Below are 111,722 nucleotides of genomic sequence, written 5' to 3'. Positions count from 1 at the left end.
AAGCACGGCGGCGGCGATGTCGGCGTTGATGTGGAACGCCGCCGTGCTCGCCGGCCAGTAGCCCGAGCTCTCCCGGCCGTCGATCGTGCGCCATGCGAAAGCGGCTCCGGCGAGATGGAGCTGCGCTGCACGATCTCGGGCGTGCGGCAGGGTCGAGTGTCGCCAAAGGAGCGCCTGCCGTGCGGCATCCGGAGCCGTCGACGTCAGCACCGGGAGGACGAAGGCCTCGAAGTCCCAGAACGTGTGTCCTTCGTAACCGGCGCCGGTGAGGCCCTTGCCGGGAACAGAGCGCAGTTCGGCGCGTGCCGCCGACTGGAACACCTGGAACAGGGCGTAGCGGACGGCCTGTTGCAACCGAGGCTCGCCCTCCACGATGACGTCGGCACAGCGCCAGTAGTCGTCGAGTACCTCCCTCTGCTCCGCGAGGAGCCGATCCCAGCCGTCCGCCATGGCAGCAGTCACGGCCGTCTCAGCTCGTGCCCGCACTGTCGCCGACGCCCTGCTCTCCTCGAAATCGTGTCCCACATACTTCACGATCACGAGGCGCTCGCCCGGATCGAGTCGGGCACGGATCGTCGTCCTCGCCCCATCGTCCTCGGCTTCGGTCACGAGACGATATCCAGGGGCGTCGACCTCGTGATCCATGGTCGTGGCGACGGCGAGACCGCTGCGCCTGGTGCGGTGCAGCAGGGTCGCCCGGGAGCCGACCGCGTCGGTCTCCACCGTCACGAGCGGGCGGGTGAGCAGATCCTGCACCCGAGGGTCATCGTGCTCGACGGGCACGGGCTCGTTCGCCAGCAGCTCCGAGATCACTGTGATGTCCACCGCATGCTCCACGGCCTCGACGCTGTAGCGGACCGCGGCGATGGCACGGCGGCTGAGCGACACGACCCTGGTGGACTCCACTCGGACCCGGCGCCCGGTGGGGCTGGTCCACTCGAAGCTCCGATGCAGGGTGCCATCGCGCAGATCGAGCCGGCGATCATGTGAGGACAGCTCGCCCGTCTCGATGTCGAACGGCTCGTCGTCGACGAGCATCCGGATGATCTGGCCGTTCTGCACGTTGATGACGCTCTGCCCGACCTCCGGGTACCCGTATGCGTCTTCGGCGTAGGGCATCGGATGCTCTTCGAAGACGCCGTTGAGGTAGCTTCCCGCCACCCCACGAGGGTCGCCCTCATCGAGGTTTCCTCGCCAGCCCAGATGACCGTTCGACAGTCCGAACACCGACTCCTCGTGGGCGAGGCTCTCCGGCCGAACATCGGAGATGCTGACCGTCCACGGGTCGACGTCGAACCGCGCCTTCGTCACAGGATGCTCCGGAGCCGGGGGAGCAGTTCGGCTCCGCAGCGTTCGAGGAAGTCCGCCTGGTCCAGCCCGACATGATGCAAGTAGATGTGGTCGTACCCCTGAGCGACCGCCGCGATGCGGTCCGCGAGCTCGCGCGGGTCGTCGGAGATCAGCACTCCCTTTTCGAGCGCATCGTCGGATGGCACGATGGCCGCCTCGAAACCCTCCGGAGTCTCGACATCCCACATCGTCACGTCCTGCGCCATGGTCTGCGACCACTGCTCGCGCGCGACGGCAAGCGCGTCGTGACGGCTGGGCTGGAGACTCAGGTGGATCTGCAGGCGAGCCTGACCGCGACCGCCGGCGCCTCGATACCGTCGGAGGGCCTCTGCGGTCTCCTGCTCCTGGCACCCGACGGTGATCAGACCGTCCGACCAGCCCGCGACCCATGCCGCCGTGTCGGCGCTGACGGCTGCGCCGATCAACGGCACGGGATGCTCGGGCAGCGTCCATATGCGCGCGTCATGGATGCGGACGAGGCCCTCGCTGTCGACACGCTGCCCGTCCAGGAGGGCACGGATCCCGTCGACGCTCTCACGCAGGCGGCGCTGACGCACCGGCTTCTCCGGCCACGGGTCACCCGTCACGTGCTCGTTGAGATTCTCTCCGCTGCCGAGCGCCACCCAGAACCGCTGAGGGAACATCTCCGCGAGAGTGGCGATGGCCTGTGCGATCACCACCGGGTGGTACCTCTGGCCGGGCGCGTTGACGAGCCCGAACGGAATACTGGTGAGCGCCATGGCGGCACCGAGCCAGCTCCATGCGAACCCCGAGTGCCCCTGGGCAGTCGTCCACGGCGCGAGATGGTCGGAGCACATCACCTCGTCGAAGCCGACCCCCTCCGCGAGCCGGACTGCCGAGAGCAGCTCGCTCGGTGGATGCTGCTCGTGCGATGCGTGATATCCGATGGAGACCATCCGGCATCCTTCCCGCGGCGTACCGGCGCCGCCGTCGTGTGAGTCGGTCCAGAGACGAAGCTAGTCGTCGACCGACTTCGAGCAACCGGGGTTGCGCCCAGCACGAGTGGCGGGTATCCGGGAGGCGAATCGCGGGGCATCGGGTGGATGCGACGGTCGTGATGCGACGGGCGGATGCGAGCGGCACCTGCCGGAATCCGGTGCCGGATCAGTTCCGAATGCCTGGATCGGCTCCGGAATCCATGTGGAGGGGCTGACGGGAATCGAACCCGCGCTGTCTGCTTGGGAAGCAGAAGTTCTACCATTGAACTACAGCCCCGTGGCCTTGCGGCGCTCGGCAAGCATAACAAATGCTTCGCTGCCGTCGCGCCGGTGCGGTGTCCGGGGTGGTGCGCCGCGACAGCGGGAGCGGAGGCGTGATGGGTACGATCATCGGCGAGATCCTGCCGTTCATGATCGGCATCGCGATCAGCCCCGTGCCGATCATCGTCGTCATCCTCACCCTGCTGAGTCCTCGTGCGCGCCGCAGCGGACCCGGTTTCCTCATCGGATGGATGGTCGGGATCCTGGTGGTCCTGCTCGTCCTCATGCTGCTGTCCTCGGTCCTGCCCTCCTCCCAGGAGAGTGACGGTCCGCACCTGTGGCAGGGGGCGATCAGATTGGTGCTCGGTGGTCTGCTGCTGTGGCTGGCGGTGAAGCAGTGGCGCAAGCGGCCTCGGGGTGAGGAGGCGCCGGAGGTGCCGGGGTGGATGGCCAAGGTCGACTCCTGCGGCTTCGGTGGCGGCATCCGACTCGGCCTTGTCCTCTCGATCGCCAACCCGAAGAACGTGATCCTCACGGTGAGTGTCGCCGTCGATCTCGGGACGGGAGATCTGACGCCGGGGCGCATCGCGATCGTCATCGTCATCTTCGCTCTGCTCGCCTCGTCCACCGTGCTCATCCCGGTACTGGCGCATCTGATCGCCGCCGACCGACTGAAGGGTCCGCTGTCTGCGCTGCACACCTGGCTCCTCCGCGAGAATCACGTCATCATGACCGTGCTGCTGGTCGTTCTCGGCTTCGCCGTCATCGGGCGAGGGATCGGCGCCGTCTGGCCGTAGGCTGATCCCGTGCTTCTCAGCGATCGCGACATCAGAGCAGAACTCGCCGCCGGCCGGATCGGCCTGAGCCCGCATGACCCGGACATGATCCAGCCGTCGAGCATCGACGTGCGCCTCGATCGGTACTTCCGTCTGTTCGACAACCACAAGTACCCGTTCATCGACCCGGCGGAGGATCAGCCGGAGCTCACGCGTCTCATCGAGGTGAAACCCGACGAACCGTTCATCCTGCACCCGGGAGAGTTCGCCCTTGGCGCGACGTTCGAGCAGGTCAGCCTCGCCGACGACATCGCCGCGCGCCTCGAGGGCAAGTCGTCCCTCGGCCGGCTCGGCCTCATCACGCACTCCACGGCCGGCTTCATCGACCCCGGTTTCACCGGACACGTGACGCTCGAGCTCGCGAACGTCGCCACGCTGCCGATCAAACTGTGGCCAGGGATGAAGATCGGGCAGCTCTGCTTCTTCCGCCTCACCTCCGCGGCGGAGAACCCCTACGGTTCCGGTCCCTACGGCAACCGTTACCAGGGCCAGCGTGGCCCGACGGCATCCCGTTCCTTCCAGAACTTCCACCGCACGGATGTCGGCGTCATCGACGCCGGATCGGTCGGCGGCTGACGCGGGCCGTGACTCGCGGCGCACGCGCACGTAGTATCGAGGCGTGACCGGCGACGACACCGAGAACGATCCAGGCCATCCGGCGGATGATGCAGCCCCGGCCCCGACGACGGATGCCGGTGCGGCAGCCGTCGGATTGACGGCGGAGGAGCAGGCGGTACCGGACTTCGACGTCCCGGAGCCGCCGTCCTTCGGCGGCGCATCCGCCGATCTCCCAGTGCCCGACGAGGTCGCGGCGGAGCCCATGATCCCGCCGCCGCCCGTCTTCGACGACGCGGTCGGAACCGGAGCGCCCGACACCCCGCGCCCCGTGAGCCGGGCGGCCCAGCGGGCGCAGAACGAGCAGCCGACCGCGCCGGCGGTGTCGTACATCGACGTCCCCTCGCAGGAGATGCCGGGGTCCGCCGACGGCAACAGCTATCGCGGCTGGACGGTGGCCATCTACGCCGGGCTCACCGTACTGTTCCTTGGCGCGGTCGGTCTCATGGTGTTCCTCGGACTCGGCGGCTGAGAACGACGAAGTGGCCGTCCCGCGGGTGCGAAACGGCCACTTCTCGTATCGGAGCGACGGCGCTGCGCCAGCAGGCCGAGCTCAGTTCTCGGCTCGCCCCCGGCTGAAGCCCGCGTCGAAGCCGCGCTCGTAGGCGCCCTGCGCGAAACGTGCGCGGCCGTGGTGGGCGTGCACGTGGCCGCGCGGCCCGAAGGCCTGCTCGGGGTGGGCGCAGTGCGCCTGGTCGGAGCCGTGCGCGTGCGGGTGATGACCGAACGAGCGGGGACCGAATCCGTGGCGACGGGCGCCGTGCGGCCGGCCGTGCCCCCGTCCGCGTCCACGCGGAAGAGGAGTGCCCTCCTCCCAGCCGAAGGCGCGGGTGAGCTGCTCGAGGGTCGACATCGTCGTCGCGAGATCTTCGGCAGGGACCGCGTCGGTCACCTTGGCGCGGATCCCGTCGACGACGGCGGCGAGGCGTTCCTTGCCGTCGCGGCCCTCATCGGTGAGGGTCCACGTGCCATCGGTATCCGTCACCCAACCGATGTCGAGAAGGCGGCGCAGCTTGTGGGGGGAGAGGGGGCGGGGCCCGTCTGCGGCCACCGTTTCGTCGATGCGGTTCAGCAGCCGCCAGTCCCGACGCGTGAGACCGAACGATTCGAAGGCGGCTGCGAACTCCGCAGCCATCAGCCGGTCGACGGCCTTGAGCCAGAAGCCGAAGGGGCGCGTGGAGTCATGTGTGTCGTGTGTGGTGTTCATGGGGAAGTCCTTTACTTGTCACTGTGCATGTATATGTAGTGTGACATGCGATGTAGAAGCATGTCAAATCGCATGTAAAATCGTCGGTGTGAGCAACGAGACTCCTGACCCTGCCGAAGCCATCGCGCGCGCCCTGTCCCGTCTGCGCGCTCGGCGGATGCCGGGCGGTGCGCACGCGCATGGCCCGCACGGACACGGGCACGGCGGTCCGCACGGTGAGCACGGGCAGCCGCACGGTCACCGCGGCGGCTTCGGCGCCCCGCCGTGGATGGGCGGCCCGGGCCCTGGTTCGCGGCTCGGTGGCCCCGCATGGATCCGGATGCTCGACGCCCTCGCGACGGCATCCGAGCCCCTCAGCGTCAGCGCGGTGGGGGAGGCGATCGGCGTCGATCAGCCGCGTGCATCCCGGTTGGTCCAGCAGGGCGTGCAGCGCGGGCTCGTCGTCCGGGAGGCGGATCCGTCCGACGCCCGCCGCACTCGCATCGCCCTGACCGACGAGGGGCGGCGCATCGCGCAGGGCATGCGCGGCGAGCGGCGCCAGGCACTGTCGAAGGCGCTGGAGTCCTTCACGGACGAAGAGGCCCGCGAACTGGCCCGCCTGCTGAGCAAGCTCGCCGACAACTGGGGGTGAGCGCGGCGGGTCCTACTCGATGTCCGCCTGCTTCGCCTTGACCGGCAGCATCAGCAGCAGGCCGGCGAGGAGGATGAGCACGATCCCGAGAATGCCGAGCCGCGTGTCGCCGGTGATGCCGACGAACAGCGCGAACAGGCCTGGTGCGAGGAACGAGACCGCCCGGCCGGTCGTGGCGTAGAGGCCGAAGATCTCTCCCTCCCGACCCGGAGGGGTGATCCTCGCGAGCATGGAGCGGCTCGCCGACTGCACGGGCCCGACGAACATGCACAGGATGAGGCCGGCGATCCAGAAGCCGAGCTGACCGTCCCCGATGAAGAGCACGGCGGTGCCGGCCACGACGAGCCCGATCAGCGAGAACATGATCACGCGCTTCGGGCCGAAGGCGTCGTCGAGACGTCCGGCGAGCATGGTGCTGATGCCGGCGACGACGTTCGCGCCGACGGCGAAGTAGAGCACCTCGGTGCTCGAGAATCCGAACACCTGGGCGGCGATGATCGCACCGAACGTGAAGACGCCGGCGAGGCCGTCGCGGAACACCGCACTCGCCAGCAGGAACATCAGCACCTGCCGGTTGCCGCGCCACAGCTTCGCGATCGTCCCGCCCAGGATCGCGTACGAGCGGAAGAAGCCCACCCTGTTCTGGCGCTCGCGCGCCGGGATCTCCGGGACCCGCAGCAGCACGGGGATCGCGAACACTCCGAACCACACGGCCGAGGCGAGGACGGCGAGTCGGATGTGCAGACCCCCGTCGGTCGTGACGCCGAGCGGACCGGGATTCGACGCCAGGCCGATGAAGCCGACGAGCAGGATGAGGAGGAGCACGATCCCGCCGACGTAGCCCATTCCCCAGCCGAACCCGGACACCCGCCCCATCGTCTCCTTGGTGGAGACCTGTACGAGCATGGCGTTGTAGTTCACACTCGCGAACTCGAAGAAGACGTTGCCGACCGCGAGCAGTGTGGCCCCGAGGATGAGGTACTGCGGCGCCCCGACCACGAACACCATCGCTGCCATCGCCAGGACGACGAGACCGGTGTTGATGCCCAACCACAGCTTGCGGCGCCCCGAACCGTCCGACCGCTGCCCCAGCACCGGAGCGAGCACGGCGATGAGGACCCCCGCGATCGTCAGCGCCCAGCCGATGAGGCTCGCGTTCGATGCGAGGGCTGCGACGAGTTCTGGATCCCTCTTGTCACCGTTCGCGGCGGCGACGATGTCCGGATCAACGAACAGCTGACTGGCGAGGAAGGTGCTGAACACGAAGGTGGTGACGACGGCGTTGAACGCGGCCGAGCCCCAGTCCCACAGAGCCCACGCGAGGACGCCGCGCTTTCGCGCATCCGGTTCGGCGCCACCGCGCCCTGCGGGCCCGGAGTCGGGTCCGGGTGATGAAGGTGCAGAGGCGCTCATCCTCGAAGTCTGGCGTCATCCCTCTGGTTCCTGGCGCCACGACACGCCCGGCCGAGCGCGGACGAATGGTCGGATGTGGCGGACGGGCGATCGGGCGCGGCATCCTTGCGACTGCGAACGTGGAAACATGACAACGACTGCGCCGATCCCCGTCACGGACACGTCTCCCGCCGAGCGCATCAGGTATGGCGCTCTCATCGTCATGATGATGCTGAGTTTCCTGCTCGTCACGGCGGAGTTCCTCCCGAACGGCATGCTCACCGAGATGGCCGACGGGCTCGGGATCACGCCGGGGCAGGCCGGGCAGACGGTGACGGTGACGGCGCTCGTCGGGTTCATCGTGGCGCCCACCGTCGGCATCGTGTTCCCGCGGCTCGACCGCCGCACCCTGCTGGTGTGGATGGCGATCGCCGCCGCGGCGTCCAACCTCATCGTCGCGATCGCGCCGAATCTCGTCATCATCCTCCTCGCGCGCTTCCTGCTCGGTGCGGCGTTGAGCACCTTCTGGTCGATGTCGATCACGGTCGCCGTGCGGATCGCAGGGCCGGAGCGACTCGGGCGCGCGGTGATGTTCACCTCGGCGGGTGGTTCGCTGGCAACCGTCGCCGGAGTGCCCCTCGGGGTCATCCTCAGCGAGGCGATGGACTGGCGTGCGGTGTTCGCCGTGGCCGGGATCGCCACGGGCCTGCTGTCGGTCGCATTGCGCCTGCTCCTTCCGCGGGTGCCCGCGGCGCAGGTGTCGAGCTTCCGCCTCCTCGCGGACACGATCCGCAGGCCAGGGGTCGGGCTCGGCCTCGTGGGGCACGTGCTGGTCGTCGTCGGTCACTTCCTCGCGTACACGTACATCCGCCTCGCCCTGGAACGCCTGCCCGAGGTCGATGCGCCGACGATCATCGTCCTGTTGGCGATCTTCGGTGTCGGCGGTCTCGCGGGCAACCTCATCATCGGGCTGATCATCGATCGTTCGTTCCGATTCTTCGCGGTGCTCGCGCCTGCCGTGATCGCCGTCACCGTCGCCGCGACGATCCTGCTGTCCGGTTCGGTGTGGGCTGTCGGCGCCGCCGTGTTCGTGTGGGGCTTCTTCTTCGCCTCGTGGCTGATCGTCGTGAACACCTGGGTCGGCCACCGGACGCCCGATCGGCTGGAGGCGGGCGGAAGCCTCGTCGTCGTCGGGTTCCAGGGAGCCATCATGCTCGCGGCCGGCCTCGGCGGGCTCCTGGTGGACGGTGTGGGTGTCGAGGTCGCCTACGGCATCGGCGTCGCAGCCCTGGTCGCCGGGGCGGTGCTGTTCGGGCTCTCGAACCGCACGCTCGCACACTCGACCGTGCGCTGAGGGTGCCGGACCGCGTTCCTCGAGCCCGCGCTCACGCCGTGAAGGCGGTTCGGCGCGGAGAACATCTATCCCGACGAAGTCCGGCAGCTCATCCTGGAGCGGCCAGAGATTGAGTCGTCCGCGGCGAGTGGCAAGGTGCGAAGACGGATCTGCGCGGGAAGCTCACCCTGCGGTGACCGGTGCTTCCTCCCCGGCGAGCCGGTTGAGGAGCTGCAGTCCCTGCTCCGCCCATCGGATCTCCGCCTCGGCGCGCTGCGCGAGGCCTTCGTAGGCGAAGACCTTGAACGCCACGGCGCGTTCGCGCTCCTGCTCCGGGATCGCGGCGAGGCGTCGCTGGACCATCGGGTGCTCGCCGGAGCGGATGCGGGCGATCTCATCGCGCCAACGTCGCAGCAGTTCTCGGTGATGGCGGGCATGGGCGGTGAGGAAGTCCCGCGCCGCGTCGTCAGAGGCCGATTCGAGATAGGCGGCGCGCAGGTGGGCGGGGTCCCGCACACGCGAGTACTCCATGGGGGCGTTCGCCCACGCGAAGAAGTCTTCGCCGCCCCGGTCGGTGACGTGATACACGCGACGCCGTCCTCGCTGCCCGCGCGTCTGTTCCTCGCCGGTGATGAGACCGTCGGACTCCATGCGCTTCAACTCGGGATAGATCTGCGAGTCCGGTGCGTGCCAGACGTGCCCGACGGACTCGGCGAAGAGCTTCTGCAACTCGTATCCCGAGAGCGGGCCGACCCGCAGCAGGGCGAGCAGCGCGTACCTCAGTGACATCCGACCTCCGTCATCTCGAGGACGTTACCAGCCCGGTGCGGATGCTTGCGCTCGACGATGGCGCCCCATACGATGAATTTACCTATCGACATAGGTAAATCAACGGCACGAGGGAGTGGCGATGGCTGAGACCACGACGGCGAAGATCTTCGACTACCCGCGCAACGCCTGGTACGTCGCGGCATGGGACCACGAGGTGACCCGTAAGCCGCTCGCGCGCACGGTGGCCGGTCGCCCCCTGGCCCTCTACCGGACGGAGAGCGGTGATCCGGTCGCGCTCGCCGATGCCTGCTGGCACCGGCTTGCGCCGCTGTCGATGGGGAAGATCATCGGTGACGACCTGCAGTGCCCGTATCACGGCCTGCGGTACAACCCCGCCGGTCGATGCACCGCCATGCCCGCCCAGGAGACGATCAACCCGAGCGCGACGGTGGCGTCCTTTCCCGTCGTCGATCGCTACCGGTACGTGTGGGTGTGGGTGGGCGAACCGGCGCTCGCAGACCCGTCGACGATCCCCGACATGCACCAGATGACCGATCCGGAGTGGACCGGCGACGGCGAGCTCATCCACGCGGAGTGCAACTACCAGCTCGTCCTCGACAACCTGATGGACCTCACGCACGAGGAGTTCGTGCACACGTCGAGCATCGGTCAAGCGGAGCTCAGCGAATCGGAGTTCGTCACGACCCACACCGACGGCACCGTCACGGTCGAACGGTGGATGCTGGACATCGAGCCGCCGCCCTTCTGGCTCAAGAACATGCGCGACAAGTTCCCCGGCTTCTCCGGTCGTGTCGACCGCTGGCAGATCATCCACTTCGAGTCCCCGTCGACGATCTGCCTCGATGTCGGCGTCGCCGCAGCGGGCACGGGCGCGCGCGAGGGGGATCGGTCGCACGGCGTCAACGGGTACGTGATGAACACGATCACTCCGGAGACGGACCGGACCTGCCATTACTTCTGGTCGTTCCAGCGCAACTACCGTCTGGAGAGCCAGCTCATCACCACCCAGCTGCGCAACGGGGTGCACGGCGTCTTCAGCGAGGACGAGCGCATGCTCAAGGCACAGCAGGAGGCCATCGACGCCAATCCGGACTACGAGTTCTACAGCCTCAACATCGACGCCGGCGGCATGTGGGTCCGCCGGCTCCTGGAGCGGATGCTGGCGACAGAAGGTCGTTCGGCCGTCGCACCGCCCCCGGCGGAGCGGCAACTCGCCGCCGCGAGCGGCCGCTGAGATGGCGACGTCGCACACCCTCGCGTGGCAGTTCGCCACTGTCGTCGAGTGCGCGCCGGTCACCGACCGGATCCGGCGGATCGTACTGGCGCCGGACGACCCGCAGCGCATCGACCCCGGTGCCCATGTGGAGGTCCGGATGCGCATCGGCGCGGAACCGACCACTCGCTCCTATTCGATCGCCGAGGTCGCCGACGACGGATCCTTCGCCCTCTGCATCCATCGCAGCGATGTGTCGCGCGGTGGCGCGGCTGTCATGCATGCGCTGCGCCCCGGCGACCGGGTCGAGGCTACCCACCCGCTGCAGGACTTCCCCTTCAGCTACGGCGGGCGCAGCTACGCGTTCCTGGCCGGTGGGGTCGGCATCACCGCGCTGCGCGGGATGATGACCGCCGCGCGCACGACGGGGAAGGACTACCGCATCGCGTACTGCGGCCGGAGCCGGACGCAGATGGCCTATCTCGACGCGCTGACCGCCGAGCACGGCGATCGGTTGCAGGCGCATGTGCGGGACGAGGGGACATCGATCGACGTGAGGGCTTTCGTCGCCGCCCTCGAAGACGATGTCGAGCTCTACATGTGCGGCCCCATCCGGCTGATGGACGCCGTGCGGCGGGCATGGGACGATGCTGGCAGGCCGCCAGCCAACCTGAGGTTCGAGACATTCGGGAACAGCGGCTGGTTCCAGCCCGAGCCCTTCCTGGTGCGGATTCCCGCGAGCGGGATCGAGTGCGTCGTCTCACCCACCCAGACGCTGTTGGAAGCACTCGAGGGCGCCGGCGCGGACGCCATGTTCGACTGCCGCAAGGGCGAGTGCGGCATCTGCGAAGCGCGGGTGGTGGGGCTCGACGGGGACATCGACCACCGCGACGTCTTCTACAGCGAGCGCCAGCGGGATGCGAAGTCGAAGCTCTGCCCCTGCGTGTCCAGGGTCCGTGCGTCGGGCGGCGCCGAGATGGCGACGGTCGAGCTCGAACTGTCCTGAGGGCCGCACTAACCGGTCGTTGGGCTACGGCATCGGGGGAGGTTGCGTCGGCTGCCGCGCTTCGGCGTGCCAATTCGCCGCGGCGAGTGTCACGCGTGTGGCGGTGGCGGCGCACCTCTAGACGAGAACGGCTTCCCGGCGGGTGCGCCACCGAGACGGTGGCGCACCGGTCGCCCGGCGGAACGCCCGGCTGAACCCCTCATCCGAGCCGTAGCCCAGGCTGCGTGAGGTGTCGGAGACGGAGCGGCCAGCATCCAGCATCCGCTTGGCCGCCTCCATCCGCACCTCCGTCACGTACCCGGCGGGGGAGCGCCCGATGACGGCGTGGAATCGTTCGGCGAACACCGAGCGGGACAGTGCTGCGACGGAGGCCATCTCCTCCACGGTCCACGCATGGCCGGGGTCGTCACGGACGGCGGCGACGACGCGATCGAGGAAAGGGTCGCCGGTGCGTGAGGGCCAGCCCTCCGGCGCGCAGCCCGCCACCGTCCACGCGCGCACCATGGCCTGCAGCAGCATCGTCGCCATCATCCGGCAGATGACGGGGTCGCCGTATCTGCTCGCCGCGGTCGTCGGCTGGATGCCCATGTGATGGGCGAGGGCGGCGACGCCCGGCTCGAGGTCATCGAACCGGCGGACCCACGCCGCGGCGGGCAGCAGGTCGTTCAGGTGCGCGGCATCGTCATTCAGGGCGAGATTGGTCACGAGTACGCCGGCGCCCGCCCGCACCTGCAGGCTGATCGCGCGGTGACCCGAGGTGAGCACGGCGTCCCCGGCGCTCACGATATCCGGGAGTCCGGCGTCGCGGGGAAGGCGGGCCTCGCCCGACAGCATGTAGATCAAGGCGATGCCACCGGGTTCGAGCACGATCGCCTGATCGTCCGAGGCCAGGATTCGATGCTGTGAGCGGATGCTGACGGAGAGCTCCTCGAGGAGACGCTCCAGCGCGTCCGCACGGTCTCGGCGCTCCGGCGCCGGCGTCACGACAAGACTCATGTCCGTGCGAACAGGTCGCGAGGACCGGCTATTCCGGGAATCGCTCCGCGGCGTTCGCGTACGGTGGAGGAGTGACCCGAACAAGGAGCGGGATGTTCCGCACCCCCTACAGCCTCTATCGAGTGCTCGCGATCGCCGAGGCCATCACCTGGACCATACTGATCGCCGCTCTCATCGCCCGCGCCGTCGGCGCGCCCGCCCTACTGGTGACCGTCGGCGGCTCCATCCACGGGTTCGTGTTCCTCTCCTACGGAGCGACGGCGATCCTCGTCGCCTTCAACCAGCGCTGGTCCATCGGCGTCGGCATCCTCGCCGTCGCCAGTGCGATCGTCCCGTACGCGACCATCCCGATGGAGATCTGGCTGAAGCGCACGGGGCGTCTGACCGGCGAGTGGCGACTGGAGGCGAGCGAGCACCCGCAGGACCGCACCTGGTACGACCGGCTCATGCGGTGGTTCCTGAACCATGCTGCGCTGCTGGTCGTCCTGATCGTCGTCGCCGTCGTCGCCCTCTACGTGATCCTGCTCCTGATCGGTCCTCCCGGCGGGAAGTGAGCGGGCGGATGTCGACTCGAGCACTGCGTGAGCGATTCGAATGGCGCGGCCGGTCCGTCGCCTGGGACCGTTTCGGGTCCGGTCCTCCTCTGGTGCTTCTGCACGGAACGCCGTGGTCTTCAGCGCTGTGGCGCCCGCTCGCCGATGCGCTCGCGGCTCGCTTCACCGTCCACCTGTGGGACATGCCGGGCTACGGGCAGTCGTCCATGGACCCCGCGCACGCGGTGGATCTCGGACAGCAGGGCGAGCTGTTCGCCGCGCTGCTCTCGGCATGGGGCCTCGATCGTCCGCACGTCGTCGCACACGACTTCGGTGGTGCCGTCGCCCTGCGCGCCCGGACGCTGCACGGAGCGCGATACCGATCGCTGTGCCTTGTCGACGTGGTCGCTCTCAGCCCATGGGGATCGCCGTTCTTCGAGCTCGTCCGCCAGCACGCCGATGTGTTCGCTCAGATGCCGCCGCACGTCCATCGCGGGGCGATCGAGGCGTACATCCGCGGTGCCAGTCACCGTGGGCTGCGTGACGACGAGTTGGCGACGCTCGTCGAACCGTGGAGCAATGAGGCCGGTCAGGCGGCGTTTTATCGGCAGATCGCGCAGGCCGACGAGCGCTTCACGGACGAGATCGAATCTCTGTATCCGGTGATCGATGAGCCCACCCATGTCATCTGGGGCGCAGAGGACACGTGGATCCCGGTGGATCGCGCGCATCGTCTGCGCGCCACGTTGCCCGCAGCGTCGCTGTCGGTGATCGAGGAGGCGGGACATCTCATCCAGCTCGATGCGCCGGTTGCGCTCGCCGTCGAGGTCGCCGGTTGGCTCGACCGTCAATCCTGATCGGTCCTCCCGGCGGGAAGTGAGCGATCCCCGGTCGTCGCTCAGTACGCGATGATCGGGTTCTTGTCGACGACCTCGGCGAACACGGCCTCGACGTCGCCTCCCGTACAGTCGAGGAGGAGATAGACCCCGATGCCGGTCGCAGTGAACGCCCGCGCCGCCATGATCCAGTTGCGGTCGTCCTGTCCGCTCGCGAGCCGGCGGTGGTCGACGTCGGCGTTGCCGCCCACCTGATAACTGAACGTGCCGTCCGACGCGTGTGCCGTCACCGTGGCGGGGTCGGTCTGCAGAAGCGTGGCGAGGATGGCATCCGAGGACGCGCTGTCGTCACCAGGGACCGTGTCGACGTCCCCGGTGAAGCCCTGCCAGAACTGGGCGGTGCAGGTGCCGTCGACGGTGCCGTGCGTCCAACTGCCGTTGCCGTCGTCGGGGGAGGTGATCTCCCAGCCGTCGTCCGCCATGAGGCTGTCGCCCCATTCGATGTACGCAGAGGCGGGAAGGGCGGTGCCGGCGTCGAATGTCAGGGCTGAAGGAACGCCGGACTCCGCGCCCTCCGGCTCCGCCGTCTCCTGCGGCGCGCTCGATGAGGGGCGTGGTGCCTCGTCGGCCGGGATCGCGGAGTACACGCATCCGCTCAGGGTCAGCGCGAGAGCGCCGACGCAGGCGACGGTCACGGTGCGGGCGAGGGGCGACGTCGCGGCGGAGCGGTTCATCCGGTCAGCCTAGACCGGCCGTGCCGGGGGAGCGTCCGAACCAAACTTGAGTCGAGGCACATCAAGTTCATTTGACAGCATTGGATGCGCCGCAGTACAGTTGAGCCATCGCGGCTCAGGTTTTCGAGTCGCCCCCGACTTCAACCACGTACTTCCAATCAGAAGGAGAATCGCATGGCACGTGCTGTAGGAATCGACCTCGGAACCACGAACTCCGTCGTCAGCGTCCTCGAGGGTGGCGAGCCCAAGGTCATCGCCAACGCTGAAGGCTTCCGCACCACCCCGTCGGTGGTCGCGTACACCAAGGACGGCGAGGTGCTCGTCGGTGAGACCGCCAAGCGCCAGGCCGTCACGAACGTCGACCGCACCGTCGCATCCGTCAAGCGCCACATGGGCACGGACTGGGGCTTCGACGTCGACGGAAAGAAGTGGACGCCGCAGGAGATCTCGGCCCGCATCCTCCAGAAGCTCAAGCGCGACGCGGAGTCCTACCTCGGTGACACCGTGACCGACGCCGTCATCACCGTCCCCGCGTACTTCAACGACGCCGAGCGTCAGGCCACCAAGGAGGCCGGTGAGATCGCGGGGCTGAACGTCCTCCGCATCATCAACGAGCCGACCGCCGCCGCGCTCGCCTACGGCCTCGACAAGGGCAAGGAGGACGAGCTCATCCTCGTCTTCGACCTCGGTGGTGGAACGTTCGACGTCTCGCTGCTCGAAGTGGGCAAGGACGACGACTTCTCCACGATCCAGGTGCGCTCCACCGCAGGTGACAACCGCCTCGGTGGTGACGACTGGGACCAGCGCCTCGTCGACCACCTCATCAAGCAGTTCAAGGAGACCAGCGGCGTCGACGTCTCCGGCGACAAGATCGCCCTGCAGCGTCTGAAGGAGGCTGCGGAGCAGGCGAAGAAGGAGCTGTCCTCCTCGACGAGCACGAGCATCAACCTGCCGTACCTGTCGCTGACCGAGTCCGGCCCCGTCTCGCTCTCCGAGACGATCACCCGCGCAAAGTTCGAAGACCTCACCAAGGACCTGCTCGACCGCACCAAGAAGCCGTTCGAGGACGTCATCCGCGAGGCCGGCGTCAAGGTCGCCGACATCGACCACGTCGTGCTCGTCGGTGGATCGACCCGTATGCCCGCCGTCGCCGAGCTCGTCAAGCGCGAGACCGGCAAGGAGGCCAACAAGGGTGTGAACCCCGATGAGGTCGTCGCCGTCGGTGCCGCCCTCCAGGCCGGTGTCCTCAAGGGTGAGCGCAAGGACGTCCTGCTCATCGACGTCACCCCGCTCAGCCTCGGCATCGAGACCAAGGGCGGACGGATGACCAAGCTCATCGAGCGCAACACGGCCATCCCGACCAAGCGCAGCGAGACCTTCACCACGGCGGACGACAACCAGCCCTCCGTCGCGATCCAGGTCTTCCAGGGCGAGCGCGAGTTCACCCGCGACAACAAGCCGCTCGGCACCTTCGAGCTCACCGGAATCGCCCCGGCCCCCCGCGGCCTTCCGCAGATCGAGGTCACGTTCGACATCGACGCGAACGGCATCGTGCACGTGTCCGCCAAGGACAAGGGCACCGGCAAGGAGCAGTCGATGACGATCACCGGCGGTTCCTCTCTGTCGAAGGAGGACATCGAGCGCATGGTCCGCGAGGCCGAGGAGAACGCCGCCGAGGACAAGCGCCGCGCCGAGGCACTCGAGCAGCGCAACCAGGCCGAGACCCTGTCGTACTCGATCGAGAAGCTGATCAAGGAGAACGAGGACAAGCTCCCCGCCGAGGTCAAGGACGAGGTCCAGGCCGACGTCGACGCTCTGAAGACGGCTCTGGCCGGCGATGACGACGACGCCGTCAAGACGGCTCTCGACAAGCTGAACGAGTCGCAGACCAAGCTCGGCGAGGCGATCTACGCGCAGTCGCAGGCCGACGCCGCATCCGCACCCGAGGGTGACGCTCCCGCCGGCGACGCCTCCGAGGAGGAGGATGTCGTCGACGCCGAGGTCATCGACGACGAGGACGAGAAGAAGTAACCATGACGGACAAGAACTTCGACGAGAACGCCGGGGTTCCTGAGGGCGAGGGGTCGGATGCCACGGCATCCGGCCCCGCGCCGCAGGATGCCCCCGACACCGGGCAGAACCCCGACTCCACCGAGGCCGCCGCAGCCGAAGGGTCGGACGACGACCTGACGGTCGACGACATCCTCGGTGCAGAGCAGACCGGAGAGGCCGCGGCGGAGGACGCCGTCCTCGCCGACCTCGAGTCGACGCTGCTCAACGACCTCAAGCGCCTGCAGGCGGAGTACGCCAACTACCGCCGCCGCACCGAGGACCAGCGACAGCTCGAGATCGCCCGCGCCAAGGGCGAGGCGGCGAAGGGCCTCCTGCCGGTGCTCGACGACCTCGACCGGGCCGCTCAGCACGGTGACCTCACCGAGGGCACGCCGTTCTTCGCCATCGGCGAGAAGATCCGCTCGGTGGTCGAGCGGCTCGGAGTGGTCGCGTACGGCCAGCCCGGCGAGGAGTTCGACCCTCAGCATCACGAGGCGATCTTCCAGCAGCCGACCCCTGGCTCCGAGAAGTCGACGATCCTCGAGGTGGTCGAGGTCGGCTACCGTCTGGACGATGTCGAACTGCGCCCAGCGAAGGTCGTCGTCGCCGTTCCTGCAGAGTAGGCCGGTGATACATGGCCAGTCAGGATTGGTTCGACAAGGACTTCTACAAGACCATCGGGGTCTCCAAGGACGTCAGCGACGCTGACCTGAAGAAGGCGTATCGCAAGCTCGCTCGCAAGTATCACCCGGACTCCAACCAGGGTGATGCCAAGGCGGAGGCGAAGTTCAAGGAGATCAGCGAGGCGTACTCGGTGCTGTCCGACCCGGAGCAGCGCAAGGAGTACGACGAGATCCGCGCGATGGGTTCCGGCGCCCGCTTCACGGCGGGCGGGTCCGGCGCCGGTGGCTTCGAGGACGTCTTCAGCCGATTCGGTCAGGGCGGCCGAGGCCAGAGTGCCGACTTCGAGGACATCTTCGCGATGTTCAACCAGGGCCAGGGCGGAGGTTTCGGCTCCGGCCGATTCGGTCAGCCGAGCGGCGGGTTCCGCGGCTTCGGCGGCCCCCAGAAGGGTGCCGACGTCACGGCGCGCACCACGCTGGACTTCGCCACCGCCGTGCAGGGTGAGACGATCACGCTGCAGGGCGAGGACGGCAAGCCGTTCAAGGTGAAGATCCCCGCCGGCGTGTCGAACGGGCAGAAGATCCGGCTGCGTGGTCGTGGTCGGCCGTCGCCGGACGGCGGTGAGAACGGCGACATCGTCGTGTCGATCACCGTCCGTCCCCACCCGGTGTTCACCAGGGACGGGCTGAACCTGCGCATCACGGTGCCCGTCACCTTCACCGAGGCGACGCTCGGGGCGACGATCGAGGTGCCGACGCTCGGCGGAGACGTGGTCAAGCTGCGCGTCGCCCCCGGCACGCCCTCCGGGCGCGTCCTGCGGGTGAAGGGCCGAGGGGTCAAGAGCTCGAAGGGCACCGGAGACCTGTTGGTGGAGCTGCAGGTGGCGGTGCCCGCGCATCTCGACGACGCCGCACGCGAGGCGCTGCAGAAGTTCCATGAACTGGAGCCGAAGGAGAACCCGCGCGCCGACCTCATGGCGAAGGCACGGGTCTGATCATGTTGATGAGCGGAGGGGATCACGATGGTCGATGAGGAGGACGCCCCTGTCTTCGCGATCGCCGTGGCCGCCGAGCTCGCTGGTATGCACCCGCAGACGCTGCGGCAGTACGACCGCATCGGGCTCGTCGTCCCCGGCCGCACTCGCGGCGGATCGCGTCGCTATTCGGCGCGCAACATCGAGCAGCTCCGAGAGGTCGCCAGGCTCTCGGCCGACGGCATGAGTCTGCCGGCGATCGCGCGTCTGCTCGATCTGGAGGACGAGGTGCGGATGCTGCGGCGCCGGGTCCTCGACCTCGAGGGTGCGCTGCGCGCCGAGCGGCAGAACCGCCCGGGTGTCCGGGTCTTCGCCGCCGGCGCGACCGGGGTCATCCCTGTCACCGGCGGCCGCCGCGTGCGCCGCTCGACAGAGGTGGTCCTGTGGCGCCCCGGCATCCGCAGCGAGGACGCATAGTCCGCATCGCAGCGACGACATGGAGAACCGTCCTTCCCATTCCGGGGAGGGCGGTTCTTCCGTGTGTCGGCAGTCTCAGTGGAACGGGCAGCGGGATGCCGGCGCGGCCTCGGCCGATCGGACGCGGCCGCCGGATGCCGGTTTGGTCGGCAGGCGACGGCGGTTGACCTCGAGTCCCGAGTCGAGGATCGTGACCCGGGGATCACTCAGTGCCGCCACGGCCGCCGCGAGTCCGGCGATCGCGAGTTTCTCGCCCGGGCAGCGGTGTCCGGTTGCGACATCCGCACCGCCGTGCGGGATGAAGGCGCGGATCGCCTCGTAGTCGTCCACGCCCACGAATCGTTCGGGGTCGAACTCGGACGCGCGCTCCCACGAGCGCTCATCGGTGTTCGTGCCGAGGATGTCCAGCACGACGCGTCCTCCGGCCGACACCTCCTGTCCGTCCAGAGCGACATCGGCGATGGCCTTTCCCGGCAGCATCGGCACGAAGGGCGCGGTGCGGCGGACCTCCTGGGCGAAGGCCGTGGCAAGAGGTCCTTCGACGAGCGAGCCGCGCTCGGTGGTCTCGGCGGCGATGCGGCTGCGCCACTCCGGTCGGTCGTGCAGTTCCTTCGCCGCGAAGGCGACGAAACGGGCGACGGCGATCATCGGTCGCATGCTGTTCTGCAGCTCGATGCCGGCGGTCCGGGCCGGGAGCAGCACGCCGTTGCGATCGCGGTGCCAGGCCCACTCGTGCAGGGCGGTGCCCTCTACGGCCTCGAGGGTGCCGGCACGCACGGCCTCGACGAGTTGCTCCGTGTGCCGGTCGGACCACTTCCTGTTGAGGAGGGCGAGCAGGTACTCGGGTGAATAAGGAACACCGAATCCGTCGACGATCTGCGCGAGCCTCGCGGCCCAACGAGTGCGCGCCGCCCGCGTCCCGGGGGTCCCGGCCCACTGCATGATCGACCTGCCGAACCCGCCGACGGCGGCGTCATATGCGGTCCGTTCCCCGCCGGCGATCCAGTCGTCGAGCTCCGACTGCCACTCGTTCTCCAGCAGGGGCAGCAGGCGCTCGACCTGCCTGTCCTCGTAGGCGACGTCGACGAAGGTCGCCTTGCGGTGCCGATGCGCGCCTCCGTCGAGGCTGTGCACCGAGCCGTGGCCGAACAGCGACTCCTGGATGAACGCGGGCATCGCGCCATGGCGAGCGACGAGGGTGTCGTCGTAGAAGACGTCGACGCCCTCCGAACCACGCACGAAGACCGTGTCGTCGCCGAGGAGTCGCATGGGTGCGGAACGCGCACCGTCCCGCACGCGCTTCCAGATGTGTGCGCCGAAGCCGTATCCGCGCGTCAGGAGCAGGGGAGAGTCGTCAGGAAGGATGCGCATACGTCGATGGTTTCAGGACGGTCCCGGCTGCTCCAGGGGGTGCGGAGAGGGCGGCGATTGTGCTAGCGCGTGCAACTTCTGCCGCCAGGGCCGACCACGCACACAAGTGCCGCGCGCGCAAGCCCCGCTGAGAAGCAGCGCATCGAGTTCTAGCATCCCGATTGCCGGGCTCGGGTGCGCGGTCAGGAGGCTCTGATGGTGACGAAGTCGCGTGTGCGCAGGACAAGAGAGCGCTACAACAAGCGCGAGGCGGTCGCGGGATATCTCTTCATCCTGCCGTGGATCGCCGGCTTCCTGATCTTCACTGCCGGGGCGATGATTTACAGCCTGCGGTCGCGACAGGACAGTCCGGCTTGTGGATCCTTGGGATGGGCGGGCAGCTGAACGACGCCGATGGCGCCCCGACGCTCGACGACCCGAGCAACGTCGCGGGTATCGAGATGCTCAAGCGGATCACCGACGCGCAGGGCGGGTTCGCAGCGGTCAAAAGCTTCACCGACTCGTTCGACACCTTTGGGGACAACAACCAATATGTCGCCGGTCAGGTGGGAGCGCAGGTCAACGCGCAGTGGTATCCGAACGTTCTCGGGCCGTATGCCGATCAGATCGACATCGAAGCCGTGCCGTTCCGTGACGCCGACGGGGAGCCGTTCTCCGTGGCATCCGGCACGGCGTTCGTGATCCCAGTGGGCGCCGCGAACCCCGCGGCGGCCTGTGCGTGGATGATCAACCTCACGTCGGATGACGCGTGGATGGCGGCCGGGGACGCCAGGGCGCAGACGCTCGAGACCGACGGTGGGCTCAACACCGGGCTGTTCACAGGATCTCCAGCGGCGGACCAGGAGATCCGCGAGCAGTTCGTGACCGAGACGGGTGACGCCGGATTCGATCAGGTCATCTCGACGTTCTACGATGTCGTCGACTACGGCCAGTCGTTCGGGTCGTCGCCGGCGGGTCAGGAGATCCAGAACGAGCTGAACAATGCCGTCACGGCGGCACTGCTCGGAGACAAGACGCCGGAAGAGGCGCTCGCCGACGCGCAGGAGGCGGCCATGCGGGCTTACGAGAACGCCACCGCGGGCTGAGATGACCGAAGGGGGGCGCGGCTCCTGCCGTGCTCCCCTTCGCCTGCCGGAGATGGTGCGCTAGTCTGTTTCAACGACTGTTAACTGTAGACAGCATCCAGGGGCGGAGAGCGGCGTGGCCAACAGACTTCAACCGGTGAAGGTGGTGCGCGAAGCGCTCGGCACTCAGGTGGCGAACCACATCCGCGACGCGATCGTCCGTGGCGAGATGCGCGAGGGTGACCGACTCGTCGAGACGGAGCTCGCGGAGTCGCTCAACGTCAGTCGTGGCCCGGTGCGCGACGGCTTCCGCGTGCTCGAGGCGGAGGGGCTCATCGCCAAGCAGGGGCAGGGGTATCTGGTCCAGAGTCTCGATGAGCGCGACATCAACGAGCTCTACTCGTTGCGCAGTGCGCTGGAGTCGCTGGCGATGTCGATGACGATGGCTCTCGAGGAGATGCCTGATCTCGTCGCCCTTCGCGCGGTCGTCGACGCGATGAAGAAGGCGGCGGATGCCGGTGATTCGGACGAGTTCGCGCGCGTCGATGTCATCTTCCACAGCATGTTGTGCGACCTCTCCGGACACCGGAGACTCGCCGCCGTGTGGCGTCAGTACGAGCCCATCACCATGGCTCTGCTTCGGGTGACCGTCCTCGTGGACGACGACCTGCATGAGACCACCGCGCGCCACGCACTGCTGCTCGATCTCATCGAGGGCGGCGACAGCGCTGCCGTGCTCACCGAGCTGGCCGATCATCTCGACGGGTCTCGCGCTCGCATGCTCGAGGCGTGGCGGGCCACCGTCGCAGAGAAGTCCTCGGACTGATGGGCGGGTTCCGGCAGTCCCTCCAGCGCAGGGATCGGATGAGCGGCGCGTGGGTGTTCCTGGATGATCCGATCACGACGCAGGTGATGGCGAGGGCGGGCTTCGACTTCATCACCATCGACCTCCAGCACAGCTATTCCACGATGGCGTCGGCCGCACCGCTCGTCGATGCGGTCCGGCACCAGGGTGCGTCGCCTGTCGTGCGCGTGCCGTGGAACACGCCGGATCTCATCATGCGGTCCCTCGATCTCGGTGCTGAGGCCGTGATCGTTCCGATGGTCAACGACGCCGCTGAGGCCGCGGCGGCGGCGAGTGCCTGTCACTACGCCCCCGGCGGCATCAGGAGTTGGGGGCCGCTCTGGCAGGGGCTTCGCGACGACGTTCCCGACCACGAGCATGGGGACAGCGCTGCGGCGTGCATCGTGATGATCGAGACGGCGGAGGCGTACCGCGACATCGATGCGATCGCCGCCGTGCCGGATGTGGACGCGGTCTACATCGGGCAGAACGACCTCTCGCTCAGCGCAGGGCTCGGGCGTCACACGTTCGCCGAGTCGACGGAGGTGCACACCATGATCGAGCATGTCGTCGAGCGCAGTCACGCGGCAGGAACGGCTGTCGGGCTGGACTGTGCCGGTGGCGACGCAGCGCGCTACTGGTTCGACCGGGGCGTCGACTTCGTCATCGCCGCCAATGACGTCGCTCTCCTCGGTGCCGCCGCGGGCGCGGCGGCACGCGACCTCCGGACCCGCTGATCCACCGACCCCTGGCGCTTCGATTCGTGCGCCCATCGTTCACTGTTGACTGTCAACAGTGAACGATGCTACGCTCGCCCCGTCGGTTAGGTACCCCCTGCACTCAAAGAGGAGCAAAGATGTCCATCAAGCGCACGAATCGCGCCCTGGCAGCCGCCGCCGTGTTCACGGCCGCCGCGCTGGTCATGTCCGGATGCACGAAGGTCGATGAGGGCGGTGACGCCGAGTCGTCCTTCCCCGAGAAGGACATCCGCCTGATCATCCAGGCGAACCCTGGTGGCGGTTCCGACCTGTCATCGCGCGCGCTCGCGACCGAACTCGAGGGAATCCTCGACGTCAGCGTGATCCCCGAGAACATGCCCGGTGCAGCCGGGGCGCTGGCGATGGAGTACGTCGCCGAGCAGGAGCCCGACGGCTACGTCATCGGCTTCGGTCCCGTCGAGATCGCGATGCTCAACACCACCCAGGACGCCGACGTTCTCCCGGAGAACTACGACCTCCTCGGTCAGATCATGCTCGCCCCCGGCGTCATCACCGTCTCCGCGTCGAGCGACATCGAGACGCTCGACGACCTCGTCGCGCAGTCGAAGAGCGCGCCCATCACGATCGCCAACTCCGGCGCCGGATCCATCTGGGAGGCGGCCAGCGTCGCCTTCGGCGCCGAGACCGGCGGAGAGGTCACGCCCGTTCCGTACGACGGTGGAGCCCCTGCGGTCGCCGCTGCTGCATCCGGTGAGACCGTCGCCGCCGTGTCCGGCCTCGGCGAGGCGTTGTCGCAGGGCAGCGCGGTCCGTATCCTCGCCGTGATGAACGACGAGCGCCACCCGGACGCACCGGATGTCCCGACTGCAGAAGAGGCCATCGGAACCGAGCTGATCTTCGGCGGATGGGGCGGCATCTACGCTCCCGCCGGCCTGCCGGACGACGTGCGCGACACGCTCGAATCGGCGATCAAGGAAGCGGTCGAGTCCGACAGCTACCAGCAGTTCCAGGCGGATGCCGGGAACCTCGTCGTGTACCGCGACTCGAAGGAGTTCACGAAGTTCGTCGAGGATCAGTTCGCACTGTTCCAGGATCTGCTCGGCTGATCCCTCGCGCGGGCCGGGGAGACCCGGCCCGCGCATCCTCGTCTCCGAAGGAATCACATGTCCTCTCCCGAAGTCGTACAAGGCGACGAGTATCAGGGCGCGACCTCTTCCCGCCCGCTCGAGATCGCCTTCGGCGCCGTGGCTCTGGCCATCACCGCCGGTTACCTGGCACTGTCCACCCAGATCGACCTTCGGCGAGAGGCCGCTCCCGGTCAGATCGATGCACGCTTCTGGCCGTTGGTCCTCGGCGTCACGGGAGTCGTCGTCGCGATCGCCATCCTCGCGATCGCCATCACTCGTCCTGCCCCGGGGCGCGACGACCTCGAGCGGATACAGCCCGGCGGTGTCGTGCGCGTGATCGCCACGATCGCGATCGCCGGGGTCTTCATCGCCGTCTGGTCGCTCGGGTCGGTCATCGTCTTCGGCTACCGCATCGAGGTGTTCCCGATCGCGGCCGCTCTGCTCATGGCCGCTCTCATGCTCGTCTATGGGCACCGTCGTTGGCTGAGCCTGGTCATCTACACCGTCGCCGTGACGGCGTTCATCTACGTCGTGTTCGGCATGCTTCTGAGGATTCCGCTATGACCCCGCTGATGGAGGGGCTCAACTCGCTCCTCGACGTCTCGATCCTGCTCTACATGGGTGTGGGTCTCGTGCTCGGCTTCATGGTCGGGGCGTTCCCCGGGATCACCGCGACCATGGCCGTCGCCCTCGCCGCGGGCTTCACGATGACCCTGGAGCCCGTGCAGGGCCTCGCCGTCCTGCTCACGATCTACGTCGCGGCGAACTTCGGCGACCGCGTGCCGTCGATCCTCATCAACACGCCAGGAACACCGGCATCCATCGCCACCACTCTCGACGGGTATCCGATGGCGAAGCAGGGCAGGGCAGGGCTCGCCCTGACGATGTCCGCGATCGTGTCGGCCGTCGGCATCCTCGCCTCTCTCGTGCTCTTCGCGGTCGCCGCCGTGCCGATCGCGAGCTTCGCGAGGGACTACTTCAAGTCTCCCGAGCTGTTCGCCCTCGTCATCTTCGGCATCGCCATCATGATCGGCATCTCGTCGAAGTCGATGCTCAAGGGCATCATCGCCGGAGTGTTCGGCCTCATGCTCGGCACGGTGGGCACGTATGCCGCCACCGCTGACAAGCGCTTCACTTTCGGGGTACTCGAGCTCGTCGAGGGCGTGAACTTCATCGCCGTCATCATCGGGCTGTTCGGCATCGCCGAACTGTTCGACCAGTTGCTCACGCACCGCGCATCGAAGGTGCGCCCCATCTCGAGCCTCGGTCGCTGGTGGCCCAGCCGCGCGGAGCTCAAGCAGAGCGGTCGGGCGACCGCCGTCGGTGGCGCCGTCGGCCTCGGCGTCGGGCTCATCCCCGCCGCGGGTGGTGACATCGCCGGCCTCATCGGGTGGGAGCGGGCACGCAAGGCGTCCAAGCAGCCCGAGGAGTTCGGCAAGGGGTCGATCGAGGGTGTCGCGGCATCCGACACCGCCTCCAGCGCGACGCTCGGCGGATCGCTGACGACGACCATGGCCCTCGGCATTCCTGGCGACTCCGTGATGGCCGTGATGATCGGGTCGATGATCATCTGGGGCATCACGCCGGGGCCGACGCTGTTCACGGACCGCCCCGACCTCGTCGTGTCCATCGTCGGGATCATGCTCGTGGCCACCCTGCTCTCGCTCGGGCTCAGCCTCGTGCGCATGAAGGGGATGGTCAAGCTCCTCGACGTTCCGCAGCCGTATCTGTGGAGCGGCATCCTCATCTTCTGCGTCATCGGCACCTACGCGACCTCGAACAGCCTGTCGACCGTCGTGACCATGCTCGTGTTCGGCGTCATCGGTGTGCTGCTCAAGCGCATGCAGGTGCCGGCGGGCCCGGTCGTGCTCGGCCTGCTGCTCGGTCCGCTCGCCGAGGAGAACCTCGCCCGCACACTCGCGATCCTGCCGACCCGTCCGTTCTTCGAGGTCGTCAGCCCCATCGCGATCGTGCTGCTCGCGCTCGCCGTACTGTCCATCGTGATGCCGGCGATCCGCGCCGCCCGCAAGCCGCGGGCCGAACGGGCGTCGTTCGCGGATTCCGTGCTCGACACCGAAAGCCTCACCCAGATCTCGAAGGCGCACGAGGAGCTCGCGGCGAACCCCGACCTGCTCACCTCGACCGTGCGCAGCATCGACAAGAAGAAGTCCAAGGAGAAGAAGAAGTGACCCGGTACGACATCCTCACCGCGATCCCCACCGCATTCCATTCCGACGGGAGCCTCGACGTCGACGGATCGCGCGCGATCTTCCGCTTCGTGGGGCAGTCCGGCAACGAAGGAGCCTTCGTGCTCGGGACGACCGGCGAGTTCCCGGCGGTCGACGCGGCGGAGTTCTCCTCACTCGTCGAGGCGGCGGTGGAGGAGCTCGCCGATCGGATGCGCGTGATCGTGCACGTCGGTCGCCCCAGCGCGTTCGAGGCCGTCCGGCTCACCCACATCGCGCGGGACCTCGGGGTGACAGAGTTCGCGGCGCTCACTCCGTACTACCTCCGGTCCAGCGATGACGCGATCTTCGACTACTTCCAGGCGGTGTCGGATGCCGTCGGCGACGGGCGTCTGTACGTCTACATCTACCCCGCGCGCAGTGGTAACCCCGTCACGCCCGAACTCCTCGTGCGGCTCGCTCAGCTGCCCAACATCGTCGGCGCGAAGATCAGCGAGCTGTCGCTCGAGGACATCGCGGCCTACCGTGCAGTCGTCCCGGATGACTTCGACCTGTACACCGGTGCCGACCGTGACCTCATCGCCGCCGTCGACGCCGGCGCGCAGGGAGTGGTCTCCGGCGTCTCGTCAGTCACGCCCAAGCCCTTCCGTGCGCTGGCGTATGCCGGACGTTCCGGCGATGCCGCTGCGATCGCCGCCGCGCAGGCCGACGTCGACGAGGTCGTCTCACTGATCGGAGGCGACATGGCGCGGATGAAGGAGGGGTATCGCGTCCTGGGAGTCACCGACACGCACTGCCGCATGGCGATCGCCGAGCCGACCGATGCCCAGCGCGCCGATGTGCGCCGGGTGGTCGAGAAGCACCGCTGAGTCGGACCGGGCTCAGTCGATGGGCTCGACGGTGAAGCGGTACGACGCCCCCTGGCGGAACGGCTCGACGATCTCGAAGTTCTCGAATGCCGGACCGCCCGGGATCGGTGAGGCGCTGGCCCAGTAGGACCAGCGGGCGTTGACGAGCGCTTCGAGGTCAGGATGCGGGTCGTCGACTCGCCAGGCCTGCTCGGCCCGGCGGCCGAGGAAGCGCCAATGGGCCGCAGTGTCCTCGGCGTACTCCACCGACGTCGGGTCGGTCTCGTCCCCCGTGGCGCGGACGATCGCCGCGTGCCCGTCACGTTCGAGTTCGGCGAGCGGAAATCGGCCGTGCTGCGTGAACCCCGTGCCGGAGTGATCGGGCCACAGCTGAGAGGTCGTCACGACCCGGTCGGCGAGGTGCAGCCGTCTCAGCCGTGCCCAGTTGCCCATCGTGGCCGTGAGGATGAGGCTCCGTAGCGGCGCGGATCCTCCTGCGGTGAATCCGGAGAGTTCGACCTCGTGGCTGCGGTCGGCGCGGAAGCGGAGTCGAACGCGGACATTCGCGCCGTTCTCGAAGCGCTCCACGCCGATCCAGACCGTCAGGCATTCGACGCCGTCGACGTGCTCGACGACTCCGCGAGCCGGAACGAGTGGATCGCGAGGTGAGGAGTCATGCGGGGCGTCCACCGACCAGAACCGTTTTCCGTTCGCGCCTTCGTCGAGAGCGCTCGGTTCGAGCTCGGAGTAGCCCCGGCGTGGGCTGTCGGCGGTCATCGGCTCGATTGCGATGAAGTTGACCAGGCGGTCACGAGGGTGGTCGAGATAGGGGGTGAACACTCTCAAGAGGCCACGGGGACCCGGGAGAGGATGGATCCCGATCTGGAGACCGTCGGCGTGGCCCCAACGTGGCTCGGCCGGTGCGGCGTCGGGCGGGCGCACCCAGCGGCCTTCCACGATTGCGGGGGTGGCTTCCGGTGTCGGAGCTCGATCGGTGCGCACGGAGGACCTTTCGACGCGGCGGTGGGGTATGACGGACACGGTAACGGATTGAAATCGGTTTCGCCATCCCCCGAGCACTGGAGTCGTGGCGCGGCGGCGGGGCGAGGCGTCGGCGGACCGCAGGTGTCCAGTTCGCACGAGGTACGCGATGACGAAGCCTTGACGCACTGCCCGTGCACGCCTAAGGTGACCTGAAATCGGTTTCAGTTCGTCGGACGAAGCAGTCCGTCGGCCCGCGCCGCTGTCTCTCGCTCCGTCCGTCACGCCGTGCACTGCGATCGCGGCCCTCTGGTGGGCGCAGCCTGTCGAAAGGAACGACGTGACACCATCCGCCTCTCCTCGATCCGCTCGAAGACGAGCGCCTTTCAGGCTCGCCGGCGCCCTGAGTCTGCTGCTCGCAGCCTCCGGCGCGAGCGCCGCCGGTGCCGCTGCGGCCGAGCCGTTGCCGCCATCGCCCGCAGTCATGATCGCCCAGATGACCGGGGCCAGTGCGACCACCGACACCGCCGATCGCTGGGCGGTGACCGGAACAGACCTCGGGGTCATGTGGGACAACGGCTCCGGCGAGGTGCTCACGGCGCTCGGCGATACGTTCGGCGAGTGGGGCGGACCGGGCGGCGGCGGGGGCGACTGGCGCTCGAACGCACTTCTCCGATCCGTGGACAGCGACCTCTCCGACGGGATGTCCTTCGACTCGGCCGTGGAGGATCGCCCGGGCCATGCCGGTGAGCTCATCCCCTCGAAGAAGATCTCCGGCGACGAGATGACGACCATCCCGACGGCGGGCATCGCGGTCGGCGATCGTCAGTACATGGCCTTCATGTCGGTGAAAGAGTGGGGGCCGGCAGGGCAGTGGTGGACGAATTTCAGTCGAATCGCCTATTCGGACGACAACGGCGAGACGTGGAGCTCCACGGACGGACCCACCTGGACGAACACGGCGACGGCGTCACAGTGGGACGATCCGGACGGTCCGCAACATCCCTTCCAGATGGTCGCCTTCGAGAAGCGCGACGGCTACGTCTACATGTTCGGAACGCCCAATGGGCGACTCGGCGCTGTGCACGTGGCGCGTGTCGAGGAGGGCGCCATGCTCGACAAGTCCGCATGGCGCTACTGGGACGGATCCGACTGGAGTGCAGGCGACGGCACAGCCGCTGAAGCCATCGTGCCCCCGATGAACTCGGAGCTGTCCGTACAGTTCAACGAGCACACCGGCAAGTGGCTCATGGTCACCTTGGACGGCAAGGCGGACGGGACGATGCTGTTGCGCACCGCCGACAGCCCGGAAGGGCCGTGGACCGAGGGAGAGGGGATCGCGAACTCGTTCGACTACCCGGGCCTTTACGGTGGATACATCCACCCGTGGTCCTCGGGTTCGGACCTCTACATCGCCCTCTCGCAATGGGACCCCTACAACGTCTTCCTCATCCGCGTTCAGCTCGACGAAGAGGGCGGCCTCGTCAATCCGAACCTTCTGCGGGACCCGAGCTTCGAGCGCAATGCGACCATGACGGCTCCGTGGGGGTGCAACGGGAACTGCGGGATCGACACCAACCACGCCTGGTCGTACGCAGGCAGCCGCCAGGCCTGGATGCGCGGGACGACAGGGGCCCTGGACGTGCATCAGCCGGTCGACGTGTCGCCGAACACCGACTACGTCTTCTCAGGCTTCGTCGTCACCGGCGGCGTGGACGCACAGGGTTTCTTCGGCGTGCGTGAGGTGGGCCCCGGTGCGGCGACGCTGGCCGTGAAGGAGTTCACCGCCGTCGTTCCGTACGAGCGCTTCGAAATCGAATTCAACTCGGGGGTGTCAACACGTCTAGAGGTGTTCGTGGGAACTGTCCTGAACGGCGATCGCTGGGTCCAGATCGATGACCTCGCGCTGGTCCGATCGGATCCGACGGGAACGACGGATCCGACCGATCCCACGGAGCCGACCGACCCGATGGATCCGATCGAGCCCGTCGACCCGGCGGATCCGGACCCGACGGATCCAGGTTCGCCGACCGACCCCGATGGCCCTGGATCTCCGGATTCGGCGCCCGATGTAGGTGGTGACTCCGGCGCGGATGCTCTCGCGACGACGGGCAGTGACGCCGGGGCCTTGATCGCCCCGATCGCCATCGGCTTCGCACTGATCGTCGCAGGATCGCTGGCGCTGCTGCTCCGCCGGAAGCGTGTGAGCTGACCTCGGACGCGCGTCGAGAGGCGGGTGCGGAGAGTTCCGCCCCGCCTCTCTTGTGGTTGAAATCGATTTCGTCTAACGTGGCCTCTACCCGGTCGACGACGACCCGTCGGCCCGGCCCATGGCACCAGCCGAACAGCATCGATTCGATGTCGAATCGCGTTCCTGAGGAGGAACTCATGGCAATCAACACATCTCGCAGAAGGCGGATCGCGCTGTCCGCGCTTGGCGCGGTCACCGCGGCCGGACTTCTTGCCGGTTGCGGCTCCAGCACACCGGGCGAAGCCGCCGGCGACGGCGCAGGAGAGGACGGCGTCACCACCATCCAGTTCTGGCATCGCACCTTCACCCCGGTCGAGAACGAGTGGTACGCGAACATCGTCAAGCAGTTCAACGAGTCGCAGGACGAGATCAAGGTCGTCGACACCGAGGTGCCGGCGGACGCATGGGACCAGAAGATGAAGGCCGCCCAGGCCGCGGGCAAGGCCCCTGACGTCTACACGCACTCGGGCAGCATCCAGGACGCCGTAAACGCCGGCCAGCTGCACGACCTCGACTCGATCGTCCCCGAGGACGCCCTCGCCGAGATCATCGATGCAGCCAAGCCCGTCTCCGAACTCGACGGCACCTTCTATGCGTATCCGCTCCTCCTCGAGCCCCAGACGGTGCTGTTCTGGAACAAGGACATCCTCGAGGCCGCGGGTGTCGACGCGGAGAACGGTCCGGAGACCTGGGAAGAGCTGATGGCGGCCTGCGAGAAGATCGCTCCGACGCTCGAGGGCGGCCAGTACTGCATCTCGCCGGCTCAGGACGCTCCCACGTTCGCGTGGTCCTCCGTCGGCCAGCAGTACAACTTCACCGGACACACCGCGCTCAATGACGACTGGACCGCCCCGAACATCGACGACGACGGCTATCGCGCGATGATGGAGCAGTACAAGGCGCTGTGGGACAACGGCTACATGCCCAAGCAGCCCCTCGCCGCGTATGTCGAGGCCAAGGACTTCGGTGAGGAGAAGGTCGCCTTCAAGGTGTCCGGCTCGTGGATGATGTCCGAGGTCGGGTCGGACTACCCCGACCTGCTCGGCTCGACGGGCATCGGCGCGTTCCCGAACGCACCGGGAGCGGACGGCCGGACGGCCACGACCCTGGGCAACTTCAAGTGGGTCGTGGACGCGAAGTCGAAGAACGCGGAGGCGGCCGGGGAGTTCCTCAGCTGGGCCATCGCCGGCGACCCGGAGAACCTCGTCCCCTTCTTCGTGGACACGCAGTTCACGAAGGTGCCCGTCCGTCAGTCGGTCCAGGATGCCGTCGCCGACGACAGCGCCGCCGCGGACGCCCCGTGGTCGGATGTCATCGTCAACGACATCGCACCCACTGCCATCCCCGAGCCGACCTACCCCTGGGATGTCTCGCTCGCAGTGGGGACTGCCTTCGAGTCCGTCATGAAGGGATCCGCCTCGACCGATGACGCGATCAAGACCGCCGAGCAGGCGATCCAGACCGTGATCGACCGAGACGGCCTTGCGGACAAGGCGCCCAGCAACTGATGTCGACCACTTCGGGGGCCGGCCGACGCCGGCCCCCGAAGTACGCGTCCGAACCGACGACGAGGTGGGTAAATGGTCACGCAGACGGTGACGCCGAGCAGAGCACAGAACCGAGAGGATGCGCCGCAGCAGAGGAACCCGGATCGATACAAGTACCGCGACAACAAGGTCGCCTACCTGTTCCTTCTCCCGGTCCTGATCCTGCTGGGGATCTTCGTGATCTGGCCGGCGATCTACGCAGGTTATCTCTCATTCCAGGACTGGAGCTTCTACAAGGAGCCGGAATTCGTCGGGTGGAAGAACTTCACTGACGTCATGTCCGATCGCCTGTTCTGGGCGGCGGTGGGGCGAGGGTTCGTCTTCGTCGCGATGACGGTGCCCCCGATGCTCGTCCTCGCGTTCCTGTTCGCCAGCCTCGTCGTGAGCGTCGGCAGGAAGTTCGCAGGCGTTCTCAAGGTCAGCATCTACATCCCCACGATCATCTCGTCCGTCATCACCTCGATCATCTTCGTCCTGATCTACGACTACTCCGGCGGACTGCTGAACTGGTTCCTCGCGTTGTTCGGCATCGACCCGATCGCATGGATCGGCGACCCGGCATGGGCGTTGCTCGCCATCGCCGTGCCGGCGATCTGGCTCGGCATGGGTCTCACCTCGCTGATCATGGTCGCCGCCATGGTGGACATCCCGCAGGAGTTCTACGAGGCCGCCGCGATGGAGGGGGCCAACTGGTGGCAGAAGACCATCTACATCACCCTGCCGCAGATGAAGAACATCCTCCTCTACCTGCTGATCACCGGATTCGTCGCAGCGATCCAGCAGTTCGAGCTCCCGCTCGTCATGACCAACGGCGGTCCGCTCGATTCGACCATGCTGCCGAACCTGTTCATCTTCAATCACTTCCGCAACGACATCAACGTCGGCTACTCGATCGCGGCGGCGCTGCTCATGTTCGTCGTCCTCGGTACCGTGTCGGCTGTCGTGTTCCGGTTCGTCAACTCGGAGAGGCTGGTGGACTGACATGACCTCCATGCAGGAGACCACTCGTATCGTCCTCGCGGGCAAGGAGCCCAAGCAACCCCGGCTGCCGCGCACCCCCGGCTCGTGGATCGTCCTCATCGGCAAAGTGCTCGCGGGGGCCCTGTTCCTCGTCGCCGCGCTCTTCCCGTTGGCCTGGATGGTCATCGCCGGCTTCAAGGCGAAGACCGAGGTCATCCAGACGCCTTTCCAGTTCTTCCCCGAGGTGTGGAAATGGGAGAACTACGCCCAGATCCTCGCTGATCCGACCTTCACCCTCACGATGGGGTGGACGTTTCTCGGCGCGGTCCTGTTCACCCTGCTGAGTCTGACCATCAACTCGCTCGCGGCCTACGCGTTCGCTCGCCTCGACTTCCGGTTCAAGCGGACGATCTGGACGATCGTCATCACCACGATGTTCATCCCCGGCATGACGATCCTGTTGACGAGTTTCATCGTCGTCACCCGCCTGTCGATGCTCGACACGCTCGCCGTGCTCGTGGTTCCGGGCGCGGCGGCGGCGGCGACCGTCTTCTTCATCCGCCAGTTCTACCTGAACATCCCCGCCAGTCTGGAAGAGGCCGCGATGCTCGACGGCTGCGGACGGTTCGCGATCTTCGTGCGGATCTTCCTTCCGCTGTCGAAACCGCCGTTCGTGGTGATGGGGATCACCTCGTTCCTCGCCTACTGGAACTCCTACGTGTGGCCGATCATGACGATCACGTCACCGGAGCGCTTCGTCGTCCAGCAGTACCTCGCGACCTTCCGCTCTGAGCGGTCGACCGAGCTGGGCCTGTTGATGGCCGGATCAGTGCTGGCGGCGGCGCCGGTCGTGATCCTCTTCCTCATCTTCCAACGCCAGATCATCGGCAACATCAAGATGGCCGGACTGAAATAAGAGGTCGCGTCGACCGGTGCGACGGGGCGAACCGGTTCCGCTCAGACGAAGCGGACCCAGTTCGCCCCGTTGCCCGTCTCGATGCGCTGGACGAGCTCGAGGTCGTCATCGTGTACTGCGTACAGCGAGACGGTCGTCGACTTCTCACCAGCCGCGACGAGGTAGGCCCCGTCGCGGCTGATCGCAAACCCTCGAGGCTGCGTCTCGGTGACCGTGAAGCGCGAGGGGGCGGTCAACGACCCGTCGCCGCCGACGGTCACCGCGCCCAGGGTGCTCTCTGTACGTTCAGACGCCCAGAGACTGCGCTCGTCCGCGCTCGCGTGCAGATCCGCACCCCAGATGTAGTGGTGCTCGAGAGGGTCGGCGCCGAACACGCTGTGGCCGAGCCCGGCCGTCGTGTCATAGGCGGTCGCGACGTCGCGGAACTCCAGAGCGCCGGTGACCGTGTCGCGGCTGTAGTGCAGCACCTCCCCGGAGAACTCGGTGAGCACGTACACCGCATCCTGCGCATCGTTGAGGATCAGATGCCGCGGGCCACTTCCCGCTGGAGCTGCGACCGTCTCGGGGGCGAGCGGTACAAGTCGAAGGTCCGCCGACAAGGCGTACTGCGCCACGAGATCTGCTCCGAGCGAGACGAAATACGCGAACCGGCCGTCAGCGGAAGGGAGAACGGAGTGCAGGTTGGGGAACTCGATCCGGGAAACGGGCTCGCCGACGACGCCGCCGGTCACCGGGCAACTGATGCCGTATCCGCCGCCATAAGAGGCGCCGAGCAGCCCGGCGCCATCTTTCGTGAGCGCCAGATAGTTCATGCCGCCGGCAGGAAGATCCATCCGGGACTTCGGCGTCAGCTGTCCGCTCTCCCGATCCAGCGAGAGGGTGAGGATCCCGGCTGGTTCCCCCTTCACCGCGGCGTGGACGATGTCGCGGGCAGCGTCCACGGCGAAGGTCGAACATCCCGGGAGACCTTCGGACACGGAGAGCCGCTCAAGCTGTCCGTTGTCGAGGCGGAAGGAACTCACGGTGCCATCGCCGGCATTGGCGACCAGGACGAGAGGGGAGGCGGTCATCCCTCGATCGTACGGGCAGCGCCGCCCGCCCGGGCGATCACCAGACGGTGTATCCGCCGTCGGCGATGACGTCGGACCCGGTCATCAGGCTCGATGCGTCCGAAGCGAGGAAGAGGATTATCGAGGCGACCTCGTCAGGGGTGCCGAGCCGACCCGTCGGGGTGCGGTCGCGCCAGACCTCGCCGAGCTCCGGCTCGCGCTCGAGCAAGGCCGCGGTGAGATCCGTGGCGATGTATCCGGGCGAGATCGAGTTGACCCGGACTCCGCGGTCGGCCCACTCGCCCGCGAGGGTCTTCGTGAGGTGCACGACCCCCGCCTTCGAGGCGTTGTAGCTGATCTGCTTCTGCGGGTAGTTGCTCACGGTCGCGCTCATGGACGCGATGTTGACGATCGTGCCCCGGTGGGCGGCGAGCATGTGCCGCCCGAACGCCTGGCAGACGTGGAACGTGCCGGAGAGGTTCACATCGAGCACCGTCGACCAGTCTTCGGCCGACATTTCCTCGGCGCTGGCCGAGCGGACGATCCCTGCGGCGTTGAGGACGATGTCCGGACTGCCCAAGCTTGCGACGAGCTTGTCCGCAGCGGCCGAGACCGCTGAGGCGTCCGTCACGTCCAGCTCGACGAACTCCGCTTCCAGGTCGGAATCGCCGTTCGCGAGGTCGAGCACGACGACGCGTGCCCCCTGCGCAGTGAACCGTCGCGCCGTCGCGAGTCCGATTCCGCGACCACCGCCGGTGATCACGACGAGCTTGCCCGCGAGGTCCGGGTATGTCACCTCTGTCATGTTCTCCTCCTTCTGTCAGGTGTGTCTCGCCCGTCGATCATTCCAATGTCATCTCGCGCAGGCCGAACCAGTACGACGATGCCCCGGCGGGGGCGCACGGGCACACATTGGACTGGAGCCACAGGGTCGTCTCATCGTCGGACACGAACTTCGACGGGATCGTCGTACCGTACCCGCCGATCCGGTCCTCGGACCAGGGGTAGGCGCCGAAGTCCTCCGAAAGGAGAAGAGACCACGGTCCCCACGGGGTCGGCGACTCATAGAACTCGAACGTGAACTCGGTCCACGATGTGTACAGATATCGGTCGCGTCCCGGCAGATAGGTCACGCCGCCCTGCGAGAGCACGCTGAGGTCGTGTGCGCCGACGGTCTGCCCGTTCCCGCCCTCGTCCCTCTCGGCATCCTCATCGCTCGGATGCTGTCGACGTTCATCGACGAGCACCGGGCGTTTGGCACCGATCCCGTCGGTCCACGTCGCCTCGACGTCGCCGGGCTCGCCGGCGTAGAACTCCCATGTCGCGACATCCTGAACTGATGCCGTCGGTACACGCGCGAGGAAGAGCTCCGTCGGATCGGGCACGGCATCAGTGAACGAATCTCGCCAGTTCCCGTCCAATCCGAACGCGTAGGCGAACTCGGGGTCGGGAGCGGAGGCGGCATCCTTGCCGAAATCGGCGAACCATATCGTCGTGAACACGCCGTCATCGAACATGGGCGCCGATCTGTCCCATGACCATGTTCGCCCGTGATCGTCGCTGCGTGCGACGGTGGCGGCCGGCGCCGAGTTAAAGTCCAACGCCAGGTCCTGCACCGCGAGGTACAGGGAGCCGTCGGTGCACAGCATCCCCGTCGGCTTCCTCGTGAACCCCTCGCCCGACCAGACCTGGCCGAGGTCGTCGCCCAGGGCGAGCGCCTCTCCGTCGAGATCATCGGCCTCCGGGGTCCCGGTCACCCGGTTCATGACGACGTCGCTGAACTCATATCCGAAACCGGCGCCGTCCCCGTTCGCGGTATAGAGGGCACCATCGTCTGACCAGCAGCTCGGCCACAGATCGCCGTCCGAGATGGCGATCGCGGTCGGTCTGTCATCCACGGTCGCGGACAAGGCGGCATCGCGCGGCTCGGCAGGCGTCGATGCGGTGCACCCCGTCGTGGCCAGCAACGCGGTGATCCCGATGAGCGCAGCGGCGCGGCGCACGCGGATCAGCTCTGCGGCGCGCGAGGAGGGGTGGCGCCGATGTCGGGAACCGGAGCCGTCCCCAGGTGGACCTCCATGTCGTCCGCACTGGGCGTCCGCGGGCGACGGGCCGTCGGCCGGTCGAGATAGAACACCGCCGTGGAGGCGATGTCGTCGCGCAGCGGCAGATAGCGCCAGCCGCTCCGCCAGCCGAGAGCCTGGATGTCCACCTTGGGGATGCCGGTGCGGAAGTGGATCGGGTCGAGGAGGTGCCAACGGTACATGCCGAAGCGCTGCTGGCTGACGTAGAGCCCGTCGGGGCGGATCACCTGCGGCATGCCGAGGTACGGCGTGGAGAATGCCGTGTATCCCTGACCGGGGATGTCGAAGTTCCACGCCCCGCCGAAGTAGTCCTCGGTACCGGTTCCCGCGATCGTCGGATAGTCGGTGTCGCCGTCGAGATAGAACTTGATCTCGCCCTCACCCCACCAGCCGTTGGAGTTGACACCCCAGGCGATGTACGTGCCCACGTACTGCCCCTGTCCCTCGATCCCCTCGAGGATGACATGGGGAGTACGGTCCTCAAGGGGATTCGAACGACGCCACTGCGCGTGGAAGTATGCATCGTTCGAGTAGTCGCCGCCGATCTCGTAGGTGACCTGGTAGTAGACGCGGACGTCGACCGTGGAGGTGTTCTCCAGTGTCAGGCGAGCACCGTCCCTGAACGGCATCGGCCAATAGGAGTTGAAGCCTCCGTGAGGGTTGGCGGCGATGGCCTGCGAGTTCACCTGCGCGAAGACTCCCCAGCCGTTGCAGAAGAAGTCGCCGTACGGCACCTCCACGGCAGGCTCCGCCTCACCGTCCCAGAACGCGCGCAGGAGGAGCGTGCGCCAGTTGTCCGTGTGGGTGGTGATCCAGATGTGTGTGATCTTTCCCGCACCCTGGATGTTCGCCAGATCGAAGGTCTCGCCCGCTTTGATGTCGACACTCGGGGAGATCTTCCATCCGGGGCCGAGGTCGCGGGCACAGTCGGCACCCGTACCTTCGGTCGCCCGCCCGCCGCCGCCGACCGATCCGTCGAAGTTCTCCGGTGAGATGGACCGCGTCTGCACGGAGCGTAGAGCGGCGATCGTCGACAGGTCAGAGGGTGCGAAAGTCATCTGTTCGTTCACGTCCTTGTGTTTCGATGCTCGATGGTTGCGACAACTGTAATCGATTTCATGCGTCTGCGCCACAGGGCACCGCCCGCGCGATACTGTTGCAATCACTCCGGGTCGAGCCGGAATGTGCAGTGAGGGTGGTCATGGCAACGATCTACGACGTCGCCCGCCTCGCGGGAGTGTCTCCCGCGACGGTTTCGCGCGTCTTCAATGGCACGAGCGTTTCTGTTGAGAAGTCCGCTGCGGTGCGCGACGCCGCCGCGCAGCTGAACTTCGTGCCCAACCGCACCGCACGGACCCTCAGGCGGCAGAGCTCCGAGGTGATCGGTCTGATCATCCCCGACATAGAGAATCCGTACTTCACCGAGATGGCGCGAGGGGTGGAGGACGTCGCTTCCGAAGCGGGGTATTCGGTCGTGCTGTGCAATTCGGATGCGCAGACCGACAAAGAGGCGACGTACCTTCAGATCGCGATGTCGGAGAACATGTCGGGCGTGATCATCGCCACGGCCTCCGAGGAGTCGGACCTCGCTCCGATCCTCGCCACGGGAAGGCCGCTCGTCGCTGTGGACCGCAGCACGACGTACGACATCGATGGGGTGGTGATGGCCAACCGTGCTGCGGGGACGTCGGCGACGCGCGCGCTGATCGACGAGGGGTACCAGCGCATCGCCTATATCGGTGGGCCGGAGCACATCGACACGGCCGCCGAACGAGCCGCCGGATGGCGCGACGCACTCACTCGTGCTCAGCCGGACGTTGACGTCGATGCGCTACTGCGTTTCGCGACGTTCCGGGTGGATGGTGGGCGAGAGGTCATGGAAGAGCTCCTCGCGCTCCCTGAGCCTCCGGACGCTGTGGTGGCGGGGAACAACCTCATCGGCGTCGGGGCCATCCAGGTGCTCACGGAGCACGGGCTGACGCCTCCGAAGGTCGGCGTCGCAGTGATCGGGTCATTGCCGTTCACCACGCTGTCGCCGTCGGCGGTGACCGTGGTGCGGCTGCCGGCGCGGCACATGGGCGTGACCGCCGCGAAGATGCTTCTCGGGCGCATCGCGGGCGACGACCAGCCGCCGCGCACCGTCGTTCTGCGCAACGAACTGCAGGCAGCCAGCGTCGCGCGCTGAGCCGGACGCCTGTTGTTGGCATGCCGGCACTGGTCTGCTTGCAACATGAAATCGATTTCGCGTACAGTGAGCATGAGGATCCGTGATCAGGAGGACCATGATGCGCTGCACTCTCGGAGTCGACGTCGGCACGTCGAGCACGAAGGGTGTGCTCGTCGCCGAAGGCGGAGAGATCGTGGCCTCCGCGACGCGAGCGCATGAGGTCGACCGCCCGCACGCCGGGTGGGTCGAGATGGATGCGCGCGTGTGGTGGGACGAGTTCACCGGTATCACGGGCGAACTCATCTCCGCGCATCCCGATGCGCAGATCGTCGCCGTCGGCGTCAGCGGAATGGGGCCGTGCGTGCTCCTCGCGGATGAGAATGATGAGCCGGTCCGAGCCGCGATCCTCTACGGCGTCGACACCCGTTCCGGCGCGCAGATCCAGCGCATGACCGACGAGCTCGGGGCGGAGGAGATCACCCGGGTCGGTGGCTCCACGCTCACCTCGCAGGCGGCCGGTGCGAAGATCGCCTGGGTCAGCGACGAGGAACCGGAGGCGTGGCGGCGTGCGCGTCGTCTGTTCATGCCTGCGTCCTGGCTCGCACGCAGACTCACCGGTGCCTACGTGCTCGACCACCAGTCCGCGAGCCAGACCTCTCCGCTGTACGACATCGAGGGCGAGTCCTGGTACGAGCCCTGGTGGCAGCGCTACGCGGGCTCCATCGAGCAGCCTCGTCTCACGTGGGCCGGAGACATCGCCGGCGAGGTCACCGCCGAGGCGGCTGCCGGGACCGGAATCCCTGAGGGCACTCCGGTCATCACCGGCACGATCGATGCATGGACCGAAGCGGTGAGCGTCGGAGCACACGAGGTCGGAGACCTCATGCTCATGTACGGAACGACCATGTTCCTCGTGTCGACCGGGGAAGACACGCTGCGGACCCCGTCGATGTGGACCACGGCCGGTGCCTTTCCCGGCACACGCAATCTCGCAGGCGGTCTCTCCACGTCCGGCGCCCTGACGGCGTGGCTGAAGGGCCTCACCGGCGCCGACTACCCCGACCTCCTCGCCGACGCCGAGGCGTCGGGACCGGGAGCGAACGGGCTGCTCGTCCTGCCGTACTTCGCGGGGGAGCGCACGCCGATCCAGGACCCTGACGCGCGCGGTGTCGTCGCCGGGCTCACCCTCGCGCACACCCGTGGAGACCTCTACCGTGCGGCGCTCGAGGCCACCGCGCTCGGCGTGCGGCACAACGTGGAGACGATGCGCGCGGCCGGGGCGGACATCCGCCGGATCGTCGCAGTCGGCGGAGGGACACAGGGACGGCTCTGGCTGCAGGTCGTCTCCGATGTCACCGGACTCGTGCAGCAGGTGCCGCAGACGACGATCGGCGCGAGCTACGGCGCCGCGTTCCTCGCGGCCACTGCCGTCGCCGACACGGGATCCGCGCCCGTCATCACGGACTGGAACCCGGTGACGGCGACAATCGAGCCCGACCTGAACCTCCGCGAGTTCTACGACACACTCTTCGACCGGTATCTCCGGCTGTACGAGGGGTCGAAGGGCGTCGTGCATGAACTGGCGGCTGAGCAGCGTGGACGACGCCATGGCTGAACGACGCCGCGCTCCTGGCATCCCGCACACCTCGCAGGCGACGGCGTTCCCTCTGGGCGGCATCGGCACGGGGAATGTCTCGATCGGCGCGCGAGGCGAACTGCGCGACTGGGAGCTGGAGAACCTTCCCGACAAGGGGCGGCGTAATCCGCACTCCTTCTTCGCCATCCACGCCGCACCCGCCGGTGGGGACACCGTCACGCGCGTCCTCGAGGCTCGCCTCACCGGTCGTCACGACGCGGACGCGGGTTACCCGTTCGAGCAGTTGGCAGGTCTCCCCCGCCTCGCCGGTGCGACCTTGCACGGCGAATACCCGGTCGTCGACGTCGACTTCGTCGACGAAGACCTGCCGGTCGACGTCTCGTTGCGCGCCTTCACGCCGCTCGTCCCGCTCGACCCCGAGGCATCAGGCATTCCCGCTGCCGTCCTGCGCTACCGTGTGACCAACCCGGGCGCCGTGGCCGTGGCCGTCACGGTGGCGGGAAGCATGACGCACACCGCAGGACGAGGGGCGCCGGGCCCGGATGCACCGTGGGGCATGCGCGCCACGCAGAAGGTGCGATTCCGCGATGACGGCGACGTCCGCGGGCTCGACTTCGGCATCGACCTTCCGCAGGATGATCCGGGCTACGGCACTTTGAGTCTCACCACGACCGACGCCGCGGTCACCGTGAAGCCGCAGTGGGTGACCAGCTACTGGCCGGACGGCGCGCGACTCTTCTGGAACGACTTCTCCGACGACGGTCTCCTCGAGGCCGAGTCGCGGCTGACGCTCGAAGATCGGCCGCGCGGACTCTTCGCCGAACTGGACGCCGAGAGGGACGAGGAGCTCACCGAGGAACAGATGATGGCGAAGCTGCCGCGCATCCGCACGGGTTCGCTCGGTATCCGGCACACTGTTCCCGCCGGCGAGAGCCGCGACTTCGAGTTCGTGCTCGCCTGGAGCTTCCCGAATCGCCGGAGAGGGTGGCACGGCCACATCATCTTCGCCGACCCCGATGAGGGAGAGCTCAGCCCCGTCGTGCGCAATCACTATGCGACACGCTGGCCGGACGCCTGGTCGGCGGCCGCCCACCTGCATGGCGACCTGGCCGCACTCGAGCGCGCGACGACGACGTTCGTCGACGCTCTCTACGGCGGCGCGATCGATCCGGTCATCAGCGACGCCGCCGGCGCGAACATCGCCGCCCTCCGCTCGACGACGTGCTTCGTGCTCGATTCGCCGAACCCCTCGTTGGGCGATGGCCCGGTGTTCGCGGCGTGGGAAGGGTCGTTCGATCACGGCGGATCCTGCGAGGGCACTTGCACTCACGTCTGGTCCTACGCGCAGACGGCCGCCTGGCTCTTCCCGAGTCTGGAGCGCAGTGCGCGTCGCGCCGAGTACCGTCTCGAGACGGACGACGATGGCGCGCAGAAGTTCCGGGGGAACCGCGTCTTCGGCGGTCCCTCCTGGTTCATGGGTCCTGCCGTCGACGGCCAGCTCGGCACGTTCCTGCGTCTGCACAGGGAGTGGCGGTTCAGCGGCGACGACGACTTCCTCAGGGAACTGTGGCCCACAGCATCCCGCAGCCTCGACCATGCCCTTCGTGAATGGGATCGCGACGGTGACGGGCTCGTAGACGGTGAGCTCCACAACACCTACGACATCGAGTTCCACGGCACGGAGCCCTTGGCGAACGGCATGCTTCTTGCGGCGCTGCGCGCTGGAGTGCGGATGGCCGCTCATCTCGGCGAGCCGGAGAAGGTCGAGGCCTGGACCGCGGCGGCGGATCGCGCAGCGGCCGCGATGGACGGCACGCTCTGGAACGGCGAGTACTACCGCCAGGTCATCGAAGACCTCGACGAGCATCGCTACCAGTACGGCGACGGCGTGCTCTCGGACCAGTTGCTCGGCCAGTTCCACGCCTTCCTCGGTGGGCTCGGGTACCTGTTGCCCGAGGATCGCGTGAATTCCGCACTGGGCGCGATCGTCGCACACAACCACCGAACGGACCTCCGCCGCCACGAGAGCACACAACGGGTCTACGCCCTGAACGATGAGGGTGGGCTGCTGCTGGCGTCATGGCCGCGCGGGGGCAGGCCGTCAATACCGTTCGTGTACTCGGACGAGGTGTGGACCGGTATCGAGCACCAGGTGGCGACATCGCTGATGTTCGCGGGTCGGGTTGACGATGCGCTCCTCATCGAACGGACCCTGCGTGCACGGTACGACGGCCGCCACCGGAACCCCTGGAACGAGATCGAATGCGGTAACCACTACGCTCGCTCCCTCGCATCGTGGGGTCTGCTCGCGGCGGCGAGCGGTGTGCAATGGGATGCGCCGTCGAAGACGCTCGGCTTCGCTCCAGCCGCGGATGGACCCTTCCGCTCTCTGTTCACCACGGCGACCGGCTGGGGCACGGTCGAGGTGGACCACGGCGTCATCTCCCTGCGGCTCGACGGCGGGCACCTCGACCTCGACCGACTAGACCTCCACGGAGAGACCGTCTCCCGTGACATCCGACTCCGAGCGGGCGACACTCATCGCGCCACGCTCGTCCGCACCCACCCAACCCCGGAGGAATCATGAGCTACACCCTTCCCACGCCGGCGACGCGTCCGGCATCCGCCCCGAAGACCGCCTACCTGATCACCTCGGGTGACCTCCGGGAGTCGGCCAACGTCGGCGGCTGGCCCACCCAGCAGGCGCTCGAGGCGGGCGTCACGAGCGTGTTCGACGACCTCGGTTGGAGCGTCGTGCGCGCCTTCGACGTCGACCCCGAGACCGGGCACGGTTTCATCTCGAGCCAGCGCATGGGGCTCGAGGTGTTCAAGAACATCCCGGTCGACGCGCCCCTGATCGTCGCGATCGCCAACTGGCAGTACTCCCACCACGTCCTCGCAGGGCTCCGCACGCACGAGGGGCCGATCCTCACCGTCGCGAACTTCGCCGGCGACTGGCCCGGCCTCGTCGGACTCCTCGGCCTCAACGCCGGACTCACCAAGATGGACAAGCCGTACTCGACGACCTGGTCGGTGGACTTCTCCGACGAGTGGTTCATCAACGGCATCCGCGAGTGGACCGAGACCGGCACCATCACGCACGACTACTCGCACGTCCGCGAACTTCCCGCACTGCCTGACAGCCCCGAGAAGCAGCTCGGCGAGGCACTGGCGGCGCAGCTGCTCGACGAGAAGGCCATCATCGGCGTCTTCGACGAGGGCTGCATGGGCATGTACAACGCCATCTTCGACGACGAGATGCTCAACCAGACCGGTATCTACAAGGAGCGCCTGTCGCAGTCGGCGCTGTACGCCGAGATGCTCAACGTCAGCGAGGAGGACGCCAACGCGGCCTACGACTGGCTCATCGACGCCGGTATGACGTTCAAGTACGGCGAGGATGGCGCGACCGAGCTCACCCGTGAGCAGGTGCAGTGGCAGATGAAGATGTACATCGCCGCCCTGCGCATCGCTGACGACTTCGGACTGGATGCTGTCGGCATCCAGTACCAGCAGGGTCTGAAGGACCTCGTCCCGGCATCCGACCTCGCCGAAGGCATCCTGAACTCCACCGAGCGCCCTCCGGTGACCTCGCGCGACGGCTCGCGCGTGCTGCACGAGGGCCGCGCCTTCCCGCACTTCAACGAGGCCGACGAGGGCGTCGCGGTCGACGCGCTGGTCACCGACCGCGTGTGGCGGGCGATGGGACTCGTGCCCGACAACACCCTGCACGACGTGCGCTGGGGTGAGGAGTACGACGGTCAGTTCGTCTGGGCGTACGAGATCTCCGGCTCGGTGCCGGCCTCGCACCTCGGCGGCTGGGACAAGGCGGAGGGGTGGCGTCAGGGCCACGTCTTCTTCCCCGCGGGCGGCGCGACCCTCAACGGCGTCTCCCAGCCCGGCGAAGTAGTTCTGAGCCGCGTGTTCATCGCCGACGGCATCCTGCAGGCCGACATCTTCCGCGCCTCGGTCGTCGAGCTGCCGGAGGAGGAGACGCAGCGCCGCAAGGCCGCGACGAACGAGGAATGGCCGCTCGCGCACGTCGTGCTGCACGGCGTCTCGCGCGACCAGTTCATGGCGCGCCACAAGGCCAACCACGCCCAACTCGTCTACGCGCCGGACGCGGAGACCGCTGACAAGGCGCTGATCGCCAAGGCCGCGATGTTCGACGGCATGGGCATCAAGGTCAACCTGATCGGTGACGTCAACATCTGATCGCTCTGATCGAGACGTAAGAACCGCCCTCCCTGCACTCGGGAGGGCGGTTCTCGCGTTCCCCGGTGCGGATGCCGCCGCGCAGACCGGATCAGCTCGGAAGCAGTCCGTCCACGAGCGCGTCGACGATCTCGTCGGTCCGTGCGCCGGGGTCGATCGGCGACGTGAGCTGATCGAACACGAGCCCGTCGATCGCGTAGTGGAACAGGGCGACCTCGCGGCGACCGCCGGGGAGTGCCGCCGCTTCGTTGAACGCCACGTCCGCCTCGAAACCGTCCCGCTGCCAACGACTCAGCGACGCCGCGAGCTCCGGATGCCGGGCGGCCTCAAGCCTCAGCTCGAAGAGGGCGAGCGTCACCTCACGCTGCTCGAGCAGACGCCGCACGATGTCGCGGACGTAGTCGGCGAACAGTTCTCGGCTCGGCGGTGCCGCGGAGCGGATCTCGAGGTCCGCGGCGGTCGGGGCGAGCCGGTCGCCGATGCGCTGGAAGATCCCGGCGACGAGCGCGGGCCGGCTACGGAAGTAGTTCGACGTCGTCCCCGTCGGCGCGCCGGCCTCGGCGTCGATGGCCCGATGGGTGAGGCCGCGCGAGCCCTCCCTGGCCAGCACGGCGATGCCTGCATCCGCGAGCAGATTCCGACGCTCCTCGTTCTTCGCCATGAGATGACCGTAGCGCAACCACAGCAGCTGTTGTACTCTCGAACCACTGCATCTGTAGTCATTGGAGGATGGACATGCGTGAACTTACCTATTACGTCGCCGTCACCGTGGACGGATACATCGCCGGGCCGCGCGGCGAGTTCGACCGATTCCTCGCCGAGGGCGACCACATGGCGCCGATCTGGGCGTCCTACGCGGGCACCGCGCCGACGGACCTCGCCGCCGCCGCCGGGCTCTCGGTCGCGGACGGCCCGTTCGACACCGTGCTGATGGGGTGGAACACGTACGCCGTGGCGCTGCCGGAGCACCCCGACCCCTATCGGCATCTGCGCCAGATCGTGTTCACGCGCGGGCACGAGGCTCCGGCGGGCGCGGATGGCGTGGAGTTCACCGACCGTGATCCGGTCGAGGTCGTGCGCGAGCTCAAGGCGGAGGAGGGAAAGGGCATCTGGCTCTGCGGCGGTGGCGCCCTCGCCTCGGCGGTGCGCGGAGAGATCGACCGACTCGCCCTGAAGCGGAATCCGATGCTCTTCGGCGACGGCATCCCGCTGTTCGCCGCCGGGGACTACGCCCCGGCGGACTTCCGCCCCACCGCGGTCACGCCGTTCGACTCCGGGGTGGTGCTCGAGGAGTACGTCCGGGCCTGAGGTCGACGCGGGTCCGCGGGGTCGGACCAGGTAGTGTGGCCGCGATGAGAATGACGCGTCGTGAGCTGCTGGTGGGCGCCGGAGCCGGCGCCCTCGGGGTGCTTCTCGTGTCCTGCACACCGGAACCGCGCCCGACGGCGTCTCCGACCGCGACGGCGTCCCCCGCGCCGCTGCCGACGACCCCCGTCCCCGCGCCGGCGGCGAGCATGCGCAGCGAGTGGGCGACCGATCCCTTCTCACGCGGTGCCGTGAGCTTCACTCGGATCGGCGTGCAGCCCGATGCGAGGGAACGCCTGGCCGAGCCCATCCAGGAGCGGTTGTTCTTCGCGGGTGAGGCGACCGATGCGGACGCACCGGGCACGCTCCGCGGCGCCATCCGGTCCGGTGAGAGCGCGGCGGTCCGCGTCAGAGCGCTCGCCGCCGAGGGCGAGCGGATCGCGGTGATCGGCGCCGGTCTGGCCGGCGCCGCCGTCGCGGCGAACCTCGCGGACGCCGCCGTGGAGGTCACGGTCTTCGAGGCGCGCGACCGCGTCGGCGGGAGGACGCACTCTCAGCGCGACGACGACTGGGCCGTCCCGATCCAGCTCGGCGGCTGGCTGTTGCCCGCGCTCGCGGAGGGGGCGCAGCCGCAGCGCGAAGAGGACGGATTGCCCGACGTCATCGATCTGAGCTCGGCGCTCTGGCGTGCACCGGACGGCGACATCGATGCGGTCGTCAACGCCCCGCTCGAGAAGGCGATCGGCGCCGCCGTCGACCTGCCCACCGACATCTCGCTCGCCGAGGCGCTCGAGAAGACCGGTTCCGACCCAGAGGACCCGGCGCTCTCCGCTCTCCTCGCCTACCTGACGACGACGTCGGGGGCGGATGCCGACGTCCTCTCCGCGTGGTTCCCCCCTGCGCTCCCGTCCGCAGCTCTGCGTGGTGTGACCGGCGACTTCGATGAGGTCATCCAGGAGATGCTCGAGGGAACACAGCTCACGCTGGCCTCCCCGGTCACCCGGATCGCCTATGACGAGTCCGGAGTCAGTCTCCGCCTCGGCACCGGCGAGGCGACCTCATTCGACCGCGTCGTGGTGACGGTGCCGCTCGGAGTGCTGCAGAGCGGTCGGATCGAGTTCGCCCCCGCGCTGCCGTTCTCCCACCGCGGCGCGATCAACGCCCTCGGCATCGGACACATCGAGACCATCTGGCTGCGGTACGACGAACCCTTCTGGGAGACCGACGCCACCATCTGGCACACCGTCGGCGGAGACCACCTGCTGCGCACGTGGATCAACCTGCGGCCGGTCACCGGAGAGAGCATCCTCGTCGGCCTCGTCGGCGGGGATGCCGCGGAGGAGTTCGCGGAGCTCGACGAGCAGGACGCCCTGCTCGCCGCCCTCACGTCGTTGACGCCGTTCCTGGGCGCCGCGAGCGAGTGAGGGCTGCGCGGCGCGACCTCCGCGCCTTCGCCTCCGCGCGGTCGACCTTCGCCGGACTGATCCGGCTGATGAGCGCGAGGATCGCGGCGATCGCGGCGAAGATGGCCAGGGCGAGCGCGCTCGTGATGAGGAACTCCCCGATGCCGCTGACCTGACGCGGGTCGAGGAAGTAATAGGGGTACCACCCGATCAGCGGGCCGCGCCACAGCGTCACACCGCCCCACGCGATCGGGAAGGCGAGGGATGCCGGCACGATCCACCACGGCACGGCGCGGTGACCGGGAGTGAGGGTCCACGCGAGGGCGGTGAACACCGGCAACCAGAAGTGCAGCACCTGATCCGACCACGGGACGTCGACACGGATGCCGCGGAGCCCTGCCTGCCAGACGATGAGCGCGAAGGCGAGACCGGCGGTGGTCGTCCAGGTGAGGACGAGCGAGAGGGCGATGCTGAACCACCGCGGATCGTCGTCCCGCCGGAAGGCGAGGATCCCGCCGATGATCAGCACGACGACGAGCGCGATGTTCGATTCCACCGTGAGGTAGGCGAGGAAGTTCCGCCCCGCGATCGTCTGCGAGCTCAGGCCCCAGAACAGACGGTGCACGAGCGCGACGACGAGGACGACGGCCGTCACGAGGCGAAGCACACCGAACGTGTTCCGTGCCTTCACCGTCTCGTGATCTCCCCTCCGGCGCGCGGCCGTGCCATCCGGCGATTCTACGGATGCGCGGTAGCGCGGACGAACCGGGGCCTCGTCAGATCCCGAGCACCGCGCGGGCGATCACGAAGTAGATCACGAGACCGGTGGCATCGACGAATGTCGTGATGAACGGGTTGGAGAACACCGCGGGGTCGACGCGGATGACGCGGGCCACCACGGGCATGATCCCGCCGATCGTCGCGGCCACGGTGCACACCGCCAGCAGGGTGCAGCCGATCACCACGCCGATCTGCCAGTCGTAGACGAGGGCGGTGATGCCGAACCCCAATGCTCCCAGCAGGAGCCCGAGGCACAGTCCCACCCGCAGCTCTCGTGTCAGCACACGCAGCAGGTCGCGCGGTCTCACCTCACCGAGCGCGAGCGCACGCGTCACCGTCGTGGCCGCCTGGTTCCCGGTGTTCCCGCCGGTGCCGATGAGGAGCGGCACGAAGAGGGCGAGAACGGTCAGTTGCTCAAGGGTCGCCTCGAACACCGACAGCACCTGCACCGTCAGCGTCGCCCCGACCGCGAGGACCAGCAGCCACACGACGCGAGAGCGCACGATGCGGCGGATCGGGGTGGACAGGTACGGGCGTCCCAGCGGCTCGACACCACCCTGACGGGCGGCATCCTCGCTCTCCTCATGCCGGAGGATGCGCACGGCATCGTCGATCGTGAGGATGCCCACCAGGCGCTCCTCGCTGTCGACGACCGGGACCGCGAGGAACCCGGACTCCGTGCACTCGCGCGCCGCCTGCTCCGCATCCGACTCGGCGGAGACGGTGTGCGCATCATGCATGAGGTCGGCGACGAGGGCGTCGGAGTCCGCCGCGAGCAGATCGCGCAGGCTCACGACACCGATGACTCTCAGTCCTCCGTCGGTCACGGGAAGCGTGTAGATGGTCTCGGCGCGGTCCAGGCGCTCGCGCATCCTCTGCAGCGTCCGGGCGGCGGTGAGCTGCGGGTGGGTGGACACGAACTCCGGACTCATCCGGCGCCCGATGGAGTCGCGTCGATATCCGAGCACGGCGGCGGTGAGGTCGCGCTCGTGCGGCGAGAGCCCGCGGAGCAGGCGCGGAGCGACAGCCGCCGGCAACTCGTCCAGCAGCCACACGCGATCATCCGGATCGAGGTCGGCGAACAGGGCAGCCACCTCGGCATCCTGGAGGCCGTGCACCAGATCGGCCTGCAGGCCGGGGGACAGCGCCTCGAAGACCTCGATCGCCTCCTGCTTGGAGAGCAGCCGGTACGCGATGGCGCACTGGCGCGGACTGAGCCGTTCCAGCACGTGCACGATCTCTCGTGTGGAGGCCTCGGCGAGTGCGGTCGAGGCCGCAGGAAGGTCCTTGCGGGCCAGTGCCCGTTCGACGGCGTCGCCGAGTTCGGAGGACGTGGATGCGGTCATCGGGATCGGTCGCGTGTTCATGCCGCCCCCTCAGGCCGGGTCGATGCGCAGGATGTCGGGGGACTCGCCACCGGTCACGTCGCCCGCGATCCGGATGCTGCGGGCCAGATCGTCCAGCGCGGGGATCAGCGTCCCGAAGCGCTCGCGGTCGCTGCCGACCGCGGTGACAGTGATGAGGTGCGAGCCGGTGTCCCACGTGTAGGTCACGAACGGAGGCGAGGCCGGCTCAGGGGGCAGCGCCATGACGAGCTTCTCCCCGGCGCCGAGCACCGTGGTGAACGTCTCGGTGTCGTCGTACTCGATGGGCATCATGGCCCTGGCGCGACGGATGTCATTGGTCAGCTCCTGCGTCGTGGCCATCGCGACGACGAGCTCCGGCTCGGCCTTCCACGTCCACACCAGCACGCGCCCGTCGGCGCGCTTCATCATCGCGGGCGCGAACTGACTGATCAGCCAGGCCCCTGCGCCTGAGCCTCGGGGGAGCGGACCCTGCCCGCGTTGCATGGCCTGGCCCATCAGCATCCGGATCGCCGCCTTGCGATGGCGACGTCCCTTCCAGCCGAACGATTCGGTGACCGGGATCCAGAGCTGCGGGTCGGCGGAACTGACGATGCGCATGAGGCAACGCTACCGGCCGCTCATGCGATGCGACCTCGGAGAATACCTTCCGACGTGCTCTACGGACGGTACGGCGGGGGAGCGGGAGCCGCGCAGGTCGCTCGGGTAGAGTGGCCAGCGCCCGAACCGGGCCACACCGCGTACCGAAGGCTGCCCATCTGTGACCTCTCCTGACGCTCCGCTGAAGATCCTCATCGGCTGCGACACCTTCGCTCCCGACATCAACGGGGCCGCACGGTTCGCCGAACGACTCGCTGCGGGTCTCGTGCAGCGCGGTCATGACGTTCACGTCGTCGCGCCGAACCGTCGGTACCGCCGCGCCGAACCCGCCACCGAGGTGGTCGAGGGCGAGCCGATGACCCTGCACCGGCTGCCCTCCGTCCGCTGGGCCCCGCACGACTGGCTGCGCTTCGTCTGGCCGTGGCGCTCGAAGCACTACGCGCGCAAGGTGCTCGACCGGGTGCAGCCCGACGTCGTCCACATCCAGTCGCACATCGTGATCGGCCGCGGGCTCGCGCGCATCGCCCACGAGCGCGGCATCCCCGTGATCGCCACCAATCACGTCATGGCCGAGAACATCCTCGACCACACCACGATGCCGAAGTTCATCGACGACATCGTGCTGAAGCTCGCCTGGGCCGACGCCAAGCGCACCTTCGACCTCACGCGGGCGATCACGACCCCGACCCGCCGCGCCGCGGACTTCCTCGAGCGCACCGTCGAGGTGTCCGGGGTCATCCCCGTCAGCTGCGGCATCGACCGCACCCAGTACACCCCGGTGATGGGGCCGCGCGAGAAGAACCGCATGGTGTTCGTCGGTCGTCTCACCGCCGAGAAGCAGGTCGAGGTGATCCTGCAGGCGATGACGAAGCTCGACCCCGCACTGGATGTGACCTTCGACATCGTCGGCGGCGGGGACCAGCGCAAGAGCCTCGAGCGCCTCGCCGGTGAACTCGGCCTGGCCGAGCGCGTCACCTTCCACGGCCGCACGACCGACGCCGAGCTGCGCGCCGTGCTCTCGCGGGCGAGCCTGTTCGTCATCGCCTCGATCGCCGAGCTGCAGTCGATCGCGACCATGGAGGCGATGGCATCCGCCCTTCCCGTGGTCGCCGCCGAGGCGGTCGCCCTCCCGCACCTCGTCCATGACGGTGAGAACGGTTACCTGTTCACCCCCGGCGACGTCGACGAGCTCGCCGCGCGACTGACCGACGTCTTCACCGCGGAGCCGGCGGAGTACGAGCGGATGCAGCAGGCCTCCCTCGACGGCGTGCTCGTCCACGACATCAACCGCACCCTCGACACCTTCGAGGCGCTCTACCGCGAACAGCCGCTGCCCGAGTAGACGCCGGGAGGCACGTCGATGCACATCGTCTTCTTCGGCGATCAGCACCTCGCATCGCTCGGCGGAGCGCAGGTGTCGATGCGACTTCAGAAGCAGTACCTCGAGCGCGCAGGGCACACCGTGACGGTCGTCGCGCCGAAGATGCACACCGCGCGTGCGGTCGGAGGCGACAACTCGTTCGTCGACCTCCCATCCATCCCGATCACGGTGGACCGCGAATACTCCATGTCGTGGCCGGGGCGTCGTACCGACCGCTTCCTCGACCGGGCGTTCGCCTCCCGGCCGCGGGTGGACCTCGTGCACGTGCAGGGCGACTTCTGGGGTGCGTTCATCGGGCACCGCTTCGCGCATCGCCACGGCATCCCCGTCGTCCACACCATGCACAACCGGGTCGACGTGGGCATGGCAGCGGTGACGCCGTTGCACCGCCAGGTCCTCCCCGTGCTGAACCTCTGGCGGCGCACGGCCATGCGCGGCATCGGCCCCCGCGTGCCCGGTGGCGACGGCTGGGCCTTCCTGCGCGGCCTCGCGCAGGGCGCATCGGCGGTGACCGCCCCGTCCGGCCACTTCGCCCGCCGCCTCGAGCAGCACGAGGTCTTCCCCTCCGTCGACGTCGTCTGGAACGGCATCGACGACGACCTGCTTGCGTCCGTGCGTGCCGAGCACGCGGTCGAGACACCATCTGAGGCGCGAGACACCACGCGAGAAGGTGTGTCTCACGCCGAAGGTGGTGTCTCGCCGCGGCGTCGGCCGCGCTTCGTGTGGCTGGGGCGCATGAGCCCGGAGAAGAGGCTGCTGCCCTTCCTGCACGCCGTCGTCCGATCGCAGGTGGATGCCCAGATCGAGATCATCGGCGGCGGAGGACAGATGCGGGCAGCCGAGAGGATCGCACGCGGCCATGCGGGCGTCCGCTTCGCCGGGCGGCTCTCCTACGCAGACACCCTGGCGCGGATCGCGGCGGCGGATGCAGTGGTGCAGACGTCGATCGGATTCGAGACGCAGGGCATGACGCCGTTCGAGGCGGCGGCGCTCGGCACCCCGACGGTCATCAGCGATCCGGACATCGCGGCCGAGCTGCGCGGCGGACTGTGGGCGGTGCCCGACGCTTCCGTCGCGGCGCTCGCCGAGACGCTCACGCGTGCCGCGGCGGACATCGTCGCCGGCCGTGCTCCTGTCCCCGTCCCCGAAGTCGCCGAGGAGTTCCGCCAGTCGTCGCGGACCGCGGCGATGATCGAGATCTACGAACGCGTCCTGGCAGGCGACGGGGCCTGACCCCTGGAGCTGTGGTCCCGTCGCTCAGAAGAAGAGCAGCGAACCGACGGTGCCGATGAGGTAGCTCGAGGCGATGCCGAGCACTCCGGCGATCCCGATTCCTGCTCCGATGCCGGCGGCGACGTGCGGGACGCCAGGGCGCCGGATGCCGATCAGGCCGATGATGAGCGCGGCCAGCGCGGTGAGGAAGGCGAAGAGCGAACCCACGCCGCTGACGACGGAGACGACCATGTACCCATCGGTGCGGATCATCACCTGTATGAGGATGTCGATGAGGATGCCGAGCCCGATGCTGACCAGGCCGAGGATGAGGCTGGCCCGTCCTGCCGGGTTGGCGGCAGCCGTACCGGGGGGTTGCTGCGGCGCGACGTACGTGTACTGCCCCGGCGTGCCGGGTTGCTGGACGCCGGGTTGCTGGACGCCCGGCTGCTGAGCGTAGGGCGGCGCGGAAGAGACGTGCGGCGGAACCTCATGCGGACCCTGCGCCGGTTGCTGATCGCTCATGCGGCCGAGCCTAGTGGCCGCGGCGGAGTCAGCGATAGGAGCTGATCGGTTCGGCATCGTGCTCGGCGACGCGGGTCCAATCGGTCGGGACGACCGCCCGATCGCGTCCTCGCGGAACGACTCGCTCGGCCTGACGCGGCGCCTCAGCCCCAGTGCCCTGGCGCGGTGAGGGTGGACTGCTCGATCTCGAGATCTCCATGGCCGATGTCGGCGACGCAGTACAGCAGTGACTGCGTCGGGTACCCGTGCGGCCTGTTGTCGCGGATGATCGCCGCATCATCGGTCGGGTCCAGCTCAGCGGATGCGGCGAGCAGGTCGACCCAGCGCTGCTCCCAACCGTCACTCCTCGCCGGGCGGTCACGGAATTCCGGCAGCCACCGGGCGATACGCGCGGTGGCCGGGTCGTCGAGCGCATCGTGCGCGATCATGTGGACGCCGTGCGGAACAGGGGTCTCGGTGAGCGTCACTCCGTCCCAGGAGATGACGCGCGCGGCATCCGGGGTCGCCTCGAGGAGGTTGAACCCGTGCATCGGGAGGATGCCGTGGGGCGAGCGGCCCGCGACGGACTCCAGGGCGAGGCTGCCGCGGCTGCGCACCTGATCCTCCGGCAGGTCGAGCACGTCGGCCCGGTTGAGCAGCACGGCCAGGCGACGGGTCGACCGGTCGATGGCGAGCCATGCGCCTCCCGCGCGGCGGTCGCGGATGCCGATCACCCCGGGGTACTGCTCCGGCCACCAGGCTCCGAGCGAGTCCCAGGCGCGGGCCGGGTCCTCATCGCGGACGGCGAGGAGTCGGGATCCCCCTGGTTCTGCGACATCGATCACGACCGTGCACACACGGATCAGTCTAGGTCTGCGCAGGGGCGGAGGCGCGGGGCGGGTGCGTCGGGCAGAATCGGACCATGAACATCGTCGTCGGGGTCACAGGCGGCATCGCCGCGTACAAGACGGTTCAGCTCGTGCGGCTGCTCATCAAGGCGGGGCACGAGGTGACGGTGATCCCGACCGAGGACGCGCTGCGATTCGTCGGCACGCCGACGTGGGAAGCGGTGAGTCGCCACCCGGTGACGACGAGCGTCCACGACGACGTCGCCAAGGTCAGGCATGTCGCGCTCGGTCAGGCCGCCGAACTCGTGATCGTCGCCCCAGCGACGGCGAACACGATCGCGAAGATGACGGCGGGCCTCGCGGACGATCTGCTCGGCACGACGCTGTTGGCCACGACCGCTCCCGTCGCGATCGCACCGGCGATGCACACCGAGATGTGGCGGCACCCCGCCACGCGGGCGAACATCCGCACGCTCCGCGAGCGCGGCGTGCACGTGCTCGGGCCCGCTGAGGGAGAGCTCACCGGGGGTGACTCGGGGCCGGGGCGGATGCTGGAGCCCGAGGAGATCGCCGAAGCGGCGCTTTCGCTGTTCACGCCGCGCGACCTCGACGGCCTCCGGGTCGCCGTCTCAGCCGGCGGAACCCGCGAACCCATCGACCCCGTCCGCTACCTCGGCAACCGCTCCAGCGGCAGGCAGGGGGTGGCGCTGGCCGCCGAGGCTGCGGCGCGTGGAGCCGAGGTCACCCTCGTCGCTGCCAACATCTCGGCGGATGTCCTCGTCGATGCGCGGCATCCGAGGATCGATGTCCGCACGGCAGGCACGGCCGCGGAGCTCGGTGAGGCGATGCGGGATGCCGCGGCATCTGCCGACGTCGTGATCATGGCCGCCGCTGTCGCCGACTACCGGCCGGCATCGGCCGCGGAGCAGAAGCTCACCAAGGAACAGGGCACTCTGGACCGGATCGACCTCGTCGAGAATGACGACATCGTCGCGGGGCTCGCGGCCTCCCGTCCTGCGGGGCAGCTCATCGTCGCCTTCGCGGCGGAGACTCTGACGGATCCGGCCGAGCGCCGCGCGCGTGCGCAGCGCAAGCGCGAGCGCAAGGGCGTCGATCTGCTCGCGGTGAACCTCGCCGATGCCGAGCACGGATTCGAGAAGGCCGACAACGCGGTCGAGGTGATCGGCGAAGGCGGGTCGGTCGTGGCATCCGCCGCGGGGGCGAAGAAGGAGATTGCTCGCGTGATCTGGGGTGCAGTGGTAAAGTTGAGTCAGCACAACTCAACTTTGTGAGGAGACCTCCAGGAGGAAGCAGATGACGATGCCCGCGCAGGAAGAACAGCAGTCCGCCCTCGAGCAGTTCGGGATCAACCTGACCGACCGTGCCCGCCAGGGCAAGCTCGACCCCGTGATCGGTCGCGACAGCGAGATCCGTCGTGTGAGCCAGGTGCTCACCCGCCGAACCAAGAACAACCCCGTGCTCATCGGCGAACCGGGCGTCGGCAAGACCGCTGTCGTCGAAGGCCTCGCACAGCGCATCGTCGCAGGAGACGTCGCCGAGTCCCTCAAGGACAAGGAGCTCATCACCCTCGACATCTCCGCCCTCGTCGCCGGCGCGATGTACCGCGGCCAGTTCGAGGAGCGCCTGAAGCAGGTGCTCACGGAGATCACCGAGTCCGAGGGCAAGGTGATCACCTTCATCGACGAGCTGCACACCCTGATGGGGGCGGGCGGCGGAGAGGGCTCGGTCGCCGCATCCAACATGCTCAAGCCGATGCTCGCGCGCGGCGAACTGCACCTCATCGGGGCGACGACCCTCAACGAGTACCGCGAGTACATCGAGAAGGATGCCGCGCTCGAACGGCGCTTCCAGCAGGTGTACGTCGGCGAGCCGTCCGTCGAAGACACCGTTGCGATCCTGCGCGGGCTCAAGGGCCGATACGAGGCGCACCACGGCGTGACGATCTCCGACAGCGCGCTCGTCGCCGCTGCGGCACTGTCGAACCGGTACCTGCCGGCGCGCCAGCTGCCGGACAAGGCGATCGACCTCATCGACGAGGCGATGTCCCGCCTGAAGATGGAGATCGACTCGTCCCCGGTGGAGATCGACCAGCTCAAGCGCCAGGTCGACCGGATGAAGCTCGAAGAGCTCGCCCTGAAGCGCGAGAAGGACGCCGCGTCGAAGGAGCGGCTGGGTGCGCTGCGCGAGCAGTTGGCGGAGCAGGAGCGCGAGCTGGCCGGACTCGAGGAGCGCTGGGCGCGTGAGCGGCAGGGGCTCAACAGGGTCGGAGAGCTGAAGAAGCAGCTCGACGACGCCATCACGCAGCGTGATCTCGCGATGCGCGACGCCGACTACACGAAGGCGTCCAAGCTCGAGTACGAGACGATCAAGCGGCTCGAGCGGGAGATCGCCGAGGCCGAGCAGGCCGAGGCCGCGTCTGCCGGAGAAGGCCGCATGGTCAACGAGCAGGTCACCGACGAGGACATCGCCGCCGTGATCGCCGCGTGGACCGGCATCCCTGTCGGCAGGCTGCTGCAGGGCGAGAGCGAGAAGCTGTTGCACCTCGAGAGCGAGCTCGGGCGCCGGCTGATCGGTCAGAAGGACGCCGTCGCCGCGGTGTCGGATGCCGTCCGGCGCTCCCGTGCCGGGATCAGCGACCCCGGTCGCCCGACGGGATCGTTCCTGTTCCTCGGCCCGACCGGTGTGGGAAAGACCGAGCTGGCCAAGGCGCTCGCCGAGTTCCTGTTCGACGACGAGCACGCCATGGTGCGCATCGACATGTCGGAGTACGGCGAGAAGCACTCGGTCTCGCGGCTCGTCGGTGCCCCTCCCGGCTACATCGGCTACGAGCAGGGTGGGCAGCTCACGGAAGCCGTGCGGCGCCGCCCGTACAGCGTCGTCCTGCTCGACGAGGTCGAGAAGGCGCACCCGGAGGTCTTCGACGTGCTGCTCCAGGTGCTCGACGACGGCCGCCTCACCGACGGGCAGGGCCGCACGGTCGACTTCTCCAACGTCATCCTCATCCTCACCTCGAACATCGGCTCGCCGATCCTCATCGACCCGGTGATGCCCGCGGACGAGAAGCGGGACGCGGTGATGACGCTGGTCCGGCAGTCGTTCCGACCGGAGTTCCTCAACCGTCTGGACGACATCGTGATGTTCTCGGCGCTGTCCGAGGACGACCTCGCGCAGATCGTCGAGCTCTCGGTGGATCAACTGCAGCGCCGTCTGCACGACCGTCGGCTCACGCTCGCGGTCACGCCGGATGCGCGATCCTGGCTCGCCGAGCGCGGATACGACCCGGTGTACGGTGCGCGTCCGCTGCGCCGTCTCATCACGACGGAGGTGCAGAACAGGCTCGCCACGGCGCTGCTCTCGGGCGGCATCCACGACGGCGACACGGTTCGCGTGGACGTCGCGACCGACGGTGCGGGGCTCGTCCTGACCTCGGCATGATCCGAAGGATGCCCCGCCACCGGCTTCTCCCCGAGGCCGGTGGCGGGGCATCCGCTACGCTCAGCGCATGAGACTCACCAATCGCTTCGTCCGGGTCTTCCAGTGGATCGCCCCCGTGCTGCTCACCGGGTTCGTCGTGTTCGGCCGCGGGCTGCTCGGCGCTCCGCTGGGATGGATGGCGGCGATTGGACTGTTCCTCGGACCTGTCGTCGCACTTCTGATGTACATTCCCCCGGTCGTGTTCGTGTTCGATCGTGTGGCCGCGGCGGCCAGGAAGAGCCGTCTTGCCTACGACATCACGAGCTACGTGCTGTGGGCCTCGCTGATCGTCATGGGGCTGACGCTGCAGGACGGCGGTGACGACGGGGTCTACGGCTCCGTGCTCTCCGAATGGGGCGTGCTCGGCGACGACGCCACGGTCCTCGCCTTCGCCGTGGCCATGATGATCGCATCGGTCGCCTGGCTCGCCACCCTCGCGGCGGCGATCACATCCGTCACCCTCTCGCGCCACCCCGGCACGCCTCCGGCCGCTCCGGTCACCCGCGCGGACGCGCCCTTCACCGCCCCGTGAACCGCGGCCGACGCTTCTCCTGGAAGGCCGCGAACCCCTCACGGTAGTCGTCGGTGTCGCGCAGCGCGGCCTGGTCGGCGTTCTCCGCGGCCACCGCGTCCCACAGGGCGAGGCGCTCGTCCCGCAGTCGTGCGATGAGCCGCTTGCTCGCGAGGAACGCCCTCGTCGCACCCGATGCGGCGGCCGCTGCCGCCTCCTCGGTGGCGGCTCGGAGGTCTGTGGCCGGGAACGACTGGGAGAACAACCCGGCCGTGACGGCCTCGGTGCCGCTCATCAGTCTTCCGGTGTAGACGAGGTCGAGTGTCCGGTGCGCGCCGAGACGCTCGTAGAAGAGGGCGTGACCGCCCGAGTCGAGCGTCGCTCCCAGCATCGCGAACGGCGAGCCGATCTTCGCGGTGTCGGCGACGTAGACGACGTCCGTGGCGATGAGCAGTCCGAGCCCGACACCGAGGCACGCCCCGTGCGCGGCGGCGAACGTCGGGGCGGGGAACGCGGACATCTTCCGCAGCAGGGGGGTGACGAGACCGTCGAGATACCCGGTGACATCGTCGGTCGCCGGATCCACTCCGCTGATGTCCCGTCCGGCGCAGAACGCCGGCCCCTCGCCGCGGAGCAGGAGCGCCCGCACGCCGGCGCGGGCGGCCTCATCGTATGCGGCGTCCAGTTCGGCGAGGGCGCGCTCGTCGAGCGCGTTGCGCCTCCCCGGTGCGTCGAGCACGACGTGTGCGACGTCGTCGGTGATGGTCAGCTCGATCATGAGGTTCCTCGTGTCAGGCGTCGTAGTCGACCACGACGGTGTCCGTCGTCGGGTGCGATTGGCAGGTGAGGACGTACCCGCGCTCGAGCTCGTCCGGTTCCAGCGCGAAGTTCTGCGTCATGCGCACCTCACCGTCGGTCAGGCGCGCCCGGCAGGTGCCGCACACCCCGCCCGCGCAGGCGAACGGCACATCGCCGCGGACCCGGAGAGCGGCGTCCAGGATCGCCTCGTTCGCGGCGACCGGCGACTCGACGGTCGATGTCAGGCCGTCCAGCGTGAACTCGATCCGGCGGACGTCGTCGCCCTCGTCGATGACGACCGGGCGCCCTCGGTCCATGCGCGGGCCGTCGGCGTCACTGGTGAACAGTTCGAACCGGATGCTGTCGGCGGGAACCCCCCGCCCCTCGAGCACCTCGCGGCAGAGCGCGACGAGGTCGAACGGCCCGCACAGGAACCACTCCGTGACGGTGTCAGGACGCAGCAGCCCGTCGAGGATCGCGGTGAGCTTGTCGCCGTCGATGCGTCCGGAAAGCAGAGGGGCCGTGCGCTGCTCGCGCGACAGCACGTGGTGCAGCGCGAGGCGGGAGGGGTGGCGGTCCTTGAGGTCGGCGAGATCCTCGAGGAACATCACGTCCTGCGTCGCACGATTCGTGTACACGAGGCTGAACTGCGCCGTCGGCGAGGACGACAGCACGTGTGCGGCGAGCGCCATCATCGGCGTGATGCCGGAGCCGGCGGCGATGCCCGCGAGGTGCGCGTGGTCGAGGTCGGGAAGACGTGTGGTGAACCCGCCCTCTGGACTCATCACCTCGATGCGGTCGCCCGGCGCCAGGTTCGCGTGCGCCCAGACCGAGAACAGGCCCCCGAGATCGCGCTTGATGCCGACGCTGATGCGCCCGGGCGTCGGCGGGCGGCAGATCGAGTAGCTGCGCCGTACCTCGTGACCGTCCACGCGGGCGCGCAGCGCGACGTACTGGCCGGGCAGATACGCGTACTGATCCTGCAGCTCGGGCGGTACGGCGAACGTCACCTCGATGCTGTCGGCGGTGAGCGGACGGACCTCGGCGATCTCGAGCTCGTGGAAGCGTCCGCGTCGTCGTGTGAGGGTGGCCACGATCACAGTGCCTTGAAGTGGTCGAACGGTTCGAGGCAGGCGCGGCACTCGTAGAGCGCCTTGCACGACGTCGACCCGAAGCGCGAGACCTCGCGGGTGTCGAGCGAGCCGCACTGCGGACACGGCACCGACAGGCGCACGGGGACGGGGCTGCGCCCTCGTGCGGCGACGCCGGAGGGTGGCGCGATGCCGAAGTCGGCGAGCTTGCGTCTGCCGTCCTCCGAGATCCAGTCGGTCGACCACGCCGGTGACAGCGTCATGCGCACCTCGACGTCGGCGAAGCCCGCGGCGGTGAGCGCGAGGACGACGTCGTCGCGCATGGTCTCCAGCGCCGGGCATCCGCTGTAGGTGGGTGTGAGCGTGACGACGACGCGCTCGCCGTCGACCGCGACGTCGCGGAGCACGCCGAGGTCCTCGATCGTGAGGACGGGCAATTCGGGATCAGGCACGGCGGCGGCGATCCGCCGTGCCTCGTTGAGCCTCGTCGTGGTCACCATGTCGCCCCCGGATGCTGACGCGCGAGGACCTGCATCTCGGCGAGGATGCGGGACAGCGCGGGGAAGTGGCGGCCGTGGCGGCCGCCACCGGCGGAGGGTTCGCCCGCCGGGCGCTCGAGCCCGGCCTCCGAGAAGACCTCGTCGACCACGGCGTCGAAACCGGTCCGCAGACGGGACGGGCGCACGGCGACGCCCTCGAGCTCGTCGATCAGCGGCTCGTCGCGGAACAGTTCGTCGACGTACGGCCAGACGTCGGCAACCGCCCGGATCATGCGCTGGCGCGACTCCGCCGTGCCGCCGGCGAGGCGCAGAGTCCACTGCACGGCGTGGTCGCGGTGGTAGTCGACCTCCTTGACGGCCTTGGCGGCGATCGCGGAGAGCGTCGCATCGCTCGAGTCGCGGAGCGCCGAGTACAGCTCGACGAGATAGGTGGAGGCCGCGAGATGTCGCGCGATCGTCTGCGCGAAGTCGCCGTTGGGCTGTTCGAAGAGCCAGGCGCTGCGGAAGGCGGGTTCGTCGCGGAAGTACGCGAGGTCGTCCTCGGTGCGCCCGTCTGCCGTCCCGGCGTACCGGAGAAGGGAACGTGCGTGGCCGAGCAGGTCGAGGGCGATGTTGGCCAGTGCGACATCCTCCTCCAGCTCCGGGGCGCGGGTGATCCAGCCCGCGAGCTGCTGGGAGAGGATCAGTGCGTCGTCGCCGAGCCACAGCGCGTACTCCGCGACGGTCGAGGTGGCGACGGCATCCGAGTCGCCGGCGAGTTCGGCGGCGAGATCGAGCTCGTCCACCGTGACCGCTCCGTGCGGCAGAGGGCGGGGCGTGTGAGCCCCCGGCGAAGTGGCGTTCACAGGTGCGGCACCCCCTCGGAGGCGGTGTAGTAGACCGCGTGGCGGTAGTTCTTGCCCGCCGGGCTCTCGAAGAACGCCCCCTTGGCATCCGGGTCGCTCGCCGTGATGGCCTCGGACGGGACCACCCAGATCGAGGTGCCCTCGCCGCGACGCGTGTACAGATCGCGGGCATTGCGGACGGCCAGTTCGGCGTCCGGTGCGTGCAGGGACCCGGCGTGCACGTGGCTCATCCCGCGATTGGCGCGGACGAAGACCTCCCACAGCGGCCACATCTCGCTCATGCCGCCACCTCCTCGGTCCGCGCGGCGCTCTTGCGTGCGTACTCCGCGGCGGCTTCGCGCACCCAGGCACCGTCCTCGTGGGCCTGGCGGCGAGCCCTCACCCGCTCGGCGTTCATCGGTCCGCGCCCGGCGAGGACCTCGAAGAACTCCGACCAGTCGATCTCACCGCCGATGTGGTGCCCCGTCTCCTCGTCGAAGTGCAGTTCGGGGTCGGGGAGCGTGACGCCGAGCACCTCGGCCTGCGGGACGAGCATGCCGATGAAGCGTTGCCGCAGCTCATCGTTCGAGAACCGCTTGATGTTCCACGCCATCGACTGCGCGGAGTTCGGGGAGTCGCCGTCCGGGGGGCCGAACATCATCAGGCTCGGCCAGTACCAGCGGTTCACGGCATCCTGCGCCATCTCGCGCTGGGCGGCGGTGCCCTGCATGAGAGTGAGCAGGATCTCGAACCCCTGCCGCTGATGGAACGACTCCTCCTTGCAGACGCGCACCATGGCTCGGCCGTATGGGCCGTAGGACGCACGGCACAGGGGGACCTGGTTGCAGATCGCCGCCCCGTCGACGAGCCATCCGATCGCGCCCATGTCGGCCCACGTCGGGGTGGGGTAGTTGAAGATCGACGAGTACTTCGCCCGCCCGGTGATGAGCTGATCGGTCATCTCCTCGCGTGTGATGCCGAGGGTCTGCGCGGCGGAGTACAGATACAGGCCGTGGCCGGCCTCGTCCTGCACCTTGGCCATGAGGATCGCCTTGCGCTTGAGGCTCGGCGCACGGGTGATCCAGTTCCCCTCGGGTTGCATCCCGATGATCTCGGAATGGGCGTGCTGGCTGATCTGCCGGATGAGCGTGCGGCGGTAGGCATCCGGCATCCAGTCGCGCGGCTCGATGCGCGAGTCCGCGGCGATGATCTCGTTGAAGCGGCGCTGCTCGGCGCTGACGTTCTGCTCTTCGTCGATGTCCTGCTCGGTCATGGCGACTCCCTCGTCTTTACTGACCGTTCGTTCAGTAATTCTCTCACACTCGCGGAGTGATGACCACGCCGATCACTCCTTCGCGACGAGGGTGAGCACGTCGTACGTCGCGACGGGCTCGTCGTCCTGGTTCCGGATGACGGCATCCCAGCGCACCTCGCCGTATTCGTCCGTCTCGCGCGGCGTGATCTGCTTCGCGATCAGCTCGACGCGGATGCTGTCGCCGGGGGAGACGGGTGTGAGGAAGCGCAGGTTCTCCAGGCCGTAGTTCGCCAGCACGGGGCCGGGCTCCGGATCGACGAAGAGCCCGGCGGCCCAGGAGACCAGCAGGTACCCGTGCGCGACCCGGCCGGGGAAGAACGGGTTCGCGGCAGCCGCCTCCTCATCCATGTGCGCGTAGAAGGTGTCGCCGGTGAAGTGCGCGAACGTCTCGATGTCGTCGAGAGTCACCTCGCGGGACGCCGAGGCGATCCGGTCGCCCACGCGCAGCTGCGTCAGGGGCTTCCGGAAGGGGTGGACGCCGTCCTCCCTCGTAGCGGCTCCCGTGTGCCAGGCCCCGGTGACCGCGGTGAGCATCTGCGGTGACCCCTGCACCGCCGTCCGCTGCATGTGGTGCAGGACGGCGCGGATGCCGCCGAGCTCTTCTCCGCCGCCCGCGCGGCCGGGGCCGCCGTGGACGAGACTCGGCAGCGGCGACCCGTGTCCGGTGGAGGAGCGCGCCGTGTCGCGGTCGAGGAACAGCACTCGGCCGTTGCCGGCGGCGACGCCGGCCAGGAACGACGCGGCGAAGTCGGGGTCGTGGGTCGCGACGCTCGTCACGAGGGACCCGCCGCCCCGCATGACGATGTCGGCGGCCTCGTCCACCGTCTCGTAGGTGAGCAGGGACGACACGGGACCGAAGGCCTCGATCGTGTGGACGGCGTCGGCACCGGCGTCATCGAATCGGAGCAGCACGGGGGAGACGAACGCGCCGTGCGGGTCCGCGGCGGTCGCGGATCCGATCACGATCCGTCCGCCGCCCTCCTCGAGCGCCCGCACCTGCCCCAGCACCTCATCGCGCTGCTCGAGCGACACCAGCGGTCCCATCGTCACGCCCTCCGTGCGCGGGTCCCCGACGACGACCTTCTCCTCGATCCTCCTGCGGACAGCGTCGACCACCGCGTCGGCCTCAGACGCCGGCACGAGGGCGCGCCGGATGGCCGTGCACTTCTGCCCTGCCTTGCTCGTCATCTCGGCGACGAGCTGGCGGATGTACGCGTCGAACTCAGGCGTCCCGGCGATGGCATCAGGGCCGAGGACGGAGGCGTTGATCGAGTCCGTCTCGGCGGTGAAGCGCACGCCGGACGGGGTGCGCGAACGCAGCGACGCGGCTGTCGACGCGCTCCCCGTGAAGCTCACCATGTCTCCGAGAGTGAGCAGGTCGCCTGTGCCGAGCGATCCTCCGGCCGAGGTGAAGAGGGTCGGCACGCTGCCGCTCACCAGCTGCAGCGTGCCGGGAGGTAGCAGCCCTGAGTCGACGAGGATCCGCACCATCGCCTCGGTGATGTAGCCGGTCGGCGTCGCCGGCTTGATGAGCGACGGCATCCCGGCGAGGAAGGCGGGTGCGAACTTCTCCAGCGGTCCCCACACGGGGAAGTTGAACGCGTTGATCTGCACCGCGACGCCGCGCAGGCGGGTATGGATGTGGCGCCCGAGGAACGAGCCGTCCTTCGAGAGGGACTCGACCGCCCCGTCGAGGTACACCTGCGCGTTCGGAAGCTCGCGGCGCCCCTTGCCCGAGTAGGCGAACAGCACGCCGATGCCGCCGTCGACGTCCACCCAGGAGTCTGCCGTCGTCGCGCCGGCGCGCGCCGAGAGCGCGTAGAGCTCGTCCTTCCGCTCGGTGAGGGCGATGGCGAACTGCTTCAGCAGCAGCGCACGCTGGTGGAAGGTCAGCGCGCCGAGGGAGGCCTGCCCGACGGTGCGCGCGTGTGCGAGCGCTGCGCCGAGATCCAGCCCCTCCGTGCTGACATGTGCGATCACCTCTCCCGTGGATGCGTCGCGCACGACGGTGGGGTCGCCGGCGGGTTCCGGTGTCCACCACCGGTCCTGCAGGTAGCTCGGCACGATCGCGGTCATGTTGTCGTCTCCCATGTGTAGAAGCCCTCGCCGCTCTTGCGGCCGAGTTTCCCCTCCGCGACGAGCCTGCGCAGGAGGGCGGGTGGTGCGAAGCGCTCGCCGAGGGTCGCGTGGAGCTCTTCGGCGATCCCGAGACGGACATCGAGTCCGACGATGTCCGTCGTGCGCAGCGGGCCCATCGGATGCCGGTACCCGAGTTCCATGGCGCGGTCGATGTCCTCGGCGGATGCGACTCCGGAGTCGAGCATCCTGATCGCCTCCAGTGCGAGGGCGACTCCGAGTCTGCTGGAGGCGAAGCCGGGCGAGTCCCGCACGACGATCGGGGTCTTGTCGAGCATCTGCACCCACGTCCGCGCGCGCTCGACGAGGTCCGGATCCGTGGCCGGCCCGACGACGATCTCGACGAGTGCGGACGCGGGCACCGGGTTGAAGAAGTGCAGTCCGAGCATCCGCTCAGGGCGCTGCAGCCGTGCGGCCAGGTCGTCGATGGAGATGGACGAGGTGTTGGAGGCGAGCGCGGCATCCGGTGCGGCGCGTTCGATCATGGCCAGGGCGTCCGTCTTCAGCGCGCGATCCTCGGGGACCGCCTCGATGATCAGCGCGCAACCCGCGAAAGCCGCAGCGTCGGAGCCGGTGTGCAGGCCGACCGCCAGCTCGTCGACCGTCGCCTCCGTGCTTCCGCGCTCCACGGTCTTCGCGAGCATCCCGATGATGCGTCGCCTGGCGGCGTCGGCGGACTCCTCGTCGCGTTCCACCACGACGACCTTGCACCCGGCGAGCAGGAACGCGTGCGCGATGCCGGACCCCATGCGTCCGCCGCCGAGCACTCCCACCTTCACGGGCGCCCCTTCCGCTCGAGGAACGCGGTCATGCGGCGCATCTTCTCCGGGCTCTCGAACAGTTCGGCCTGGAGATCGGCGTCGATCGACGGATGCGCGTCGCGCGGAGCCCGGAGCGCGGTCTTCGTGTGCCGGATCGCGAGGGGATCGGCGGCGGCGATCCGACCGACGATGGCGTGGGCTGCGGGCATGAGGTCGGCCGGGTCGTGGATGCTCGAGACGAGTCCGGCCGCGTGCGCCTCGTGCGCATCGAGGATGCGCATCGTCAGCAGCATCTCGCTCGCCAGCGCTTCTCCCACGATCTCGCGTAGCCGCCAGGTGGCCCCCGCCGCGGCGAGGATGCCGAGATCCGGCTCGGGGTTGCCGATCCGGAGCCGCGGGGTGGCGATCCGGATGTCGGCGGCGTACGCGAGCTCGGCCCCTCCTCCGAGCGCGTAGCCGTCCATGGCGGCGATCACGGGCATCGGGAGTTCGCGGACCCGGATGAACGCGTTGGCGTTGATCCCGCGGAGTGCATCGGCCGCGCGACGGGCCCGCAGCTGGGCGATGTCGGCCCCGGCGGCGAAGTCGCCACCGGTGCCGGTGAGGATGAGCGTGCGCGGCTCGTTCTCGAGCTCCTCGCACAGCGCGTGCAGTCGGTCGATCAGATCGCGGTCGATGGCGTTGCGTCTGCCAGGGCGGTTCAGCGCGCCGACCACGCGATCGTGGTGGTGCTCGACGAGCAGGGACGGCTCATCCATCTGCGCTCCTGACCTCGATGTCCGGGAATTGCTGACCGTTCGTTCAGTAATAGGGTACGGCACGCGTCGGCCACGGTGCGTTCCCGACGGTGCGGCGCCGGTGCCCGTGCCAGACTGGAGCGCGTGTCAGACCCCTCGCAGACGCCCGCACGCCGTGGCCGCCCCGGCTACGACCGCGAGCGGATCCTCGAGATCGCCGTGGAGATGTTCATCGCGCAGGGATACGACGCGACATCGGTGTCGGCGCTCGCCGCGCGGCTGGGTCTGTCGAAATCGGCGCTGTACCACCACTTCGCCTCCAAGGAGGAGCTGTTGCAGGTCGCCCTCGATGAGGCGCTCGGTGGTCTCGAAGCCGTCCTCGCGGAGGCGGAGGCGCGCGACGGATCAGCGCGGGAGCGACTGGAGCACATGCTCCTCGGTGCCGTGCTCGTGCTCGCGGATCGACTGGCGTACGTCACGCTCCTCCTCCGCGTTCGCGGCAACAGCGACATAGAGCGCGCGGCGCTCGAGCGGCGACGGGAGTTCGACCGTCGTGTGACGGCTCTGCTCCGCGTCGCTCAGGCAGAAGGAACCGTGCGCTCTGATGTCGACCCGTCGGTCGCCACTCGCCTGTTGTTCGGCATGGTGAACTCGATCGTCGAGTGGTACCGGCCCACCGGGGCCGAGCAGGCGAAGGACCTCGCCCGTGACGTGCTCACTGTCGCTCTGGACGGGCTCGCGACATCCTGAGCGCCATCGGGCAGCGTGCGCCTCAGGCCTCCGCGATGATGCTGTCGGCGAGCGGACGACGTGCCCGGGGCGCGGCCTCACGCTGCTGGAGCGGCTCCGACAGGGCGGCCGTGTCGCCGAGCGCGCCGAGAGCGATGACCGTGACGGCGCGGAGGTTCTCCGAGACGCCGGGGAGCGCCTCGAGGGCAGCGCGATCGATGCCGCCCATCTGGTGCACGAAGAGCCCGTCGGCGTGGGCCTGCACGGAGAGGTGCGCGACGGCCTGACCGAGGTCGTACTGCGCCCACGGGTGGGGAGCCCCCTCGGCGTCGGCCTCCTCGGCGAAGGCCGCAATGAGGACCTGGGCCTGTCCTGCCCACTCGCGGTTGAAGCCCATCAGTGCGCTGTCGACGGCGGCGTGCAGGTCCGTGCCGCGCCGGGCGACGATGAAGCGCCACGGCTGGGTGTTGCGGGCCGACGGTGACCAGCGCGCGGCCTCGAGGGCGGCCATGAGCTTGGCCTCATCGATCGGCGCGGTCGCGTCGAAGGCGCGCGGGCTCCAGCGGGTGGCGAGGACGTCGAGGAGGGGGACCGAGGTCTCGGCGGTGCGGTCGAGGGTGGGCGTGCTCATGGTGCCTTTCGGGAGTGCGGACATGGTCCGGACCCCGTCGTCCACACCGATCCACGCTAATGCAGCCGGCTGGGCGTCCCGTCACAGGACACCCAGCCGGCTGCCTCCCCTTCCGATGCGTTCAGCCCCGTAGCGCCTCGCGGAACTTCACGCGCGCCCCCATCTTCAGCAGGGAGTTCTCGTAGATCTTCGCGCCGAGGGTGATCACCAGTGCGCAGGTCACGAGCATGATCGCGAGCGAGGCCAGCGGTTCCCACCACTCCGCCTCGTTGAAGAACAGCCGGATCGGCATCCCGACCGGAGCGGAGAACGGCACGTACGAGAGCACGGTCATCACGACCGGGTTGTCGCCGAAGAAGATCACGAGGAAGTACGGGATCATCGTCAGATACATCACCGGGGTCAACGTCGTCCCGGCATCCTCCTGGCGCGACACCATGGACCCGGCGGCCGCGAACATCGCCGCAAGGAGGATGAAGCCGAAGAAGAAGAACACCGCGAACCAGAGCACGGGGCCGCCGATGCCGGCGAGCACCGTCGTCTGCCCGGTGACGGTCAGGCCGATGGTGCCGACGGCAGCGAGGAGCAGGATCTGCGACATCGCGAGGATCGTGTTGCCGACGACCTTTCCCGCGAGCAGGACGCGTGCGGGGATCGTCGAGAGCAGGATCTCCACGACGCGGGTCTGCTTCTCCTCGACGACGCTCGTCGCGACCGGCATCCCGAACATCATCGCGGCCATCATGAACACGAGTCCGAACGCGATGCCCAGGAGGTACCGCAGCGGCCCCGCCGCCGGGTCGGGATCCAGCAGTTCGACCTCTGGGGTCACGGACAGGACCATCAGCAGGGACTGTGGGGCCTCCCGGTCGGCGATGATCGCGAGTCCACCGGGGGAGGAGGGGTCATCGATCACTGCGGCGTCGACCTCGCCCGCCGCGACGAGATCCCGCGCCGCATCCGGGCTGTCGACCTCTGTGATCTCGTACCCGCCCAGCTCGGAGAGGGTCGAGGCCGCGGAACTGGTGGCGGCGACGGGCGTCGCGCTGGGGTTGGCGGAGGCGATTCCGGCCCAGATCACCCCGCCCAGTGCGATGAGCAGCAGGATCGCGGTCGAGACGAGATACGCCTTGCTGCGGAGCTTGGTGCTGAGTTCGCGCTCCGCGACGAGCCAGGTGCCCTGAGCGGTCGAGACGGCTGCGGGTGCCGTGGTGTTCATCGGATGACCTCCTTGAAGATCTGCGCGAGGGTGGGATGCTGCGGCCCGAACCTGCTGACGTCGCCCTCCTGCAGGGCGCGGCGAAGGATGCGCTGCGCGACGGCCGCGTCCTCTGCGTCGAACACGGCGCGGCCGCCCTCAAAGTCCACGACCGTGACCCCCGGCTCCTCCCGCAGCCATCCGACATCGGCCGTGCTCTCGATGTCCCATCGCGGCTCTGCGTACTGCTCGCGGAGTCGGTCGCGCGGGCCGGCGGCGCGGATCGTGCCCCCGGCGATGATGACGAGGTCGTCGCAGAGCCGCTCGACGACGTCCAGCTGATGCGAGGAGAACAGCACGGAGACGCCGCGGGACGCCCGCTCCTGCAGCACACCGGCGACGGTCTCGACCGCGATCGGGTCGAGCCCGGAGAACGGCTCGTCGAGGATGAGCACCTCCGGGTCGTGCACGAGGGATGCCGCGATCTGCGCGCGCTGCTGGTTTCCCAGCGAGAGGGTCTCGATGTTGTCGTCGAGCCGCTCGCCGAGTCCGAGATCGCCGAGCAGCGCGGTGGCCTTCTCGGTCGCATCCGGCTTCGAGAAGCCGTGGAGGCGCGCGAAGTACACGACCTGTTCGAGCACCTTCATCTTGGGGTACAGCCCGCGCTCCTCCGGCATGTACCCGAACTGGCGCCGGATGTCGGCGGTGAGGGGGCGTCCGCCGCGGGTGATGGAGCCGGCGTCGGAGGCCAGAAGGCCGAGGATGATGCGCATGGTCGTCGTCTTGCCCGCGCCGTTGCCGCCGACGAAGCCGGTGAGCTGGCCGGCGTGCACCGGGAACGAGATGTCGTCGAGCACGCGCCTCGAGCCGTAGCTCTTCGAGACGCCGGTCAATTCCAGGGTTGCTGAGGTCACGTGGAGGGGCTCCTTCGCTGTGTGCGCCGCATGGTTCCACGCTAGGGAAGGGCCGCCCCCGCGGCATCCGCCCCAGGGGGGATCTTCCCTCTCCGCCTCGAGGAGGAGAGGGGCGCCCAGGCATCTCTTACATTCACTGGAATATAATTTGCCGATGGGTCGTTGTACCCAGCACGAACGCACCCGGCTCCTCGGAGCCCGATCAGAAGGATTTTTCCAGTGACCCGCACCATTGGCTACATCGTCGGCAGCATCTCGAGCACCTCCATCAACCGCCGCCTTTCGCGCGTGCTGGAGAACCTCGCCCCCGAGGGCACCGAGCTCGTCGAGATCCCGATCAAGGACCTCCCCTTCTATTCCGCGGACTACGACGGCGACTTCCCGCAGGTCGCGATCGATTTCAAGCAGGCCATCAGCGATGCTGACGGCGTGATCATCATCACCCCCGAGTACAGCCGTTCCATCCCCGGCGTGCTGAAGAACGCCCTGGACTGGTCGACGCGCCCCTATGGCGAGATGTCGTTCTTCAACAAGCCCGTCGCCGTCATCGGCGCCTCCGGCTCCGGTGTCGCCACGGCTGCCGCGCAGCAGCACCTGCGTGCGATCCTCGGACACTTCAACGCCATCACCATGGGTCAGCCGGAGGGCTTCATCCAGGACCGCCCCGGTCTGTTCACCGACGAAGGACAGGTGACCGACGACTCGACGGCCGGCTTCCTCGCCGGATACCTCGAGGCCTTCAACAGCCTCATCTCCCGCACGCAGCACGCGTCGGAGCTCGTCAACGCGTAAGCGTCGAACTACCCGCGAGGGGGAGGAGAGCAGGCGCTCTTCTTCCCCTTCGTCGTTCCTGAGCGGCGTCTAGACGAGGCCGCCGCGCAGCGCCAGGACGATCGCCTGCACGCGGTCGCGGGCGCCGAGTTTCTGCAGGATGCGGGACACGTGCGTCTTCACGGTCGCCTTGCCGATGAACAGCCGGGCGGCGATCTCGGCGTTGCTCATCGCCTCCGCCATGAGTGCGAGCACCTCGGATTCGCGCTCCGTCAGCGGCTCCGCCGGCTCCGACGGCGTCGGTCGCTTCGCCGCGGTGTCGCTCGCGGCGGGTGCGGCATAGCGGCGCACCACGCGTCTTGTGACCTCCGGCGCCAGCATCCCGTCGCCGACGGCGAGCACCCGCACGGCCGCGACGAGATCCTCTGGTCCGCTGTTCTTGAGCAGGAAGCCACTGGCGCCGGCATCCAGCGCGCTGAACAGGTAGTCGTCCTGGTCGAAGGTCGTGACGATCGCGATGGCCGCATGCACCGCCGGATCGGCGACGATGCGGCGGGTGGCCTCGATGCCGTCCATGTCCGGCATCTGCACATCCATGCTGATGACGTCCGGTTGCAAGGCTGTCGCCTGCGCCACAGCCTCGGCCCCGGTCGCAGCCTCGCCGACGACCCGGATGTCGGGCTGCGCGTCGAGGATCGTGCGGAATCCTGCGCGCAGCAGGGCGTGGTCGTCGACGAGCATGACGCGGATGGGATCGCTCATGCCCCGGCTCCGCCGATCAGCGCGGGAGCATGCAGCGGCACCCGTGCGCGCACCCGCCAGCCGCCCTGTTCCCGCGGGCCGGACTCGAGCGTGCCGCCCGAGGCGATGGCGCGTTCGCGCATGCCGAGCTGGCCCATCCCCGGGCGCGGCGAGAGAGCATGTCGCCCTGTGTTGACGACGTCGAGCTCGATCGCACCGTCCGTGTACCGCAGGCGGACGTCCGCCGTGGCGGCCGGGCCGGCGTGGCGGCGCGCGTTCGTCAGCGCCTCCTGGGCGATCCGATAGAGATTGACCTGCACGACCGACGGCACATCGCGTTCCTCGCCGACCACCGTGAACCGGGTGGCGAGCCCCGCTGCACTCGACGCCTCGACGAGAGCGGGAATGTCGGACAGCCCGAGGGTGGACGCGTCCTCCGCCTCGGTGTCCGAGGAGCGCAGCGTCTCGAGCAGGTGATGCAGTTCGTCGATGGCCTCGCGGGCCGACTGCTCGACGCCGCCGAGGATCTCTTTCGATGCCGCAGGGTCTTGGTCGACGATCATCCGTGCGGCGCCGGCCTGGACGCCCATGACGGAGACGTGGTGCGCCACGACGTCGTGCAGCTCGCGGGCGATGCGCACACGGTCGAGCGCGACGGCCTGGGCCGCTGTCACCTCGCGTTCGCGCTCGAGGTCGGCCGTCCGCTGCTCGAGCGCCTGCCGCTGCATCGCGGAGCGCCATGCGTGCTCGCCGAAGAAATAGGCGCCGGCGAAATACAGCACGTTGATCATCAGATTCAAGACCATGTAGGCGAGGTAGGGCGACAGCGCCCCGGCGATGATCTCCTCGTCTCTCGCCGTCTCGATCGCGTCGCGGTACACCGACACCAGCAGCCAGATGAACATCCCCGTGATGATCGCGACGCGCACGATCATCGCGGCGCGACGATTGCTCATCCACGCACCGACGGAATAGAGCGCGATGAACATGGCGATGTTGCCCGCATAGAGTTCCGGCAGGCGCATCGTGACGGCAAGGAAGTACGCCACGCACACGATGACGGCCACGGATGCCGGCCAGACCCGCCGGAACGCCAGCGGTGCCGCGATGACCGCGATGTAGACGAGTGCCTGCCAGAGCGGTGCCTGCTCGTCGCCATAGAGCTCGGAGATCGCCGACAGCGCCGCGCTGATGACGCCGCTGACGAAGACGACGAGCGCGAGCAGGGCATCAGCCTGGCGCTGGCGAGGCGTCAGTGCGCGAGAGGGTGCGGCCATTCCTCCACGCTACGGGTGGACGGCCGCCGACGGCATCCGTCCTGCGGGGGATTCCAGCCGATCCGGTCAGGCGAAGATCATCGGCATGTCGTCATCGTCGTCCGTGCCGGCGAAGTCGAGGTCGACGACCACGGGCACGTGATCGCTGGGCTGCTCGCCCTTGCGTTCGTTGCGGTGGATCGAGGCGCCGGTGACCGCATCGGCGAGCGCGCGGGAGCCGAGGACGAAGTCGATGCGGATCCCCTCGTTGCGCGGGAACTTCAGCCGCTGGTAGTCCCAGTAGGTGAAGCCCTCGGGGATGAGGGGCCGCACGACGTCGGTGACGCCGGCGGACTCCAGGGCGAAGAACGCCGCGCGCTCCTCCGGTGACACGTGCGTCGAGACGCCCTCGACGATGGCCGGGTCGCCGTTGTCCTCGGGGAAGGGGATGATGTTGAAGTCGCCGACCAGCGCCAGCGGAAGCTCGGGGTTCGCAGCGAGCTCCGCCGCGGTCGCCTGGCGCAACTCGTCGAGCCAGTGGAGCTTGTAGCGGTAGTGCGGGTCGTCGAGCGAGCGGCCGTTGGGGACGTAGAGACTCCAGACCTTGACTCCGTCGATCATCGCGCCGATCGCGCGCGCCTCGAGCGGAGCATCCGGGCCCTCATGGCCCTTCGCGAAGCCCGGCATCCCCGCGAACGAGGTCTCCACGTCGGTGATCGGCAGACGGCTGGCGATCGCGACGCCGTTCCACTGATTCAGCCCGTGGGCCTCGACGTGATAGCCGGCCTCTTCGAAGGGCGCGTACGGGAACTGCTCGGGCTTGCACTTGATCTCCTGCAGCGCGAGCACATCGATGTCCTCGCGGACGGCGAAGTCGACGGCGCGCGAGACGCGGGTGCGAATCGAGTTGATGTTCCAGGTGGCCAGACGCATGCTCCCAGCCTACGGGCGAGTGCGGACGTCAGCGCTCGGCGGGATCGGCCGTTCCCATGAGCACACCGCGGGCGAGGCAATGGAAATGACGGTTGAAGCCGAGCACGGCCGGTGTCGAGTCCGGCGCGAGATCCAGGGTCTCCACGTCGAGGGCGTCGACGACGAAGAAGTACCGGTGCACGCCGGTCCCCGCCGGCGGGGCGGCGCCGATGAAGCGCTCCGAGCGCGCCTCGTTCGGCAGCACCTTCGCTCCGCCGGGGAGCGCTCCGACATCGCCGATTCCGCTGGGGAGCGCGCGCGTGGTCGCCGGCAGGTCGAACACCGCCCAGTGCCAGAAGCCCGATCCGGTGGGCGCATCGGGATCGAAGCAGGAGATCGCGATGCTCTTGGTCCCGACCGGCGGCTGCGACCACTGCAACGCGGGGGAGCGGTCCTCGCCACCGCGGTCGGCCGACCAGGCGAACAGCGGCAGCGGGGCGCCGGGCGCGAAGTCCGGGCTGGTCAGTTCGAGCGGCGCGAAATCGCGCAGAGCGGCCAATTCGGCGTAGGGGTCGAACGAGAACATGAGCCTCCGTGCGTCGTGGTCCCCCCACGATAGGCGACGCGCCTCTGCGTGCCGGCCGCCGCGCCCTACACTGGATGCCGTGACCCACGAAGACGACCGCTCGTCCCTGCTCGCCCTGATCAAGGATGAGGCGGTGTTCCACGGCGACTTCACGCTCTCCAGCGGCAAGAAGGCCACGTACTACGTCGACATGCGGAAGCTGACCCTCGACCACAGGGCCGCCCCGGCCATCGGGCGCATCATGCTCGATCTCATCGACGGGCTCGACGTGGTCGCCGTCGGTGGCCTCACTCTCGGCGCCGACCCGATCGCGAACGCGGTCATGCACGCCTCGGTGGCCACCGAGCACCCGTTGGACGCGTTCGTCGTCCGCAAGGAGCCGAAGGACCACGGCCGCGGCCGTCAGATCGAAGGGGCCGACGTCGCCGGCAAGCGCGTCGTCGTGCTCGAGGACACCTCGACGACCGGGCAGTCGGCGCTCAAGGCTGTCGAGGCTCTGCGCCGCGAGGGCGCGGAGGTCGTCGCCGTCGCGGTGATCGTCGACCGGAAGACCGGGGCCCAGGCCGCGATCGAAGCCGAAGGCCTGCAGTGGCTCGCCGCCTTCGACCTCGACGACCTCGGACTCGACCCCCAGTGACCCGCCTCGCCCTCGCCGTCGACGTCGGCGGGACGAAGCTGGAGGCGGCGCTCGTCACCGCGGACGGTGACGTGCTCGCCGGCAGCCGCAGCCGGCGGGCGACCGGCAGGGATGCGACGTCAGCCTCGCTGGACGACGCGATCGCCGCCGTCGTCGAACACGCGCTCGCCGCGGCTCCGGCGGACGCTGACGTCGTCGGCGCAGGGGTCGGCAGCGCAGGACCCGTCGACCGCGACTCCGGGTCGATCTTCCCCGTGAACATGCCGGCCGCGCGCGGATACCGGCTGGCGGATGCGGTGCGTTCGGCGGCATCCTCGGTGCTCGGCCGCGAGATCCCCACGGTGTTCGGGCACGACGGGGGTGCGCTCGCGCTCGCCGAGTCCTGGCTCGGCGCCACTCGTGATGCGCGTGCGTCGCTGTCGATCGTCGTGTCCACCGGGGTCGGCGGAGGCTTCGTGATGGGCGGGCAGTACATCCCCGGGGCATCCGGGAACGCCGGTCATCTCGGCCAGATGCGGCGTGAGGGTGGTCTGACCCTCGAGGAGATCGCCTCCGGACCCGCCAGTGCTGCGTGGGCACGCTCTCAGGGGTGGGACGGCGAGACCGGCGAGGACCTCGCACGGGATGCCGCAGCCGGAGACAGGGTCGCCCGTGCGGCGATCGAACGGTCGGCGCAGGCGGTGGGCGAGACGCTCGCGGATGCCGCGACGCTCGTCGACCTCGACATGGTCGCGATCGGCGGTGGTTTCTCACGCGTCTCGGACGACTACATCGATCTCGTCCAGCGCGCACTCACGGCTTCGGCAGCACACGACTACTCGCGTGCCGCGCGGGTCGTGCGATCGGGCCTCGGCGACGAAGGCCCACTGATCGGCGCGGCCGCGTTCATCCTCCGCTAGCTTTCCGACGGCCTGTCGGTATGCTGGCGGTGTGGAGATTCTGAAGAACGTCATCCTTGCCCTGCACATCATCGGCGTCGTCGCCCTGCTCGGTGGCGTGGTCTACCAGAGCTCGGCGATGCGCGAGAAGACGGCGCGCATCATCCCCGGCATCATGCACGGTGCCTGGACCATGCTCGTCACCGGCATCGCGCTCGTCGGCATGCAGTACGCCCTCGGTCGCGGTGACGACGTGAACAACGCGAAGATCACGGCGAAGCTCGTCGTGCTCATCGTGATCGTCGTGATCGCGCTCATCAACCGCAAGAAGGAGGCAGTGGCCGGCTGGGTGCTCCCCACCATCGCCCTGCTCACCGTGGTCAACATCCTCATGGCGACCGTCTGGCGCTGACCCCGACCCCGACCCACGGCCGCTCGCGAACCGCCGCCTCACCGGTGGTTCCGCGAGCGGCCTAAGATATTCCAATGCCCAAGATCAGTGCGCCCTCCGTGGCGGAGCACCGCGCCGCGCAGCGTGCCGCGCTCATCGCCGCCGCCGAGGACATCGTGCGCGAGTCCGGCGTCGCCGGCGTCACTCCGCGCAGCGTGTGCGAACGGACCGGCTTGTCCCGGTCGAGCTTCTACGACTATTTCCCCTCCAAGGACGACCTCCTCGTCGGCGTCGCGATCGCGGCCATCGAGAGCTGGGACGCCGAGATCGAGCAGGCGCTGGAGGGTGTCGCCCCCGGGCTCGCGCAGCTGCGCGTCTTCGTCGACGCCACGATGACCATGACCGCGGACGGTCGGCACGAGATCGCCGGCGCGTTGCGCGGTGCAGACCTCTCGCCGAGTCGCCTCGAGGACCTCATGGTGCTGCACGACGCCCTGCTGCGCCCCCTCGTCCATGTCCTGGAGGAACTCGGTCACCGCTCTCCGCAGCGGGGCGCCCTTCTCGCGCAGGGGGTCATCGGCGCCGGCGTGCAGCTGGTCGCGCACGGGGTGGACCCCCGGGAGGCGGCCGATGACGTGTATGCGCTGCTCGTGAACGGCCTCGGCTGACCCGCGATCGCCCCGCTCGATTCGGCGATCTGGCGATTTCCTGACATACTGTCACTATCATGCCGACGGTGTGTCGGTAACTCGACCAGGAAATTCACCTATGTTCCTCGCTTTGCGCGAACTTCGCTTCGCTCGCGGTCGGTTCACACTGATGGGCATCGTGATCGCTCTGATCTCGGTTCTCGTCGTGCTGCTCTCCGGCCTCTCCTCCGGCCTCGTCAACGACGGAGTCTCCGGCCTCAAGTCGATGCCGGCGACCGCCTTTGCGTTCGACGAAGGCACCATGACCGACAACGCCTTCAGCCGCTCGGTCGTCGACGACGATCAGCTCGAGGCCTGGGTCGATGCCCCCGGCATCGCCGAGGCCGAGCCGATGGGCGTCAACATCATCAACACCGTGACGGACGACGACACGCAGGTCGACCTCACGCTCTTCGGCGTCGAGCCGGACGGGTTCCTCTCTCCCGAGGTCTCCTCCGGCGAGCAGCTCGGAGCCGTCGACGGCATCATCGTCTCCGAGACGCTCAAGGATGACGGCGTCGAGATCGGCACCGTCGTGACGCTCGACCGCGTCGACACCGAGCTGACCGTCATCGGGTTCACCGAGGGTCAGGCGACCTTCGGGCACGTCGACGTCGCCTACCTGCCGATCGACACGTGGCGGCTCATCGCCGCGGGTGCGGCGCCGGCCGGTGCGCCGACCGAGGCGGACTTCGACGAGCTGGACTTCCCGTACTCCAGCGTCGTCGCCCTTCTCGCGGAGGACGGCGCGGACGTCGACTTCGCCGCGATCGATGCGGAGGCCGACACCACGACGATGACCCTCACCGAGTCGTTCAACGCCTCGCCCGGCTACGAGGCCGAGACGCTGACGCTCAGCATGATCCAGGTGTTCCTCTACGTGATCTGCGCCCTCGTCGTCGGAGCGTTCTTCACGGTCTGGACCATCCAGCGCAGCCACGACATCGCCGTGCTCCGTGCTCAGGGTGCATCCGCGCGGTTCCTGCTCCGTGACAGCCTCGCCCAGGCGGCGATCCTGTTGATCGGCTTCACCGTGATCGGCGTGGCCGCCGGAGTCGGCCTCGGCGCTGCGATGCCCGCCGCCATGCCGTTCGACCTCGAGGCCGCACCGATCGCGATCGCTTCGCTCACGACGATCGTCCTCGGCCTGATCGGCGCCGCCGTCGCGGTGCTGCGCATCGTCCGGATCGACCCGCTCAACGCTCTGGGAGGCCAGCGATGACTGACGCAACCACCACCCCCGCCCTCGACATCCAGGGCGCCGTGCTCGAGCTCGGTGACGGGGACTCCCGCGTCCGTGCACTCGACGACGTCTCGCTCCAGGTCATGCCGGGAGAGTTCGTCGCGATCGTCGGTCCGTCCGGCTCCGGCAAGTCGTCGCTGCTCGCGATCGCCGGTGCGCTGGCCCGCCCCGACTCCGGCGCCGTGCGCGTGCACGGCACGGACGTGACCTCGCTGCGCCCCGGTGCGGCCGCACGGTTCCGCAAGAAGAACATCGGCTTCGTCTTCCAGTCGAACAACCTGCTCGCGGCGCTCACCTCCGCCGACCAGCTGCGCCTGGCGGGTCGGATCGCGGGCAACCGCAAGGTCGACCCCGCGCCGCTGCTCGACGCGGTCGGGATGGCGCACCGCGCCGGTCACCGCCCCGGTCAGCTCTCCGGTGGAGAGCGCCAGCGCGTCGGCATCGCCCGCGCGATGGTCAACGACCCGAGCGTCCTGCTCGTCGACGAACCGACCGCGGCGCTCGACCGGGCACGCAGTCATGAGGTCGTCCAGCTTCTGGCCGACCGTGCGCACACCGACGGCGTGGCCGTCGTGATGGTCACTCACGACCGCGACGTGCTCGAGCACTGCGATCGGGTTCTCGAGATGATCGACGGCCGCCTCACGGCAGTCGCCACCGTCTGACCCCGCTCCACCGGCGAATGAGGGCCGCTCCCGTGCGACGGGGGCGGCCCTCATTCCTGTCCGTCACGCAGTGTCGGGCGGGATACGGTGGGATGGCCCCCACCGGAAGAGGATTCATGCGCGTACTCGGCCTGCTCTCTGGCACATCCCACGACGGGATCGACGTCACCGTGGTGGACTTCCACGAGCAGGGTGGGGTCCTCTCCGGCACCGTGCTGCACTCGGACAGCGTCCCCTATGACGAGCGGCTGCGCGCGCGTCTGATCGCGGCGCTCCCGCCGGCGGCGACCACGCTCGCCGAGGTCGCCGAACTGGACACCCTGATCGGTCAGGCCTTCGCCGACGTCGCGCGGGATGCCGCGGCATCCGTCGGGGGCGTCGATGCCGTGTGCACGCACGGGCAGACCGTCTATCACTGGGTCGAGGGCGGTCACGCCCGTGGGACGCTGCAGATCGGGCAGCCCGCCTGGATCGCCGAGGCCGTCGGCGTGCCGGTCGTCTCGGACGTCCGCATCCGCGACATCACTGCCGGAGGGCACGGCGCACCGCTGGTCTCCTTCCTCGACGAACTGCTTCTGCGCGATCGCGCCGGCGTGACCGGAGCCCTGAATCTGGGCGGGATCGCCAACATCACCGTGGTGGGCGGCGACAGGATCAGCGCATACGACGTCGGCCCCGCCAATGCACTCGTCGACGCCGTGATCACCACGTACGGGATGGACCCGCTGGGTTACGACGAGGACGCGCGCATCGCCCGCGCGGGCAAGGTCGATGACGAACTGCTGACCGCGCTGCTCGCCGACCCGTATTACGCCCAGCCCGCTCCGAAGAGCACTGGTAAGGAGCACTTCCACCTCGCCTACGTCCGCCGCCACGTCGACGGGCTGGGCCGCGACATCCCGGCCGTCGACCTCGTGCGCACCCTCACCGAGCTCACCGTGCGCACCGTCGCGCAGGACGTCCGCGCCGCGGGCATCGGCTTCCTCGCCGTCTCGGGCGGAGGATGCCACAACCCGCTGATGATGGATGGGCTGCGCGCCGCCGTGCCCGACACCGAGGTGGTGCTCGCCGATGAGCTCGGTGCTTCCGCTGACGCGAAGGAGGCGATCCTGTTCGCCCTCATCGGCTGGTGCACGATGCATGGTGTCGCCGCCGTCGCCCCGGCCGGCACGGGGGCGAGGGAGCCGCGCATCCTCGGCACGATCACGCCGGGAGCAGGGCCGCTGCGGATGCCGGAGCCGGTTGCCGAACTGCGCCGTCTCGTGCTCACGACGCGCTGACCAGTCGGCGCGATCGCCGCGATCCCGCAACCTCATCGGCCCGGTGAGCTCAGCCCTTCCGGTCGTCGTCCCAAGGGCCTTCCCACCAGTTTCCCGAGCGGCCGTCCCCGTGTCCGTCACGGCGGCGCGAACGGACGAACTGCACGATGAAGATCGTGAGCGATGACAGGACGATGAGGATCATGACGAGGAAGAGCAGGTCGCTCTGGCTCATGGGCGCTTCCCTTCTGCGGCATCCGCCACGATCTTCGCGATGCGGGCGGCGCGCGTCTGCGGTCGCTTCGCGGTGGCGATCTGGGTCAATCCGTACTTCTTCACCGACTTCGGGAACGCATCCCACGATGCTCTGGCGGCCGGCACCGCATCCAGCGCCGCGGTGAGTTCGGCCGGTTCGATCCCCGCCTCCGGGCCGTCGAGCATCTCCCACGAGCCGTTCGTCTTCGCGAGTTCGACGGCGCGGATGCCGGCGGGCATCATGAGCCCCGCAGCCTCGAGTTCGGCCAGGCGTTCCTTGTTGGTCGCCGCCCACCCGCTCGACGGTCGCCTCGGCGAGAACCACTGCCCGTTCCCCTCGGGGAACGACCGGACGGGTCCGTCGATCCACCCGAAGCAGAGGGCCTGGCGGACGGCATCCTCATAGTCGAGCCCGCCGCTCGATCCGCGCACGTTCAGCACCCAGACGCCTGCCGCGGTCGCGTGATGCGCATCGAGCCAGGCGCGCCAGCTCGCGGCATCCGCCGGACTGATCCGGTCCCCGTCGTCGAGAACGCTCACGTCTGGGCTCGATTCAGCTCTCGACGGTCGGGATCGTCCCCGTGATGGTGGGCAGCAGGTCGGCGACGGAGTCGACGACCTCGTCCGGGCGGAACGGGTACTTCTCGATCTCGGCCTGGTCGCTGATGCCGGTGAGGACGAGCACCGTGTGCAGCCCGGCCTCGATACCGGCCACGATGTCGGTGTCCATCCGGTCGCCGATCATGCCGGTCTTCTTGGAGTGCGCGCCGATCTTGTTGAGAGCCGAGCGGAACATCATCGGATTCGGCTTGCCGACCACGTACGGCTGGCGACCCGTCGCCTTGGTGATGAGCGCCGCGACGGCGCCGGTGGCGGGCAGCGGACCCTCCATGCTCGGGCCGGTGGCGTCCGGGTTGGTGATGATGAACCGTGCCCCGGCACTGATCAGTCGGATGGCCCTGGTGATGGCCTCGAACGAGTAGGTGCGGGTCTCCCCGACGACGACGAAGTCCGGGTCCGTCTCGGTCATCACGAAACCGGCGTCGTGCAGGGCGGTGAGGATGCCCGCCTCTCCGATGACGAAGGCCGATCCGCCGGGGACCTGCTGCTTGAGGAAGTCCGCCGTCGCGAGCGCCGACGTCCAGATGCGCTCCTCCGGGACCCGAAGACCGCTCGCTCGCAGCCGAGCGGAGAGGTCGCGGGCGGTGAAGATCGAGTTGTTCGTGAGCACCAGGTAGGGGATGCCGGCATCCTCCCATCCCGCGAGCAGTTCGGATGCGCCGGGGATGGCCTCGTTCTCATGGACGAGGACGCCGTCCATGTCGGTGAGCCAGCATTCGATGTCTTCGCGGTGTGCCATGTGCTCAGCCTATTGGGGCGCGCGATGCGGATGAAGGAGCCTGCGGCGAGAAGACCGACGGCGGTCCCTCCGAAAGGAGGAGACCGCCGTCAGGGAACCGAACGCGATCAGATCAGCGCCCGTCCTCGGAGCCACCCGGCTGCGAGGGGCGCACGGGGTGATCCGGCTTGCCCGGCTTGTCGGGCTTGCCGGGCTGTTCGGGCTTGCCGGGCTTGTCGGGCTTGCCTGTGGCGGCGACGGGCGCGCTCTCGACGGCGGCGGCATCCAGCGCCGTCACCACCCACTTCTCGCGGGCAGGCGTCGACGAGGCCGTGTTCGGGAGCTCGAACTCCAGCGTGGATGCCCCGTCCGCCCACACCGTGCCGACGAGGGCGCCTTCGCGCGCGATGATCTGCTTCGGCGAACCCGTTCCGCGGTAGATCGCGTACTGGCGCGCCTCCTGCGGGTCGCCCGCCTCCCACACGAGGTGGCCGTCGCGGACCTGCACGCCCTTCGGCGCGGCGACCACGCCGTCCGACAGCCACGGCTTGGCCGGAACGAGCGTCGGGTGCCCGAAGGCATCCTCACGCAGCAGTTCGATCGCCTGGTTCTTCGCCTCGTGCCGCGGCTGCTGGTCCGCGGGCAGGGAGGCCAGATCGCTGGGCTGCATGTCGTTGTAGCTGAACAGCACGCTGCCGTCGATGTCGTCGAGCTTCTGGTTGAAGCGGATCTGATTGGGAACCTCCTCGGGGTTCATCCAGGCCTGCTCCCACCCGCCGTTGTTCACGTGCTTGTAGAGGGCGTGGCCGACATAGACCTGCGTGCGGCTCCCGGCGGCCACGTCGTTCCACCACTGCGCCAGGTCCCCGTACGGAGCGGCGCCCTGATCGAAGCTCCAGTAGATCTGGGGGACGAGGTAGTCGACGAGTTCGTCCTGCACCCACCCTCGTGTGTCGGCGAAGACCGAGCCGCTGTACGTCTGCGACGACGTGGTCGGAGTGTTCGAGCCTGCGGGGTCGTTCTCCTTGTGCTCCCAGATGCCGAACGGGCTGACGCCGAGCTGGACAGCGGAACCGGTCGCCGCGTTGTGCGCGTCGACCTCGTCGTTGACGTCGCTGATGAGGGCGGTGACGTTGTCTCGGCGCCACCGTTCGATGTCCTCGGGGGTGTCGGCGTATCCGGCGGTGAGTCCATGCTCCTCGAAGGTGGCGCGGTCCTCTCCCGCGTCGCCGAAGAAGACGTTCTCACCGTCGACCGTGATGCGGTACGGGTAGAAGTAGTCGTCGAAGTGGATGGCATCCACGTCGTAGTTCGCGACGATCTCGGCGACCGTGTCTGCGACGGATGTCCGCACCGCCGGCTCACCTGGGTCCAGGAACAGCTTCTCCTCGAACATGAGCACCTGGTCCGGGTGCTGCACGGCGTAGTTGTCCGGGGCGAGGATGCCGGCATCTGCGAGAGCGGCGATGTACTCCGGGATGCTGAGCGCCTTCACCTCGTCCGCGGTCATGTCGAGTGCGCCGAGCACCGTGGCGGACGTCATCTTCGAATTGGTGACCCGGTACGGGTTCAGCCACGCGTGGAACTCCATGCCGCGGGCGTGCGTCGCCTCGACGGCGCGGGCGAGCGGGTCGTACCCCGGGTCGACGCCCTGGGTGCCGGTGAGGAAGCCGGACCAGGGGTTCAGCTCGGACGGGTAGTAGGCGTCGAGCAGAGGTCGCACCTGGAAGATCACCGCGTTCATGTTCCAGGATTCGAAGTCGTCGAGCACCCGGGTGAAGCGGGAGTCGAAGTCGGCGGCGTCGGCCGGGCGTCCGAAGTTCAGATTGTCGATCGTGGCGACCCACGCGCTCGAGAAGCGCCGGGTCTCCTCAGCGGAGGTGGTCGGGATCGACACCTGCGTGCCGGAACCGGGGTACGTCTCGACGGGATCGCTGCCGTAGCCGTAGGCGCCGGACGCATCCTTGACGTACTTGTAGAGCAACTGCTCGTCGTCGGTGGTGCCTGCGGCGGCGGTGGGGATCCCCAGGAGCAGGAGTGCTGCGGTCGCAGCGGCGGTCGTTCTTCTCATCAGCGAGTCCTCGATCTGTTGGCGAAAATGGCCTCCAGAAAGAACGTCCCCCAAGAAAATTATTATCACACAGGGTCGCGAGAGTACAGCGGAGCTTCATGGGCGAGGCGGTGCAGGTCAGGCGGTGACCCAGACGACCTCGGCCGCATCGGGCGGGAGATCGCAGGCCTCGCCGTTGAGCAGGTGCCCGTCCTCGGTCACCGTGAGCGCGCGGCCCACTCGGAGCCCCGCAGCCTCGAGGGCCCGGAGAAGGGCGGGGTCGCGGTCGCTCACCCGCAGCACGCGACCGGTGTGACCGCTGGGCGCGTCAGCGAGCAGCACGAAGGGCTCGCGGGTGACCTCACCGGTGGCATCCGGGATCGCGTCGCCGTGCGGGTCGAAACGCGGGTGTCCGAGCCGGGCGTCGATGCCGGCGAGCAGGCGGTCGCTGATGGTGTGCTCGAGGACCTCCGCCTCGTCGTGCACCTCGTCCCACGCATAGTCGAACTCCTGCACCAGCCAGGTCTCGATGAGGCGATGGCGGCGGACCATCTGCAGGGCGCGGGCCTGCCCTTCCGGTGTGAGGCGCACGGCACCGTACGGAACGTGGGAGACGAGTCCCGAGGCGGCGAGCTTCTTGACCATCTCCGTCACGCTCGACGGGGCGATGCCGAGTTTGGCGGCCAACTGGGACGGCGTGATCGGCGCATCCTGCCACTCGGTGTGCGCGTACACCGTCTTCAGGTAGTCGTCTGCCGCCGGGGATGCCACGGACCCACCCTACGCCGACGCGACTACGCTGACGGAGTGACCGACACCCCTGAGCGCAGCACCCACGGCCTCGGACCCTGGGAAGGCGATTGGCCGGAGGGTGAACAGTACGACCCCGAACTGCTCGCGAACGGCGACACCCGCAACGTCATCGACCGGTATCGGTATTGGCGGATGGAGGCGATCGTCGCCGACCTCGACACCCGACGGCATCCGTTCCACGTCGCGATCGAGAACTGGCAGCACGACATGAACATCGGCTCGATCGTGCGCAGCGCCAATGCATTCCTCGCCGACACCGTGCACATCATCGGCCGCCGGCGGTGGAACAAGCGGGGTGCCATGGTCACCGACCGCTATCAGCACGTGGTGCACCACGAGGATGTCGCATCGTTCGCCGCGTGGGCGGCAGGGGAGGGCATCCCGATCATCGCGGTCGACAACGTCGACGGCGCGGTGCCGGTCGACCGAGCGGATCTGCCGGAGCGCTGCGTGCTGCTGTTCGGCCAGGAAGGGCCGGGCCTCACCGACGAGGCCATCGCCGCGGCATCCGGCCACATCGAGATCACCCAGTACGGCTCCACTCGGTCCATCAACGCCAGTGCCGCCGGCGCCGTGATCATGTACGAGTGGTGTCGCCGATACGCGTGACCGCGCGATCGCTGAAGCGGCCGGCGACACCGAGGCGCTCGCCGGTGGTCACGCGGAGGTCGTGGATGCGCACGCCCGTCCCGCTGCGGGCCAGCTCGGCGTTGAGATCCGTCTCGCTCCCGACGACGGCGCGGAGCCGCGAGCGCACGAACCTCAGCGCGAGTGCCACGAGCGGGTGACGGCTGCGGACGGTGAGCTCGCGCACCGTCACCACGGCATCCGGGGTGATCTCCACCACGGTGGCGAGTCGGGCCGACGCCACGATGAACTTCCACCGCACCCCGACCCGTGCCTGGATCCGGATGCCGTCGCCTTCGGTGTCGTCGTCTTCGGTGTTGTCGACCGAGAGGCTCACCCTGCCCGGGCGCAGACCCGCCTCCTGCAGTGCCGGTCGCAGGACGCCGGTGATCAGCGGCACGGCGTCCTTCGTCGGCAGGGAGACGTCGAAGGCGCCCCTCACTCCGGAGGGCGGGTCCTTCGGAGTGACAGCGTGGATGCTCTCCGGTACGGCGGGGTCGACGGGTTCGGCGAAGGTCGACCACTCGATCGGCACGTCGTGCGCCTCCACATGGAGGTCGACCGGAGTGCGCTCGATACGCAGCGGGTGCGCACTGATCCGGAACCTGCGCAGCACCCCCGACCGGGTCTGCACCGTGACCGGCTCTGCGGCGGCCGGAGGGGGCGGGGTCTCGTGGCCGGCGGCGGACGCGGCGTCGATGCGCACCTCCACGGGTGTGGCGTCCACCGTGAGGCTCTGCAGATCCGAGCCGGCGAGGTCGGCGTCGATGCGCATCCTCTCCAGTCCTGAGACCGTGATCCCGTCGCCGCCGGATGCCAGCGGTTCGAGCATGGCGCGCACCCAGCGCTCGACGGTCGCGGAGTCGTCGGGCCAGGGTCCAGTCATGCAGACATCATCACCCATCGCGGCGCCTGCCGCGAGGGCGGTCGCCCTCAGACGTCCTGACGGAGCCAGCCGCCCGTCCTGACCCGCCACCCGAGGGTGGCGAAGCGCGCGAGCATGTACACCCCGAAGAAGGCGACGGCCAGCCAGGTGACTCCGGCGCTGCCGCCGACACCGACCAGCGCGATGATCAGCAGGGCGGGCAGGAACGGCACGAGGTTCAGCCCGCCGGCGATGGCGAGGTACCGCACGTCGCCGGAACCCATGAGCACGCCGTCGAGGACGAACACGATTCCCGCGATCGGCTGCGCCACGGCGAGTACGACCAGCGCGGGCTGGATGAGCGCGGCGATCGCCGCATCACCGGTGAAGGCCAACCCGATGACGCCGGACAACGCTCCGATGATCGCGCCGACGAGCACGCCGAACCAGGCGCCCCAGGCGACGGTGCGCGCCAGTACGCGGCGGACGCCGGGGACGTCACCCGCCCCGAGGCCCTTGCCGATGAGTGCCTGCGCCGCGATCGCGAGCGCATCGAGGGCGAAGGCGGCGGCGGAGAAGATCGTGAAGACGACCTGCCAGCCCGCCAGCTCCTCCGTGCCGATCCCCGTGGCGACCCCGACGGTGACCAGCAGCGCGGCGCGCAGGCTCACGGTGCGCAGGAACAGCCAGCCACCCGACCTCGCCGACCCTCGGACGCCGTCGCGCTGGGGGCGCAGCGACGCCGCATGGCGACGGGCGAGCCGGCCGATGATGACGACATAGGCCGCGACCATCGCCCACTGGGCGGTCACCGTGCCGACGGCGGATCCGGCGATGCCCCACCCGAACCCGTAGATGAACAGCACGTTCAACAGGGCGTTCGCGCCGAAGCCGAGCCCGGCGATCCACAACGGGGTCACGGTGTCCTGCATCCCACGAAGCAGACCCGTCGCGGCGAAGACGATGAGCATGGCGGGCAGACCCCACATGCTGATGAGGAGGTACGTGTCGGCCTGCTCGGCGACGTCGGCGCTCGCTCCGAACAGCGACACGAGCCAGCCGGAGGACAGCGCACCGACGACGGAGAGGATCGCGCCGAGCCCCAGCGCGAGCCACATGCCGTCGATGCCGACCGAGACGGCATCCTTGTGCTCGCCCGCACCGAACCGCCTGGCCACCGCCGGGGTGGTCGAGTAGGCGAGGAACACCATCAGGCCGACGATGGTCTGCAGCACGGCGCTGGCGATGCCGAGACCTGCCAGCGGCACGGTGCCGAGGTGGCCGACGAGGGCAGCGTCCACGATGAGGAACGCCGGTTCGGCGATGAGAGCGCCAAGGGCCGGGACCGCCAGACGCAGGATCTCCCGATTGAGGGTGACGGGGCGGGCGGTCATCCCTCGAGCCTATGACCTGCCGGAGTCCGCCGGATGCCGCGGGCGTAGGCTGTCAGCACCGGCATCCGGAGGTGGACGATGAGTGATCCTCGCGACGCCGCGGCCCGCTACCGGGCGCGGCAGAACGGCGAGACGGATGCCGATGCCGAACAGCCTCCGTCGCAGCTCACCGCCGAGAACAAGCATCAGTTCGTCGAGACCGCGATCCAGATCGCGATGCGCCGCGGCGACTTCGACGACCTGCCTGGAGCGGGCAAGCCTCTCGAGGGGCTCGGCACCCACCACGATCCCGACTGGTGGATCCGCCGGAAGATCGAGACCGAGAGCCTCACAGGGCTCGGGCCGCCGGCGATCCTGCTGCGTACCGAGGACCGGGAGCTGAACGACACCCTCGATGCGCTGCACAGGGAGAGCGACGTGCGCGAGGCGCTCGAGGACTTCAACAGCCGTGTGATCTCCGCGCGACGCCAGTTGCTGGGTGGACCGCCGGTCGTCACGAAGACGCGCGACGTCGACGCCGAGATCGCGGCGTGGCACGAGCGCCGCGAACAACGCGCGGCGGCCGCGAGGGCGGATGCTGCGGCGGAGTCGGCCGCGCGCCCACGCCGCGGTCTCTTCCGTCGCCACTGAGATGCGGTTACGGCCGGCGGGTATGGATCTCGCCGGTTCTCGGACGCCATGACCGACGAAATCCATCCGGCGTCCCCGCCCCGGCGGGTAGTGCGGTCGTAGGGTGGATGCATGACTGATGTTCTTCCTGCCGGTCTCGCGACCGAAGAGTTCAGCTCCGACATCCGCCCACAGGACGACCTGTACCGCCACGTCAACGGCGAGTGGCTCGACCGGACCGAGATCCCGGGCGACAAGGCGCGCTGGGGTTCCTTCCACATGCTCGCTGAGCAGGCCGAGAAGGATGTGCGCACCATCATCGAAGAGGCGCAGGATGCCGCGGACGGCACCCTCGAGCGCAAGATCGGTGATCTGTTCACGAGCTTCATGGACACCGAGCGGATCGACGCGGCCGGCACCGAGCCGCTGCGCGAGACCCTCGCCGAGATCGACGCGATCGACAGCATCCCCGCGCTGCTGGCCACCGCCGGTGCCTACGAGCGCGATGGCCGTGCCCACATGATCGGACTGTACGTCGACGGCGACCCGGGGAACCCGGAGCGCTACGTGCCGATCCTCGTCCAGTCCGGCCTGTCGCTGCCCGACGAGAGCTACTACCGCCAGGAGAGCTTCGAGGGGACGCGCGCCGCGTACCGCACCCACCTCGAGCGCCTGCTCGCGCTGGCCGGGGTGGCCGATGCCGCCCATGACGCGGAGCGGTCGTTCGCCCTCGAGACCGAGATCGCATCGCACCACTGGGACAACGTCGCCAGCCGCGACGCCGTGAAGACCTACAACCTCCTGGCATGGGACGACTTCCAGAAGCTCGTCGGCGTCGACCTCGCGCCGTGGCGCGACGCGGTAGGACCCACCAACCCCGAGGCGTTCTCCGAGCTCGTCGTCAGCCAGCCCAGTGCCTTCGAAGGCCTCGGCGGACTGCTCGTCGAGGACCGGCTCGGCGATTGGAAGGCCTGGCTGCGTGCCCAGGTCGTACACGCCGCCGCTCCGTTCCTCACCGACGACATCGTGCAGGAGAACTTCTCGTTCTACGGCACCGAGATCTCCGGCGTCCCGACCATCCGCGAGCGCTGGAAGCGCGGAGTGTCGGTGACCGAAGGCGCCCTCGGCGAAGCGATCGGCAAGGTCTACGTCGAACGGCACTATCCGCCGACGGCGAAGGCGGCCATGGACGAACTCGTCGCGAACCTCATCGAGGCGTACCGGCAGAGCATCACGACGCTGGAGTGGATGAGCCCGGAGACCCGGGAGCGCGCGCTGGCGAAGCTCGACGCGTTCACTCCAAAGATCGGGCACCCGGAGCAGTGGCGCGACTACTCGACGCTGGAGATCGATCCGGCCGACATCTTCGGGAACGTCCGGCGGGCGAACATCTTCGAGCACGACCGCAACATCGACAAGGTCGGCAAGCCGATCGACCGCAACGAGTGGCACATGCCGCCGCAGATGGTCAACGCGTACTACAACCCGTCGATGAACGAGATCGTGTTCCCCGCGGCGATCCTGCAGTACCCGTTCTTCGACGCCGGTCGCGACGCCGCAGCCAACTACGGCGGGATCGGCGCGGTCATCGGCCATGAGATCGGTCACGGCTTCGACGATCAGGGCAGCCGCTACGACGGCTCCGGCAAGCTCGACGACTGGTGGACCGACGCCGACCGCGCCGCGTTCGAGGAGCGCACCAAGGCACTCATCGCGCAGTACGACGCCCTCGTGCCCGAGGGGCTCGCACCGGAGAACCACGTCAACGGGGCGCTCACGATCGGCGAGAACATCGGCGACCTCGGCGGTCTCGGCATCGCGCTGAAGGCGTACGAGCTGTCGCTCGGCGGGGCCGAGGCGCCGGTCATCGACGGCCTGACGGGAGTTCAGCGACTGCTGCTGAGCTGGGCGCAGGTGTGGCAGCAGAAGAGCCGCGACGCCGAGACGATCCGGCTCCTCACGATCGACCCGCACTCGCCCAACGAGTTCCGCTGCAACCAGATCGTTCGCAACATCGACGCGTTCTACGAGGCGTTCGGCGTGACAGAGGACGACGCACTGCACCTGCCCAGCGACGAGCGTGTGACGATCTGGTGACCGTCCTGCGCACGCTCTGACCACCGCTCAGGCGGCGGGGTTACGATGGCCACTGCCGTCGTGGCCACGCCGCCGGCGGCTTCCCCCGGACGTCTTCTTGGGAAGGACACGCGTGGGCACCTCCCCCGAGCCTGCGATGCTGCGACGGTCTCAGCGCAGCTCCCGCCGTCTGCCGCGCCGTGCCGCCGTCGGGCGGCGGTCGTTCACCGCGACGGTGCACGCGCTCGAAGATCTGGCGGATGCCGGGGCCCAGGTCTCGGTGCATGTGACCGACCTCGACACGGGTGCACAGGTGATCGCCGGTGACGACCACGTGACCTTGCCGATCGCAGGGCTCGGAGTCGTCCCCCTGCTGATCGAGGTCGCCGCGCGGTTCGAGGCGGGGACGCTCGACCCCCTCGAGATCGTCGAGCGGACGAGCACGGCGCCGGTCATCGGCTCCGGGTTGTGGCGGAACCTGCAGGCCCCGGCGCTGCCTCTGATCGATCTCGCGGTGCTCGCTGCGACGGCCGGCGATCCGCTGGCGGTCAACATCCTGCTGGAGCAGGTGGGGCATCACCGCGTGCGCGACCGGATCGAGTCGCTCGGTCTGAGACGCACGGCGGTGCTGGACAGGTTCCGCGACGTCAGAGGACCGGATGACGCCCCTCATGTCGCCGTCGGAACCGCGAAAGAGCTCGCTGCGCTCTTCTCCGCGCTCGTGAACTCCGCGGCGGTGGACGCGGCGGTCAGTGCTCAGGTCGCGGAGTGGTTGAGCCTCAACCACGATCTGAGTCTTGTGGCGGCATCCACGGGTCTCGACCCGTTCGCGCACGAGCACGACGCGCACGGGCTGCTCTTCATCAACAAGACGGGGCGCGACCGCGGAGTCCGCGCAGAGGCCGGCGTGCTCGCCGGGCCGCGAGCCGGGGTCTCCTACGCGATGATCGTGGGCTTCGACGACCTCTCGATCGCCCACCGCCTGCGCGCGCACGACGCGTTCCGCGTCCTCGGCGTCGAGCTCATGGAGTACACCCACTAGCGGGTGCACTCACGCTCGGAAGGGGCCGAACCGGCGCTGCGGATCCAGCGCCTGCACGACGGGCTCCAGCGCGTCCGCGAGCGCGACGAGCTCCTCGGGGCCGAGCTGGTCGAGGACGAGCCGGTGCACGGTCTCGAAGTGCCCCGGTGTGGCGAGCACGAGAGTCCGGCGTCCCTGCGTGGTGAGTGTGAGCAGGACGCTGCGCCTGTCGTCGTCACTGCCGCTGCGTTCGACGAGATCCCGCTGCTGGAGACGCCGGACCACCTTCGACGCCCGGGGGAGCGTCGCGTTCGTCGCGGCGGCGAGGTCGCTCAGGCGCATGGGCCCTCCGCGCTGGAGCGAGCTGAGCACCATGAACTCGTAGTGCGTGAGCGAGGCATCGCGCTGCAACTGGGTGTCGAGCGCCGCCGGCAGCAGCTCCGCCGTGCTGATGAGCGCGAGCCAGGCGCGGGACTGCTCTGGGGTCATGCGGGGGAGCGGTGCGGCCATCCGCCCATTCTGCCGTCCGTCGCCCCTGCGTCCGCACGGATGCAGGGAGCGCGCACGGCACATTCCGTCTCCCACCGCACGGATGCAGGGAGCGCGCACGCTTGCAGGGCGAGTACGGCTGATCGGTCCTGCATCCGTGCTTCGGTCCTGCATCCGTGCGGTGGGGGCTGAGGAGGGGAGGAGGTGGGCGCCGACGGGCTACCCTCGTCGGATGGATGACTGGACGCCTCATCGCCGCGATGACGGCGAACTGCTCGGCTGGATCCGCCCGGTCGGCGACGCATGGACAGCCGTGGACGTTCTCGGTCGCGAGGTGTCGGATGCTGTCGACTGGCTCGTCGCCGAGGACGCCCTCGAGACGCACGGACTCGCCTGGCTCGCCGATCCGTGGATGCTGGAGGGCGAAGCATCCACGCCGCTCCACGTCCGTTTCGTCGAGGTGACGCCGTCCTCGCCGGAGCGAGCCGGACGCATCGTCGTCAAGGCAGAGGACTTCGGCGACATGCGATCTCCTGCCGCGCAGCGCTTCGAGCTGCCGTGGCCCGCGCCGAAGCGACTCCGTCCCGCCATGCCCGGCGACCCGGACGGCCGCACGCTCTGACGTCCGATCGGCCGAATCCTGACGATCTGAGCCCGCCTGGGACGCATCCCACCCGCACACTCCGCATCCCACCCGCACGGATGCAGGGAGCGCGCACGCTTGCAGGGCGAAAACGGCTGATCCGTCCTGCATCCGTGCTTCGGTCCTGCATCCGTGCGGTGGTCATCCGGGGCATCCGGTCATCCGTCCGGGGGCATCCGTCGGGTGGTCAGAGGTCCGGGTGACCAGCCGGTCAGTCCGGGAGGGACGGATGCTTCTCGAGCGCGCGGCTCTTCGGGATGAGCAGCGACAGCACCAGGGCGATGATCCCGGCGACGATCGCCAGCCAGAAGCACACGTCGAAGGCCTCGCGCGTGGGGATCGCGACACCGTCGACCTCGACGCTCATCGCGGCGAGCACGCCGCCGAGGACGGCGGACGCGCTGGACGTGCCGACCGAGCGGAACAGCGCGTTCAGGCCGTTCGACGCCCCCGTCTCGTTCGCGGGAACAGAGCGCATGATGATCATCGGCATTGCGGCGAACGTGAAGCCGATGCCGACGCCGATGATGGCGTTGGCGATGAAGATGTGGAACCACTCGCTCGACCAGACGAGTACGAAGACGTAGGCGAGCACGATCGCGCCGGCGCCCACGGTGAACAGCGGTCGCGGACCGACCGTCCGCTCCAGCCACCCGGACAGCGGGGACAGCACCATCATCACGAGGCCGGCGGGCATGATGATGAACGAGGCCGTGAGCATGTCGAGACCGAACCCTGAGCCGGTCTCGACGGGCAGTTCGAGCATCTGCGGGAAGGTGACGTTGGAGGAGAACAGCGCGAAGCCCATGCCGATGGCGGCGATGTTCGTCAGCAGCACGGCCGGGCGTGCGGCGACGCGCAGGTCCAGCAGCGGCTCCTTCGTGCGCAGCTGGTACCAGCCCCACAGCAGCAGGACGAGCACGCCGCCGATCACCAGGCTCAGCCCCAGCGGTGACGTCCACCCCCACTGTGCACCGCGTGAGACGTACAGCAGCAGACCGGTGAGGGCGACGGCGAGGCCGAGGGCACCGAGGACGTCGAGGCGTCCGGGGGAGAGCAGCACGTCCTGCGGGACGAACGCGAGCACGAGGACGACGCCGGCGACGCCGAGCCCGGCCGCGAGCCAGAACAGCGAGTGCCAGTCGGCGTTCAATGCCAGGTACGCCGCGAGCGGCATCCCGATGGCACCACCGACGCCCATCGTCGCGCTCATGAGGGCGACGGCCGTTCCGAGCCTGCGCGGCGGGAGGATGTCGCGCATGACGGCGATGCCGAGCGGGATGACGCCGGTGACGGCGCCCTGCAGGGCGCGGCCGACGATCACTCCGATGATCGAGCCGGACAGCGCGGCGATGACCGAGCCGACGATGAGCATCGACATGAGGGTGACGATGACGCGGCGCTTGCCGTACATGTCGCCGAGGCGGCCCGAGATCGGCGTCGCGATCGCTGCGACGAGGAGGGTGATCGTGACGACCCACGTGGTGTCCTCGCGGGAGGCGTTCAGAAGGGTCGGCAGCTCCGCCTGGAGCGGCACGACGAGCGTGAACATGAAGGATGCCGCGAGGCCGGTGAAGGCGAGGACGGCCACCGTGATCCCGCGATTGGGAGTCCGGGAGAGCCGTCTTCTCGCTCTCTCGTCGTCGCCTGCCACCGATCAAGGCTATCGGTGGATTCCGCAGATGGGGCTGGGAGGGGCAGACTGGGTCCGTGCGAACCATCCGTGATCTCGACACCGTTGAACTCATCATCGACGCCCAGAGCCTGCTGGATTCCATCCGCGGGCCGGAGCGCGTCATCGACGCGGGGACGCTGCGCGCGCTCCAGCAGTCGGGAAACTACGTCGTCGGGCTCTTCGACGACGAGAGCGGCGAGGAGCGGATGGTGGGGGCATCCATCGCGTTCTTCGGCGTGCCGGCGCGACGCCGCATGCATTCGCACATCACGGCCCTGTTGCCGGAGTACCGCGGACGCGGATGGGGGCGCGAGCTGAAGGAGCACCAGCGCCAGTGGGCGTTCTCGCGCGAGGTCGGCGGCATCACGTGGACGTTCGACCCGCTCGTCGCCCGCAACGCGCACTTCTTCCTCACCGTGCTCGGCGCCCGCGTCACCGGATACTCGGTGAACAACTACGGGATCTTCGGCGGCGGGGACGCCGGCGACGAGAGTGATCGCCTCGACGTGGAGTGGGCCCTCGCCGACATCGCCAAGCCGCCGGCGGCGGACGCCGTGGTCGCGACGCTCGAGATCCCCTCGGACGTCGAGTCGATGCGCCTCTCCGATCCGGATGCCGCGCACGAGTGGCGCATGCGCCTGCGCGGCGAGATGGAGGAGCTGCTCGCACGCGGGCTGCGCGTCGCGGGCTTCGACGTCGAGCGCGGGTACCTGTTCACCGAGTGAGGCCACGCCTGTCCGCACCGCTGAGTCGGCCGCGGCATCCTCATGCCACCCGCGCAGAGCACGGATGCATCACAGGGGCGCGCCGATAGGATTGACGTGCCCGTGTTCTCGGGCGCATTCCCCGTCGCATCCGACCATTGGAGCCACCGTGGCCGAACAGTCCCGTCTTGACAAGGTCATCAGCCTCGCCCGCCACCGCGGGTTCGTGTTCCAAGCGGGTGAGATCTACGGCGGTTCGCGCTCCGCATGGGACTACGGCCCCCTCGGCACCGAGCTGAAGGAGAACATCCGTCGGCAGTGGTGGCAGACCTTCGTCCGCGGCCGTGGCGACATGGTCGGTCTCGACTCCAGCGTCATCCTCCCCAAGCGCGTGTGGGAGGCCTCCGGGCACGTCGCGACCTTCTCCGACCCCCTCGTCGAGTGCCTGCAGTGCCACAAGCGCCACCGTGAGGACCACCTCATCGAGGCCTTCGAGGCGAAGAAGGGCCGCAAGCCCGAGAACGGCATGGCCGACATCGCCTGCCCCGACTGCGGCACCCGCGGCAAGTGGACCGAACCGAAGTCGTTCTCCGGGCTGATCAAGACGTACCTCGGCGTCGTGGATGACGAGTCCGCGCTCTACTACCTGCGCCCCGAGACCGCGCAGGGCATCTTCGTGAACTTCTCGAACGTGCTCACCGCGAGCCGCAAGAAGCCCCCGTTCGGCATCGGACAGGTCGGAAAGGCGTTCCGCAACGAGATCACGCCGGGGAACTTCATCTTCCGCACGCGCGAGTTCGAGCAGATGGAGATCGAGTACTTCGTCCCGCCGGCCGAGGCGCAGGAATGGTTCGACCACTGGGTCGAGACGTGCTGGAACTGGTTCACCGACCTCGGCATCGACCCGGAGAACATGCGGCAGTTCGACGTCCCCGAGGACGAGCGGGCGCACTACTCCGCCGGCACCATCGACTTCGAGTACCGGTTCGGGTTCCAGGGTTCGGAGTGGGGCGAGCTCATGGGCGTCGCCAACCGCACCGACTTCGACCTCTCCAACCACTCCGAGGCGTCCGGCCAGAGCCTGACGTACTTCGATCAGGCGTCGGGTGAGCGCTACACGCCGTACGTCATCGAGCCCTCGTTCGGTCTGACCCGGTCGATGATGGCCTTCCTCGTCGACGCGTACGTCGAAGAGGAAGTCCCCAACGCCAAGGGCGGCACCGACACGCGCACGGTCCTCAAGCTCGATCCGCGCCTGGCGCCGGTCAAGGTCGCCGTGCTCCCGCTGTCGCGTAACGAGCGCCTCTCGCCGCTGGCGCGCGAGGTCGCCGACGCGCTGCGCGGCCGGTGGACGATCGACTTCGACGACGCCGGCGCCATCGGACGCCGCTACCGTCGTCAGGACGAGATCGGCACGCCGTTCTGCGTCACGGTCGATTTCGACTCCCTCGACGACAACGCCGTCACGGTGCGCGACCGCGACACGATGAGCCAGGAGCGCATCGCGATCGAGAACCTGCACGCCTACCTCGCGGACCGCCTCAAGGGCGCCTGAGCACGAGACGCGCCGGAGGGGCTGGCCGTCACTCGGTGACGGTCAGCCCCATCCGGCCGTCTCCGCCGGCCTCCACCCACGCGAGCGATCGCTCGAGGATGCCGCGGAGCACAGCGAGATCGACCTTCTCCAGGTCCTTCAGATACAGGCACCCGGCGCCCGTGGTGTGCGGGCCGAGCGCATCAAGGTCGGCGGAGTGCGCGTCGAACCCGTCGAGCAGATAGACGGTCGTCGCCCCCTTCCGTGGAGCGAACCCCAGCAGAGGAGAGTCTCCTTCGTTCCCGGTGGGGTAGCGGTAGTGGCATGAGCCGAAGCCGATGATGGTGCCCCACGCCTCCGCCTCGCGTCCCGTGACCTCCTGCATGAGAGCGGTGAGCGTCTCGGCATCCCGCCGCCGGGCGGCCGGTGCGGCAGCGATGAGGGAGGCGACGCTGGACCCGGTCTTCTTCATGTTCTCATTGTGGGCCGGACGGGCCGTCCGGTGCGAGGTTCGGCAGCGCGCGAGTTCCGAACTCGTGCCGAAGCGCGCTGAGGGCCGCGTGCCAGCCGGGGAGGCCGTGCACGCCAGGGCCGGGAGCGGTCGACGCACCGCACAGGTACACGCCCGCCATCGGCGTGCGCCATGGATCAGGGCGCAGCACAGGGCGTCGCAGCAACTGGGTGAGATCGGGGCTGCCGGACGAGATGTCGCCTCGGACGTAGTTGGGGTTGTGGCGGGCGACGTCGACGGCGGTGCGTGAAGACGTGGCGAGGATCGTGTCGCGGAAACCTGGCGCGAACCGTTCGATCTGGTCGATCACGGCCTCTGAGCGATCCGCGCGGGAATCGGCGGGGACGTGCGTGTAGGCCCACAGCGTGTGCTGCCCGGCCGGTGCGCGCGTGTCGTCGAAGAGGGAGGGCTGCGACACCAGCACGTACGGCGCGTCGGGCAGACCGCCGCGGGCGATCGCGTTCTCGGAGACGGCGATCTCCGCTCGCGTGCCGCCGAGGTGGAGGGTGCCCGCCTCGCGCGCGTCGGGGTTCGTCCACGGCACCGGTTCCGACAGCGCGAAGTCGACCTTGGCGACGGCGCTGCCGTATCGGAACCGCTCCAACGCGCGGCGGTACCGCGACGGCATCCGCTCTGGCGCCATTCCGATGAGCGCTCGCGGCGTGACATCCAGCAGTGTCGCCCGCGACGGCGGAAGCTCGTCCAGGGACGTCACCTCGTGGTCCGTGACGATCTCACCGCCGTGGGCGTGCAGGTCGTCGACCATCGCCTGGATGATCGACCGGCTCCCACCGATCGGGATCGGCCAGCCCTTCGCGTGGGCGTACGTCGTCAGGGCGAGGCCCGCACCGGACCCGGCGAGTCCCGGCATCGGGAGGATCGTGTGCGCGGCGACGCCGGAGAGCAGGGCAGGGGCGACCTCCTCGCGGAAACGGAGGTTCCACAGCGGTCCACCCTGCTCCAGGGCCGCGATGCCGAAAGCGACCGCGGTGGGGATGTCACGCGGTACCCGCAGCAGTGTGTCGCCGGTGAAGTCCGACACCCGGGTGGCGCGGTCGACGAGGGGCCGCATCAGGCGCGCATAGGCCGCGCCGTCCGCGCCGAGAGAATCGGCTGTGCGGTCGAGCGAGCGATACGCGACGCCGGCGGCTCCGCCGTCGAGAGGATGCGCGAAGGAGATGTCCGGGACGGCGAAGCGCACACGTTGCGCCAGCCCGAACTCGCGGAAGAAGCGCGACTCGAACGCGAGCGGATGCACGGCGGAGCAGACATCGTGCAGGAACCCCGGCAGGGTGAGCTCCGCGGTGTCGGCACCGCCCCCGGGGGTCGCGGCGCGCTCGAACACCCGCACCCGCAGTCCTGCTCGTGCCAGCGTGACCGCCGCGGCGAGACCGTTGGGTCCTGCCCCGACGACCGAGGCGTCGACCTCGTACGACCGCGCCATCAGTCAGCCCCCGACGAGACGTCCTTTCGTAGGGTGCCCTCCGCCAGGTACGCCAGGCGCTGGAGGGTCTCGGCGTTGCGCAGGTACAGCATCGGGTCGGCGGCGAAGGGCGGCACGGCTTTCGCCGGTCCGCTGACCGGCTCCTCCTGGATGCGCACGAGGCATCCGGTGCCCGAGGGTTTCACGTCGATCGTGACGCGCGCCTCGCCGATCGGCCATCCACGCGCCTTCATCACCGCCTGGCGAGGCGGATCCCACTTCTCCATGCTCGTCGTGTCGTCGAGGAGCGCCGGCCAGACGCCGACGGAGTGGTGCAGGCGGCTGCCCGGCTGCGGCCATTCGTCATCGACCTGACGCATGCGCGAGGCGCCGACGACCCAACTCGGATACAGCCACCCGCTCGCGAGGACACGGAACACCGCATCCGGAGTGCAGTTCATCTTTCGGACGTTCCTCGACATGCGTCTCCCTCGATCGGCGGCGGGTCCAGCCTGCGGCAGCGGATCAGCTCACGCAGCGCCCTTGACAAACGGGAGGGGCGGGCCTCACGACGCTGCCTTGGCGGCGGCCTTCATAGCCTTCTTGTGTTCGCGCACCTTCGTCAATGACTCCGGCGACACGATGTCGGCGACGCTGCGGAAGGACCCCTCCTCGCCGTAGGCGCCCGCGGCCTCGCGCCACCCGTCGCCGGTGAATCCGTACTGCTTGCCGAGCAGCGCGAGGAAGATCTTCGCCTTCTGCTCGCCGAAACCGGGGAGCTTCTTCAGACGACGAAGCACCTCGGGGCCATCAGGATCGCCCTGCGTCCACAGGGCCGCGGCATCCCCGCCCCACGCGTCGACGAGCTCCTGACAGAGTGTCTGCACACGGGCGGCCATCGACCCGGGGAAGCGATGCACGGCGGGGGTCTGCTTGACCGCCTCGAGGAAGACATCAGGATCCATCGCGGCGATCGCTGCGGCATCGGCGGCGCCGGTGCGCTGCTGGATCTTCAGCGGTCCGGCGAACGCCGTCTCCATCGGAACCTGCTGATCGAGGAGCATCCCCACGAGCAGGGCGAGGGGATTCTCGGTGAGAAGTGCGTCGGCGTCGGGGTCGCCGGTGATGTGCAGAGCCATGCCACCAGTCTCGCACCGGCGTGTGCGTCGGCGGGGGAGCTGTTGCTCTATCTTGAGAGCATGCAGACGAGGTTCAGCGTGGCGATCGTCGACGATCACGCGCTCGTCGGCCTGGCGATCGGCGCGCTCATCGCAGGGTCCGACGGGCTGGACCTCGTCGGTGCAGTGCCGTCCGTGGCAGCACTGCGGCAGGCTGACCTGCGCCCCGACCTCGTCGTTCTCGATCTCATGCTCCGCGACGGCACGACCCCGGGCGAGAACGTGCAGCGATTGCGGGATCGAGGGTCGGAGGTGCTCGTGCTGACCTCCGGTGAGGACAGGTTCCTCGTGCGTGAGGCCCTGCGCACGTCCGCGCTCGGCGTGGTGCGCAAGTCCGCCCCTCCGGACGCGATCCTCACCTCGATCGAGCGCGCGGCCAGAGGCGAGCTCATCATGGATGCCGAGTGGGCGATGACAGCGGACTCCGACCCCGACCTGCAGAGCGCGCCACTCACCGATCGCGAGAGGGATGTCCTCGCCCTCTACGCCTCCGGTATCGGGGCGAAGCAGGTCGCGACGCGCCTCGGCATCAGCGAGAACACGGTCAACGACCACCTCAAGCGGATCAAACGCGAGTACCAGCGCCTGGGACGACCGGCGCCGACGAAGGTCGAGCTGTACCGGCGCGGGGTGGAAGACGGATTCCTCCCGGTGCCGGGACGGGCATGAGCCGCGATCTCCACGACAACCACGAGTTGCTCGCCGCGCGCCTTCTGACCGGCGGGAACGGGGTCCTCGCGGCATCCGCCGCCCTCGGCGTGGTGACGGTCGTCGTCCAGCCCAGGGCCGCCGCCCACCCGGAGGTGTTCCAATACGCCCTGCTGGGGGTCTACGGACTGTTCGTCGTCGCCGCCCTGCTCGCCCCGTGGAGCGGGCGCCGCGTCGTCGCCGTGCTCAACGGCATCGTCGCGGTCGGCTATCTCGCTCTTGTGGCGCTGGCGTGGCCGGCCTTCGCGATCACCGGGACGCCGCCGGCAGGGCAACTCCTGTGGCTGCTGACCGTGATCGCCCTTCCGGTGCTCGCGGCCGTGATCGCCTGGGGGCAGGCGGGCGGATGGATCATGCTCGGCGCGCTCGCGGTGACCGTTCCTCTGCTGCGGCTGGCGATGGATGACACATCGGCCAACGCGATCGCGAACGACGTGCAGGCGTGCGCCACTGCCTTCCTTCTGTGCGCACTGGCCGGAACCACGCTCGCCAGGGCGCAGCGCGCCGACCTGGCCGCGCGCGCGGCGCGGGACGCCGGCGTCCGGGAGGCGGAGGTGGCGGCGCGCCGCGAGGTCGAGTCACGCGCGCAGGCGCTCGTGCATGACGAGGTGATGGCCACACTCGGATTCGCAGCGCGCGCCACCCCGCAGATGCTGCCGGTGCTCGCGAGTCAGGCTCGGCACGCGCGCGAGGCGCTGCGGTCGCTGTCGGCGGAGCCGAGCGCACCGATGAGCGTCGACATGCTCCGCGACACGCTTCGAACACTGGCTCACTCGCACGGGGCGCAGTTCGATGACAGGACCGTGGCGAGCGGCCTGCCGACTCCCGACGTGCCCGCCGAGGTCGCCGGTGCCGTGATCGGGGCAGCCCAGCAGGCCCTCGTGAACACGCAGAGGCATGCGCCGGGCAGCACGAGCGCCGTGGTGCTCCGCAGCGATCGGGATGCCGTGGTGGTCGAGGTGACCGATGACGGTCCCGGGTTCGATGCAGACGCCGTTCCTCCCGGGCGGTTGGGGATCGCTGTGAGCATCGTCGCGCGCATGCAGGCGGTGGGTGGTCGCGCGCTGGTGCACACCGGAACAGGCCGCGGCGTGACCGTCGAGCTGCGGTGGGGAGCGGCCCCGGTGCCGCGCACGCACGGTCGGGCGGATGCCGCTCTTCTGCAGGATCGTGAGATGCGCCTGTCCGGGGCGCTGCTGGCGGGCGGTCCCGTGCTTCTCGCGCTGTTCTCGCTCGTCTGGATGGATCAGCCGGCGCCCGCATTGACCGCCGGTGCAGCGCTCGCTGCGGCGTTCATCCTCGTGGGACACCGCGCCGGCCGCGCCCGCGCCGGCGCGGTGATCGCGACGGCAGTGCTGTGCCTGATCGCCGTCGGCGCGATGCTCTTCACCGGCGGCGTGGTGCCGTCGTCGGCGCCTGGCCCCACGTACGCCGGAATGTGGCCGCTCGTCGGGGCGGCGGTGGTTCTGGGGATGCTGTGCCTGCGCGGGCGGCCCGGCGCTGCGGCGGTGATCCTGGTGCCTGTGATCGTGATCGGCACCCTCTCGGTCGCTCCTGGCCCGTTCGATGAAGTGCGCGCCGCCGTGGTCCGATCGATCCTCATCGTCGTCGCTGCCGCGACACTCGCGGTGTCCATCCGCGTGCTGGATCGGCGCGTCGCGCGAGACAGGGCGCTGGCGCTGCGGGCGAGTTCGGAGCGCGCCTGGCTCGCCGAGGTCACCGCCCGCGCACGCGACAAGGTGCTGCGGTGGGATGAGACGGTCGGTCCGGTGCTCGCGCGGATCGCGGCAGGGCACGAGCTCACCGACGACGAGAAGCGGCATTGCGCGGCATTGGAGGGCGCACTCCGCGACGGCTACCGTGCGGGGCGGCTCGATGCCCCGGCCGTCGCCGCCGCCGCTGCCCGCGCACGCCGGCGCGGCGTGGATGTCGTGCTCATCGATGATGTGCCCGACCGTGCGATCGGCGCCGCCGACCTCGACGGCCTCCACCGGTGGCTCGTCGGAGAACTCGACAGTGCCGACGGCGCGTTCATCGCCCGCATCCTCCCGGCCGGGAGACCGGTGATCGCCACCGCCGCCTCTGCAGTGGGATCCACCGATTTTGGTGGCTGAAACGCCTGTCCGCGCAGTTCCCGCATCCCTAGCGTCGAGATGAGATGACGGCGTGCGTCATCCAGACGAGGAGTGGGGACATGCACAAGACCACGAAAGCTGTGATCGCCGTCGGGGCGGCGACGGTGCTGATGCTCGGTGGCGGTGGATCGCTGGCGTACTGGCAGACGAGCGTGAGCAGCAGCGCGACGACGTTCCAGACGGGCTACATGTCGATGGACACCAGAGAGAGGGAGTGGTTCGTCAACGGTGCACCGGTCGCAGACCTGTCCGGCTACACCATCGTCCCGGGCGATGTGATCGTCTACGAAGAGACGATCCGTGTCGAGGGTGAGGGGACCAACCTGCATCTTGCCGCCGACGTCGCGTTCGGTGAGATGACGGCCGTGCACTATGAGCACGCCAACGAGGACAAGACCGCCGCGATGGCCGGTGCCATCCAGCCGACGTACACGCTCACCGGGGACAACGGGGCCACCGTGTACCCGACGGACGAGCAGGACGTCTTCGGCGTCGACCTGGACACGACCATCGGCGACCTCCACCTGACGATCGTGTTCGCATGGCCGTTCGGCACCCCCGGCAGCGATGGCAACGACACGATGGATGCGAAGGTCACGCTCGACGCGACCGGCATCACGCTGCGACAGGTGCCCGAGCCGCTGTCCGAGGTGAACTGAACCCGCACATGATCCGTCCGTCTCGTCCGGCCCGGCTGACCGGTTCGCGCCCCACCGACAGGCGAATCGGCGCCGATGCCGTCGTCGTCACCGTCGCCCTGCTGATCGCCGCTGTCATCGCCGTGCCGGGGAGCATGGCGGCGTGGGTCGAGACGGAGCAGGCGGGCGCTCTCGTGGTGACCACCGGCACCGCTGATCTGCACATCGCGCAGGTCGGCGGTGGCGTGCCCCGCCTCTCGCCGGGTCAGACGTCCTCCGGACCGGTGTACGTGCTCGAGAACTCCGGAGACGTTCCCCTCGAGGTCACGGCGGGCGTGAGCGTCGGGGACGGCGCGCTGGGGAGCGCGACGACGGTGACACTCAGCTCCGGTGGGAGTGAGGACTGCGGGGGAGCAGCGATCAGCGTCTCGCCCGGCGTGTCCAGCCCGCCGTTCGCGCGGCTCGATCCGGGCGAGACGACGTACATGTGCACCACCTTCTCGCTGGCGACGACCACTCCGGATGCCGCGCAGTACGAGGCGGAACCGGCTTTCACGATCACGATGACGGGAGTGCAGGTCCGATGAGAACGGGAATCGGGCGGTCCTCCCGCCGGACGCGCGTCCTCGCGGCAGCGATCATCGTGGCAGCCATGGCGTGGACCGGCACTGCGGCGAACGCTGCATGGAGCACCTCGACCAGCGCGACGGTCGATGCGTCGGTCGACACGATCACCGGCATGATCCAGGTGTCGCCGCCGGTCGGCCACGCCGTCTTCGCCCCTGCCGCCGGTTCCTCGGTTGTCGTGCCGCTCGTGGTGCAGAACACCAGTGAGACGAGCACGTGGACGGCGATTCGGTTGAGCGTCACGGTCGATCGTCCTCTGCCGTTCGGCGTGAAGATCAGGGTCGGGAGCACCTGCCAGTCCCACGCCGACAACGGCACGGCATTCAGCGCCCTCCCCTTCCAAGGGGACGACACCACGGCCAAGCTCATGTTCGGAGAATCGCGCGACGTGTGCTGGACGCTCACCCACCAGCGCCCGCCGGGCCAGACGGACGATGCGGTCTTCACCGTGAACGTCACTCTCAGCGGGGTGGTCCGGTCGTGGACGACCGGGGGGATCACCGTGCCGATGACGTTCACGATCCCTGCCGACACGGCGCAGAAGTCGGTCGAGAACGGGAACCAGGACGCGCCGGCTGATCTCGAGGAGCGGCCACCGCGGCTGGCGGGTGGGCAGGGCGACGAGCAAACATCACCCCTCGAACTCCGCGAGGAGCCGGCTTCCCCCGGAAGCCCTGAGCCGGAGGTCTCGGATGAGGAGAATTGAACACCGGGCGATCGGACGCGCCGCGCTCGCTGCAGGCGCGCTGATCGCCATGCTGTCGATGGCCCCTCCTGCGGCCGCGGACGAGAGCCTCGCCATCTCGTACAGCCTCGACGGGCTGAACTGGTCGGCGTCGCCACCGGCATCCATCCTTCCCGCGGGGTGGATCGCGGTGCCCGGCGGCTCGCAACAGGGCAGCCTGCATCTGCGCGCCGAGCGGCCGGGCGCCACACTCGTCGCGCTGTTCGCCGCTCCGGCCCGCTCTGACGACCCGGTCCTCGTCGAGGCGCTGCGGGTGACCGGCGAAGGCGGCCGCGCCGTCACCGTCGACGGCACGACCCGTTGCAGCGCATTGGCCCCGCAGACCGTGCTGCACCAGGGCGAGACGATGCAGGTTCCGATCGGAGTCGCACTCGACGCCGGACTCGTCGGCGGGCAGAACCGGCCGGTGTCGCTCAAGGTGCTCGTCGCTCTCAGCGACACCGCAGCGGCGCCGCTGCCCAACGGCTGCCCGGTCGACCCCGCCGTCATACCGCTGCTGCCGGTGCAGGGCGAGGTCACGGCCACCGCGTTGCCGCGCACCGGGGGCGACATCCCTCTGCTGGCGGCCGCGGCCGCGATCGCGGCGGTGATCGGCGGCATCGTCGCCATCCGCACGGGAGGCGCACGCAGACATGGGTGACGAACCGAGACGGGCGCCGCATCCGGACGACGCAGAACCGGCCGGGCGGTCGATGGCGTCGGCGCTGTGGCGCGGAGCGAGCGCCGGCATCCTGGCTGTGCTCGTCCTCGTCGCCGTCCTGGTCGCAGGCGTGCCGCTTGTGACCGGTGCGAGCGCCTTCACCATCAGCGGCCGCTCCATGGAGCCCGTCCTGCCGCTGGGAACACTGATCGTGGTCCAACCGGTCGAACCCGCCGAGATCGTGGTCGGCGACATCATCACCTATCAGCTCGAACCCGGCGAGCCCACCGTCGCCACGCATCGAGTGGTCGGGTTCGGCTTCACGGCAGAGGGGCGCGCGTTCGTCACCCAGGGCGACGCCAACGACGGCATCGACGCGGAGCCGGTGCGGGCCGAACAGATCCGTGGACGCCTCTGGTACAGCATCCCGATGCTCGGCTGGGTCAACGCCGCGGTGAGCGGACCGGCGCGGGCGTTCGTTCTGCCGGTGGTGGTGGCAGGGCTCTTCGGGTACGCCGGGTGGATGCTCGTGAGCGCCGCGCGGGACCGTCGTGCGGGGCGCGCAGCGCGACGTCAGGCGGAGGCGCGCTCCGCCGAGGACGACGGCTCATCGGGGGCGATGCCGTAGAGCGTCTCGAGCGCTGCGACGAACTCGTCACCGCGTCCGTCCGCCGCGAGCTCGTGCGCGCGGACCGTCGGGGTGTGCGTGAGCACGCCGGCGAGGTGGCGCATGGCCTGCTCGACACGGCCGTCCTCGTCACCGCGGGCACGGGCACAATCGATCTCGGCCTCCATGAGGGAGAGGATGTGCGAGCGGAAAGCGACGACGGCCGGCGTGACGCTCTGGCGGTCGCCGACGACGTTGAAGGTGTCGGCGGCGTCGCGGACGACCGAGTGCGCGGCGTCGGTGGCCTGCAACTCCTCGAGCGGGGCGTGCAGGCGGATGGTCTCGAGATCCAACAGGGCGACGCCCTCGAGGTTCCCGACGGCAGGGTCCACGTTGCGCGGCATCCCCAGATCGATGACGAGCTGAGAGTCTGCAGCGCCGCCGACCGGGCAGCCTGCGCCGGATCCATCCGGTGCGGCCTGCAGGTGGGCGGGGCCGAGGATCGGCTCCTCCGCCGCATTCGTGCACGTGATCAGCAGAGTGGAGTCGGATGCGACCTTCGCGTAGTCCTTCTCCGGGACGGCGGTGATGCCGTGCTTCTTGGCGAAGAGCTCGGCGCGGCCGGAAGGGGAGTAGACCGAGATGTCCACGGCGCCGCGCTCGCGCAGGGTCGCCAGCGTGACGGCGGCGTAGGCCCCTGTTCCCACCAGGAGCACCCGCTCGGCGGACCAGTCGGCGATGCGGCTGTCGGCAAGTTCGAGCGAGAGCCGTACGAGAGAGCGGCCCGCGCGGCCGAGGGCGGTGACGTTCTTCACCTTGCGCTGGGCCTGGCTCGCGCGCTGGAACAGCCGCTCGAGCTCGGGAGAGGTCGTACCGTCCTTGCGTGCGGCGGTCAGCGCGCGACGCACCTGACCGGCGATCTCCCCCTCGCCGGGGACGACCGATTCGAGACCCGATGCCACGGCGAACAGGTGCTCGGCGACGCGTCGACCCGAGTGCACGTCGTACGCGCCATCCAGTTCGGCCGCGGGGATGCCGGTGGACTGCTCGATCGCCTCGATCACGGCTTCCACTCCGACGGCGCCCGCAGCGGTGACGGGTTCGTCGACCTCGACGTAGGCCTCGAACCGGTTGCATGTGGAGAGCACAACGGCCCCCTGCACGCACGAAGCAAGGCGCAGAAGATTCGGCGCGACGTCGTCAGGGGTGCGGCTCAATCGTTCGAGCATGTCGAAGGAGGCGGTCTTGTGACTCGCCGTCACACACAGCAGCACGAGACGATTCTACTCCGCTTCGCTGTGTGCCGGCTCTGACAGCCGCTTCCTCAGGTGCGGATGGGAGGATGGGGGCATGCCTTCTCCTCACGCCCCGTTGCTTCGCGCGCTCGCCGGAGACCGACCCGAGCAGACGCCGGTCTGGTTCATGCGACAGGCCGGGCGCTCGCTCCCGGAATACCGCGAGCTGCGCGTCGGCACGCGGATGCTGGACGCCTGCCTCACCCCGGACCTCGCCGCTGAGATCACCCTGCAGCCGGTGCGCCGACACGGCGTCGACGCTGCCGTCTTCTTCAGCGACATCGTCATCCCGCTGCGGCTCGCGGGCGTCGACGTCGAGATCGAGCCGGGACGCGGGCCGGTGTTCGCAGATCCGGTGCGCACCCGTGCGGACGTCGACCGGATCACCGCGATCGACCCGGAGGCGCTCGACACGACGGCCATCGCCGAGGCCGTGCGGATCGTCACGGCCGAGCTGGGCGACACTCCGTTGATCGGCTTCGCCGGGGCGCCCTTCACGCTCGCCGCCTACCTCGTCGAAGGCGGGCCGTCGAAGGAGCATCTGCGCGCACGCGCCATGATGCACACCGACCCCGATGCGTGGAATCGTCTCGCCGGGTGGCTCTCGCGCGTCTCGCGCCGCTTCCTCGAGGCGCAGCGCGACGCCGGCGCGGCGACCGTGCAGCTGTTCGACTCGTGGGCCGGGTCGCTGAACCCCGCCGACTACCGCACGCACGTCGCGCCGCACTCGAAGGCGGCGGTGACCGGGCTCGATGTCCCCGTCATCCACTTCGGGGTCGGCACCGGGCCGTTCCTCGCCGACATGCGGCTCGACGGCGTGGCATCCGCTGTCGGTGTCGACTGGCGGCAGCCCCTCGACGAGGCCGCGGGCATCCTCGGCGACGGCGTCACGGTGCAGGGCAACATCGACCCCGCCATGCTGCAGGCGCCGTGGGAGGTTCTCGAGGCCCATGTGCGCGACGTCATCGCCCGTGGCCGCTCGGCCCGCGCCCACATCCTCAATCTCGGACACGGCGTGCCCCCGGAAACCGACCCCGACCAGCTCACGCGGATCGTCGAGCTCGCGCACTCATGAGTGACGACCGCACCGCTGACCTCGCCGCCAGGGCGGCGCACCGGCACGTCGTCGTCATCGGCGGCGGCATCGGCGGACTCGTCGCCGCCCGGGAATGCGCGAAGGTCGGCATGCAGGTGACCGTGCTGGAGAGCGAAGGCGAGCTGGGCGGTGCGATCCGACGCGCGGACCTCGGCGGGCTCACCGTGGATGCCGGAGCCGAGAGCTACGCGACGCGCGGCGGTCACGTGCGTGCCCTGCTCGACGAACTCGGACTCGGTGACCGCATCGTCACCCCGAACCCCGCAGGTGCCTGGCTCGTCGGGGCACCGGGCGTCGACGCCGCACCGTTGCCGAAGGGCGGCATCCTCGGCATCCCCGTGAACCCGTTCGCCGATGACGTCCGACGCATCATCGGCTGGGGTGGGGCGTGGCGGGCCTACGTCGACCGCCTTCGCCCGCCGCTGACGATCGGCCAGGAGCGCAGTCTCGGCACCCTCGTCGCGCGGCGCATGGGTCCCAAGGTGCGCGACATGCTCGTCGCGCCGGTCACAGCGGGCGTGTACTCCGCAGACCCTGACGACGTCGACACCGAGATCGCGGCACCGGGCCTGAACGCCGCCCTCACCAGGGCCGGTTCGCTCTCCGGCGGCGTCGCTCAGCTCATCGCCGAACGGGCGGACCGCGCAGCCAAGGCCCCAGGGTCGGCCGTCGAGGGCGTCGCCGGCGGGATGAGCGCGCTCGTCGATGCGTTGCAGGCCGATCTGCAGGAACTCGGCGCCGTCGTGCGCACGGGGGTCCCGGTGACGGCTCTGTCCCGCGCCGGCGACGGGTGGACCGTGTCGATCGCCTCCGTCGCCGCTGATAAGGATGAAGAGCCCGTCGAGGAATCGATCACGGCGGATGCCGTCTTCGTCGCCACGCCGGAACCGGGCGCGCGTACCCTGCTCGACGGTCTCGTGCCGGGGCTCGGAGACCCGGGTGAGGCCCCGCAGATCGAGATCGTGAGCCTGCTGCTGGAGGCGCCGGTGCTCGACGCCCAGCCGCGCGGCACCGGCGTGCTCACCGTGCCGGGAAGTCGTACGGCGAAGGCGCTCACGCACGCGACGGCGAAGTGGTCGTGGCTGCGCGAGGCGGCCGGCACCCGTCACGTCGTGCGGGTGTCGTTCGGTGCGCAGGGAGAGCCGGCGGCGACCGCCGGGCTCGACGACGATGCCGCAGCACGCCTCGCTCTCACCGAGGCGGAGGGGATGCTGGGCGTGCCGCTGCCGGAGAGCGCGCTGATCGCGTCGCATCGTGCGAGGTTCACCCAGTCGCAGCCCTCGTCCCTCATCGGCGCGGCCGATCGCCGTCGTGAGGTGCGCAAGGCTCTGCAGAAGGTCGACGGTCTGGCGGTCGTCGGCGCATGGCTCGCCGGCACCGGACTCGCCCAGGTCGTCCCCGACGCGAAGGCCGAGGCCGACCGACTGCGCCGCGCGCTCCTCTGGGGTGATGACGCGCCGCTGTCAACCCCCTGACGGTCCAGATGCCGATTTCGGCATACGGCGATACGCTGGACGCCTGGCCGACGGCTTCCCGCCTGCGGCTCGACCGCTTCAACGAGAGGAGACCCCATGAAGGGGAAGATCGGACTCGTCGTCGGGCTCGGCGTCGGATACGTGCTCGGATCGCGTGCCGGACGCGAGCGCTATGAGCAGATCAGGACGCAGTGGCTGAAGGTCTGGGAGAAGGAGCCGGTGCAGCGCCAGGTCGACAAGGCGAAGGCCTTCGTCGGAGCCAAGGCCTCTGAGGTCCCCGGCGCGCTGTGGAACGGCGTCGTCAAGGTGGCCAAGGCTGCCGGTGACGGCCGCACCGCCGGAGAGCGTCTCGACTCGGCGATCGCCACCGGCAAGAAGGCCGCGGAGAACGTCGAGGATGCCCTCGAAGACGCCGTCGACGCTGCGAAGAAGTCGACCTCGTCCTCCTCGTCCTCGTCGTCGTCCTCGAAGAAGTCGGGTGCGCAGCAGTCCGGCTCGAAGAACTCCTCGTCGAAATCGACGAACGACACGAACGGGAAGTGACGATGGTCCGCGGATATCGTGACCGCGCCGACGACAGTCTGCTGACCCTCCTCGGCGACCTGCCGGAACTGGTCACCGCTCTCATCAAGGCCGAGATCGATGCCGCCAAGGCCTGGGTCTCGCGCACCGCGAAGGATGCCGGGATCGGCAGCGTCTGGTTCGTCATCGCGCTGTTCTTCCTGTTCTGGCTCGTGCCGATGATCCTCGTGTTCGCCGTCGCAGGCCTGTCGTCATGGTGGCCGGTGTGGCTGTCGGCGCTGGCGGTGCTCGGCCTGCTGCTGCTGTGCGTGGCCGTGAGCGTGCTGTTCGGGGTGATGAAGTTCCGCAAGGTGCTTCGGCGCGAGAACCCAGGACAGGCCGTCGCGACCGATATTCGAATCGTGAAGGATGCCGGTGATGACAAACTCTGAGACGAACCTTCCCCGCACGGCGGTGCCCGCAGGGATCACCGACCCCGTCGCATCCGCGCGCGCCGAGCTCAAGGCGGCGCTGGCCGCCATCGAGATCAAGGGCAACGTGCCGCGTCGCGTCGAGAAGGCGTCGAAGCGCGGCATCGCCAAGGCACGGGTGTTCGCCGACCGCAACCCCGCAGCGGCGGTGGCCGCCGTCGTCGGTGTGGCAGCGGTGGCCGGTGGGCTGGTCTGGGCGGTCGCCCGCGCCGTCGCGCGCTGACTGCATTCGCCCCTGCCGCCGGAAAGAGGCAGACTGGGATCATGTCCGAAGCGAGTGAACAGAACCCGTCCGGTTTCACCCTCTGGGCCGTCTGGCGGCGCAATCCCGATGCCCCCGTCACCGAGACGGACTCCGCAGAGCTCGAGTCGATCGTCGATCACGTCGAGGATTCCGGCGTCACCGTCCGCGGGTTCTACGACGTCTCCGGTCTGAAGGCCGACGCCGACCTCATGGTCTGGCTGTACGGGGACACGGCAGAGGCTCTCCAGAAGGCCTTGCGTCGCCTGCGCCGTACCGAACTGCTGCGCACCCTGCTTCCCGTGTGGAACGTCATGGGCGTGCACAGGGACGCCGAGTTCAACCGTCAGCACGTCCCCGGGTTCCTGCGCGGCATCGCGCCGAAGGACTGGCTCTGCCTCTACCCGTTCGTCCGCACGCCGGAGTGGTACCTCGCGCCGGAGGAGGAGCGTCGCGCGATGCTCGCCGACCACGGCCGCAAGGGCGCCGCATTCACCGGGGTCATCGCGAACACCGTCGCCGCATTCGCGCTCGGCGACTATGAGTGGCTGCTTCCCCTCGAGGCAGACGACGTCACGGAGCTCGTCGACCTCATGCGCGACCTGCGTTACACGGACGCGCGTCGTTACGTGAAGGAGGAGGTGCCGTTCTACACGGGCCGACGCCTGCGTCTCGACGAGATCGCGGACGTCCTCCAGTAGTCGCCGCCATGTCCACTGCCATCCGTCTCGGCACTCGTCGAAGCGCCCTCGCCCAGGCCCAGTCCGGCCACGTCGCCACCGCCCTCGAGAAGATCGCCGGTCGTCCGGTCGAGCTCGTCCCGATCGTCTCGGAGGGTGACACCAACCGTGCCTCCCTGTCCGAGATCGGGGGTCTCGGGGTGTTCGCCACGCGTCTGCGCGAAGCGCTGCTCGCCGGTGAGTGCGACATCCTCGTCCATTCACTCAAGGACCTCCCGACGGCCGTCCCTCAGGGGCTTGTCATCGCCGCGACCCCGCCGCGCGTCGACGCCCGCGATGTGGCGATCACGCGCGACGGCACCCCGTTGCATGCGCTTCCGGCCGGCGCGAAGGTCGGTACCGGTTCCCCGCGCCGCATCGCGCAGGTGCGGCTGCGCTCGCCGCGCGCCGAGGTCGTCGACATCCGAGGGAACGTCGACTCGCGCCTCGCACGGGTGGAATCCGGTGAACTGGATGCCGTCATCCTCGCTGCGGCCGGTCTCTCGCGCCTGGACTCGCGCACGCGACTGCATCGCGAGGAGCTGGGCATGGCCGAATGGCCGACCGCCCCAGGGCAGGGGGCGCTCGCCGTCGAGACGACGTCGGACGCGGCGCCGGAGCTGCGCGCGGCACTCGCGGAACTCGACGACGAGGACACCCGACTGGCCATCACGGTGGAGCGGGCGATCCTCGAGGGGCTCGACGCAGGATGCCAGGCCCCCATGGCCGCCCACGCCGTCGTCGACGGTGACGAAGTGCGGGTGCGGAGCATCGTCTACGACCCGAA

115 protein-coding genes and 1 tRNA gene (2 of these 116 cut by a window edge) are annotated in these 111,722 nt (G+C 68.9%); 66 read left to right on the top strand and 50 right to left on the bottom strand.

What is annotated here, in order from left to right:
• From HD600_RS05305 to HD600_RS05295, 3 genes are all read right to left on the bottom strand, one after another.
• A protein-coding gene (locus tag HD600_RS05305; RefSeq protein WP_184282052.1) for a glycoside hydrolase family 65 protein crosses the window boundary here: on the bottom strand, positions 1-1,311 show its 5' portion. Its footprint begins 1,044 nt before the window's first position; only the first 1,311 of its 2,355 coding nucleotides appear in the window; the start codon lies at positions 1,309-1,311; its stop codon lies beyond the left edge, outside the window.
• Positions 1,308-2,267, bottom strand: a complete 960-nt coding sequence (locus tag HD600_RS05300) for a TIGR03885 family FMN-dependent LLM class oxidoreductase (protein WP_184282050.1) — start codon at positions 2,265-2,267, stop codon at positions 1,308-1,310. The genes HD600_RS05305 and HD600_RS05300 overlap by 4 nt, the downstream gene beginning before the upstream one ends.
• Before the next feature lie 245 nt (positions 2,268-2,512).
• Positions 2,513-2,586 (bottom strand) — tRNA-Gly (locus tag HD600_RS05295).
• 100 nt (positions 2,587-2,686) lie between these two features.
• On the opposite strand from HD600_RS05295, the gene HD600_RS05290 reads away from it, so the two are divergent.
• The 3 genes from HD600_RS05290 to HD600_RS05280 are packed head-to-tail and all read left to right on the top strand — an operon-like array spanning position 2,687 to position 4,493.
• Complete coding sequence (locus tag HD600_RS05290; RefSeq protein ID WP_184282048.1) at positions 2,687-3,367, top strand: GAP family protein; 681 nt, start codon at positions 2,687-2,689, stop codon at positions 3,365-3,367.
• 9 nt (positions 3,368-3,376) lie between these two features.
• Positions 3,377-3,982, top strand: a complete 606-nt coding sequence (gene dcd, locus HD600_RS05285) for a dCTP deaminase (protein WP_184282046.1) — start codon at positions 3,377-3,379, stop codon at positions 3,980-3,982.
• Positions 3,983-4,025: 43 nt separating this feature from the next.
• Positions 4,026-4,493, top strand: a complete 468-nt coding sequence (locus tag HD600_RS05280) for a hypothetical protein (protein WP_184282044.1) — start codon at positions 4,026-4,028, stop codon at positions 4,491-4,493.
• An 81-nt stretch (positions 4,494-4,574) separates the two neighbouring features.
• On the opposite strand, the gene HD600_RS05275 is transcribed toward HD600_RS05280, so the two are convergent.
• Positions 4,575-5,228: a hypothetical protein gene (locus tag HD600_RS05275; RefSeq protein ID WP_184282042.1), complete on the bottom strand. Its 654-nt coding sequence runs from the start codon at positions 5,226-5,228 to the stop codon at positions 4,575-4,577.
• 88 nt (positions 5,229-5,316) lie between these two features.
• On the opposite strand from HD600_RS05275, the gene HD600_RS05270 reads away from it, so the two are divergent.
• Positions 5,317-5,859: a MarR family winged helix-turn-helix transcriptional regulator gene (locus HD600_RS05270; RefSeq protein WP_338402149.1), complete on the top strand. Its 543-nt coding sequence runs from the start codon at positions 5,317-5,319 to the stop codon at positions 5,857-5,859.
• A gap of 12 nt (positions 5,860-5,871) precedes the next feature.
• Here HD600_RS05270 and HD600_RS05265 read toward each other — a convergent pair whose 3' ends face one another.
• The gene (locus HD600_RS05265; protein ID WP_184282040.1) at positions 5,872-7,272 is read right to left on the bottom strand and encodes an MFS transporter; all 1,401 of its coding nucleotides are present in this window, start codon (positions 7,270-7,272) and stop codon (positions 5,872-5,874) included.
• 127 nt (positions 7,273-7,399) lie between these two features.
• Here HD600_RS05265 and HD600_RS05260 point away from each other — a divergent pair, with 127 nt between their 5' ends.
• Positions 7,400-8,605 (top strand): MFS transporter, encoded by a 1,206-nt coding sequence (locus tag HD600_RS05260; protein ID WP_184282038.1) that lies wholly within the window; start codon positions 7,400-7,402, stop codon positions 8,603-8,605.
• Between the two features lie 162 nt (positions 8,606-8,767).
• On the opposite strand, the gene HD600_RS05255 is transcribed toward HD600_RS05260, so the two are convergent.
• The gene (locus HD600_RS05255) at positions 8,768-9,373 is read right to left on the bottom strand and encodes a PadR family transcriptional regulator (protein WP_184282036.1); all 606 of its coding nucleotides are present in this window, start codon (positions 9,371-9,373) and stop codon (positions 8,768-8,770) included.
• Between the two features lie 121 nt (positions 9,374-9,494).
• On the opposite strand from HD600_RS05255, the gene HD600_RS05250 reads away from it, so the two are divergent.
• Positions 9,495-10,610, top strand: coding sequence for an aromatic ring-hydroxylating dioxygenase subunit alpha (locus HD600_RS05250; RefSeq protein ID WP_184282034.1), 1,116 nt, complete (start codon positions 9,495-9,497; stop codon positions 10,608-10,610).
• Between the two features lies 1 nt (position 10,611).
• A complete protein-coding gene (locus HD600_RS05245; protein ID WP_184282032.1) occupies positions 10,612-11,595 on the top strand; it encodes a PDR/VanB family oxidoreductase in 984 nt (327 codons plus the stop codon).
• Between the two features lie 117 nt (positions 11,596-11,712).
• Here the strand turns inward: HD600_RS05245 and HD600_RS05240 are convergent, their stop codons facing one another.
• A complete protein-coding gene (locus HD600_RS05240) occupies positions 11,713-12,591 on the bottom strand; it encodes a helix-turn-helix transcriptional regulator (protein ID WP_184282030.1) in 879 nt (292 codons plus the stop codon).
• Between the two features lie 92 nt (positions 12,592-12,683).
• Between HD600_RS05240 and HD600_RS05235 the strand changes: the two genes are divergently transcribed.
• Together HD600_RS05235 and HD600_RS05230 are read left to right on the top strand one after the other, a co-directional pair.
• Entirely contained in the window at positions 12,684-13,145 is a 462-nt protein-coding gene (locus tag HD600_RS05235; RefSeq protein ID WP_144793527.1) for a DUF3817 domain-containing protein, read from the top strand.
• Positions 13,146-13,153: 8 nt separating this feature from the next.
• Positions 13,154-13,981, top strand: a complete 828-nt coding sequence (locus HD600_RS05230) for an alpha/beta fold hydrolase (RefSeq protein WP_144793525.1) — start codon at positions 13,154-13,156, stop codon at positions 13,979-13,981.
• Between the two features lie 41 nt (positions 13,982-14,022).
• On the opposite strand, the gene HD600_RS05225 is transcribed toward HD600_RS05230, so the two are convergent.
• Complete coding sequence (locus HD600_RS05225; protein WP_184282028.1) at positions 14,023-14,694, bottom strand: hypothetical protein; 672 nt, start codon at positions 14,692-14,694, stop codon at positions 14,023-14,025.
• Between the two features lie 174 nt (positions 14,695-14,868).
• Here HD600_RS05225 and dnaK point away from each other — a divergent pair, with 174 nt between their 5' ends.
• From dnaK to HD600_RS05205, 4 genes are read left to right on the top strand one after another with little or no spacing between them, the layout of a single operon-like run.
• Complete coding sequence (gene dnaK, locus HD600_RS05220; RefSeq protein ID WP_184282025.1) at positions 14,869-16,725, top strand: molecular chaperone DnaK; 1,857 nt, start codon at positions 14,869-14,871, stop codon at positions 16,723-16,725.
• Between the two features lie 2 nt (positions 16,726-16,727).
• Entirely contained in the window at positions 16,728-17,369 is a 642-nt protein-coding gene (locus HD600_RS05215; RefSeq protein ID WP_184282023.1) for a nucleotide exchange factor GrpE, read from the top strand.
• 11 nt (positions 17,370-17,380) lie between these two features.
• Positions 17,381-18,364: a DnaJ C-terminal domain-containing protein gene (locus tag HD600_RS05210; RefSeq protein ID WP_144793514.1), complete on the top strand. Its 984-nt coding sequence runs from the start codon at positions 17,381-17,383 to the stop codon at positions 18,362-18,364.
• Positions 18,365-18,391: 27 nt separating this feature from the next.
• A complete protein-coding gene (locus tag HD600_RS05205) occupies positions 18,392-18,820 on the top strand; it encodes a heat shock protein transcriptional repressor HspR (RefSeq protein ID WP_144795006.1) in 429 nt (142 codons plus the stop codon).
• A 75-nt stretch (positions 18,821-18,895) separates the two neighbouring features.
• Here the strand turns inward: HD600_RS05205 and HD600_RS05200 are convergent, their stop codons facing one another.
• Positions 18,896-20,191, bottom strand: a complete 1,296-nt coding sequence (locus HD600_RS05200) for a cytochrome P450 (protein ID WP_184282021.1) — start codon at positions 20,189-20,191, stop codon at positions 18,896-18,898.
• 195 nt (positions 20,192-20,386) lie between these two features.
• On the opposite strand from HD600_RS05200, the gene HD600_RS05195 reads away from it, so the two are divergent.
• The 8 genes from HD600_RS05195 to HD600_RS05160 all read left to right on the top strand — a co-directional run bounded on the left by HD600_RS05195 (position 20,387) and on the right by HD600_RS05160 (position 27,000).
• Positions 20,387-20,575, top strand: coding sequence for a hypothetical protein (locus tag HD600_RS05195; protein ID WP_241731625.1), 189 nt, complete (start codon positions 20,387-20,389; stop codon positions 20,573-20,575).
• Positions 20,560-21,276, top strand: a complete 717-nt coding sequence (locus HD600_RS05190; protein WP_241731624.1) for a type 2 periplasmic-binding domain-containing protein — start codon at positions 20,560-20,562, stop codon at positions 21,274-21,276. The genes HD600_RS05195 and HD600_RS05190 overlap by 16 nt, the downstream gene beginning before the upstream one ends.
• A gap of 115 nt (positions 21,277-21,391) precedes the next feature.
• Positions 21,392-22,081, top strand: a complete 690-nt coding sequence (locus tag HD600_RS15160) for an FCD domain-containing protein (protein WP_184282019.1) — start codon at positions 21,392-21,394, stop codon at positions 22,079-22,081.
• Positions 22,045-22,836, top strand: coding sequence for an aldolase/citrate lyase family protein (locus tag HD600_RS05180; protein WP_184282017.1), 792 nt, complete (start codon positions 22,045-22,047; stop codon positions 22,834-22,836). The genes HD600_RS15160 and HD600_RS05180 overlap by 37 nt, the downstream gene beginning before the upstream one ends.
• Before the next feature lie 119 nt (positions 22,837-22,955).
• Positions 22,956-23,924, top strand: a complete 969-nt coding sequence (locus HD600_RS05175; RefSeq protein WP_184282015.1) for a tripartite tricarboxylate transporter substrate binding protein — start codon at positions 22,956-22,958, stop codon at positions 23,922-23,924.
• A gap of 57 nt (positions 23,925-23,981) precedes the next feature.
• Positions 23,982-24,509: a tripartite tricarboxylate transporter TctB family protein gene (locus HD600_RS05170; protein WP_184282013.1), complete on the top strand. Its 528-nt coding sequence runs from the start codon at positions 23,982-23,984 to the stop codon at positions 24,507-24,509.
• On the top strand, positions 24,506-26,134 hold the full coding sequence (locus tag HD600_RS05165) for a tripartite tricarboxylate transporter permease (RefSeq protein WP_184282011.1): 1,629 nt from the start codon (positions 24,506-24,508) through the stop codon (positions 26,132-26,134). The genes HD600_RS05170 and HD600_RS05165 overlap by 4 nt, the downstream gene beginning before the upstream one ends.
• The gene (locus tag HD600_RS05160) at positions 26,131-27,000 is read left to right on the top strand and encodes a dihydrodipicolinate synthase family protein (RefSeq protein ID WP_144793508.1); all 870 of its coding nucleotides are present in this window, start codon (positions 26,131-26,133) and stop codon (positions 26,998-27,000) included. Before HD600_RS05165 ends, HD600_RS05160 begins: the two co-directional genes overlap by 4 nt.
• Before the next feature lie 12 nt (positions 27,001-27,012).
• Here HD600_RS05160 and HD600_RS05155 read toward each other — a convergent pair whose 3' ends face one another.
• The gene (locus HD600_RS05155) at positions 27,013-27,819 is read right to left on the bottom strand and encodes a hypothetical protein (RefSeq protein WP_338402148.1); all 807 of its coding nucleotides are present in this window, start codon (positions 27,817-27,819) and stop codon (positions 27,013-27,015) included.
• Positions 27,820-28,456: 637 nt separating this feature from the next.
• Here HD600_RS05155 and HD600_RS15025 point away from each other — a divergent pair.
• From HD600_RS15025 to HD600_RS05135, 4 genes are all read left to right on the top strand, one after another.
• Positions 28,457-30,172 (top strand): glycoside hydrolase family 183 protein, encoded by a 1,716-nt coding sequence (locus tag HD600_RS15025; RefSeq protein WP_277816225.1) that lies wholly within the window; start codon positions 28,457-28,459, stop codon positions 30,170-30,172.
• A gap of 176 nt (positions 30,173-30,348) precedes the next feature.
• Positions 30,349-31,719 (top strand): ABC transporter substrate-binding protein, encoded by a 1,371-nt coding sequence (locus HD600_RS05145; RefSeq protein ID WP_184282006.1) that lies wholly within the window; start codon positions 30,349-30,351, stop codon positions 31,717-31,719.
• A gap of 72 nt (positions 31,720-31,791) precedes the next feature.
• Entirely contained in the window at positions 31,792-32,739 is a 948-nt protein-coding gene (locus HD600_RS05140) for a carbohydrate ABC transporter permease (protein WP_184282005.1), read from the top strand.
• Between the two features lies 1 nt (position 32,740).
• Positions 32,741-33,634: a carbohydrate ABC transporter permease gene (locus tag HD600_RS05135; RefSeq protein ID WP_184282002.1), complete on the top strand. Its 894-nt coding sequence runs from the start codon at positions 32,741-32,743 to the stop codon at positions 33,632-33,634.
• 41 nt (positions 33,635-33,675) lie between these two features.
• On the opposite strand, the gene HD600_RS05130 is transcribed toward HD600_RS05135, so the two are convergent.
• The 4 genes from HD600_RS05130 to HD600_RS05115 are packed head-to-tail and all read right to left on the bottom strand — an operon-like array spanning position 33,676 to position 37,825.
• Positions 33,676-34,704: a lactonase family protein gene (locus tag HD600_RS05130; protein WP_184282000.1), complete on the bottom strand. Its 1,029-nt coding sequence runs from the start codon at positions 34,702-34,704 to the stop codon at positions 33,676-33,678.
• Between the two features lie 37 nt (positions 34,705-34,741).
• Positions 34,742-35,488: an SDR family NAD(P)-dependent oxidoreductase gene (locus HD600_RS05125; RefSeq protein ID WP_184281998.1), complete on the bottom strand. Its 747-nt coding sequence runs from the start codon at positions 35,486-35,488 to the stop codon at positions 34,742-34,744.
• A gap of 37 nt (positions 35,489-35,525) precedes the next feature.
• Positions 35,526-36,686, bottom strand: a complete 1,161-nt coding sequence (locus HD600_RS05120; RefSeq protein ID WP_184281996.1) for a glycoside hydrolase family 183 protein — start codon at positions 36,684-36,686, stop codon at positions 35,526-35,528.
• Positions 36,687-36,691: 5 nt separating this feature from the next.
• Positions 36,692-37,825 carry a glycoside hydrolase family 172 protein gene (locus tag HD600_RS05115; RefSeq protein WP_184281994.1) on the bottom strand — a complete coding sequence of 378 codons (1,134 nt, stop codon included), beginning with the start codon at positions 37,823-37,825 and terminating at the stop codon, positions 36,692-36,694.
• A 143-nt stretch (positions 37,826-37,968) separates the two neighbouring features.
• Here HD600_RS05115 and HD600_RS05110 point away from each other — a divergent pair, with 143 nt between their 5' ends.
• From HD600_RS05110 to HD600_RS05095, 4 genes are all read left to right on the top strand, one after another.
• On the top strand, positions 37,969-38,952 hold the full coding sequence (locus HD600_RS05110; RefSeq protein WP_184281992.1) for a LacI family DNA-binding transcriptional regulator: 984 nt from the start codon (positions 37,969-37,971) through the stop codon (positions 38,950-38,952).
• 97 nt (positions 38,953-39,049) lie between these two features.
• Positions 39,050-40,549, top strand: a complete 1,500-nt coding sequence (locus HD600_RS05105; protein ID WP_338402147.1) for an FGGY-family carbohydrate kinase — start codon at positions 39,050-39,052, stop codon at positions 40,547-40,549.
• Positions 40,542-43,118: a GH116 family glycosyl-hydrolase gene (locus tag HD600_RS05100; RefSeq protein WP_184281989.1), complete on the top strand. Its 2,577-nt coding sequence runs from the start codon at positions 40,542-40,544 to the stop codon at positions 43,116-43,118. Before HD600_RS05105 ends, HD600_RS05100 begins: the two co-directional genes overlap by 8 nt.
• On the top strand, positions 43,115-44,746 hold the full coding sequence (locus HD600_RS05095; protein ID WP_206705687.1) for a fucose isomerase: 1,632 nt from the start codon (positions 43,115-43,117) through the stop codon (positions 44,744-44,746). The genes HD600_RS05100 and HD600_RS05095 overlap by 4 nt, the downstream gene beginning before the upstream one ends.
• Positions 44,747-44,837: 91 nt before the next feature.
• Here HD600_RS05095 and HD600_RS05090 read toward each other — a convergent pair whose 3' ends face one another.
• A complete protein-coding gene (locus tag HD600_RS05090) occupies positions 44,838-45,407 on the bottom strand; it encodes a TetR/AcrR family transcriptional regulator (RefSeq protein ID WP_184281987.1) in 570 nt (189 codons plus the stop codon).
• A gap of 74 nt (positions 45,408-45,481) precedes the next feature.
• Between HD600_RS05090 and HD600_RS05085 the strand changes: the two genes are divergently transcribed.
• The gene (locus tag HD600_RS05085; RefSeq protein ID WP_184281985.1) at positions 45,482-46,054 is read left to right on the top strand and encodes a dihydrofolate reductase family protein; all 573 of its coding nucleotides are present in this window, start codon (positions 45,482-45,484) and stop codon (positions 46,052-46,054) included.
• Positions 46,055-46,098: 44 nt separating this feature from the next.
• Positions 46,099-47,475: a flavin monoamine oxidase family protein gene (locus HD600_RS05080; protein ID WP_184281983.1), complete on the top strand. Its 1,377-nt coding sequence runs from the start codon at positions 46,099-46,101 to the stop codon at positions 47,473-47,475.
• Here HD600_RS05080 and HD600_RS05075 read toward each other — a convergent pair.
• From HD600_RS05075 to HD600_RS05065, 3 genes are all read right to left on the bottom strand, one after another.
• Positions 47,435-48,145, bottom strand: coding sequence for a Pr6Pr family membrane protein (locus tag HD600_RS05075; protein WP_184281981.1), 711 nt, complete (start codon positions 48,143-48,145; stop codon positions 47,435-47,437). The two genes, HD600_RS05080 and HD600_RS05075, sit on opposite strands and share 41 nt — an antisense overlap.
• Positions 48,146-48,230: 85 nt before the next feature.
• Complete coding sequence (mgtE, locus tag HD600_RS05070) at positions 48,231-49,601, bottom strand: magnesium transporter (RefSeq protein ID WP_184281979.1); 1,371 nt, start codon at positions 49,599-49,601, stop codon at positions 48,231-48,233.
• A gap of 9 nt (positions 49,602-49,610) precedes the next feature.
• Positions 49,611-50,198, bottom strand: coding sequence for a hypothetical protein (locus tag HD600_RS05065; RefSeq protein WP_184281977.1), 588 nt, complete (start codon positions 50,196-50,198; stop codon positions 49,611-49,613).
• Positions 50,199-50,358: 160 nt separating this feature from the next.
• On the opposite strand from HD600_RS05065, the gene HD600_RS05060 reads away from it, so the two are divergent.
• Positions 50,359-51,540, top strand: a complete 1,182-nt coding sequence (locus HD600_RS05060; RefSeq protein ID WP_184281975.1) for a glycosyltransferase — start codon at positions 50,359-50,361, stop codon at positions 51,538-51,540.
• 18 nt (positions 51,541-51,558) lie between these two features.
• Positions 51,559-52,812, top strand: coding sequence for a glycosyltransferase family 4 protein (locus HD600_RS05055; protein ID WP_184281973.1), 1,254 nt, complete (start codon positions 51,559-51,561; stop codon positions 52,810-52,812).
• A gap of 24 nt (positions 52,813-52,836) precedes the next feature.
• Here the strand turns inward: HD600_RS05055 and HD600_RS05050 are convergent, their stop codons facing one another.
• Together HD600_RS05050 and HD600_RS05045 are read right to left on the bottom strand one after the other, a co-directional pair.
• Positions 52,837-53,316: a hypothetical protein gene (locus HD600_RS05050; RefSeq protein WP_184281971.1), complete on the bottom strand. Its 480-nt coding sequence runs from the start codon at positions 53,314-53,316 to the stop codon at positions 52,837-52,839.
• Positions 53,317-53,459: 143 nt separating this feature from the next.
• On the bottom strand, positions 53,460-54,152 hold the full coding sequence (locus tag HD600_RS05045; protein WP_184281969.1) for an NRDE family protein: 693 nt from the start codon (positions 54,150-54,152) through the stop codon (positions 53,460-53,462).
• A 65-nt stretch (positions 54,153-54,217) separates the two neighbouring features.
• Here HD600_RS05045 and coaBC point away from each other — a divergent pair, with 65 nt between their 5' ends.
• From coaBC to HD600_RS05030, 3 genes are all read left to right on the top strand, one after another.
• On the top strand, positions 54,218-55,435 hold the full coding sequence (gene coaBC / locus HD600_RS05040) for a bifunctional phosphopantothenoylcysteine decarboxylase/phosphopantothenate--cysteine ligase CoaBC (protein ID WP_144793473.1): 1,218 nt from the start codon (positions 54,218-54,220) through the stop codon (positions 55,433-55,435).
• A gap of 22 nt (positions 55,436-55,457) precedes the next feature.
• Positions 55,458-57,599: an ATP-dependent Clp protease ATP-binding subunit gene (locus HD600_RS05035; RefSeq protein ID WP_144793470.1), complete on the top strand. Its 2,142-nt coding sequence runs from the start codon at positions 55,458-55,460 to the stop codon at positions 57,597-57,599.
• Between the two features lie 67 nt (positions 57,600-57,666).
• On the top strand, positions 57,667-58,170 hold the full coding sequence (locus HD600_RS05030) for a hypothetical protein (RefSeq protein ID WP_184281967.1): 504 nt from the start codon (positions 57,667-57,669) through the stop codon (positions 58,168-58,170).
• On the opposite strand, the gene HD600_RS05025 is transcribed toward HD600_RS05030, so the two are convergent.
• The 9 genes from HD600_RS05025 to HD600_RS04985 all read right to left on the bottom strand — a co-directional run bounded on the left by HD600_RS05025 (position 58,157) and on the right by HD600_RS04985 (position 66,332).
• Positions 58,157-58,927, bottom strand: a complete 771-nt coding sequence (locus HD600_RS05025; RefSeq protein WP_184281965.1) for an enoyl-CoA hydratase/isomerase family protein — start codon at positions 58,925-58,927, stop codon at positions 58,157-58,159. The genes HD600_RS05030 and HD600_RS05025 overlap by 14 nt on opposite strands.
• A gap of 13 nt (positions 58,928-58,940) precedes the next feature.
• Positions 58,941-60,041: a 1,2-phenylacetyl-CoA epoxidase subunit PaaE gene (gene paaE, locus HD600_RS05020; protein WP_338402146.1), complete on the bottom strand. Its 1,101-nt coding sequence runs from the start codon at positions 60,039-60,041 to the stop codon at positions 58,941-58,943.
• A gap of 2 nt (positions 60,042-60,043) precedes the next feature.
• Positions 60,044-60,538, bottom strand: a complete 495-nt coding sequence (paaD, locus tag HD600_RS05015) for a 1,2-phenylacetyl-CoA epoxidase subunit PaaD (protein WP_184281961.1) — start codon at positions 60,536-60,538, stop codon at positions 60,044-60,046.
• Complete coding sequence (gene paaC / locus HD600_RS05010) at positions 60,532-61,323, bottom strand: 1,2-phenylacetyl-CoA epoxidase subunit PaaC (protein WP_338402145.1); 792 nt, start codon at positions 61,321-61,323, stop codon at positions 60,532-60,534. Before paaC ends, paaD begins: the two co-directional genes overlap by 7 nt.
• Before the next feature lie 56 nt (positions 61,324-61,379).
• The gene (gene paaB, locus HD600_RS05005) at positions 61,380-61,664 is read right to left on the bottom strand and encodes a 1,2-phenylacetyl-CoA epoxidase subunit PaaB (RefSeq protein WP_184281957.1); all 285 of its coding nucleotides are present in this window, start codon (positions 61,662-61,664) and stop codon (positions 61,380-61,382) included.
• A complete protein-coding gene (gene paaA, locus HD600_RS05000) occupies positions 61,661-62,635 on the bottom strand; it encodes a 1,2-phenylacetyl-CoA epoxidase subunit PaaA (RefSeq protein ID WP_184281955.1) in 975 nt (324 codons plus the stop codon). The genes paaB and paaA overlap by 4 nt, the downstream gene beginning before the upstream one ends.
• A 72-nt stretch (positions 62,636-62,707) precedes the next feature.
• Positions 62,708-64,753 carry a phenylacetic acid degradation bifunctional protein PaaZ gene (gene paaZ, locus HD600_RS04995; RefSeq protein WP_184281953.1) on the bottom strand — a complete coding sequence of 682 codons (2,046 nt, stop codon included), beginning with the start codon at positions 64,751-64,753 and terminating at the stop codon, positions 62,708-62,710.
• Positions 64,750-65,592: a 3-hydroxyacyl-CoA dehydrogenase family protein gene (locus HD600_RS04990; protein ID WP_338402144.1), complete on the bottom strand. Its 843-nt coding sequence runs from the start codon at positions 65,590-65,592 to the stop codon at positions 64,750-64,752. The genes paaZ and HD600_RS04990 overlap by 4 nt, the downstream gene beginning before the upstream one ends.
• Positions 65,589-66,332: an enoyl-CoA hydratase/isomerase family protein gene (locus HD600_RS04985; protein ID WP_184281951.1), complete on the bottom strand. Its 744-nt coding sequence runs from the start codon at positions 66,330-66,332 to the stop codon at positions 65,589-65,591. Before HD600_RS04985 ends, HD600_RS04990 begins: the two co-directional genes overlap by 4 nt.
• Positions 66,333-66,446: 114 nt before the next feature.
• Here HD600_RS04985 and HD600_RS04980 point away from each other — a divergent pair, with 114 nt between their 5' ends.
• Positions 66,447-67,061, top strand: coding sequence for a TetR/AcrR family transcriptional regulator (locus HD600_RS04980; protein WP_422120169.1), 615 nt, complete (start codon positions 66,447-66,449; stop codon positions 67,059-67,061).
• Between the two features lie 22 nt (positions 67,062-67,083).
• On the opposite strand, the gene HD600_RS04975 is transcribed toward HD600_RS04980, so the two are convergent.
• The 3 genes from HD600_RS04975 to HD600_RS04965 form a co-directional block, all read right to left on the bottom strand.
• Positions 67,084-67,671: a nitroreductase family protein gene (locus HD600_RS04975; RefSeq protein ID WP_144793443.1), complete on the bottom strand. Its 588-nt coding sequence runs from the start codon at positions 67,669-67,671 to the stop codon at positions 67,084-67,086.
• A gap of 121 nt (positions 67,672-67,792) precedes the next feature.
• Positions 67,793-68,890 carry an ABC transporter permease gene (locus tag HD600_RS04970; RefSeq protein ID WP_184281949.1) on the bottom strand — a complete coding sequence of 366 codons (1,098 nt, stop codon included), beginning with the start codon at positions 68,888-68,890 and terminating at the stop codon, positions 67,793-67,795.
• A complete protein-coding gene (locus HD600_RS04965) occupies positions 68,887-69,783 on the bottom strand; it encodes an ATP-binding cassette domain-containing protein (protein ID WP_184281947.1) in 897 nt (298 codons plus the stop codon). The genes HD600_RS04970 and HD600_RS04965 overlap by 4 nt, the downstream gene beginning before the upstream one ends.
• 219 nt (positions 69,784-70,002) lie before the next feature.
• On the opposite strand from HD600_RS04965, the gene HD600_RS04960 reads away from it, so the two are divergent.
• A complete protein-coding gene (locus HD600_RS04960) occupies positions 70,003-70,575 on the top strand; it encodes an NADPH-dependent FMN reductase (RefSeq protein WP_144793437.1) in 573 nt (190 codons plus the stop codon).
• Between the two features lie 69 nt (positions 70,576-70,644).
• Here HD600_RS04960 and HD600_RS04955 read toward each other — a convergent pair whose 3' ends face one another.
• The 4 genes from HD600_RS04955 to HD600_RS04940 form a co-directional block, all read right to left on the bottom strand.
• Positions 70,645-71,316, bottom strand: a complete 672-nt coding sequence (locus HD600_RS04955; RefSeq protein WP_184281945.1) for a response regulator — start codon at positions 71,314-71,316, stop codon at positions 70,645-70,647.
• Positions 71,313-72,572: a sensor histidine kinase gene (locus tag HD600_RS04950; protein ID WP_184281943.1), complete on the bottom strand. Its 1,260-nt coding sequence runs from the start codon at positions 72,570-72,572 to the stop codon at positions 71,313-71,315. Before HD600_RS04950 ends, HD600_RS04955 begins: the two co-directional genes overlap by 4 nt.
• 66 nt (positions 72,573-72,638) lie before the next feature.
• The gene (locus tag HD600_RS04945; protein WP_184281941.1) at positions 72,639-73,484 is read right to left on the bottom strand and encodes an exodeoxyribonuclease III; all 846 of its coding nucleotides are present in this window, start codon (positions 73,482-73,484) and stop codon (positions 72,639-72,641) included.
• A gap of 28 nt (positions 73,485-73,512) precedes the next feature.
• Positions 73,513-74,049 carry a YbhB/YbcL family Raf kinase inhibitor-like protein gene (locus tag HD600_RS04940; RefSeq protein ID WP_184281939.1) on the bottom strand — a complete coding sequence of 179 codons (537 nt, stop codon included), beginning with the start codon at positions 74,047-74,049 and terminating at the stop codon, positions 73,513-73,515.
• A gap of 79 nt (positions 74,050-74,128) precedes the next feature.
• Here HD600_RS04940 and pyrE point away from each other — a divergent pair, with 79 nt between their 5' ends.
• The 7 genes from pyrE (at position 74,129) to HD600_RS04905 (ending at position 79,832) form a co-directional block, all read left to right on the top strand.
• A complete protein-coding gene (pyrE, locus tag HD600_RS04935) occupies positions 74,129-74,686 on the top strand; it encodes an orotate phosphoribosyltransferase (RefSeq protein WP_144793423.1) in 558 nt (185 codons plus the stop codon).
• Entirely contained in the window at positions 74,683-75,585 is a 903-nt protein-coding gene (locus HD600_RS04930) for an ROK family protein (RefSeq protein WP_184281937.1), read from the top strand. The genes pyrE and HD600_RS04930 overlap by 4 nt, the downstream gene beginning before the upstream one ends.
• A gap of 31 nt (positions 75,586-75,616) precedes the next feature.
• Positions 75,617-75,976 (top strand): hypothetical protein, encoded by a 360-nt coding sequence (locus HD600_RS04925; RefSeq protein ID WP_144793418.1) that lies wholly within the window; start codon positions 75,617-75,619, stop codon positions 75,974-75,976.
• A 74-nt stretch (positions 75,977-76,050) separates the two neighbouring features.
• Entirely contained in the window at positions 76,051-76,623 is a 573-nt protein-coding gene (locus HD600_RS04920) for a TetR/AcrR family transcriptional regulator (RefSeq protein WP_184281935.1), read from the top strand.
• A 151-nt stretch (positions 76,624-76,774) separates the two neighbouring features.
• Positions 76,775-77,866 carry an ABC transporter permease gene (locus HD600_RS04915; protein WP_338402141.1) on the top strand — a complete coding sequence of 364 codons (1,092 nt, stop codon included), beginning with the start codon at positions 76,775-76,777 and terminating at the stop codon, positions 77,864-77,866.
• Positions 77,863-78,552 (top strand): ABC transporter ATP-binding protein, encoded by a 690-nt coding sequence (locus HD600_RS04910; RefSeq protein WP_184281931.1) that lies wholly within the window; start codon positions 77,863-77,865, stop codon positions 78,550-78,552. The genes HD600_RS04915 and HD600_RS04910 overlap by 4 nt, the downstream gene beginning before the upstream one ends.
• Positions 78,553-78,668: 116 nt before the next feature.
• The gene (locus HD600_RS04905; protein WP_184281929.1) at positions 78,669-79,832 is read left to right on the top strand and encodes an anhydro-N-acetylmuramic acid kinase; all 1,164 of its coding nucleotides are present in this window, start codon (positions 78,669-78,671) and stop codon (positions 79,830-79,832) included.
• Between the two features lie 49 nt (positions 79,833-79,881).
• Here the strand turns inward: HD600_RS04905 and HD600_RS04900 are convergent, their stop codons facing one another.
• The 5 genes from HD600_RS04900 to HD600_RS04880 all read right to left on the bottom strand — a co-directional run bounded on the left by HD600_RS04900 (position 79,882) and on the right by HD600_RS04880 (position 84,226).
• Entirely contained in the window at positions 79,882-80,046 is a 165-nt protein-coding gene (locus tag HD600_RS04900; RefSeq protein WP_184281927.1) for a hypothetical protein, read from the bottom strand.
• The gene (locus tag HD600_RS15155) at positions 80,043-80,606 is read right to left on the bottom strand and encodes a YdeI/OmpD-associated family protein (RefSeq protein WP_184281925.1); all 564 of its coding nucleotides are present in this window, start codon (positions 80,604-80,606) and stop codon (positions 80,043-80,045) included. The genes HD600_RS04900 and HD600_RS15155 overlap by 4 nt, the downstream gene beginning before the upstream one ends.
• 13 nt (positions 80,607-80,619) lie before the next feature.
• Positions 80,620-81,426, bottom strand: coding sequence for an HAD-IIA family hydrolase (locus HD600_RS04890; protein WP_184281923.1), 807 nt, complete (start codon positions 81,424-81,426; stop codon positions 80,620-80,622).
• A 112-nt stretch (positions 81,427-81,538) separates the two neighbouring features.
• On the bottom strand, positions 81,539-83,476 hold the full coding sequence (locus HD600_RS04885; protein WP_184281921.1) for a glycoside hydrolase family 10-like protein: 1,938 nt from the start codon (positions 83,474-83,476) through the stop codon (positions 81,539-81,541).
• Positions 83,477-83,593: 117 nt separating this feature from the next.
• Positions 83,594-84,226 (bottom strand): iron dependent repressor, metal binding and dimerization domain protein, encoded by a 633-nt coding sequence (locus tag HD600_RS04880; protein WP_184281919.1) that lies wholly within the window; start codon positions 84,224-84,226, stop codon positions 83,594-83,596.
• Positions 84,227-84,262: 36 nt separating this feature from the next.
• Between HD600_RS04880 and HD600_RS04875 the strand changes: the two genes are divergently transcribed.
• Positions 84,263-84,877 carry a TrmH family RNA methyltransferase gene (locus tag HD600_RS04875; protein ID WP_144793395.1) on the top strand — a complete coding sequence of 205 codons (615 nt, stop codon included), beginning with the start codon at positions 84,263-84,265 and terminating at the stop codon, positions 84,875-84,877.
• Here HD600_RS04875 and HD600_RS04870 read toward each other — a convergent pair.
• Positions 84,846-85,781, bottom strand: coding sequence for a hypothetical protein (locus tag HD600_RS04870; RefSeq protein WP_184281917.1), 936 nt, complete (start codon positions 85,779-85,781; stop codon positions 84,846-84,848). The two genes, HD600_RS04875 and HD600_RS04870, sit on opposite strands and share 32 nt — an antisense overlap.
• A gap of 47 nt (positions 85,782-85,828) precedes the next feature.
• A complete protein-coding gene (locus HD600_RS04865; RefSeq protein WP_184281915.1) occupies positions 85,829-87,154 on the bottom strand; it encodes an MATE family efflux transporter in 1,326 nt (441 codons plus the stop codon).
• A gap of 78 nt (positions 87,155-87,232) precedes the next feature.
• Here HD600_RS04865 and HD600_RS04860 point away from each other — a divergent pair, with 78 nt between their 5' ends.
• From HD600_RS04860 to HD600_RS04850, 3 genes are all read left to right on the top strand, one after another.
• Positions 87,233-87,784 (top strand): DnaJ family domain-containing protein, encoded by a 552-nt coding sequence (locus tag HD600_RS04860; protein ID WP_184281913.1) that lies wholly within the window; start codon positions 87,233-87,235, stop codon positions 87,782-87,784.
• A gap of 111 nt (positions 87,785-87,895) precedes the next feature.
• Positions 87,896-89,860: a M13 family metallopeptidase gene (locus HD600_RS04855; RefSeq protein WP_184281911.1), complete on the top strand. Its 1,965-nt coding sequence runs from the start codon at positions 87,896-87,898 to the stop codon at positions 89,858-89,860.
• 112 nt (positions 89,861-89,972) lie between these two features.
• The gene (locus HD600_RS04850) at positions 89,973-90,881 is read left to right on the top strand and encodes a serine hydrolase (RefSeq protein ID WP_422120150.1); all 909 of its coding nucleotides are present in this window, start codon (positions 89,973-89,975) and stop codon (positions 90,879-90,881) included.
• Positions 90,882-90,890: 9 nt separating this feature from the next.
• On the opposite strand, the gene HD600_RS04845 is transcribed toward HD600_RS04850, so the two are convergent.
• Complete coding sequence (locus HD600_RS04845) at positions 90,891-91,370, bottom strand: MarR family winged helix-turn-helix transcriptional regulator (protein WP_184281909.1); 480 nt, start codon at positions 91,368-91,370, stop codon at positions 90,891-90,893.
• 211 nt (positions 91,371-91,581) lie between these two features.
• On the opposite strand from HD600_RS04845, the gene HD600_RS04840 reads away from it, so the two are divergent.
• Positions 91,582-91,971, top strand: a complete 390-nt coding sequence (locus HD600_RS04840; RefSeq protein ID WP_184281907.1) for a hypothetical protein — start codon at positions 91,582-91,584, stop codon at positions 91,969-91,971.
• 232 nt (positions 91,972-92,203) lie between these two features.
• Here the strand turns inward: HD600_RS04840 and HD600_RS04835 are convergent, their stop codons facing one another.
• The gene (locus HD600_RS04835) at positions 92,204-93,646 is read right to left on the bottom strand and encodes an MFS transporter (protein ID WP_184281905.1); all 1,443 of its coding nucleotides are present in this window, start codon (positions 93,644-93,646) and stop codon (positions 92,204-92,206) included.
• A 56-nt stretch (positions 93,647-93,702) separates the two neighbouring features.
• Between HD600_RS04835 and HD600_RS04830 the strand changes: the two genes are divergently transcribed.
• Positions 93,703-94,392 carry a GNAT family N-acetyltransferase gene (locus tag HD600_RS04830; RefSeq protein ID WP_144793372.1) on the top strand — a complete coding sequence of 230 codons (690 nt, stop codon included), beginning with the start codon at positions 93,703-93,705 and terminating at the stop codon, positions 94,390-94,392.
• Positions 94,393-94,540: 148 nt separating this feature from the next.
• Entirely contained in the window at positions 94,541-95,926 is a 1,386-nt protein-coding gene (locus HD600_RS04825; protein ID WP_144793369.1) for a glycine--tRNA ligase, read from the top strand.
• A 28-nt stretch (positions 95,927-95,954) separates the two neighbouring features.
• On the opposite strand, the gene HD600_RS04820 is transcribed toward HD600_RS04825, so the two are convergent.
• The 4 genes from HD600_RS04820 to HD600_RS04805 all read right to left on the bottom strand — a co-directional run bounded on the left by HD600_RS04820 (position 95,955) and on the right by HD600_RS04805 (position 98,978).
• Positions 95,955-96,377 carry a DUF1801 domain-containing protein gene (locus tag HD600_RS04820; protein ID WP_184281901.1) on the bottom strand — a complete coding sequence of 141 codons (423 nt, stop codon included), beginning with the start codon at positions 96,375-96,377 and terminating at the stop codon, positions 95,955-95,957.
• Positions 96,378-96,381: 4 nt separating this feature from the next.
• Positions 96,382-97,860 carry a phytoene desaturase family protein gene (locus HD600_RS04815; protein WP_184281899.1) on the bottom strand — a complete coding sequence of 493 codons (1,479 nt, stop codon included), beginning with the start codon at positions 97,858-97,860 and terminating at the stop codon, positions 96,382-96,384.
• Positions 97,860-98,321: an SRPBCC family protein gene (locus tag HD600_RS04810; RefSeq protein ID WP_184281897.1), complete on the bottom strand. Its 462-nt coding sequence runs from the start codon at positions 98,319-98,321 to the stop codon at positions 97,860-97,862. The genes HD600_RS04815 and HD600_RS04810 overlap by 1 nt, the downstream gene beginning before the upstream one ends.
• An 84-nt stretch (positions 98,322-98,405) precedes the next feature.
• Positions 98,406-98,978 carry an HhH-GPD-type base excision DNA repair protein gene (locus HD600_RS04805; protein ID WP_184281895.1) on the bottom strand — a complete coding sequence of 191 codons (573 nt, stop codon included), beginning with the start codon at positions 98,976-98,978 and terminating at the stop codon, positions 98,406-98,408.
• A 60-nt stretch (positions 98,979-99,038) separates the two neighbouring features.
• Between HD600_RS04805 and HD600_RS04800 the strand changes: the two genes are divergently transcribed.
• The 7 genes from HD600_RS04800 (at position 99,039) to HD600_RS04770 (ending at position 105,138) form a co-directional block, all read left to right on the top strand.
• On the top strand, positions 99,039-99,686 hold the full coding sequence (locus tag HD600_RS04800) for a LuxR C-terminal-related transcriptional regulator (RefSeq protein WP_144793346.1): 648 nt from the start codon (positions 99,039-99,041) through the stop codon (positions 99,684-99,686).
• Positions 99,683-101,839, top strand: coding sequence for an ATP-binding protein (locus tag HD600_RS04795; protein ID WP_184281893.1), 2,157 nt, complete (start codon positions 99,683-99,685; stop codon positions 101,837-101,839). The genes HD600_RS04800 and HD600_RS04795 overlap by 4 nt, the downstream gene beginning before the upstream one ends.
• An 80-nt stretch (positions 101,840-101,919) precedes the next feature.
• Positions 101,920-102,519 (top strand): alternate-type signal peptide domain-containing protein, encoded by a 600-nt coding sequence (locus tag HD600_RS04790; RefSeq protein ID WP_184281890.1) that lies wholly within the window; start codon positions 101,920-101,922, stop codon positions 102,517-102,519.
• Positions 102,520-102,527: 8 nt separating this feature from the next.
• The gene (locus HD600_RS04785) at positions 102,528-103,085 is read left to right on the top strand and encodes a hypothetical protein (protein ID WP_184281888.1); all 558 of its coding nucleotides are present in this window, start codon (positions 102,528-102,530) and stop codon (positions 103,083-103,085) included.
• Entirely contained in the window at positions 103,082-103,831 is a 750-nt protein-coding gene (locus tag HD600_RS04780; RefSeq protein WP_184281886.1) for a hypothetical protein, read from the top strand. Before HD600_RS04785 ends, HD600_RS04780 begins: the two co-directional genes overlap by 4 nt.
• Positions 103,818-104,510 (top strand): hypothetical protein, encoded by a 693-nt coding sequence (locus tag HD600_RS04775; protein ID WP_184281884.1) that lies wholly within the window; start codon positions 103,818-103,820, stop codon positions 104,508-104,510. The genes HD600_RS04780 and HD600_RS04775 overlap by 14 nt, the downstream gene beginning before the upstream one ends.
• Entirely contained in the window at positions 104,503-105,138 is a 636-nt protein-coding gene (locus tag HD600_RS04770; protein WP_184281882.1) for a signal peptidase I, read from the top strand. The genes HD600_RS04775 and HD600_RS04770 overlap by 8 nt, the downstream gene beginning before the upstream one ends.
• Here the strand turns inward: HD600_RS04770 and HD600_RS04765 are convergent.
• Positions 105,084-106,391 (bottom strand): glutamyl-tRNA reductase, encoded by a 1,308-nt coding sequence (locus HD600_RS04765; protein WP_184281880.1) that lies wholly within the window; start codon positions 106,389-106,391, stop codon positions 105,084-105,086. The genes HD600_RS04770 and HD600_RS04765 overlap by 55 nt on opposite strands.
• Before the next feature lie 76 nt (positions 106,392-106,467).
• Here HD600_RS04765 and hemE point away from each other — a divergent pair, with 76 nt between their 5' ends.
• From hemE to hemC, 7 genes are all read left to right on the top strand, one after another.
• Positions 106,468-107,487, top strand: a complete 1,020-nt coding sequence (gene hemE, locus HD600_RS04760; RefSeq protein ID WP_184281878.1) for a uroporphyrinogen decarboxylase — start codon at positions 106,468-106,470, stop codon at positions 107,485-107,487.
• The gene (gene hemG, locus HD600_RS04755) at positions 107,484-108,983 is read left to right on the top strand and encodes a protoporphyrinogen oxidase (RefSeq protein WP_184281876.1); all 1,500 of its coding nucleotides are present in this window, start codon (positions 107,484-107,486) and stop codon (positions 108,981-108,983) included. Before hemE ends, hemG begins: the two co-directional genes overlap by 4 nt.
• Positions 108,984-109,079: 96 nt before the next feature.
• Positions 109,080-109,526, top strand: a complete 447-nt coding sequence (locus tag HD600_RS04750; protein WP_184281874.1) for a hypothetical protein — start codon at positions 109,080-109,082, stop codon at positions 109,524-109,526.
• A gap of 2 nt (positions 109,527-109,528) precedes the next feature.
• Positions 109,529-109,936, top strand: a complete 408-nt coding sequence (locus HD600_RS04745; RefSeq protein ID WP_184284699.1) for a phage holin family protein — start codon at positions 109,529-109,531, stop codon at positions 109,934-109,936.
• Positions 109,923-110,198 carry a hypothetical protein gene (locus HD600_RS04740; protein ID WP_144793311.1) on the top strand — a complete coding sequence of 92 codons (276 nt, stop codon included), beginning with the start codon at positions 109,923-109,925 and terminating at the stop codon, positions 110,196-110,198. The genes HD600_RS04745 and HD600_RS04740 overlap by 14 nt, the downstream gene beginning before the upstream one ends.
• A 38-nt stretch (positions 110,199-110,236) precedes the next feature.
• Positions 110,237-110,917: a hydrogen peroxide-dependent heme synthase gene (hemQ, locus tag HD600_RS04735; protein WP_144793308.1), complete on the top strand. Its 681-nt coding sequence runs from the start codon at positions 110,237-110,239 to the stop codon at positions 110,915-110,917.
• 8 nt (positions 110,918-110,925) lie between these two features.
• Positions 110,926-111,722, top strand: partial view of a hydroxymethylbilane synthase gene (gene hemC, locus HD600_RS04730; protein WP_144793305.1) — the 5' portion only. Its footprint extends 196 nt past the window's final position; only the first 797 of its 993 coding nucleotides appear in the window; the start codon lies at positions 110,926-110,928; its stop codon lies off the right edge, out of view.

Source organism: Microbacterium ginsengiterrae, assembly GCF_014205075.1.
Taxonomy (GTDB): domain Bacteria; phylum Actinomycetota; class Actinomycetes; order Actinomycetales; family Microbacteriaceae; genus Microbacterium; species Microbacterium ginsengiterrae.
This window is presented reverse-complemented; position numbering and strand designations above follow the sequence as displayed.

Excerpts from the sequence above, each read along its gene's own strand:
- HD600_RS05300 (WP_184282050.1), bottom strand. The coding sequence starts at position 2,267 with ATGGTCTCCATCGGATATCACGCATCGCACGAGCAGCATCCACCGAGC.
- HD600_RS05290 (WP_184282048.1), top strand. The coding sequence starts at position 2,687 with ATGGGTACGATCATCGGCGAGATCCTGCCGTTCATGATCGGCATCGCG.
- HD600_RS05275 (WP_184282042.1), bottom strand. The coding sequence starts at position 5,228 with ATGAACACCACACACGACACACATGACTCCACGCGCCCCTTCGGCTTC.
- HD600_RS05265 (WP_184282040.1), bottom strand. The coding sequence starts at position 7,272 with ATGAGCGCCTCTGCACCTTCATCACCCGGACCCGACTCCGGGCCCGCA.
- HD600_RS05260 (WP_184282038.1), top strand. The coding sequence starts at position 7,400 with ATGACAACGACTGCGCCGATCCCCGTCACGGACACGTCTCCCGCCGAG.
- HD600_RS05255 (WP_184282036.1), bottom strand. The coding sequence starts at position 9,373 with ATGTCACTGAGGTACGCGCTGCTCGCCCTGCTGCGGGTCGGCCCGCTC.
- HD600_RS05250 (WP_184282034.1), top strand. The coding sequence starts at position 9,495 with ATGGCTGAGACCACGACGGCGAAGATCTTCGACTACCCGCGCAACGCC.
- HD600_RS05245 (WP_184282032.1), top strand. The coding sequence starts at position 10,612 with ATGGCGACGTCGCACACCCTCGCGTGGCAGTTCGCCACTGTCGTCGAG.
- HD600_RS05240 (WP_184282030.1), bottom strand. The coding sequence starts at position 12,591 with ATGAGTCTTGTCGTGACGCCGGCGCCGGAGCGCCGAGACCGTGCGGAC.
- HD600_RS05235 (WP_144793527.1), top strand. The coding sequence starts at position 12,684 with ATGTTCCGCACCCCCTACAGCCTCTATCGAGTGCTCGCGATCGCCGAG.
- HD600_RS05230 (WP_144793525.1), top strand. The coding sequence starts at position 13,154 with ATGTCGACTCGAGCACTGCGTGAGCGATTCGAATGGCGCGGCCGGTCC.
- HD600_RS05225 (WP_184282028.1), bottom strand. The coding sequence starts at position 14,694 with ATGAACCGCTCCGCCGCGACGTCGCCCCTCGCCCGCACCGTGACCGTC.
- dnaK (WP_184282025.1), top strand. The coding sequence starts at position 14,869 with ATGGCACGTGCTGTAGGAATCGACCTCGGAACCACGAACTCCGTCGTC.
- HD600_RS05215 (WP_184282023.1), top strand. The coding sequence starts at position 16,728 with ATGACGGACAAGAACTTCGACGAGAACGCCGGGGTTCCTGAGGGCGAG.
- HD600_RS05210 (WP_144793514.1), top strand. The coding sequence starts at position 17,381 with ATGGCCAGTCAGGATTGGTTCGACAAGGACTTCTACAAGACCATCGGG.
- HD600_RS05205 (WP_144795006.1), top strand. The coding sequence starts at position 18,392 with ATGGTCGATGAGGAGGACGCCCCTGTCTTCGCGATCGCCGTGGCCGCC.
- HD600_RS05200 (WP_184282021.1), bottom strand. The coding sequence starts at position 20,191 with ATGCGCATCCTTCCTGACGACTCTCCCCTGCTCCTGACGCGCGGATAC.
- HD600_RS05195 (WP_241731625.1), top strand. The coding sequence starts at position 20,387 with ATGGTGACGAAGTCGCGTGTGCGCAGGACAAGAGAGCGCTACAACAAG.
- HD600_RS05190 (WP_241731624.1), top strand. The coding sequence starts at position 20,560 with ATGGGCGGGCAGCTGAACGACGCCGATGGCGCCCCGACGCTCGACGAC.
- HD600_RS05175 (WP_184282015.1), top strand. The coding sequence starts at position 22,956 with ATGTCCATCAAGCGCACGAATCGCGCCCTGGCAGCCGCCGCCGTGTTC.
- HD600_RS05170 (WP_184282013.1), top strand. The coding sequence starts at position 23,982 with ATGTCCTCTCCCGAAGTCGTACAAGGCGACGAGTATCAGGGCGCGACC.
- HD600_RS05165 (WP_184282011.1), top strand. The coding sequence starts at position 24,506 with ATGACCCCGCTGATGGAGGGGCTCAACTCGCTCCTCGACGTCTCGATC.
- HD600_RS15025 (WP_277816225.1), top strand. The coding sequence starts at position 28,457 with ATGACCGGGGCCAGTGCGACCACCGACACCGCCGATCGCTGGGCGGTG.
- HD600_RS05145 (WP_184282006.1), top strand. The coding sequence starts at position 30,349 with ATGGCAATCAACACATCTCGCAGAAGGCGGATCGCGCTGTCCGCGCTT.
- HD600_RS05140 (WP_184282005.1), top strand. The coding sequence starts at position 31,792 with ATGGTCACGCAGACGGTGACGCCGAGCAGAGCACAGAACCGAGAGGAT.
- HD600_RS05135 (WP_184282002.1), top strand. The coding sequence starts at position 32,741 with ATGACCTCCATGCAGGAGACCACTCGTATCGTCCTCGCGGGCAAGGAG.
- HD600_RS05130 (WP_184282000.1), bottom strand. The coding sequence starts at position 34,704 with ATGACCGCCTCCCCTCTCGTCCTGGTCGCCAATGCCGGCGATGGCACC.
- HD600_RS05125 (WP_184281998.1), bottom strand. The coding sequence starts at position 35,488 with ATGACAGAGGTGACATACCCGGACCTCGCGGGCAAGCTCGTCGTGATC.
- HD600_RS05115 (WP_184281994.1), bottom strand. The coding sequence starts at position 37,825 with ATGACTTTCGCACCCTCTGACCTGTCGACGATCGCCGCTCTACGCTCC.
- HD600_RS05110 (WP_184281992.1), top strand. The coding sequence starts at position 37,969 with ATGGCAACGATCTACGACGTCGCCCGCCTCGCGGGAGTGTCTCCCGCG.
- HD600_RS05105 (WP_338402147.1), top strand. The coding sequence starts at position 39,050 with ATGATGCGCTGCACTCTCGGAGTCGACGTCGGCACGTCGAGCACGAAG.
- HD600_RS05100 (WP_184281989.1), top strand. The coding sequence starts at position 40,542 with ATGGCTGAACGACGCCGCGCTCCTGGCATCCCGCACACCTCGCAGGCG.
- HD600_RS05095 (WP_206705687.1), top strand. The coding sequence starts at position 43,115 with ATGAGCTACACCCTTCCCACGCCGGCGACGCGTCCGGCATCCGCCCCG.
- HD600_RS05090 (WP_184281987.1), bottom strand. The coding sequence starts at position 45,407 with ATGGCGAAGAACGAGGAGCGTCGGAATCTGCTCGCGGATGCAGGCATC.
- HD600_RS05085 (WP_184281985.1), top strand. The coding sequence starts at position 45,482 with ATGCGTGAACTTACCTATTACGTCGCCGTCACCGTGGACGGATACATC.
- HD600_RS05080 (WP_184281983.1), top strand. The coding sequence starts at position 46,099 with ATGAGAATGACGCGTCGTGAGCTGCTGGTGGGCGCCGGAGCCGGCGCC.
- mgtE (WP_184281979.1), bottom strand. The coding sequence starts at position 49,601 with ATGAACACGCGACCGATCCCGATGACCGCATCCACGTCCTCCGAACTC.
- HD600_RS05065 (WP_184281977.1), bottom strand. The coding sequence starts at position 50,198 with ATGCGCATCGTCAGTTCCGCCGACCCGCAGCTCTGGATCCCGGTCACC.
- HD600_RS05055 (WP_184281973.1), top strand. The coding sequence starts at position 51,559 with ATGCACATCGTCTTCTTCGGCGATCAGCACCTCGCATCGCTCGGCGGA.
- HD600_RS05050 (WP_184281971.1), bottom strand. The coding sequence starts at position 53,316 with ATGAGCGATCAGCAACCGGCGCAGGGTCCGCATGAGGTTCCGCCGCAC.
- coaBC (WP_144793473.1), top strand. The coding sequence starts at position 54,218 with ATGAACATCGTCGTCGGGGTCACAGGCGGCATCGCCGCGTACAAGACG.
- HD600_RS05035 (WP_144793470.1), top strand. The coding sequence starts at position 55,458 with ATGACGATGCCCGCGCAGGAAGAACAGCAGTCCGCCCTCGAGCAGTTC.
- HD600_RS05030 (WP_184281967.1), top strand. The coding sequence starts at position 57,667 with ATGAGACTCACCAATCGCTTCGTCCGGGTCTTCCAGTGGATCGCCCCC.
- HD600_RS05025 (WP_184281965.1), bottom strand. The coding sequence starts at position 58,927 with ATGATCGAGCTGACCATCACCGACGACGTCGCACACGTCGTGCTCGAC.
- paaD (WP_184281961.1), bottom strand. The coding sequence starts at position 60,538 with ATGGTGACCACGACGAGGCTCAACGAGGCACGGCGGATCGCCGCCGCC.
- paaB (WP_184281957.1), bottom strand. The coding sequence starts at position 61,664 with ATGAGCGAGATGTGGCCGCTGTGGGAGGTCTTCGTCCGCGCCAATCGC.
- paaA (WP_184281955.1), bottom strand. The coding sequence starts at position 62,635 with ATGACCGAGCAGGACATCGACGAAGAGCAGAACGTCAGCGCCGAGCAG.
- paaZ (WP_184281953.1), bottom strand. The coding sequence starts at position 64,753 with ATGACCGCGATCGTGCCGAGCTACCTGCAGGACCGGTGGTGGACACCG.
- HD600_RS04985 (WP_184281951.1), bottom strand. The coding sequence starts at position 66,332 with ATGGATGAGCCGTCCCTGCTCGTCGAGCACCACCACGATCGCGTGGTC.
- HD600_RS04975 (WP_144793443.1), bottom strand. The coding sequence starts at position 67,671 with ATGAGCACGCCCACCCTCGACCGCACCGCCGAGACCTCGGTCCCCCTC.
- HD600_RS04970 (WP_184281949.1), bottom strand. The coding sequence starts at position 68,890 with ATGAACACCACGGCACCCGCAGCCGTCTCGACCGCTCAGGGCACCTGG.
- HD600_RS04955 (WP_184281945.1), bottom strand. The coding sequence starts at position 71,316 with ATGAGCGATCCCATCCGCGTCATGCTCGTCGACGACCACGCCCTGCTG.
- HD600_RS04950 (WP_184281943.1), bottom strand. The coding sequence starts at position 72,572 with ATGGCCGCACCCTCTCGCGCACTGACGCCTCGCCAGCGCCAGGCTGAT.
- HD600_RS04945 (WP_184281941.1), bottom strand. The coding sequence starts at position 73,484 with ATGCGTCTGGCCACCTGGAACATCAACTCGATTCGCACCCGCGTCTCG.
- HD600_RS04940 (WP_184281939.1), bottom strand. The coding sequence starts at position 74,049 with ATGTTCTCGTTCGACCCCTACGCCGAATTGGCCGCTCTGCGCGATTTC.
- HD600_RS04920 (WP_184281935.1), top strand. The coding sequence starts at position 76,051 with ATGCCCAAGATCAGTGCGCCCTCCGTGGCGGAGCACCGCGCCGCGCAG.
- HD600_RS04915 (WP_338402141.1), top strand. The coding sequence starts at position 76,775 with ATGGGCATCGTGATCGCTCTGATCTCGGTTCTCGTCGTGCTGCTCTCC.
- HD600_RS04910 (WP_184281931.1), top strand. The coding sequence starts at position 77,863 with ATGACTGACGCAACCACCACCCCCGCCCTCGACATCCAGGGCGCCGTG.
- HD600_RS04905 (WP_184281929.1), top strand. The coding sequence starts at position 78,669 with ATGCGCGTACTCGGCCTGCTCTCTGGCACATCCCACGACGGGATCGAC.
- HD600_RS04900 (WP_184281927.1), bottom strand. The coding sequence starts at position 80,046 with ATGAGCCAGAGCGACCTGCTCTTCCTCGTCATGATCCTCATCGTCCTG.
- HD600_RS04890 (WP_184281923.1), bottom strand. The coding sequence starts at position 81,426 with ATGGCACACCGCGAAGACATCGAATGCTGGCTCACCGACATGGACGGC.
- HD600_RS04885 (WP_184281921.1), bottom strand. The coding sequence starts at position 83,476 with ATGAGAAGAACGACCGCCGCTGCGACCGCAGCACTCCTGCTCCTGGGG.
- HD600_RS04870 (WP_184281917.1), bottom strand. The coding sequence starts at position 85,781 with ATGACTGGACCCTGGCCCGACGACTCCGCGACCGTCGAGCGCTGGGTG.
- HD600_RS04865 (WP_184281915.1), bottom strand. The coding sequence starts at position 87,154 with ATGACCGCCCGCCCCGTCACCCTCAATCGGGAGATCCTGCGTCTGGCG.
- HD600_RS04860 (WP_184281913.1), top strand. The coding sequence starts at position 87,233 with ATGAGTGATCCTCGCGACGCCGCGGCCCGCTACCGGGCGCGGCAGAAC.
- HD600_RS04855 (WP_184281911.1), top strand. The coding sequence starts at position 87,896 with ATGACTGATGTTCTTCCTGCCGGTCTCGCGACCGAAGAGTTCAGCTCC.
- HD600_RS04845 (WP_184281909.1), bottom strand. The coding sequence starts at position 91,370 with ATGGCCGCACCGCTCCCCCGCATGACCCCAGAGCAGTCCCGCGCCTGG.
- HD600_RS04840 (WP_184281907.1), top strand. The coding sequence starts at position 91,582 with ATGGATGACTGGACGCCTCATCGCCGCGATGACGGCGAACTGCTCGGC.
- HD600_RS04820 (WP_184281901.1), bottom strand. The coding sequence starts at position 96,377 with ATGAAGAAGACCGGGTCCAGCGTCGCCTCCCTCATCGCTGCCGCACCG.
- HD600_RS04815 (WP_184281899.1), bottom strand. The coding sequence starts at position 97,860 with ATGGCGCGGTCGTACGAGGTCGACGCCTCGGTCGTCGGGGCAGGACCC.
- HD600_RS04810 (WP_184281897.1), bottom strand. The coding sequence starts at position 98,321 with ATGTCGAGGAACGTCCGAAAGATGAACTGCACTCCGGATGCGGTGTTC.
- HD600_RS04805 (WP_184281895.1), bottom strand. The coding sequence starts at position 98,978 with ATGGCTCTGCACATCACCGGCGACCCCGACGCCGACGCACTTCTCACC.
- HD600_RS04800 (WP_144793346.1), top strand. The coding sequence starts at position 99,039 with ATGCAGACGAGGTTCAGCGTGGCGATCGTCGACGATCACGCGCTCGTC.
- HD600_RS04795 (WP_184281893.1), top strand. The coding sequence starts at position 99,683 with ATGAGCCGCGATCTCCACGACAACCACGAGTTGCTCGCCGCGCGCCTT.
- HD600_RS04790 (WP_184281890.1), top strand. The coding sequence starts at position 101,920 with ATGCACAAGACCACGAAAGCTGTGATCGCCGTCGGGGCGGCGACGGTG.
- HD600_RS04785 (WP_184281888.1), top strand. The coding sequence starts at position 102,528 with ATGATCCGTCCGTCTCGTCCGGCCCGGCTGACCGGTTCGCGCCCCACC.
- HD600_RS04780 (WP_184281886.1), top strand. The coding sequence starts at position 103,082 with ATGAGAACGGGAATCGGGCGGTCCTCCCGCCGGACGCGCGTCCTCGCG.
- HD600_RS04775 (WP_184281884.1), top strand. The coding sequence starts at position 103,818 with ATGAGGAGAATTGAACACCGGGCGATCGGACGCGCCGCGCTCGCTGCA.
- HD600_RS04770 (WP_184281882.1), top strand. The coding sequence starts at position 104,503 with ATGGGTGACGAACCGAGACGGGCGCCGCATCCGGACGACGCAGAACCG.
- hemE (WP_184281878.1), top strand. The coding sequence starts at position 106,468 with ATGCCTTCTCCTCACGCCCCGTTGCTTCGCGCGCTCGCCGGAGACCGA.
- hemG (WP_184281876.1), top strand. The coding sequence starts at position 107,484 with ATGAGTGACGACCGCACCGCTGACCTCGCCGCCAGGGCGGCGCACCGG.
- HD600_RS04750 (WP_184281874.1), top strand. The coding sequence starts at position 109,080 with ATGAAGGGGAAGATCGGACTCGTCGTCGGGCTCGGCGTCGGATACGTG.
- HD600_RS04745 (WP_184284699.1), top strand. The coding sequence starts at position 109,529 with ATGGTCCGCGGATATCGTGACCGCGCCGACGACAGTCTGCTGACCCTC.
- HD600_RS04740 (WP_144793311.1), top strand. The coding sequence starts at position 109,923 with ATGACAAACTCTGAGACGAACCTTCCCCGCACGGCGGTGCCCGCAGGG.